This is a genomic window from Paraburkholderia phenoliruptrix (assembly GCF_902859825.1).
Classification (GTDB): Bacteria; Pseudomonadota; Gammaproteobacteria; order Burkholderiales; family Burkholderiaceae; genus Paraburkholderia; species Paraburkholderia phenoliruptrix.
The window spans coordinates 1-82,397 of record NZ_CADIKB010000031.1; the positions used below are offsets into that span (position 1 = coordinate 1).

The 82,397-nt window shown below is 65.4% G+C and carries 68 protein-coding genes; 25 read left to right on the plus strand and 43 right to left on the minus strand.

The features are described 5' to 3' along the window. Nucleotides 1-133: 133 nt before the first annotated feature. From HV711_RS24430 to chrA, 3 genes are all read left to right on the plus strand, one after another. The gene (locus HV711_RS24430) at nucleotides 134-1,345 is read left to right on the plus strand and encodes a putative DNA modification/repair radical SAM protein (RefSeq protein WP_035478634.1); all 1,212 of its coding nucleotides are present in this window, start codon (nucleotides 134-136) and stop codon (nucleotides 1,343-1,345) included. A 6-nt stretch (nucleotides 1,346-1,351) separates the two neighbouring features. Further along, nucleotides 1,352-2,824, plus strand: coding sequence for a UdgX family uracil-DNA binding protein (locus HV711_RS24435; RefSeq protein ID WP_035478632.1), 1,473 nt, complete (start codon nucleotides 1,352-1,354; stop codon nucleotides 2,822-2,824). Between the two features lie 162 nt (nucleotides 2,825-2,986). Next, on the plus strand, nucleotides 2,987-4,315 hold the full coding sequence (gene chrA / locus HV711_RS24440) for a chromate efflux transporter (protein WP_035478630.1): 1,329 nt from the start codon (nucleotides 2,987-2,989) through the stop codon (nucleotides 4,313-4,315). Nucleotides 4,316-4,388: 73 nt separating this feature from the next. Here the strand turns inward: chrA and HV711_RS24445 are convergent, their stop codons facing one another. Together HV711_RS24445 and HV711_RS24450 are read right to left on the minus strand one after the other, a co-directional pair. Then, entirely contained in the window at nucleotides 4,389-5,249 is an 861-nt protein-coding gene (locus tag HV711_RS24445) for a class I SAM-dependent methyltransferase (RefSeq protein WP_035478629.1), read from the minus strand. Between the two features lie 247 nt (nucleotides 5,250-5,496). After that, nucleotides 5,497-7,065, minus strand: coding sequence for a methyl-accepting chemotaxis protein (locus tag HV711_RS24450; protein ID WP_028361125.1), 1,569 nt, complete (start codon nucleotides 7,063-7,065; stop codon nucleotides 5,497-5,499). 386 nt (nucleotides 7,066-7,451) lie between these two features. Here HV711_RS24450 and HV711_RS24455 point away from each other — a divergent pair, with 386 nt between their 5' ends. Continuing rightward, nucleotides 7,452-8,294 (plus strand): EamA family transporter, encoded by an 843-nt coding sequence (locus HV711_RS24455; protein WP_013588111.1) that lies wholly within the window; start codon nucleotides 7,452-7,454, stop codon nucleotides 8,292-8,294. Nucleotides 8,295-8,450: 156 nt separating this feature from the next. Here HV711_RS24455 and HV711_RS24460 read toward each other — a convergent pair whose 3' ends face one another. From HV711_RS24460 to HV711_RS33825, 8 genes are all read right to left on the minus strand, one after another. Continuing rightward, nucleotides 8,451-9,065, minus strand: a complete 615-nt coding sequence (locus HV711_RS24460) for a hypothetical protein (RefSeq protein WP_013588110.1) — start codon at nucleotides 9,063-9,065, stop codon at nucleotides 8,451-8,453. A gap of 141 nt (nucleotides 9,066-9,206) precedes the next feature. Further along, the gene (locus tag HV711_RS24465) at nucleotides 9,207-9,998 is read right to left on the minus strand and encodes a molybdopterin-dependent oxidoreductase (RefSeq protein ID WP_051223978.1); all 792 of its coding nucleotides are present in this window, start codon (nucleotides 9,996-9,998) and stop codon (nucleotides 9,207-9,209) included. 2 nt (nucleotides 9,999-10,000) lie between these two features. Beyond that, nucleotides 10,001-10,594, minus strand: coding sequence for a cytochrome b/b6 domain-containing protein (locus tag HV711_RS24470; protein ID WP_035478627.1), 594 nt, complete (start codon nucleotides 10,592-10,594; stop codon nucleotides 10,001-10,003). Nucleotides 10,595-10,700: 106 nt separating this feature from the next. Then, on the minus strand, nucleotides 10,701-11,066 hold the full coding sequence (locus HV711_RS24475; RefSeq protein ID WP_035478626.1) for a copper-binding protein: 366 nt from the start codon (nucleotides 11,064-11,066) through the stop codon (nucleotides 10,701-10,703). 66 nt (nucleotides 11,067-11,132) lie between these two features. Then, the gene (locus tag HV711_RS24480) at nucleotides 11,133-12,434 is read right to left on the minus strand and encodes a copper oxidase (RefSeq protein WP_175145279.1); all 1,302 of its coding nucleotides are present in this window, start codon (nucleotides 12,432-12,434) and stop codon (nucleotides 11,133-11,135) included. Further along, nucleotides 12,431-13,972 carry a TolC family protein gene (locus HV711_RS24485; protein ID WP_035478625.1) on the minus strand — a complete coding sequence of 514 codons (1,542 nt, stop codon included), beginning with the start codon at nucleotides 13,970-13,972 and terminating at the stop codon, nucleotides 12,431-12,433. The genes HV711_RS24480 and HV711_RS24485 overlap by 4 nt, the downstream gene beginning before the upstream one ends. Beyond that, nucleotides 13,969-14,259: a hypothetical protein gene (locus HV711_RS24490; RefSeq protein WP_035478623.1), complete on the minus strand. Its 291-nt coding sequence runs from the start codon at nucleotides 14,257-14,259 to the stop codon at nucleotides 13,969-13,971. The genes HV711_RS24485 and HV711_RS24490 overlap by 4 nt, the downstream gene beginning before the upstream one ends. 89 nt (nucleotides 14,260-14,348) lie before the next feature. Beyond that, nucleotides 14,349-14,480 (minus strand): hypothetical protein, encoded by a 132-nt coding sequence (locus tag HV711_RS33825; protein WP_279612655.1) that lies wholly within the window; start codon nucleotides 14,478-14,480, stop codon nucleotides 14,349-14,351. A gap of 45 nt (nucleotides 14,481-14,525) precedes the next feature. Between HV711_RS33825 and HV711_RS33575 the strand changes: the two genes are divergently transcribed. Next, on the plus strand, nucleotides 14,526-14,783 hold the full coding sequence (locus tag HV711_RS33575; protein ID WP_254604889.1) for a hypothetical protein: 258 nt from the start codon (nucleotides 14,526-14,528) through the stop codon (nucleotides 14,781-14,783). A gap of 55 nt (nucleotides 14,784-14,838) precedes the next feature. On the opposite strand, the gene HV711_RS33580 is transcribed toward HV711_RS33575, so the two are convergent. Next, on the minus strand, nucleotides 14,839-15,168 hold the full coding sequence (locus HV711_RS33580) for a four-helix bundle copper-binding protein (RefSeq protein WP_028361117.1): 330 nt from the start codon (nucleotides 15,166-15,168) through the stop codon (nucleotides 14,839-14,841). Between the two features lie 301 nt (nucleotides 15,169-15,469). Between HV711_RS33580 and HV711_RS24505 the strand changes: the two genes are divergently transcribed. Both HV711_RS24505 and HV711_RS24510 read left to right on the plus strand, forming a co-directional pair. Continuing rightward, on the plus strand, nucleotides 15,470-16,684 hold the full coding sequence (locus tag HV711_RS24505; RefSeq protein ID WP_013588101.1) for a hypothetical protein: 1,215 nt from the start codon (nucleotides 15,470-15,472) through the stop codon (nucleotides 16,682-16,684). 28 nt (nucleotides 16,685-16,712) lie between these two features. Next, on the plus strand, nucleotides 16,713-19,418 hold the full coding sequence (locus HV711_RS24510; protein WP_035478618.1) for an ATP-binding response regulator: 2,706 nt from the start codon (nucleotides 16,713-16,715) through the stop codon (nucleotides 19,416-19,418). A gap of 26 nt (nucleotides 19,419-19,444) precedes the next feature. On the opposite strand, the gene HV711_RS24515 is transcribed toward HV711_RS24510, so the two are convergent. After that, nucleotides 19,445-20,647 (minus strand): hybrid sensor histidine kinase/response regulator, encoded by a 1,203-nt coding sequence (locus tag HV711_RS24515; protein WP_013588099.1) that lies wholly within the window; start codon nucleotides 20,645-20,647, stop codon nucleotides 19,445-19,447. A gap of 398 nt (nucleotides 20,648-21,045) precedes the next feature. Between HV711_RS24515 and HV711_RS24520 the strand changes: the two genes are divergently transcribed. The 8 genes from HV711_RS24520 to HV711_RS24555 all read left to right on the plus strand — a co-directional run bounded on the left by HV711_RS24520 (nucleotide 21,046) and on the right by HV711_RS24555 (nucleotide 33,167). Then, a complete protein-coding gene (locus tag HV711_RS24520) occupies nucleotides 21,046-22,293 on the plus strand; it encodes an MFS transporter (protein ID WP_013588098.1) in 1,248 nt (415 codons plus the stop codon). Nucleotides 22,294-22,653: 360 nt separating this feature from the next. Then, nucleotides 22,654-23,619: a TetR/AcrR family transcriptional regulator gene (locus HV711_RS24525; protein WP_035478617.1), complete on the plus strand. Its 966-nt coding sequence runs from the start codon at nucleotides 22,654-22,656 to the stop codon at nucleotides 23,617-23,619. A gap of 152 nt (nucleotides 23,620-23,771) precedes the next feature. Continuing rightward, on the plus strand, nucleotides 23,772-26,273 hold the full coding sequence (locus tag HV711_RS24530) for an acyl-CoA dehydrogenase (RefSeq protein ID WP_035478615.1): 2,502 nt from the start codon (nucleotides 23,772-23,774) through the stop codon (nucleotides 26,271-26,273). Between the two features lie 137 nt (nucleotides 26,274-26,410). Then, nucleotides 26,411-27,826, plus strand: a complete 1,416-nt coding sequence (locus tag HV711_RS24535; RefSeq protein WP_035478614.1) for a 3-oxoacyl-ACP reductase — start codon at nucleotides 26,411-26,413, stop codon at nucleotides 27,824-27,826. A 2-nt stretch (nucleotides 27,827-27,828) separates the two neighbouring features. After that, entirely contained in the window at nucleotides 27,829-28,764 is a 936-nt protein-coding gene (locus HV711_RS24540; protein ID WP_035478612.1) for a MaoC/PaaZ C-terminal domain-containing protein, read from the plus strand. Nucleotides 28,765-28,915: 151 nt separating this feature from the next. After that, nucleotides 28,916-30,217 (plus strand): acetyl-CoA C-acetyltransferase, encoded by a 1,302-nt coding sequence (locus HV711_RS24545; protein WP_035478610.1) that lies wholly within the window; start codon nucleotides 28,916-28,918, stop codon nucleotides 30,215-30,217. Nucleotides 30,218-30,286: 69 nt separating this feature from the next. Next, entirely contained in the window at nucleotides 30,287-32,095 is a 1,809-nt protein-coding gene (locus tag HV711_RS24550) for an AMP-binding protein (protein ID WP_035478608.1), read from the plus strand. A gap of 49 nt (nucleotides 32,096-32,144) precedes the next feature. Beyond that, the gene (locus HV711_RS24555; protein WP_013588091.1) at nucleotides 32,145-33,167 is read left to right on the plus strand and encodes a DUF1571 domain-containing protein; all 1,023 of its coding nucleotides are present in this window, start codon (nucleotides 32,145-32,147) and stop codon (nucleotides 33,165-33,167) included. On the opposite strand, the gene HV711_RS24560 is transcribed toward HV711_RS24555, so the two are convergent. The 5 genes from HV711_RS24560 to HV711_RS24580 all read right to left on the minus strand — a co-directional run bounded on the left by HV711_RS24560 (nucleotide 33,164) and on the right by HV711_RS24580 (nucleotide 36,865). Then, nucleotides 33,164-33,583 carry a hypothetical protein gene (locus HV711_RS24560; RefSeq protein WP_013588090.1) on the minus strand — a complete coding sequence of 140 codons (420 nt, stop codon included), beginning with the start codon at nucleotides 33,581-33,583 and terminating at the stop codon, nucleotides 33,164-33,166. The two genes, HV711_RS24555 and HV711_RS24560, sit on opposite strands and share 4 nt — an antisense overlap. Nucleotides 33,584-33,637: 54 nt before the next feature. Continuing rightward, the gene (locus tag HV711_RS24565; protein WP_035478605.1) at nucleotides 33,638-35,215 is read right to left on the minus strand and encodes an FAD-binding oxidoreductase; all 1,578 of its coding nucleotides are present in this window, start codon (nucleotides 35,213-35,215) and stop codon (nucleotides 33,638-33,640) included. A 70-nt stretch (nucleotides 35,216-35,285) separates the two neighbouring features. Further along, nucleotides 35,286-36,152, minus strand: coding sequence for an anti-sigma factor (locus tag HV711_RS24570; protein ID WP_035478604.1), 867 nt, complete (start codon nucleotides 36,150-36,152; stop codon nucleotides 35,286-35,288). Further along, nucleotides 36,149-36,700 (minus strand): RNA polymerase sigma factor, encoded by a 552-nt coding sequence (locus tag HV711_RS24575; RefSeq protein ID WP_028361104.1) that lies wholly within the window; start codon nucleotides 36,698-36,700, stop codon nucleotides 36,149-36,151. Before HV711_RS24575 ends, HV711_RS24570 begins: the two co-directional genes overlap by 4 nt. 15 nt (nucleotides 36,701-36,715) lie before the next feature. Beyond that, complete coding sequence (locus HV711_RS24580) at nucleotides 36,716-36,865, minus strand: hypothetical protein (RefSeq protein WP_013588086.1); 150 nt, start codon at nucleotides 36,863-36,865, stop codon at nucleotides 36,716-36,718. Nucleotides 36,866-37,186: 321 nt separating this feature from the next. Here HV711_RS24580 and hfq point away from each other — a divergent pair, with 321 nt between their 5' ends. Then, on the plus strand, nucleotides 37,187-37,660 hold the full coding sequence (gene hfq / locus HV711_RS24585; protein ID WP_013588085.1) for an RNA chaperone Hfq: 474 nt from the start codon (nucleotides 37,187-37,189) through the stop codon (nucleotides 37,658-37,660). 35 nt (nucleotides 37,661-37,695) lie between these two features. Here the strand turns inward: hfq and HV711_RS24590 are convergent, their stop codons facing one another. Beyond that, nucleotides 37,696-37,920 (minus strand): hypothetical protein, encoded by a 225-nt coding sequence (locus HV711_RS24590; RefSeq protein ID WP_013588084.1) that lies wholly within the window; start codon nucleotides 37,918-37,920, stop codon nucleotides 37,696-37,698. A 377-nt stretch (nucleotides 37,921-38,297) separates the two neighbouring features. Here HV711_RS24590 and HV711_RS24595 point away from each other — a divergent pair, with 377 nt between their 5' ends. Next, nucleotides 38,298-38,498 carry a hypothetical protein gene (locus tag HV711_RS24595; RefSeq protein WP_035478602.1) on the plus strand — a complete coding sequence of 67 codons (201 nt, stop codon included), beginning with the start codon at nucleotides 38,298-38,300 and terminating at the stop codon, nucleotides 38,496-38,498. Between the two features lie 156 nt (nucleotides 38,499-38,654). Here HV711_RS24595 and HV711_RS24600 read toward each other — a convergent pair whose 3' ends face one another. The 14 genes from HV711_RS24600 to HV711_RS24665 form a co-directional block, all read right to left on the minus strand. After that, complete coding sequence (locus HV711_RS24600; protein ID WP_028361103.1) at nucleotides 38,655-39,377, minus strand: DUF2968 domain-containing protein; 723 nt, start codon at nucleotides 39,375-39,377, stop codon at nucleotides 38,655-38,657. A 49-nt stretch (nucleotides 39,378-39,426) separates the two neighbouring features. After that, the gene (locus tag HV711_RS24605) at nucleotides 39,427-40,818 is read right to left on the minus strand and encodes a sigma 54-interacting transcriptional regulator (protein ID WP_013588081.1); all 1,392 of its coding nucleotides are present in this window, start codon (nucleotides 40,816-40,818) and stop codon (nucleotides 39,427-39,429) included. Nucleotides 40,819-40,828: 10 nt separating this feature from the next. Next, complete coding sequence (locus tag HV711_RS24610; protein WP_035478600.1) at nucleotides 40,829-42,670, minus strand: TadG family pilus assembly protein; 1,842 nt, start codon at nucleotides 42,668-42,670, stop codon at nucleotides 40,829-40,831. Nucleotide 42,671: 1 nt separating this feature from the next. Next, nucleotides 42,672-43,022: a DUF3613 domain-containing protein gene (locus HV711_RS24615; RefSeq protein WP_013588079.1), complete on the minus strand. Its 351-nt coding sequence runs from the start codon at nucleotides 43,020-43,022 to the stop codon at nucleotides 42,672-42,674. 25 nt (nucleotides 43,023-43,047) lie between these two features. Further along, nucleotides 43,048-43,911, minus strand: a complete 864-nt coding sequence (locus HV711_RS24620) for a tetratricopeptide repeat protein (RefSeq protein ID WP_035478598.1) — start codon at nucleotides 43,909-43,911, stop codon at nucleotides 43,048-43,050. 10 nt (nucleotides 43,912-43,921) lie between these two features. Further along, nucleotides 43,922-45,013, minus strand: coding sequence for a type II secretion system F family protein (locus tag HV711_RS24625; RefSeq protein ID WP_035478596.1), 1,092 nt, complete (start codon nucleotides 45,011-45,013; stop codon nucleotides 43,922-43,924). Nucleotides 45,014-45,015: 2 nt separating this feature from the next. Next, entirely contained in the window at nucleotides 45,016-46,167 is a 1,152-nt protein-coding gene (locus tag HV711_RS24630; protein WP_035478593.1) for a type II secretion system F family protein, read from the minus strand. After that, the gene (locus HV711_RS24635) at nucleotides 46,160-47,563 is read right to left on the minus strand and encodes a TadA family conjugal transfer-associated ATPase (RefSeq protein WP_035478591.1); all 1,404 of its coding nucleotides are present in this window, start codon (nucleotides 47,561-47,563) and stop codon (nucleotides 46,160-46,162) included. Before HV711_RS24635 ends, HV711_RS24630 begins: the two co-directional genes overlap by 8 nt. A 3-nt stretch (nucleotides 47,564-47,566) precedes the next feature. After that, nucleotides 47,567-48,808 (minus strand): P-loop NTPase family protein, encoded by a 1,242-nt coding sequence (locus tag HV711_RS24640; protein WP_035478639.1) that lies wholly within the window; start codon nucleotides 48,806-48,808, stop codon nucleotides 47,567-47,569. A 187-nt stretch (nucleotides 48,809-48,995) separates the two neighbouring features. After that, nucleotides 48,996-50,447: a type II and III secretion system protein family protein gene (locus HV711_RS24645; RefSeq protein ID WP_028361095.1), complete on the minus strand. Its 1,452-nt coding sequence runs from the start codon at nucleotides 50,445-50,447 to the stop codon at nucleotides 48,996-48,998. Between the two features lie 40 nt (nucleotides 50,448-50,487). Next, nucleotides 50,488-51,450 carry a Flp pilus assembly protein CpaB gene (cpaB, locus tag HV711_RS24650; protein ID WP_035478637.1) on the minus strand — a complete coding sequence of 321 codons (963 nt, stop codon included), beginning with the start codon at nucleotides 51,448-51,450 and terminating at the stop codon, nucleotides 50,488-50,490. 91 nt (nucleotides 51,451-51,541) lie between these two features. Further along, nucleotides 51,542-52,057 carry a TadE/TadG family type IV pilus assembly protein gene (locus tag HV711_RS24655; protein WP_035478589.1) on the minus strand — a complete coding sequence of 172 codons (516 nt, stop codon included), beginning with the start codon at nucleotides 52,055-52,057 and terminating at the stop codon, nucleotides 51,542-51,544. Continuing rightward, nucleotides 52,054-52,536 carry an A24 family peptidase gene (locus HV711_RS24660; RefSeq protein WP_035478636.1) on the minus strand — a complete coding sequence of 161 codons (483 nt, stop codon included), beginning with the start codon at nucleotides 52,534-52,536 and terminating at the stop codon, nucleotides 52,054-52,056. The genes HV711_RS24655 and HV711_RS24660 overlap by 4 nt, the downstream gene beginning before the upstream one ends. 176 nt (nucleotides 52,537-52,712) lie before the next feature. Beyond that, nucleotides 52,713-52,886: a Flp family type IVb pilin gene (locus HV711_RS24665; protein ID WP_013588069.1), complete on the minus strand. Its 174-nt coding sequence runs from the start codon at nucleotides 52,884-52,886 to the stop codon at nucleotides 52,713-52,715. 652 nt (nucleotides 52,887-53,538) lie between these two features. Between HV711_RS24665 and HV711_RS24670 the strand changes: the two genes are divergently transcribed. The 4 genes from HV711_RS24670 (at nucleotide 53,539) to HV711_RS24685 (ending at nucleotide 59,512) form a co-directional block, all read left to right on the plus strand. Continuing rightward, on the plus strand, nucleotides 53,539-55,101 hold the full coding sequence (locus tag HV711_RS24670; RefSeq protein WP_035478586.1) for a collagen-like triple helix repeat-containing protein: 1,563 nt from the start codon (nucleotides 53,539-53,541) through the stop codon (nucleotides 55,099-55,101). A gap of 285 nt (nucleotides 55,102-55,386) precedes the next feature. Continuing rightward, nucleotides 55,387-56,763 (plus strand): collagen-like triple helix repeat-containing protein, encoded by a 1,377-nt coding sequence (locus HV711_RS24675; protein ID WP_035478584.1) that lies wholly within the window; start codon nucleotides 55,387-55,389, stop codon nucleotides 56,761-56,763. Nucleotides 56,764-57,006: 243 nt separating this feature from the next. Further along, the gene (locus HV711_RS24680) at nucleotides 57,007-58,773 is read left to right on the plus strand and encodes a ShlB/FhaC/HecB family hemolysin secretion/activation protein (RefSeq protein ID WP_035478583.1); all 1,767 of its coding nucleotides are present in this window, start codon (nucleotides 57,007-57,009) and stop codon (nucleotides 58,771-58,773) included. A gap of 253 nt (nucleotides 58,774-59,026) precedes the next feature. Then, nucleotides 59,027-59,512, plus strand: coding sequence for a DUF2147 domain-containing protein (locus tag HV711_RS24685; protein WP_013588065.1), 486 nt, complete (start codon nucleotides 59,027-59,029; stop codon nucleotides 59,510-59,512). A 105-nt stretch (nucleotides 59,513-59,617) separates the two neighbouring features. On the opposite strand, the gene HV711_RS24690 is transcribed toward HV711_RS24685, so the two are convergent. The 6 genes from HV711_RS24690 to typA form a co-directional block, all read right to left on the minus strand. Beyond that, nucleotides 59,618-60,073, minus strand: a complete 456-nt coding sequence (locus HV711_RS24690) for a transposase (protein ID WP_035478581.1) — start codon at nucleotides 60,071-60,073, stop codon at nucleotides 59,618-59,620. A 162-nt stretch (nucleotides 60,074-60,235) separates the two neighbouring features. After that, nucleotides 60,236-61,333, minus strand: coding sequence for a cell division protein ZapE (gene zapE, locus HV711_RS24695; RefSeq protein WP_035478579.1), 1,098 nt, complete (start codon nucleotides 61,331-61,333; stop codon nucleotides 60,236-60,238). 90 nt (nucleotides 61,334-61,423) lie between these two features. Continuing rightward, a complete protein-coding gene (lpdA, locus tag HV711_RS24700; RefSeq protein ID WP_013588062.1) occupies nucleotides 61,424-62,854 on the minus strand; it encodes a dihydrolipoyl dehydrogenase in 1,431 nt (476 codons plus the stop codon). Nucleotides 62,855-63,016: 162 nt separating this feature from the next. Continuing rightward, the gene (gene odhB / locus HV711_RS24705) at nucleotides 63,017-64,294 is read right to left on the minus strand and encodes a 2-oxoglutarate dehydrogenase complex dihydrolipoyllysine-residue succinyltransferase (RefSeq protein WP_035478578.1); all 1,278 of its coding nucleotides are present in this window, start codon (nucleotides 64,292-64,294) and stop codon (nucleotides 63,017-63,019) included. Nucleotides 64,295-64,437: 143 nt separating this feature from the next. Then, complete coding sequence (locus HV711_RS24710; RefSeq protein ID WP_013588060.1) at nucleotides 64,438-67,299, minus strand: 2-oxoglutarate dehydrogenase E1 component; 2,862 nt, start codon at nucleotides 67,297-67,299, stop codon at nucleotides 64,438-64,440. 438 nt (nucleotides 67,300-67,737) lie between these two features. Continuing rightward, nucleotides 67,738-69,564 carry a translational GTPase TypA gene (gene typA / locus HV711_RS24715; protein ID WP_013588059.1) on the minus strand — a complete coding sequence of 609 codons (1,827 nt, stop codon included), beginning with the start codon at nucleotides 69,562-69,564 and terminating at the stop codon, nucleotides 67,738-67,740. A gap of 355 nt (nucleotides 69,565-69,919) precedes the next feature. Here typA and HV711_RS24720 point away from each other — a divergent pair, with 355 nt between their 5' ends. The 4 genes from HV711_RS24720 to HV711_RS24735 all read left to right on the plus strand — a co-directional run bounded on the left by HV711_RS24720 (nucleotide 69,920) and on the right by HV711_RS24735 (nucleotide 74,948). Then, nucleotides 69,920-70,435, plus strand: a complete 516-nt coding sequence (locus HV711_RS24720; protein ID WP_015002381.1) for a MarR family winged helix-turn-helix transcriptional regulator — start codon at nucleotides 69,920-69,922, stop codon at nucleotides 70,433-70,435. Nucleotides 70,436-70,484: 49 nt separating this feature from the next. Continuing rightward, nucleotides 70,485-72,008, plus strand: coding sequence for an efflux transporter outer membrane subunit (locus HV711_RS24725; protein WP_028361085.1), 1,524 nt, complete (start codon nucleotides 70,485-70,487; stop codon nucleotides 72,006-72,008). Between the two features lie 88 nt (nucleotides 72,009-72,096). Beyond that, the gene (locus tag HV711_RS24730) at nucleotides 72,097-73,353 is read left to right on the plus strand and encodes an EmrA/EmrK family multidrug efflux transporter periplasmic adaptor subunit (protein ID WP_035478573.1); all 1,257 of its coding nucleotides are present in this window, start codon (nucleotides 72,097-72,099) and stop codon (nucleotides 73,351-73,353) included. A 32-nt stretch (nucleotides 73,354-73,385) separates the two neighbouring features. Further along, nucleotides 73,386-74,948, plus strand: a complete 1,563-nt coding sequence (locus HV711_RS24735; RefSeq protein ID WP_035478572.1) for a DHA2 family efflux MFS transporter permease subunit — start codon at nucleotides 73,386-73,388, stop codon at nucleotides 74,946-74,948. A 194-nt stretch (nucleotides 74,949-75,142) separates the two neighbouring features. Here the strand turns inward: HV711_RS24735 and truB are convergent, their stop codons facing one another. The 5 genes from truB to rimP all read right to left on the minus strand — a co-directional run bounded on the left by truB (nucleotide 75,143) and on the right by rimP (nucleotide 81,738). Continuing rightward, on the minus strand, nucleotides 75,143-76,081 hold the full coding sequence (gene truB, locus HV711_RS24740; RefSeq protein WP_035478571.1) for a tRNA pseudouridine(55) synthase TruB: 939 nt from the start codon (nucleotides 76,079-76,081) through the stop codon (nucleotides 75,143-75,145). A 152-nt stretch (nucleotides 76,082-76,233) separates the two neighbouring features. Further along, a complete protein-coding gene (gene rbfA, locus HV711_RS24745) occupies nucleotides 76,234-76,599 on the minus strand; it encodes a 30S ribosome-binding factor RbfA (protein WP_013339565.1) in 366 nt (121 codons plus the stop codon). Nucleotides 76,600-76,773: 174 nt separating this feature from the next. Next, a complete protein-coding gene (gene infB, locus HV711_RS24750) occupies nucleotides 76,774-79,713 on the minus strand; it encodes a translation initiation factor IF-2 (RefSeq protein WP_035478569.1) in 2,940 nt (979 codons plus the stop codon). Between the two features lie 94 nt (nucleotides 79,714-79,807). Continuing rightward, nucleotides 79,808-81,283, minus strand: a complete 1,476-nt coding sequence (gene nusA / locus HV711_RS24755) for a transcription termination factor NusA (protein WP_013588052.1) — start codon at nucleotides 81,281-81,283, stop codon at nucleotides 79,808-79,810. After that, complete coding sequence (gene rimP / locus HV711_RS24760) at nucleotides 81,280-81,738, minus strand: ribosome maturation factor RimP (protein ID WP_006052964.1); 459 nt, start codon at nucleotides 81,736-81,738, stop codon at nucleotides 81,280-81,282. The genes nusA and rimP overlap by 4 nt, the downstream gene beginning before the upstream one ends. Between the last annotated feature and the right edge of the window lie 659 nt (nucleotides 81,739-82,397).

Sequence of the window (82,397 nt, forward strand, 5' to 3'; positions counted from 1 at the left end):
GCAGGCCGTAGTGGCCGAACCCGTCACGTATCGCCAGATCGCGCAACGTCCGCCAAAGGTCAAAGCTTCACCATAATGTGAAATTGTGGAGCTAAATGGATAGCCCTTACATCCATACAGTACTGGCGGCAACGTGGAATTGCACAAAAAGCTCGAAGTCCTGGCGGACGCAGCAAAGTACGACGCATCCTGCGCGAGCAGCGGCGCGCCGAAGCGGGCGTCGCGCGGCACGCAGGGCCTCGGTGCAAGCACCGGCGCGGGCATTTGTCACAGCTTCACGCCGGACGGGCGCTGCGTGTCGCTCCTGAAAATCCTGCTCACCAACTTCTGTCTGTACGACTGCCAGTACTGCGTCAACCGGCGCTCCAGCAATGTGCCGCGGGCCCGCTTCTCGCCTGAGGAGGTCGTCGATCTCACGCTGGACTTCTACCGGCGCAACTATATTGACGGGCTGTTTTTGAGCTCGGGCATCATCCAGTCTTCGAATTACACCATGGAGCAACTGGTTCGGGTCGCCCAGTCATTGCGCGTCGATCACCAGTTCCGCGGCTACATTCACCTGAAAACCATTCCAGACGCCGATCCGGAACTGATCGCGCAGGCCGGCCGCTACGCGGACCGGCTGAGCGTGAATATCGAACTGCCAACGGAGGTGAGTCTCGCCCGGCTCGCGCCGGAAAAGGACGTGCGCACCATCAAGCTTGCCATGGGGTCGATCCGCCTCGCGCAAGAGGAAGCGCTGAGCGACGCGCGAGCCCCCAGGTTCAGTCCCGCCGGCCAGAGCACGCAAATGATTGTCGGCGCCGACCAGACGAACGACAGCACGATTCTGCAGACCGCCGAAACGCTGTATGGCTCTTACCGGCTCAAGCGGGTGTATTACTCGGCGTTCAGTCCGATTCCCGACAGTCCTTCGGCAGTGCCCGGTGAAGCGCCGCCGTTGCTGCGTGAGCACCGGTTGTATCAGGCGGATTTTCTGCTGCGCGGCTACGGCTTTAGCGTCGGCGAGCTATTCCAGCAGCCGGGCAATCTGCCGCTCGACATGGACCCGAAGCTGGCATGGGCGCTTGCGCATCGCGAGCAATTTCCGGTGGACCTGAACCGCGCGCCGCTGCGCATGATCGCGCGCGTGCCGGGCATCGGCATGCGCAACGCAAAACGGCTTGTCGAATTGCGGCGTTCGCGCCGCGTGCGCTACGAAGACCTCGTGCGGCTTCGTTGTCCTCTGGAAAAAATCAAGCCGTTCGTCGTCACGCAGGACTATCGCGCGGCCATGCATGACGCGTCGTCGGCGCATCTGCGGCGGGTGTTGACGCCGCCGTCCGTGCAAATGCAACTGTGGTGAAACGCGGTGCTCCGTCGCATTGAAATCGACAACCACTTTGAGGCATGGCGTGCCGCTTCGCTCGCTGCACTCGCTCATGGGCTCGCGCCGGAGGCGATCGAGTGGCGCATTCGCGAGAGTGCCGGTGCAAAGCCGCTAGCCGGGCAGACGGCTTTCGACTATGGCGAGACCCAGGGCAACGGGTCGGCGGCGCAAGCGCCCGCGGTCCACGTGTCGAAGGACCTCGCGGCGTTGCTGCACGACGCGGCGTTGTACCGGGAGCCGCAGCGCTGGGCGTTTCTCTACAAGGTGTTATGGCGCTGGCAACACGGCGACCGCACGGTCGCGTCGCCGGCGGATGTCGACGGTGCGCGGCTTTACCACATGGCCAAATGCGTGCGGCGCGCGAGGCACGACATGATCGCGTACGTGCGCTTTCGCAAGCAGCAATCGGACGCTTCGGGGCCCGAGTACATTGCGTGGTACGAGCCGGAACACGACGTCCTCGGCTGGGCCGCCGAGCATTTCGCGCAACGCATGGGGCGTTCTTCGTGGATGATCGCGACGCCTCACGGCGCCGCGTTCTGGGACGGCTCGCAGCTGCATATCGAGGCGCGCCACGCGTTGCGCGATCCGCACCATTCGGATACAAACGACGAAGCCGAATCCCTGTGGCTCGCGTATTACCGCAGTACATTTAACCCTGCCCGCCTGAACGAGGCGGCGCTCCAGCAGCACATGCCGGTGCGGTTCTGGAAAGGCCTGCCCGAGGGCCGTCTGATTCCCGCCATGCTCAGTGAAGCGAGGACCGGCGCGCGGCGTGTGGCGCAAGCGAGCGGCGTGACCGCACTCGGCGGCAAGGCCATCCCCGTCGAAGCGGAATCAGCGCAGCCGGCGCGCGCTCAGCCGTCGTCGCTGAATGCGTGCCGGCGCTGCGATCTGTGGCGGCACGCGACGCAAGCCGTCGGCGGCGCAGGGCCGCGGCCCGCGCCTATCATGCTGATCGGCGAGCAGCCCGGCGACCAGGAAGACCTGAGCGGCGAGCCCTTCGTCGGTCCGGCGGGACAACTGCTGAACAGCGCCATCGCGCGCGCCGGGCTCACGCGCGACGAGCTTTATCTCACCAACGCGGTCAAGCATTTCAAGTGGGAACCGCGCGGCAAGCGGCGGCTGCATAAAACGCCCGCGCAGCGTGAAGTGGAAGCCTGTTCTCACTGGCTCGCGCACGAATTCGCCACGGTCCGGCCATCGGTCGTCGTCGTGCTCGGGGCCACCGCGCTCCATGCGTTGCTGCGTGAAAGCGCAAGCTTGAGCGACTATCTCAGCGAACCGTTCGAGCTCGAGGGCGGTTGGGGCATCGCCACCTATCATCCGTCGTTTGCACTGCGTCAGCGGGACGGCGCTGCGCGCGAGAAGGTGACGGCCGACATCACCGGGGCACTGATCAAGGCGCGTCAACTGGCGGCATCCCTCGAAGCCGGCCCGCGCGGAGCCCGGTAACTGCTAGACTGCGTCGCATCCGGCGCCGGCGCGTGTCCCGAGCATGCCGCACGTGTGTCGCCCGAGCGTGTCCGGAGCGCCTCGCAAAGCGTCACCTCCGGCCGCGCCGGCCAGGCGGCGATCCCGCCACCCGCAGCACAAAAAACCAACCGGTCCACTTCAATGAAAGACGACGTCGCGCCCGTTCCGCTCACCACCGCATTCTGGTACTGGCTGCGGCTCGGCTTCATGAGCTTCGGCGGCCCTGCCGGCCAGATCGCACTGATGCACCAGGAACTCGTGGAAAGCAAGCGCTGGATCTCCGAAAAACGCTTCCTGCATGCGCTCAATTTCTGCATGGTGCTTCCGGGGCCCGAGGCTCAGCAGTTGGCCACGTACATCGGCTGGCTCATGCATCGCACGTGGGGCGGCGTGATCGCAGGCGGGCTTTTCGTGCTGCCGTCGCTTTTTATTTTGATGGCCCTGTCGTGGGTCTACCTCGTGTACGGCAGCATCCCGGCGGTGGCCGGCGTGCTGTACGGCATCAAGCCGGCCGTGACTGCGATCGTCGTGTTCGCCGCGTATCGCATCGGTTCGCGCGCACTCAAAAACGCGTGGCTATGGGCGATCGCCGCCGCGGCGTTCATTGCGATTTTCGTTGCCGAGGTGCCCTTTCCGTTGATCGTTCTCGCGGCCGGCATCATCGGCTACGTCGGCGGCAAATACGCGCCGGGCACCTTCGCGGTCGGCGCAAAGCACGACGCCGCGGGGCACGCTCATGGCCGCGCGCTGATCGACGACGACACGCCGACGCCCCGCCACGCGCTCTTTACCTGGAAGCGTTTTTTCATCGTGCTCGCGAGCTTCGTCGCCATCTGGCTCGCGGTAATCGGCACGTTGGCCGTGCTCTTCGGCTGGAATGGCGCACTCGCGCAAATGGCGTGGTTTTTCACCGAGGCTGCGCTGCTGACATTCGGCGGCGCCTATGCCGTTTTGCCGTACGTCTACCAGGGCGCGGTCGAGCATCAGCACTGGCTCACGGGGCTTCAGATGATCGACGGTCTCGCGCTCGGCGAAACGACGCCCGGCCCGCTGATCATGGTGGTCGCGTTCGTCGGCTTTGTCGGCGGATGGACGAGAGCGATATTCGGTCCCGACACGCAGCTGCTGTCCGCGGTCGTCGCGTCGACAGTCGTCACGTTCTTCACCTTTCTGCCTTCGTTCATGTTCATTCTGCTCGGCGGGCCGTTCATCGAGACCACGCACGGCAATCTGAAATTCACGGCACCGCTGACGGCGATTACCGCCGCGGTGGTCGGCGTCATCGTGAATCTCGCGGTCTTTTTTGCGTTGCACGTCTTGTGGCCGAAGGGTCTGCATGGGAGCTTCGACTGGCTGTCGCTCGTCATCGGCGTCGCGGCGGCTATTGCGCTCTTTCGCTTCAAGGCGGGCGTGATACCGGCGGTGCTCGCGTGCGGCGCGGCCGGGCTCGCCTTGCGGCTGCTGGCCTAAGGCTAAGGCTAAGGAAGGCTAAGGCACGGGACTTTGCACGTCGCGTGCAGCGCAGCGTGCCTCGCCAACGGCATCAGGTGTTCGCAACCAGCAGTTCCTCGGCATGGTTCGGCGGACGCAAACCATCGGTCCTGTCCGCGAAGTAGCGTCGTGTCAGGTCGGCCGCCGAAACATGCTGTGCCTGCGTGAAGCCGGCTTCGCGGGCCAGCGCGAGTATGTCCTCCGGCGTGAAGAAGCTCAAAAAAGGCGTGCCGCTCGCGCGTGCGCCCTTTTCGGCCATCTCCAGCCCCGGGCGTACCTCGGGATCCGCCAGATGCAGCGGCAACAGAAAGGTCATGGCAAGCGTCGATCCGCGCGCGAAAGCCGCGACCTGACGCAACGTGGCCGCGTTGGCCTCGCGTGTCAGATACATGCTCACGCCCGTGGAGACCACGATTGCCGGCTTGCTGCTGTCGAAGCCCTCCGCCACGAGCCGCTCGCGCCACGCTTCGCCGGCCTCGAAATCGACCGGCACGAAGCGCAGCCAGCGCGGAATGCCGAACCTGAGCTCGACGAGCCGCTGACGCTTCCACGCCTGCGGCACCGGCTGATCGATCTCGAACACAGTCAGGCGCGCGGCGAGCTCGGGCTTGCGCTGCGCAAAGCTGTCGAGGCCCGTGCCGAGAATCACATATTGCTCGATTCCGCGCGCAGCCTGCCCGGCAACCAGATCTTCGATGAAGCGCGCCCGAGCCACGATCGACGCGCGAAACGGCCGCGTGAACTGCGGGTCCATGTCGCCGCGCTCGCGCCAATCGTCGCCGGGAGCCAGCAGCTTCAGCCCGATCCGGTCGTCGAAAACATGCGGCGCGGCGTCCGCCTCGGTATGCAGCGCGCGCCACAGGGCGACGCGGGCCGCGGTGCTGTCCGGTGCCGGGTCTCGCTCTTCGTTCATGACCGCCGATCCTCCTTGTCCGTGTTCACGCGATGCGGGAAGCCCTTGTGCCGTCGCTGCGTTCGGGCCGTCGGCGCAGCGCGCAGCAGACTCAAAAGCATAGCATCGGCATGAACGCAGCATGCGCCGCCGCCTGCATGCACGTCGCACCACGCCGAACCACATCGAACCACGGCGTACCACGCGGGCCATCGCGATCCAGCACATAAGCGTCCAGCAGCACGAGAGCGCGGCACACCGGACTCCCTCAGCCGGCCGCCCGGTCCTCCTTCAAACGGAACACGGCCACCGCGTCGTTGAGTTCGCGGCTCTGCTCTTCGAGCGACAGCGCGGCGGCCGACGCCTCTTCGACGAGCGCGGAGTTGTGCTGCGTCATTTCCTCCATCTGCGTGACGCTGGTGTTGACGAGCTCGATGCCCGCGGTCTGCTCGCTCGAAGCGAGACTGATCTCGGTCATGATGGCCGTCACGCGCCGCACCGCTTCGACCACTTCTTCCATCGTCGCGCCCGCGCGGCCGACGAGCGTGCTGCCGTCCTTGACCTTGACGGTCGAGTCGCCGATCAGTTCGTTGATCTCGCGCGCCGCCGCAGCCGAGCGCTGCGCGAGATTGCGCACCTCGGAGGCGACCACCGCGAAGCCGCGGCCCTGCTCGCCGGCGCGGGCCGCTTCGACCGCCGCGTTCAACGCGAGGATGTTGGTCTGAAACGCGATGCCCTCGATCACGCTCACAATGCCGGCGATCCGGTCCGAGCTTCCCGAAATGGCGTCCATTGTCGCGACGACCTGGTCGACCACCTGCCCGCCGCGCGACGCGATCTCGGAGGCGCCCGTCGCCAGTTCGACGGCGCGGCGCGCATTGTCGGCGTTCTGGCGCACGGTGGCGGTCAATTGCTCCATGCTCGCCGCCGCCTGCTGCAGAGAGGCCGCGTGCTGCTCGGTGCGCGTCGACAGGTCCACACTGCCGCCCGCAATCGCGCGCGCGTCGTGCACGATCGCCTCGGTACTCGCGCGAACTTTCTGGACCGTCTGCACGAGGCTGTTCTGCATGCCCTTGAGCGCATCGAGCAGATAGCCCATTTCGTTATCGCGCTGCACTGCGATCGCGCCCGTCAGATCGCCGCCCGCGATCCGGCCGAAGTGATCGACCGCCATGTTGATCGGCTGGACGATGGCGCGCGCGAGCGTGCGCTGTGCGAGCACGCCGATCACGAGCGCCACGCCGCCGGTGATGCCGAGCGCCCACAACATCACGCGAAAACGCGCCTCCGCGTGCTCGAAGCGCGCTTTTTCGCGCTCGACCTGATAGTCCTCCAGCGCCGTCAAGGCAGTCTGATAGTCGGCAAAGAGCGCAGCGGGCGCTTCGCGCTGCGTCGTCAGGAAATCGACGAGGTTGTCGTCGTCGAGCTGTTTGAGCGCCAGTTGGAACACCTGCGCGAGCAGGCGCTGACGCTTTGCATCCATGGCGTCGACGAGCGGCTTTTCGACGCTGTCGGGCACATGCAGCGCCCGGTAGGCTTCCAGCTCGCGGTTGCTCGAATCGAGCAGGACATGCAGTCGCGCGATGGCATCCTTGGCCGGCTTGCCCGCGCTGATGATCTGCTCGGCTTCGCCGAGACCGCCGCGCAGTTGCAGCAGACGCTCGGAGCTCGTCTTCAGATGCAGCAGCGACGCCGTGTCGTCCTGATACATGTCGCGCAGCGCATTGCTGCTGTCATAAAGCCCGGCAATGCCGGCCACGATGACCAGCATCAGCAGCAGCGTGTAACCGGCGATCGTCGCGGCCAATCCGCCGCGGATGGTGATGTGTCTGCGCATAGGCATGAGACCGGGCGGGCAGCGGCCACGCACGCTGCCCGCCCGGTCCGTTCCTCCGGATAGCAAAGATCGGGCTGTGAAAGGAATGACTGATCGGAAACCGACTTACAGCTTTACGGCACGAACGTCGCCGCGGATTTGCGGCAATGCGACGTGGATAGTGCCGATTGCGACACATGTCGGGCGTCGGGCGTCGGGCGTCGGGCGTCGGCGTCGGCGTCGGAGTCGGGCGCCGGAGTCGGGCGTCGGAGTCGGGCGCGACGTCGAGCCGTGCCTGCGCATTGGCGGCGATTCCGTTTAAGATCGAAGCCCCGGCGCTCGCGCCCGTCAGCGCGCCCTCAAACTCAAACTCAAACTCAACCCGGGCCCGACACGGCCTCCTTTCCATGCTCAGCTACACCGGCGGTCTCGTTCTCATTGCAGCTCTTCTCCACGCCAGCTGGAACGCGTTGCTGCACGGCAACCGCGACCGCTTTCTCTCGATGACGTGGATGAGCGTCGCGATTGCGGCCGTCAGCACGCTCATTGTTATGTTCACGCCGCTGCCGGCGGCCGCGGCGTGGCCGTATGTGGTCACATCGGGGCTCGTGCATATCGGCTACAACGCGAGTCTTGTGCACGCCTATCGTCGCGGGGACCTCGCGCAGGCGTATCCGGTCGCGCGCGGCTCGTCGCCGCTCCTCGTCACGCTGGGCGCGGCGCTGTTCGCCCACGAGGCGATCGGCCCGCTGCACGCGCTCGGCATCGCGATGATCTCCGGCGGCATCATCGCAATTGCGCTGCAGGCGGGACGCGTGTCGCGCGCGGGCGTGCTGGCCGCGCTCACCACCGGCGCAACCATCGCGCTGTACACGGTGATCGACGGCATCGGCGTGCGGCTCTCCGGCGGCGCGGCGCTGGCCTATACCGCGTGGATGTTTCTCTTCTACTGGCTCATGCCCGTGCTGTTCGTCGCCATGCGCGGGGCTGCGGCGCTTTGGACTCCGATACGTGCAGCGCCCGCGGCCATCGCCTCGTCGCTCGTGGGCGGCGTGGTATCGATCGCGGCCTACGGCATCGTGATCTGGGCGATGCAGTCCGGCGCAATGGGCGCGGTATCCGCCTTGCGCGAGACCAGCGTGGTGTTCGCGGTGCTGATCGGGCGCGTGTTTCTCGGCGAAACGGTGAACGGCAAGCGCTGGCTCGCCTGCCTCGTGGTGGCGGCCGGCGCGGTGTGTCTCGGGCTTTGACGCTTGACGCGTGGCCTCTCTCGCATGCGCGGAGGCCCACGTGCATTTGTGCGCCGGCGGCCGCGGCCGGGCGCTTGTGCGTAGAACCTCGACACCGCCCGCGCCGCTTCATCACCGCGCTTTTTGCCGCGCCTTTCGCCGCATTACATCACCGCATCACATCGGCGGAGCAACGCCATCCTTTTCGACGACGAGGCGCTGAGCGACATAGGCGCCCTGCGATGCCTCGGTCGCGACCACAAACACCTTCTTGCCCGGCGTCAGATCCGTGCGCGCAGCCGGCGTAAAGGTGACGATAGGTACATTCGGCGGCACCGTCACTTCATTGCTGCCGCCCTTGTACGACAGCTTCAGGTTGCGGCCGCTCGTGCCCTGAACCACGGTGTCGACGTTGGCATTCGTCATCGTGCTGTTGGGCCCGAGGTCCCAGCTATAGTGGCCCTCGCCCGTGCCGCGCGCGGCTTCGGGGAACACCACGACTTCGGTGGCGGTGAGCTTGCCGTCCGTGCCGGTCGTCGCCGCGGTGCCGACAAACGACCCCGGCTTGATGTCGGACAACTGCATCGACTTGACGGCCGACACGGTTACTGCCGGTTTCAATTCGATCGACACCGTATCGCCGCTGCGGCGATGCACCTTCAGCACATCGCCGTCGAGCGAGACGATGTCGCCGCGAATACGCGACGGCTTGGCGGCGGGCGTCTGTGCGAGCGCGGCGCCGGCAAAAGCCAGCGTCGCAAGTGTGAGGCCGAGTTTCAGGCGAATAGACATGTATGAACGCTCCATGAGAAACGGTTGAGAGACTGCGAAACAGGCAGCAAAAGAGGCACGGCAGAGCCGCGCCGCCAGGCCGCATTAAAAAACTGCATTACAAAAACCCGCATTACAAAACCGCGACCCGCCGGATGCCCCTCAGGACCCGCCGAACCAGTTGTAGCCCTGGTTCTCCCAATAGCCACCGAGATAGTCGTTGGTGACGCTGATCGCGACGATATGCTTCGGATTCTTGTAGCCGAGCTTGGTGGGGATGCGCAGCTTCATCGGAAAGCCGTATTTCCGCGGCAGCGTCTCGCCGTCATAAGCGAGCGTGAGCTGCGTCTGCGGATGCAGCGCCGTCGGCATGTCGATGCTCGTCCAGTAGTTGTCCGCGCAATGCAGCGACACATACTTCGCGGTGAGGTCCGCGCCGGCGCGCCTGAGGAACTCGGCGAAGCGCACGCCGTCCCAGCGGCCGATCGCGCTCCACCCTTCGATGCAGATATGGCGCGTGATCTGGCTTTCCTGCGGCAACGCGCGCAGTTCGTCGAGCGCCCACACGCGCTTGCCGCTGGCGAGCCCGCCGACCTGCAAGCGGTAGCTCGCGGCATCGACCTCGGGCACATCGTCGATGTCGTAAAACGCGTTGAACGGAAACGGCCGCGTGATCATCGACTCGGGGTAAGTCGGCGCGAGCGTGGTCGGACTGAAGAGCAGCGCCTGGACGTCGTCGTTGAACGACGACATCTTGCGCAGCATGCTGTTCACGGATTTGTCGTTCGACAGATCGCAGCCCGACAGCATGGCGATTCCGCCGAGCGTCAGGATGCGTTTGCCGAGCAGACGGCGTGCGGGATTTTTCAACTCGCCGCGAGCGTCCCTGATGATGGTCTCCGCGTGCGACAACGCAAACCCACCGAGCTTGCCGGACTTATTGCGCAGGCTCATGATCAGCGCCCCCGGATCATCACGACAAGCGAGCGCGGCACGAGCGCAACCATCGCCACATGCACGACGAAGAACGCGACCAGCACGCTCATCGCAACGAAATGCACGACGCGCGCGTTGTCGTAGCCGCCCATCAGCGTGCGCAGCAAGGGAAATTGCACGGACTTCCAGATCGCGAGCCCCGACACGATGACGAGCGCGAGATCGGCGATGACGACGAGATAGGCCAACTTCTGCACCGCGTTGTAGCGCGCAAGGTCGTCATGCTTCAGCTTGCCGCGCAGCGCGTCGAGCAGATCGCTCGCGAGCGAGCCGGCGCTGACGGGCAGCAGTTTGCGCTGAAAGCGCCCCGAAGCGAGGTTGAGCGCGACGTACACGGCGAAATTCGCGACCAGCATCCACATGACGGCGAAGTGCCACTGCAACGCGCCGCCGAGCCAGCCGCCCAGCGTGATTGCGGCGGGAAACCGCCAGCCGGCGAAGATCGGCGATGCGTTGTAGATCTGCCAGCCGCTCGTCGCCATCAGCATGACGGCAAGCGCATTGACCCAGTGTGAGATGCGGACCCAGGCGGGTTGAATCGTTGTAGAACTCAAGGCGGCCTCGTGGTGGATAGCTGCGGGAAATCGGCACTGTCATAGGCGTAAACAGCGCACCCGCGCAGCTATTCCATCGCACGGAAAATTTATTGCCGCTACGGGCTCACTGCTTGTGAAGCTCAATGACTGTGAGCGCGCCGCCCACTTCCTCGGCGACGAAATCGATCTTGTCGCCCGCTTTCACCTGCGACAGCATGGCCGGGTCCTTGACCTTGAAGGTCATCGTCATGGCGTCCATGCCGAGGTTCTCGAGCGGCCCGTGCCTGATGGTCAGCTTGCCGGCGGCGACATCGACCTTGCGGACTTCGCCGTGCGACATGCGGTGATTCGCGCTATCGGCCATGTTCATGCTGCTTGCATCACTCGTATCGCCTGCCTCGCTCGTCTCATGCGTATTGCCGCCTGCATAAGCGCTCGTGCAGACAGCCAGCGCACACAACATGAAAGCGGAAGCCGTTGCGTTCTTCATTACGTTCTCCAAAGCAAAATTGATCAGAAAGCGAGCCCTGGCCGAGGCCCGGCTCGCATGGCGACATCAACCGGCCGGCAGCTCACGGGTGTATTCGAAAGCCACCGTGCCTTGCGGGTGCCGGTACCAGCCCGGGTCGCGGTAATCGTTACGGCCGAGCCCCTCACGCACTTTGACGACGCTGAACATGCCGCCCATTTCAAGCGCGCCGAACGGGCCCGTGCCGGTCATCATCGGCAGCGTGTTGTCGGGCAGCGGCATCTCCATTCCGCCCATCGAGCCGCCCGTGCTGCCCATCGCCATATAGTCCGGCACGAGCTTGCCGATGCGCTTCGCGAGGTCCGTCTGCTCGACGCCGATCAGGTTCGGAACCTGGTGCCCCATCGCATTCATCGTGTGATGCGACTTGTGGCAATGGAAAGCCCAGTCGCCCGGCCGGTCCGCCGTGAATTCGATCGCGCGCATCTGGCCGACCGCGACGTCGACCGTCACCTCGGGCCAGCGCGCGGACGGCGGGATCCAGCCGCCGTCGGTGCCCGCCACCTCGAAGCTGTAGCCATGCAGATGGATCGGGTGATTGGTCATCGTGAGGTTGCCGAAGCGGATGCGCACGCGGTCGCCGGCCCGCACAGGCAGCGGGTCGATGCCCGGAAACACGCGCGCATTCCACGTCCACATGTTGAAGTCGGTCATCTCGTTGACGCGCGGCGTGAAGCTGCCGGGATCGATGTCGTACGCCGACATGAGGAACACGAAGTCGCGGTCCACCGCCCTCGCGCCGCGCTCCTTCGGATGCACGATAAATGTGCCCATCATGCCCATGGCCATCTGCACCATCTCGTCGGCATGCGGGTGATACATGAACGTGCCGTGGCCTTCGATCTGAAACTCGTAGACGAAGGTCTTGCCCGGCGGAATATGCGGCTGCGTGAGACCGCCCACGCCGTCCATGCCGCAGGGCACCCGCATGCCGTGCCAATGCACGGTGGTGTGCTCGGGCAGCCTGTTGGTCACGAAGATGCGAACCTTGTCGCCTTCCACGGCCTCGATGGTCGGCCCCGGCGCCTGGCCGTTATAGCCCCACAGGTGCGCCTTCATGCCGGGCGCCATCTCGCGCACGACCGGCTCGGCGATCAGATGGAATTCCTTCCAGCCGTTCTTCATGCGCCACGGCAAGGTCCAGCCGTTCAGCGTGACGACCGGCGTGTACGGCCGGCCGTTGGGCGGCGCAAGCGGCGGCTGGGTCGCCGTCGTTTGCATGATGGGCGCTTCGGGCAGCGACGCCGCGCCGGCCTTGCTGACGAGCGCCGCGCCGACCAGCGCGGCGCCGGAACCGCCGAGAAACGTTCGACGAGAGAGCATGTTCATTCACCTTCAGGGTTCGACGACGCGCCGTGCGCGTGGGTAGGTTGTGATGGCGGCGCGGGAACGGCTGAGTCCTGCGGCTCGCGCGCCGGGGGCGAGGCAGGGTCAGCGGACAGGGACGTAGTGGACGTAGCGGATTTAGTGGATGAAGCGGGCACGTCAGCCGGCAGCGACATCGCCAGCGGCGGCAGGCGCCCGCCCAGCGACTGCTCCAGATCGGTCTGCGCAAGCCAGTAATCCTTGAGCGCGTCGATGTAGCCGTTGACCGCCGCGATCTGATCGCGCGAGTCGGCGAGCAGCTCGAACACGCTCACGAGCATGCCGTTGTAGCGCAGCAGCATGTCGTCGGAGATGCTTTTGGCAAGCGGCACGACCTCGTCGCGATAATGCTTCGCGACGTCGTAGCTCGTCAGATACGCGGCGTACGATTCGCGGACCTCGGAGCGCGCGTCGATCGCAGTCTGCGCGAGCCGGTTCACGGACTGCCTATAGATCGCTTCGGCGCGCGCCACCTTGGCGCCCCCCCAGTCGAAGAGCGGAATCTCGACGCTGATTTCGTAGCCGCGCTCATGTCCTTTGTCACTTTCGAAGTTGTTGAGATAACCGGCATCGAGCACATTGACGAAGCGTGTTGCCCGGCTCAAGCCGAGCGAGGCGGCGACGCTTTGCGTGCGCAGTTGCGCCGCCTGAATGTCGAGGCGATTTCTGATTGCAAAGCTTTCCAGCCCGGCGAATCGCGGCCGGGCCTTCGGCAAGTCGGGCAGCCGCTCAGGCAGCATGTACTGCGTCGCCGAGCCCCATAAGCCCACGGTCCGCGTGAGCTTCTCACGAGCCGCAAGCGCCTGCTGCCGCGCCTTTGCGAGACGCGCGGCCGCTTCCGCGTAGAAGGCCTGCTCGCGCGCGTAGTCGAGCTTGCTGAAGTTGCCCGCCTGACGCATGCGCAGCGCGAGCTCCGCGCCCGCCTGCGCCGTGTCCTTCACCTGCGCCGCGTAGTGCGCCGCCTGCTCCGCGGCCACCGCATTCACGTAGGCCCGGCGCGCGTCGGCGGCCACCGCGAACATGGCGTTCGCGGTCTCGAGCTTCGTTTCTTCGAAGCGCCGGCTTTCGATGCGGGTCGCCGCGGGCAGCGTCAGCACCCCCAATACGCTCATCGACAAAGTCCGGCCGATGCCGAAGCCGTCGCTCCAATGCGTGCGGCTGAAGGCGAAGCCCGGGTTCGGCAAGCGCCCCGCCTGCACGAGGTCGGCCTCGGACATGTCGAGTTCGGCGTAAGCAGCCTGCAACCCGCGGTTGTTGAGCAACGCCAGCTGGACGGCGTCGTCCATGCCAAGCGGCGCCGCCAGCAGTTCCTGCGTGCGCCTGAGGACCGCGTCGCGGTCCTCGTCGGTCTTCACGTAGACCGCGTCCTTGTGAAGCCGCTCCGCCGCCACCGAGGACACGCTGTCGAATCCGCCGTCCTTTGAAAAAGTGCTGCAACCGGTGAGGAAGAGCGCCGCGATGGCGATGCCGGTAAGGCGCTGGTACATGAGGTATCGCGTCATCTCGATTCGCCCTCGTGCTGATGACCGCCCCTCGCGGCCGATGCCTCGCCAGGCTGCGCGCCGTGCATGTGGCCGGTGACCGGCCGCTGTGGCGCGACCGCGCTGTTCAGTTGTTGCCAGCTCGCGGCTTCGCGGTCGCTATACGGGGTGTAGCCGTCGAATGCGGACGGCGCGCTTATGGCCGGCACCGACGCACCGGCGTCCGCCGGGTCGGGCCTTTGCGCCGCCTGCGCGAGCAGCGGCAACGCCGCGCTCGCGCCGAGGAGCGCTGCACGAATGGTTCGCATGAAAATTCTCGTCGTGAATCATCCGCAGACCGCCGGGCGGTCTTGCGAAAAAATGGTCCTGCCGCAGCGCCTCGCTGCGGGTGCGGGAATCAGACGGGAATGGACCTGGGCGGCCGTTCAATACCGCCCGTCAGGAACGACGCGGCGGGTGTGGAATGAGGCGCGGGTTCGAACGAATCGACGATGCGGGCGGAAGACGGCAACGCGGGTACGGACAGCATCGCAGCGCCGAAGCAGCAGGACGCACAGGTCGAGCACGCATGCGCGTGGGCGTGTTGCGCGCCGCCATGCTGGTGGCCGTCCGCCTGCAAATGATCGACGCGGGGCGCCGCATGCCGATGCAGGTCTGCGTGCAGCGCAACCTGCTCAGGCTGGACGACGTGCTGATGAGCCGGCTCGCTCTCGCGAGCCGGACCCGCGGCACACTTCATCGCGACGGCCGCGAACGACTGAACCGGGAGGCTCAGTGCCAGCAGGAAAACGATGAAGAGTTTGCGCCAGTCGTGCATAAGCGCGAAGTCTAGCACGCGGTTTTCAGGCTTGTAAGGCGCGGCGAGCGCGTGCCGCTCGCCAAGCGGATCACGAAGCCATGGCCCGGCACGCTTGCGCGCAAGCGCGGCAAGCCGCCGCGCAATCCTTGCAATGCTGCGCGTCGTGTTTGCCGCATTCGTTGGCGCAGGCTTCGCAGATGTCCGCGCACATGCGGCAGATCGTGCGGGCTTCGCTGCTGCCGCGGGCCATGGCCGCCGACGCGAAGTGGCACGCCGCCGCGCAGTCGATGTCGAGTTTGATACAGCCGGTCATGTCGGCCACGCCCTCTTCCGCGAGGCAGGCGCCCGCGCAGTGGCCGCACGCGATTGCGCACGCGTCGCACGCTGAAATACAGGACTGAAACGCTTCATGCGTCATGGAATCCTCCATTTGACGAGTCGGATTTTCAACAAGCGGCGCGCCATGCGCGAACGCCGCTTCCGTATTCCGACAGGCAGCAAGGCCCATTCCGGCCGCGGTTTTTCTGCGCCGGCTGCGCGACGCCCGCCCTCTCCAGCCCTCCCCGCGCTCCCCCGTGCCGCGGAGGATGCGCACGAACACACGGACAAAAACTATTGGATTTCTCTAGAGTTGATGGATCGCCGGTCAAACGCCGGCCGGCGAAGCCGCGCTGACTCAAGGCGCGGGTCAACCACAGGAAACCAAAGGAACAATCAAAATGGCAACGTCTCTTTACAACGAACCATCAATCTCCGAAGACGGGCGCAGCACTTCGCGGCCGCCCCAGTCGGGTGCGCCGCTGACGCTCAAGCACACCCTGCACCCCGAGCAGATCCGCGATAATCTGCCGGCGCGCCAGGGCGGTGTCGGCTTTCTTTTTCACGCTACAGACTGGGACACCCTGTCTTTCTCCTTTCACAATGTAAAAGCCCGCAACGCGTCATTTGAAGAAGAGCTTTGGCGCACGCCGCCTTTCATTGCCTCGCCCATCTACTCGGGTTCGCAGATGATCGGCGCGAATATTGCCTGCCCGGTGCCGCTCGAGCTTTGGCTCGGCAGTCCGCGCGGCATCAAGCGGTTTCGCGAGACGCAATTCTTCCCCGCCCTGGAACTGGCGAGGCAGGCCGGCCTGAATATGGTCGCGATGGGCGCCTCCACGCCTTACGCCTGCAACTACGGCGCGTTGCCGCGGCAGATCAAGCCGCCTCACATCACCACCGGCCACGCGGCGACCGCGGCCATGCTCAAAGATTGGGCCATTCACTGCTGCAATGAACTCGACCTCGAGTTCGGCAAGACGAAGCTCGCGCTCTTCGGCGCGGCGGGAAGGCTCGGCACGACGGTGGCGAAGTACCTGCTGTACAAGGAAGCCCCGCGCGAACTGGTGCTGATCGACTTGCCGGACAAGGCCAGTCTGCTGGCCGATCAGGCGCGCGACCTGATGGCCGCCGACCTGCTCGGACACACGAAGGTCTCGGTGCACACCTTCAGCCCCGACCGACCGCTGCCGCAGTTCGACGGTGCGATCCTCGCAAGCAGCACCAGCGTGCCCTATCTCACCGCCGCGGACCTGAAGCGGGCGCGCTTCTGGATCGACGACTCGCACCCGCGCGCCGCGAGCGTGGAGGCCGAACTCGCATCTCGCGGACATACGCTATATATTGAATGTTTCGCGCGCGGCCCGGCCGGCCTCGACTCCAGATTCCCGTTCAGGCTGCCCAGCACGCGCGACTGCTACACCTGTTTTGCCGAGGGCTATGCCGCCTGGCAGGAAGGTATCGCTTCCGACTTCATTATCGGCAGCCCGCCTGTATGGTCCGTTTCCTATACTCATGGCCTGTTGAAAAAGTACGGATTCTCGGTCGGACCTTTTCACGGCAAGGACGGCTCGGCGATCAACCTCGATCTGGGCGTGACCGCAAATATGAATTGACCGGGTCGTCAATGTCACTGGAGGCCAGATGATCATACCGCGCGAAAGCATGCAGGACGTGCTCGAACGAAGCCGGTTTGCAATTCGATGGGGAGGCGTACTCGGCCTCGTGTGCCACCCCGTCTATTACGTCGTGTGGACTTACATCCTGCCGCAGCCGTACGACAACCTGACGCTGCGCCTGAGTGCGGCGTTGATCTGCATTCCGTTGATCTTCCAGGCGCGCTGGCCGAGGCGCTTCAACCAGTACCTGCTGATCTACTGGCACGTGTGCCTCATCTACGTGCTGCCGTTCGTTTGCACCTTCCTCGCAATCAGAAACGGGTTCTCCACCATGTGGATGATGACCGAGGTCATGATGATCTTCATCATGGCGCTGTGCATCGACAATCCATTCCTGCTGATGGGCTGTATCGGCGCCGGCATGCTGGCGGGGGGGCTGGCGGCGGCAGCCAGCTCGCCGGCTCCGATTGTGCTCAGCACCGCGAACCAGTCGGATCTCGCGGTGCTGCCGGTCGTCGTGTTGTGCAGCATGCTGTTCGCCCACGCCATCAGCAAGGGGCGCATTTTCGTCGAGAAGAACCGGGCGTTGCAGGCGCTCGCCGGCTCCATCGCTCATGAAATGCGTAACCCGCTCAGCCAGCTCAAGCATGTGCTCGATCGCGTCGAAGAAACGCTGCCGGCGCTCACGGAAGCCGGCCGTGTGCCCGCGCTGTCGGGCCCGGGTGCGGCGCTGCTGTACCGGCATCTCGCGCATGGGCAGCTCTCGATCGAGCGCGGCCTGCGCGTGATCGCCATGACGCTCGACGAAGTCAGCGCGAAGCAGATCCGCTCGGATTCCCTCACCTACCTGAGCGCGGCGGCGACCACCCGCAAGGCGCTCGACGAATACGGCTTTGCCGATAAGAAGGAGCGCGGCAAGGTGCGCCTCGTGGTGCTCGAGGATTTCACCTTCAAGGTCGACGAGACCGTCTACCTGTTCACGCTCTTCAACCTGATCAAGAACGCGCTGCATCACATTGCGCCGCTGGCTACGGCAACGCTCACGCTCACCGTGGACCGCCACGCCGTCACCGTGCGCGACACCGGCAGCGGCATTGCGCCGGAGATCCTGCCGCATCTGTTCGAGCCGTTTCGCACGGCCGGCAACTCGGCCGGCACGGGCCTCGGACTCGCCTACTGCCAGCGCGCGATGCGCGCCTTCGGCGGCAGCATCGCGTGCAAGTCGGAGCCGGGCAAGTTCACGCAATTCACGCTGCAGTTTCCCCCTGTCACCGAAAGCGAGGTGGCGGCGCACGAGCGCGCCGTGATGGAGCGCGCCACCGCCGTGCTCAAGGGCAAACGCATTCTTCTCGCCGACGACGACGCCGCTCAGCGCGCCCGCACGCGGCGCAGCCTGTCGAAGGTAGGCGCCGAGGTGGACGAGGCCGAAAACGGCCATGTCGCGCTGACGATGCTGCGCGCCGCGGCCACTTACGACCTCGTGCTGATGGACGTCAACATGCCGGTGCTCGACGGCTACAGCGCCACCGAGCAACTGCGCGCCGGGCGCGATCATCCGAACTGGAACGTGCTCGTCGCCGCGTACACGTCCGAGCCGGGCAATATTGCGCGGATATTGGCGCGGCGCGCCGGCATGGACGACATGATCAGCAAGTCGTGCAGCGTCATCGAACTCTTCGCGTCATTGCAGGCGCTCTTTGAGAACGGCAACCGGCGGCATCTGAATCAGCGCTTCGACGACTTCTCCGGCAAGTCGATTCTCGTCGCCGACGACGACACCTACAGCCGGCTCGTCGCGAAAGCGTATCTGGAGCGCTTCGGTGCGAGCGTCGTCGAAGCGGAGCATGGGCAGGCGGTGCTCGACCGGCTCGACGAAGCGACCGCCATCGACGCCGTCGTGGTCGACATGAACATGCCGGGCATGGGCGGCCTCGAAACGGCGGCAGCGATTCGCGCGCGCCCCGATGCCTACGCGAACGTGCCGATCATCGCGCTGACGAGCCAGTCGGACATCGGCTCGGTGCAGGCCTGCATGAACATCGGCATGAACGAGGTCCTCGTCAAGCCCGTGCAGGTCGGTTCGCTGTACGCGTGCCTCACGAGGCAGTTTGCGCAGCAAGGCGGCGGTGTAGCCAATATCCATGACGCGGGGAGCGAGGCGCGCCGTGCGCCGGCCTTGTCGCGAGCGCCGGGACCCTCGGCTTCGGCCGGACTCGCTGCGTTGGCGGCGCCGGCCGAGGCGCAATGGGCCGACTCGCCCGCTGCCGGGCAAAGCGAGCTGCTCGACCGGCATCAGCTCGGAGAACTGGCCGCGCTCGGCTTCCTCGACGCATCCTTTGCAAGTGGAATCGAGCAGCTTCGCGCGTTGATTGCGCAGCTCCGTGAGCATGCCGCGAAGGGCGATCTGGACGCGGCACACGGTGCGCTGCATCTGCTGCTCGGCGCGAGCGGCAACATCGGCGCAAAGGCGCTGCATCAGTTCACGCGGCACATCTATCCGCGCACGCTGGAAGGTGCGTGGCCTGCGGAACCCGACTGGCTCGAACGGATCGGCGAGCTGGGCGAGCGCTCGGCCGAGGCGCTGCATCGCTATCTGGAGCTCGCGAGCGCGGGGCAAGGCCGGCGCGGACCGCTGGAACCGCCGGAACCGCTGGAACCGACGAAGCAGGCGCCGCAGACAGGAAACGCCGACTCCGCAAGCCCGAGCGGTCTCGCGATGCGCGAGCATTAAAAAGGCGTCGACTCCAGACCCCGCGATCAGGCGGCGTGGCCGTCCGACGCCGCCTCGCGCGCGCCGCCCTGAACGCGGCCTCTGAGTCCGGGAAAGCGCATCGTCACGGTCGTGCCCTCGCCGAGCGTCGATTCGATCCGCAGCCCGCCGCCGAACGACTGCATGATGCGGTTGCAAAAAATCATGCCCATGCCGTGACCGCCGCGTCCCGCGTGCGTGGTCACTGGATCGAGCAGCAAGCGCGCCTTGACCTCGGGCGCGATGCCGGGACCATTGTCGTGCAGGCGAATCTCCGGCTCCGGCTCGCACACCACTTCGACGCGCAGCGAGGGCGACCGGCAGCCCTCCAGCGCGCGCAACGCATTGGACATCAGCGAAGAAAGCACCAGCGCGACGCAATTGGGCATGGCGTGAACGACGAAATCGCCCCGCGCCTCGACGTCGACCCATTCGCGCTGCGCGCCCGCAAACGGATACGAGTCGAGCAAGGTGGCGACAAGACGCGTCGCCTTCACCTCGCGCACCGCACCGCCTGTCGCCGACTGCGGGCCGCCGCTTTTATGCACGGTCGCCCAGAACGACGAGATCAGCGTCAGGCAGTACTGCGCGTTGTTGAGCATGGAGGTGGCTGCGAGACCGATCTCGCGCTGACGCTGCGGGTGGTATTCCTGCGCGACGTCGTTTTCGACCGAACGCGCAAAGAGCGAGATGGCGGCAAGCGGCGTATTGAGCTCGTGGGCAAGAAACGCGAGGGTCTCGTCCATGGCGAGGAGCCGCTGCTGACGCGTTTCCCGCTCGGCGTAGCGCGCCACCGCCTGGCGCAGCACCTCGCGCACTGATTCCACGCGAAGCGGCTTTTCGAGGATGCGGAACAGGTCGCCGGTGTTGAAGGTCTGCAGCAGCATGTCCTTGTCGGCATAGGCGGTCACGAGAATACGCACGATTTGCGGATACGCGTCGCCGACCTCGCGCAGCAGGTGGCCGCCGTCGCGGCCCGGCATGCGAAAGTCGGTGACGAGCACGGCGATGTCCGGCCCCAGCTCGCGCAGCAGCGCCATCGCCTCGTCGGGATCCTGCGCAAGATGCACGCGATAATCGTTGCCCACGGCGCGCGCAAAATGATTGCGCGACATCTCGTCGTCGTCGACGAACAGGATCGAGAACGGCGCCTGGATTGCCGCAGGCGCGGTTGAGGCCGGGGGTGTCGTCGGGGGTCTCGTATCAGTCATCGCATTGGGGGCTCATTCGTTGGCAACCGCCGACAGTCGGTATTCATCGCATTCTACCGTTGCGGCCTCGCGCATCGGTAAAGCCGACTTGCGCTTCGCAAAACAATGAAGTTCCGCCGACCGGATTCAACGCCTGATCGGCAATAATTCCATTACATATTGCAGACGCTTTTGCAAACATCGTCAATACAATTATTACGTCGAGCCGACATTCCCCTTGAATCTCCCATTCAGCACGTTTATTGCTCCAGGATTAACACCCATAACGCCGCCCTGATTCCTGCAGGCGCTTAAAGGTGGGCGTACACTCGCGCTCGATGGCCGTGGCAAGGGTCTGCCGGCACACGGGCATCGCCTGCGGGTCAATGAAAACCACGTGGAGACGAGGAGAACAAACAATGAGCTGGACACGCGAACAGAGAAACGTCACGATCGCCGCCTATCTCGGCTGGACATTGGACGCCTTCGATTTCTTCCTGATGGTGTTCGTATTGAAAGATATTGCGGCGGAATTCAATACGAAAATCCCGGAAGTCGCATTCGGCATTATGCTCACACTGATGATGCGCCCGCTCGGCGCGCTGATTTTCGGCTGGCTCGCGGACCGCTATGGCCGCCGGCCCACGCTGATGGTCAACATCGCTTGCTTCTCGCTGCTCGAATTGCTGTCGGGCTTCTCGCCGAACCTCGCCATCCTGCTCGTGCTGCGCGCGCTTTTCGGCATCGCCATGGGCGGCGAATGGGGCGTGGGCGGCGCGTTGACGATGGAAACCGTGCCGCCCAAATCGCGCGGCATCGTGTCCGGCCTGCTGCAAGCCGGCTATCCGAGCGGCTACCTGCTCGCTTCTGTCGTGTTCGGCGTGTTCTATCAGTACATCGGCTGGCGCGGCATGTTCTTTGTCGGCGTGCTGCCCGCGCTGCTCGTGCTGTACATCCGCGCGCACGTGCCGGAGTCGCCCGCCTTCAAGACGCTGGAGAAACAGGCGCGCCCCGGCCTCGTCGCCACCTTGAAGCAGAACGTCAAGCTCTCGCTCTATGCGATCGTGCTCATGACTGCCTTCAACTTCTTCTCGCACGGATCGCAGGACCTGTACCCCACTTTCCTGCGCGTCCAGCATCACTTCGACGCGCACACGGTGTCGCTCATCACCATTACGCTGAACATCGGCGCGATCTGCGGCGGGCTCTTTTTCGGCATGTTGTCGGAGAAGATCGGACGCAAGCGCGCGATCTTCATATCCGCGCTGATCGCACTGCCGGTGCTGCCGCTGTGGGCTTTTTCGAGCACGCCGGTGCTGCTCGCGGTGGGCGCGTTCCTCATGCAGATCTCGGTGCAGGGCGCGTGGGGCGTGATTCCGGTCCACCTGAACGAGATCTCGCCCGACGAAATTCGCGCGACCTTTCCGGGGCTCGTGTATCAGCTCGGCAATCTGATCGCGTCGGTGAACGGGCCGCTGCAGGCGAGCGCCGCCGAAGCCCACGGCAACAACTATGCGCTTGTGATGGCGGTCGTGATCGGCATCGTCGCGCTCGTGATCTGCGCGCTGATTCCGTTTAGCCGCGAACGCCGCGGCATCGACATGACGCAGTCGGCCGCGCACGTGGGCGAACCTGTGCAAGGCCGCCCCGCCGGACAACAGCTTTAAGCGTTCGTACTCAACAGCTATTTCGCCGCGCGGTTATCGGGCACAATAGACAAAAGGCGGCAAGAACCGCCGCGGCATGAAGCGCGTGCCGCACAGCACATAGCGCGCGCGCGCAGGGCCAAACCGCTTGTTCATTCATACGAGGCCGTTCCGATTCGTCGGAACGGCCTTTTTGTTTCCAGCCTTTTTGTTTCCGCACGCAAGACGTGCGGTTTGCCTTCAGGTCTTCTAGAGGAGTTAATCGACAACCAACCCTTGCGGAGCTTCATCATCCTTCTTATCCTGAAAAAAACGGCTGTTTCAAATTGACATTTGAAGCGCCTGTTTGCGGGCCGGGCGCCCGGCAACTGGAGACGCAACATGGCAGGTCGCACAACGAGCCGGCACGCCGGCGATACCAAGTCACGCATCCTCGACGCCGCTGAGACGCTCTTCATCGATTGCGGATACGAGGCCATGTCGCTGCGCCAGATTACTTCGCGCGCCGAAGTAAATCTGGCGGCGGTCAACTATCACTTCGGCAGCAAGGAATCGCTGATTCACTCGATGCTGTCGCGCCGGCTCGACCGCCTCAACGAGGAGCGCGTGAAGCTGCTCGAGCGCTTCGACCATATGCTCGGCGAGCGGCTCACGTGCGAGCACGTGCTCGGCGCGATGTTCATTCCGGCGCTGCGGCTTTCGCGCGATCCGCGCGTCGGCGGCAAGGCGTTCCTGCGACTGCTGGGCCGCGCCTATACGGATCCGTCGGCATTCATTCGCGACTTTCTGAACGCGCACTATGCGTCGGTGGCCGTGCGTTTTTTCGATGCGTTCCAGCGCGCGCTGCCGCATCTGCCGCGCGAGGAATTGGGCTGGCGTCTGCACTTCGCGATCGGCGCGCTGTCGGGCGTGCTGGCGGGCGCCGACACCGAGAGCCTCATCGCCGAGTTCTCGCAAGGCAAGTCGATGAACGACCTGCAACTGATCGCGCGCCTCGCCTCGCTGATGGTCGCCGCGCTCAAGGCGCCGCTGCCCGATGCGTCGCAACTCGCGATGTTCGCGGCCGTGCTCGGCGACGCGACGGACTCCGATACAGCCGCAGACACGTGCGCCGGTTCCGACGGCGCCGCGCCAAACCGCGAGCACAAGGCGGCCGCTGCAGCCCATGAAGCGCCCGACGAAGCCGGCGGCTCTGGTTTGTCGGCCTGCCCGGCGGATGCGTTTCTTGCGCCGGCCACCTCGGGCACGCGCGCTTCGTCCACGACAGCAGGTTTCGACGGCGAGCCGCACGGCGGTGCGCTCGAAGCCCGTGCCGCGCTGCCGCGGGCGTTGCACGGCGCGACGTAAGCGCGCCGCCCATAGGGGCCGCTCGACAGACTCATAGCGGCAGGCACCGCGCCCATCGACGCAAGCCTGCTCGCACAAGATCAAGAACAACGCGAACCGTCCGCGCGCCGGGCAGGCGTGCGCACGCACCGTGGAATCAGGGAGGAAACCTCATGTCGTGGTTCGTCTTGCTGCTGGTGGTGGGCATGCTGGCGCTCGTGTACGTTCAGGCGCGCGCGCCCGGGTGGCTGGCCTTCATGATCGCGTGGGTCGTGACCGTGCGCGTGAGCGGCGCAGCGGGCGCTGCGGCGACCACACTCTTCGCCATCGTACTGGTGCTGCCCGCGCTCGTGCTCGCCGTGAAGCCGCTGCGGCGCGCGTGGCTCGCGAAGCCGGTGCTCGACGTTTTCCGCAGGATCCTGCCGGAGATGTCGCCGACCGAGCGCGACGCGATCGAAGCCGGCACCGTCTGGTGGGACGCGCAACTGTTCTCCGGCCGCCCTCACTGGGACACGCTGCTCGGCTACGGCCCCGCGACCCTGAGCGCCGAAGAGCAGGCATTCCTCGAGAACGAATGCGAAGAGCTGTGCAATCTCGCGAACGACTGGGAAACCACCATGGTGTGGCAGGACCTGTCGCCGCAAGCATGGCAGTTCGTCAAGGAGCGCGGCTTTCTCGGCATGATCATTCCAAAGCAGTACGGCGGTAAGCAGTTCTCCGCCTACGCGCATTCGCAGGTCATCATGAAGCTCGCCACGCGCTGCTCGGCCGCCGCCGTCTCGGTGATGGTGCCCAATTCGCTCGGCCCCGCGGAACTGCTGATGCATTACGGCACCGACGAGCAGAAGAACCACTATTTGCCGCGTCTTGCGCGCGGCGAGGAAATCCCCTGCTTCGCGCTGACGAGCCCTTACGCGGGTTCGGACGCCGCCGCGATTCCGGACGTCGGCATCGTCTGCAAGGGCCTGTTCGAGGGACGCGAGACGCTCGGCTTTCGCGTGACGTGGGACAAGCGCTACATCACGCTCGGGCCGATCGCGACGGTGCTCGGCCTCGCCTTTCGCGCGCTCGATCCGGACCATCTGCTCGGCGCGAACGACGAACCCGGCATCACCTGCGCACTCATTCCGACCGATCATCCGGGCGTGAACATCGGCCGGCGTCACTGGCCGCTGAACGCCGTGTTCCAGAACGGCCCGAACTCGGGCAAAGACGTCTTTATTCCGCTCGACTGGGTGATCGGCGGACGCGCGCAAGTGGGCAACGGCTGGCGCATGCTGATGGAATGTCTCGCGGCCGGGCGCGCGATCTCGCTGCCGTCGTCGAATGTCGGCATGGCGAAGATCGCCGTGCGCGGCACGGGCGCCTATGCCGCGGTGCGCCGCCAGTTCCGCACGGCCGTCGGCAAGTTCGAAGGCGTGCAGGAAGCGCTCGGCCGCATGGGCGGCAATCTGTATGTGATGGACGCCGCGCGCCGCCTGTCGGCGCACGCGGTCGATCTCGGCGAAAAACCCTCGGTCATTTCGGCAATCGCCAAATATCACATTACCGAGCGCGCCCGCATGGTGATCAACGACGCCATGGACGTCGCCGGCGGCAAAGGCATCTGCATGGGGCCGTCGAACTTTCTGGCGCGCGCGTATCAGCAGGTGCCGATTGCGATCACGGTCGAAGGCGCGAACATTCTTACCCGCTGCCTGATCATCTTCGGCCAGGGTGCGATCCGCTGCCATCCATATGTGCTGAAGGAAATGAGCGCGACACGCGAAGCCGACCGCGCTCAAGCGCTGCGCGATTTCGACGACGCGTTCTTCGGCCACCTCGGCTTTACGCTCTCGAACGTGGTGCGCAGCTTCGTGTACGGCCTGAGCGGCGGTGCCTTCATCGCGACGCCGCGTGCGGCCCATGCGCCGCTGCACCGCTACTATCGCGCCGCGACGCGCATGGCCACGGTGTTCGCGCTGCTCGCGGACGTCTCCATGTTCGTGCTCGGCGGCGATCTGAAACGCCGCGAACGCATCTCGGCGCGTCTTGGCGACGTGCTCTCGCAGCTCTATCTGATTTCGGCGACGCTCAAGCGTTTCGAGGACGAAGGCCGTCAGGAAGACGATCTGCCGCTCGTGCGCTGGGGCGTCGAAGACTCGCTTTATCGCGCGCAACAGGCCCTCGACGGCGTACTCGCGAACTATCCGAATCGCCTCGCCGCGGGGCTGGTGCGCGTGCTCGCCTTCCCGTTCGGTCTGCCGTACCGCGAGCCGTCGGACCGCCTCGGCAGCGAGATCGCGCAGCTGATGCAGACGCCCGGCGCCGCGCGCGACCGGCTCGTCGCCGATTCGTACGTGCCGCACCCGGATGTCGACGCGCTCGGCTATGGCGAGCTCGTCTTCGCGCTCAACCCGCGCGTGACGCAGATCGAGCAGAAGCTTCGCGAAGCGGTCAAGGCGCGGCGCCTCGAACCCATGCCGCAGAGCGCCGTGCAACTCCCCGCATGGGCCGACGCCGCGCTGCAGCAAGGTCTGATCGATGCGGACGAGCGGCGCGTGCTCGACGATTACGCGCGCTACGCCGCGCTCGTCGTGAAAGTCGACGATTTTTCTGCCGACTTCGACCTGCTCGCCCATCTGCAACGCCGTCAGGAGGCGCTCGACAACGCGCTCGAAGCGGCGGAGCTGTGAGTGAAAACGCGAATTCGCCATCGCATGAAAAAAGCTCGCTCCGAAACACGCCGGCGCGCGAAACTGGGTGCACACTGGCCGCAGACTGAGTACACACTGACGGACGTGCAGGCGTATCCGGCGGAGCCACGAACAATATGAACGACGCTTACCTGAACTTCGTCAATTCGCCGTTCGGCGCGCGCCTTGCGCGCTCGCTGGGGCTTCCGAAGCCCGAGGTGCTGCGCCGCTATCGCGCGGATCGCCCCGAGTTCGAGGGGCTCGTTGCAATCGGCGCGGGGCGCGAACCGCGTCTGCTGGACGCGCTCGCGAATCTTGTGGCAAGCATCGGCATGACGAGCGTCGCGCATGCAAGCGCCGGCCTGTGGATGCCGCTCGCGCATCGCCATGGTCTGATGACGGGGCGGTTCGAGCCCGCGGATTCCGGCTCGGCCGCGCGTGTTGCGGCGCTCGTCTTCGACGCGAGCGGTATCGAGGACAGCAGCCAGCTTGAACCGCTGCATGCGTTTTTCCACGACACGCTGCGCTCGCTCGGCAAATGCGGCCGCATTGTCGTGCTCGGCCGGCCGCCGCGAGACTGCGCGAGTCCCCGGCAGTGGACCGCGCAACGCGCGCTCGAAGGCCTCGTGCGTTCGCTCGGCAAGGAGGCGCGGCGCGGCGTGACAGCGAATCTGGTGTATGTCGGCGCGGGTGCCGAGCATAGGATGGAGTCCACGCTGCGCTTTTTCCTGTCGCCGCGCTCGGCCTACGTGTCGGGTCAGGTCGTGCAGATTTCCGCCGACGGTGCCGACGCCGTGGAGTCCGCGCCCTTCGACTGGCACGCGCCGCTCGCGAACCGGCGCGCGGTGGTGACAGGCGCGGCGCGCGGCATCGGCGCGGCGATTGCGGGCGTGCTGGCGGCACAAGGCGCGCACGTGATCGGGGTCGACATTCCGTCTGCGCGCGACGCGCTCGACGCGACCCTGCGCCAGTTGAACGGCACGCCGCTTGCCTTCGACATCGCCGCGCCGGAAGCTCCCGCGCAGATCGCCGCCGCACTCGACGACGAGGGCGTGGACATCGTCGTGCACAACGCCGGCATCACCAAAGACAAGACCATCGCGAAGATGACGGCCGCGGCCTGGCAAAGCGTGCTCGACATCAACCTCTCCGCCCAGGAGCGCATCGACGACGCGTTGCTCGCAGCCGGCATTCTGCGCGACGGCGGACGCATCATCGGCGTGTCGTCGATCAGCGGCATCGCGGGCAATGCCGGCCAGACGAATTACGCGACCTCGAAAGCGGGCGTGATCGGCCGCGTGCAAAGCATGGCGCCGCTGTTGCGCGCGCGCGGCATCACGATCAACGCGGTCGCGCCGGGCTTCATCGAAACGGAGATGACAGCGACAATGCCGTTGACCCTTCGCGAAGCCGGCCGCCGCCTGAATTCGCTCTCCCAGGGCGGCCAGCCGGTCGACGTCGCGCAGACCATCGCGTGGCTCGCGCATCCCGGCTCGGGCGGCATCAGCGGGCAGGTGGTGCGCGTGTGCGGTCAAAGTCTGATCGGAGCCTGAGCATGCAAGAACCCGGTGATCCGTTCGGCGGCAACCACACGTCCGAACTCGCGCGGCGCGACGGAGTGCGGCCGAGGACTGTGGTCGTGGAAACCTTGCCCACACCGGCGCGGCTCTATGCACGCGCGCTGTCGGGCATCGTCAAGCGCGGACGTCCGGCGCAGCTGCCCGCCTTGCGTCTCGTGCGCCCCGCTGTCGCGCTCGATCCCGGGCCGGCGTGGCGCTATGCCCGCGTGTGCGGCTTCATCCCCGAGCACGGCGTGCCGCTCACGTATCCGCATGTGCTCGCGTTTCCGCTGCATCTGCTGATGCTGACGGATCCGGCGTTTCCCTGGCCCGCGGTCGGCCTGCTGCATCTTGCCAATCATGTACATCTGCGCCGGCCGCTCGCCTACAAGGACCTGCTGCGCGTCGAAGTGGAGTTCGGCGCGCTGCTGCGCCACGACAAGGGCCAGGCGTTCCTGCTGCACACGCGCATCTACCGGCGGGGAGAAGCCGTGTGGGACGGCGACAGCGTCTACCTGAAGCGCGGCGTGCCGGCCGGCGGCGGCCCGCTCGATCCGCTGCAGGTGGACACCGCCGCGTTGCAACGCGTCGCGCGCTGGCAACTCGCGCCGCAGCTCGGCCGCGACTACGCGAGCGTTTCCGGCGACTACAACCCGATTCATCTGAGCGCGCTGCCGGCGAAGGCATTCGGCTTTCCGCGAGCGATCGCGCACGGCATGTGGACGCTCGCGCGCGCGGCCTCCTCGTTGCAGCCGCCCAAGCCGCTTGCCGAAGCGACGCTTGCCGCCGAATTCAAGCTGCCGATGCTGCTGCCGGGCGAAGCGTCGCTGTGGAGCGCGTCGTCGTCGCTGATCGAACGCGATATCGAGGTGCGCGACATCGCCGGAGAAAAGCCGCATTTGCGCGCCCGCATGCAATGGAGACTGCAATGACACGCGCCTGCGTGAGACGCGGGCGCGGCAGCCGCGCTCGCCGTGTCGATCCGCCGTGCTGATCCGGCACGCGACACACGCTCAGGAACAAACGATCAGGCACACACGATCAGGAACACGCAATCAGGCAAAAAATGCAAAGGAGCCACGCATGCCTCACCCGCTGCCACCCGTGCGCCGCGTCGCGATTCTCGGCGGCAACCGGATTCCGTTCGCCCGCTCGAACACGGCCTATGCGACCGCGTCGAATCAGGACATGCTGACTTTTACGCTGCAAGGGCTGATCGACCGCTATGAGCTGCACGGCGAACGCCTCGGCGAAGTGGCGGCGGGCGCGGTCATCAAGCATTCGCACGACTTCAATCTGACGCGCGAATCCGTGCTGTCCACCACATTGGCGAAGGAAACACCCGCGTACGATGTGCAACAGGCCTGCGGCACCGGCCTCGAAGCGACGATACTCGTCGCCAACAAGATTGCGTTGGGACAGATCGACGTGGGCATCGCGGGCGGTATGGATACGACATCGGATGCGCCTATCGGCGTGAACGAAAACATGCGCAAGATTCTGCTCGAAGCGAATCGCGGCAGGAGTGCGGGCCAGCGCGTCGGCGCGCTCGCGAAGCTGCGGCCCGGCATGTTCTTCAAGCCGCTGTTGCCGCGCAACGGCGAGCCGCGCACCGGTCTTTCGATGGGCGAGCACTGCGAGCTGATGGCGAAACGCTGGAACATTTCGCGCGAAGCCCAGGACGTGCTCGCCTACGACAGCCACCGCAAGCTCGGCCAAGCGTATGCGCGCGGCTTTCTCAACGATCTGATGACGCCGTACCGCGGCCTCGCGCGCGACAACAATCTGCGCGCCGACCTGACGCTCGACAAGCTCGCCTCGCTCAAGCCCGCCTTCGACCGCGACGCCGGCACGCTGACCGCCGGCAATTCCACGCCGCTCACCGACGGCGCGTCCGCCGTGCTGCTCGCGAGCGAAGACTGGGCCGCGCGCCGCGGCTTGCCGGTGCTCGCGTACCTGAGCTGGTCGGAAACCGCGGCCGTCGACTTCTTCGACAAGAAAGAAGGCCTCTTGATGGCGCCGGCCTACGCGGTGGCGCGCATGCTCGCGCGAGCGGGACTGACGTTGCAGGAATTCGATTTCTACGAGATCCACGAAGCGTTCGCGGCGCAGGTGTTGTGCACGCTCGCTGCCTGGCAGGACGACGAATATTGCCGCACGCAGTTGGGCCTCGACGCCCCGCTCGGCGCGATCGACCGCGCGAAACTCAACGTGAACGGCGGCTCGCTCGCGACGGGCCATCCGTTCGCCGCGACGGGCGCACGCATCGTCGCCGGTCTCGCGAAGCTGCTTGCGCAGCTCGACGCACCGGCGGGCAGCGCGCGCGGACTGATTTCGATTTGCGCGGCGGGCGGCCAGGGCGTGGTGGCGATTCTGGAGCGCTGACCGCCATCCCGCTTGCGCACGCTCAGCCCCTATACGAACACAGGAAGCCCAGGCTTCAGGAGACGACCGATGACCGAGCCCACTCAAGCCCCGCCCTCGCCCGCCGCTGCGAATCAGGCCGGCGCGCGCGCCGACGATCTCGCGCAGACAGCGCACAAAACGCTGCGCGCGCCGAACACCGACGGCATCTGGTACGCGTCGTATCCGGCCGGCGTGCCGCATGAAATCGACGTCGGCCAATACGAGTCGATCGTCCAGTTCTTCGACGAATGCATCGCGCGCTTCCGCGAGCGCGTCGCCTACGTGAGCGTCGGCGAGAGCATGACTTACGGCGAACTCGGCCGCAAGGCGAGCGCGTTCGCTGCGTATTTGCAGAGTATCGGCGTGGCGCCCGGCGAGCGCGTCGCGATCATGCTGCCCAATACGTTCCAGTATCCGGTGTCGCTCTTCGGCGTGCTGAAAGCGGGCGCGGTGGTGGTCAATGTCAATCCGCTTTATACGGTGCGCGAGCTCGCGCATCAGTTGAAGGACAGCGGTGCGCAAACCATCGTCGTGTTCGAGAACTTCGCGAAGACGGTACAGGACGCGCTGCCGGGCACAAAAGTGCAGAACGTGATCGTGACGGGGCTCGGCGACCTGCTCGGCGACGGCCTGAATGTGAAGGGACGTCTGCTGAACTTCATGCTGCGTCACGTGAAGAAGATGGTGCCCGCCTACGATCTGCCGCAAGCGGTGCCGCTCCTGAAGGCGCTTGCCGTCGGTTATACGCGGCCCGTCGCGCCGGTGCGGCTGACGCATCACGACATTGCATTTCTTCAGTACACCGGAGGAACCACGGGCGTCGCGAAAGGTGCCATGCTCACGCATCGCAACATCATCGCGAATCTGCTGCAAGCCAAGGCGTGGTCGGAAGGACAACTAAGTGGTGAGATAGAAACGGTGCTCACGCCGCTGCCGCTCTATCACATCTATTCGCTCACGGTGAATGCGCTCATTTTCATGGGACTCGGCGGGCGCAACATCCTGATCGCGAATCCGCGCGACATGAAGCGCGTGATGATGATCATCCGCCATGAGAAGTTCACCGGCATGACGGCGGTCAACACGCTCTACAACGCGTTTCTGGAAAACGAGGAGTTCTGCAAACGCGATTTCTCCGACCTCAAACTCGCGATGGCGGGCGGCATGGCGACGCAAAGGTCGGTGGCCGAGCGCTTCAAGGCGGTAACCGGCAAACCGATTATCGAAGGCTATGGTTTGACCGAATGCTCGCCGATCGTGTCGATGAATCCCGTCGACATTTCGAACCTGCGCGACTTCGAAGGCTCGATCGGTTTGCCCGCGCCATCCACGCAGGTGCGCTTTCGCAAGGACGACGGCAGTTGGGCCGACATTGGCGAGGCGGGCGAGCTGTGCGTGAAAGGGCCGCAAGTCATGAAAGGCTATTGGAACCGCCCGGACGAAACCGCCAAGGTGATCGACGACGAAGGCTGGCTTGCAACCGGCGACATCGGCGTGATGGATTCGCGCGGCTTCATTCGTCTCATCGACCGCAAGAAGGACATGATTCTCGTGTCGGGCTTCAACGTGTATCCGAACGAGATCGAGGACGTGATCGCGGCGCATCCCGACGTGCGCGAAGTCGCTGCAATCGGTGTGCCCGACGAAGCCCAGGGCGAGCGCGTGAAAGTGTTTGTCGTGAAGCGCAATCCGTCGCTGACCGCCGAGCAGGTGATCGCGCATTGCCGCAAGAACCTGACAGGCTACAAGATTCCGAAAGTGGTCGAATTCCGCGACGAGCTACCGCAAACCAACGTCGGCAAGATTCTGCGCCGCGCGCTGCGCGACGAGGAACTCGCGAAGCAAAAGTCTGCCTGACAGACAAGGCGCTTGCATGGGGTCTTGCGCCACCCCTCGGGAGAATTCGATGACGCATTGGCTGTTCGCACGCCTGTCCCGGTTTCGCTCGGTGCGTCCCGACGCGAAAGCCGCCGCCGGTGCCGCCGCGGGTAGATCCGCGAATCGCGGACGCAGGCTCCGGCCCGACGTGGCGCGGATCGGCGCGCTCATCGCGTGTGCGGCGCTCGGTGTCGCGAGTTCGCCCGTGTTCGCGCAAAACGACGACAAGCCGCCGCCGCTCGAAGCAGCAAGCGCGGTCAAGCCGCCATCCACGCCGGCCTCGCAGGTCGGCAAGCTGACGCTCGATCAGCAGGTGAAATGGCTGCGCGCCGCGCAGCAAAGCGGCGCACTCGAAGCGCTCGACGACGCGCAACTGGTCGCGCTTTTCAAGTCGCTCGATCCGCTCGCGCTGCCGCGCTATATCAAGGAAGGCCCGAACGGCTATGCGTCGTATGAGTTCACGATGTCGCGCGCCGAACGCATTCGCGGCCAGTGGCCCGACAAGCCCGATCACATGCTGGTGCGCGTCGCGCACGACCCGCTGCGCATCTACGCAAAATGGCTGCCGGACGGCGCGCACGCGGGCCAGGAGATCATCTACGACGAGTCCAAACGCACCGACGAAATGTACGGCCACCTCGGCGGCATCATGAACGTCATGCCGCTCTGGACGTCGCTGAACGGCGCCCTTGCCCGCTCGCAGTCGAACCACCAGGTGCGCGATCTCGGCACCGAATATATCGCCCGGCAGTATCTCGAAGAGGGCAAGAAATATATCGAGGCCGGTTTGCCGCGCTCGACGCAGATCGAAGTGAAGACCATCGACGGCGTGCGCGTGCTTGCATTGACCTTCGAGACGCCGACCGGCCAGCCGCAGTTCTACGCGAAGAAGGAAACGCTCGGGCTCGATTTGCGGCACCCGTATTTCCGCACCGTCGAGTCTTACGACAACGAAGGCCGCATCTTCGAGAGGATCGTCTTCGAAACGATTACGCCGAAAACCTTCGACGAATCGACGTTCGACCCGAAAAACAAGGCCTATAAGTTCTAACGCGGGGCCAGCACGAAGCTCACCTGAGCCGACTGTGCGTCCTGTTCGTGGCTGTGCTCAAGCCGATGCGTTGCGCGAGTGGCGAGTTCTTTCAGCACGAAGTAGTCCGACGCGCGCGTGACGCCTATCAGCCACGGCGTCGTGCCGGCATCGGCGGATTCGCTCAGCAGCGGTAGGAGCCTCAGGTGCCACAGCAGGCCGATGTCGCCGCCGGTTTCGAAAACGGGCAGGTTCATCGCCGTGGTGTAGCGGGCGAATGCGGCGCTTGCGGCGCTCGCGGGCAAGCTCGAATCGGCAATCGCGAACGTGCCGCCGCGCGCCGCGGCGTGCGCGAGCCCAGCCCACGGCAAGGCCCACGCCGAGCCCGCCGGGGTGGAAAGCCATGCACTCGTCATCATGAAAGTGCGCCGGTCCATGGTGGTTCTCCGCTGACCTCATGCGTGCCCCGTTGCGCTCACGCGATCGCGCGATCACGTATAACCGCGACGATCGCGCCACGCCGCCGGCCAGATGCCCTGCTTGCCCGGCGCGAGAATACCGTTAGGGTCGAGCGCGTCCTTGATTGTTTCCGAGAGCCGCAGCAACGCGCCGTCGTTGAAACTGTATTGCGCAGCGGCAAAGTCCATGTACGCGAGGTGCGCGCGGTATTCGCCGTAGCCGGCCGCGCGCGCGTCGCTCATCAGCGAGCGCAGCAGCGCGCCCGCCTGCTCGACCTGACCTGCGTCGTCGCGATCGAAAATCGCCGCGAAGATGTGGTGCAGATGACGCACGCCGGCAGTAAAGCCGCCGTAGTAATCGAAGCCATATTCCGCCGCGCGCGCCTTGACCATGAAGTATTGGCGCAGCGCATCGCGCCCGGTTGCGGGACACACCGGCGTGAAATCCACATGGGCGCCCGCGCCGCCGCGCCAGTCGAGCATGCGAAAAGCGCTCATCGCCGGGATGCCGGCAAGATTGCGGTCGCCGCCCGCGACGGGCTCTGCGTCGCCTGAATAGCGTCTGGCGGAAAGCCGCGCGTCCTTCACGCGCGCGAAGGCCCGCTGAACGATCGCATAGCGCGCGTCGATCAGCTCCGGCGTGCCGTACAGCGCGAAATGCAGATTCCAGCGGCCCACGTTCAGCTTGTCGAGCATCGCGGCCACCGCGTTTCCGGGCATCGCGCCCGGACCGTCGTACCACTCGCGGCGCGCCGACAGCCCGGCTGCGCGCCGCAAGCCGCCTTCGATCACCGCCTGATTGCGGATCGTTTCGTCAAGACGCAACGGCCGCAGTATCTCGACGATCGCTTCCAGATCCGTTTCATGGCGAAACTGGATTTCGCCGAGCAGATACGCGGGCGGCGCCGGCATCAGCCACACGCCGAGTTGGGTGACGACGCCGTAGTTGGACTGCATGAACATCGCGTCGAACGACGGTCCGTAGCCCGGCTGGTAGAGCTGCCACGCGGTGCTGGTGTCGATCGCGCCCATGCCGGTGCGCAGCACGTCGCCGTTGGCGAGCACCACTTCCATCCCGCATTGCGTGGCCGCATGATCGCCGTACGGCGTATAGCCGAAGCCGCGCTCGAGCGTATTGCCGACCACGCTGCCCCAGCCCGCCGCCGGCGGATCGACCCACAGCCGGTAGCCGCGCTCCCTCAGATGCGCGTGCAGATCGAAGTAGCTGACGCCCGGCTCGACTAGCGCATAGGCGAGCGTCTCGTTCACTTCGAGGATGCGGTTCATCCGTTGCAGATCCAGCACGACGGAGCCCGTCAGACGGGGCGCCGCGCCGCCGTATGCGAAGTTGCGCCCGGTGGAGACGGTCCACAACGGAATGCGATAGTGATTGGCCACGCGCAGAATGGCGCGAATTTCTTCGACGGATGCGGGCAGCAGCGCGGCACTCGCCGCAAACGCCGCGCGCTCGCCGGGCGCGAACGGGTCGAGATAGGCCGAGCGTCCGGCCGCCGAATCGACCACATGCTGCTCGCCGACGATCGCCCGCCACGCGGCCAGCGCCGCGTCGAACTGCGCGGCGGAAAGCTTCGGCGGCAACTGGCGGCTCAAGGGCGTGTCCTCCGCGGCGTGCGCGGCTCTTCCGGGCGCGTGGCGATTACCACTCTGGCCACTATTCCCACTATTGCCACGCTTCCGGCTTGCCGCCGAGCGCGCTGCACACGTCCACGGCGATCGCGCGCAGCTTGCCTTCCGCGATGGGTCCCGACAATGCATAGCCCATGCCGTCGCTGATCCAGTAGAAGGTGCGCCGGTTGCCGTCGCGCAGCAGCCGGAAGGCGTTCTCGTCGCGCGCCGTGCCCGTCACGTACAGCGTGAGGCGCGCGCCCGCGCGGTTCTCGTACATGAATTGCGCAGCGGGCCCCGCGTCGCCGGGCAATAGCCGCCCACCCACCAGCGAGTAACCGTATTCCTGCAACGACGGCACCGAAAGCGGCCGGTTCAGCCGCCTGGAGAGCCAGTTGATCAGATGCTCTTCCTCGCTCGCCGCCACTTCCACGGGATGCCGCCGCTCCGGCGTGTAGACCGCATACGCAATGTCGGCGCGCTCGGCGAAACTCGGGGCGCGTGCGCCCAGGCCGTTCCATGCGCCGCCGGTCAGGCGCGGCGCGAGCGGGCCGAGCGCGAACGCGAGCCCGGCGCCCAGAGCGAGCCAGCACGCGGCGACTCCGACATGCCGCCACCACGGCGTGCGCGGACGCAGCACGATGACGGCGGGGTCGTCGGCGCTCGGCGATGAGTCGTGGCCAGGAAGCGGCGCGTGGCTCGCGGCAGCGCGCGGCGTATCGGCCTGCGGCGCGCCGCACAACACACGCAGCGCGGCTTTTTGCGCGCGCCAGGCGGCCACCCGCGCGGCGGCTTGCGGATGCTCTGCGAGCAGCGCGGCAATGCGCTCGCGCTCGCCGGGGGACACCTCGTCGTCGACGAACGCCGACAGCGCTCGCAGATCCACCCCGTCGGGCAAGCTGGCATCGTGGTCGTTATTCATCGCGGATTTCTCACTACTTTCAGCGGCGGCTTGCGCGCCGGCCCTTGCCTCGCCCCTTCGCCGGTCCCCTCGGCGGGCCCTTCCAGCAACACGCGCAGATGCTCGCGCGCGCGCGACAGACGCGACATCACCGTGCCCACCGGCACGCCGAGCGCTTTTGACGTCTCCTGATACGTCAGTTCCTCCACGCAGACGAGCAGCAGCACCTCACGCTGCTCGAGCGGCAGGCAATACAGCGCGCGCTGCAGATCGCGCAGCACGAGCCCGTCGACCTCGCGTGGCGGCGCCTCGAGATTGCGCCAGGGGGCGCTTTCTTCGTCGACGGCAATCTCGCGGCGGCCGCGCAATTGATCGATATACAGATGCCGCAGGATGGTGAGCAGCCACGCGCGCAGATTGCTGTTCGGCCGGAACGCCGTCCAGCGCGCGAGCGCGCGCTCCGCCGTGTCCTGCACGAGGTCGTCGGCCCACGCGCGGTCACCCGTCAGCGCCCGCGCATAGCGGCGCAGCTGCGGGAGCCACGCAATCACTTCGGCTTCGAAGCTCACCCGGAGCGCAAACGCTCAGTAGCCGCCGCCGCTGCCGCTGCCGCCGCTCCCGCTGGTGCTGGACGCGCTGCTGTCGGTCGCGGACGTGCAGGCGCTCGTGGCGAGCGAGCCCAGTGCGAGGGTGAACAGCATGAGGATCATGCCGAGAATGCGGGTGGATTTCATGTGAGTCTCCATCTGGGCCAGAGTGGGCGGTTCAACTGTGCGATGCTGTCCCTGTCTTAACGCACGGCCCCGGCGATTTATTCCGACGATGCACCGCGTGAGGCCAGCTTTTTCCGCCATTGGCGTCGGCAAGCGCCTGCTCTGGCCGAAGAAGCCGGCCAATGCCCGGCTGATTTGGTAACTCAACGTTACAGCCCCTAGTTACCAGGTGCTTATGTGAGCGCAAGCCGTTATAGTGGACGCAGTTCGCCCGCCGACGCGTTCTGCCCCCACACAGGGTAGAATCGCGGCGAACCACCGTCTTTCTAACCTGAATTGTCCATGGCTTCCGCAGAATCGCATCCGCAAAACGACTTCATGAACGCTGCGCGCAAAGAACGAAAGCGCGTTGAGATCTACCTCGTCAACGGCATCCGCCTGACAGGGTGCATCGAGTCGTTCGACCAATATCTGGTGATGCTGCGCACGCCCGTCGGCCTGCAGGGCATCTACAAGCGCGCCATCTCGACAATCCAGCTCGACACCGGCACCCGTCCGGCGCCGCGCGCCGGCCGCCCGTCGCATGGCGAACATACTACTCGCGGACCTCACGGTTCGCGCGAGCATCGTGAACCACGTGAACCCCGCGAACCGCGCGAATCGTACGGTGCGCCGTCCGACCGGCCCGCCCCGGAACGCGGCGGTGCGTCGGATGCTCCGGTGGTCGTGACACGCCGCCGGCGTCTGTTCGGCACGGGTGGCGACGGCGGCAACCACGGCAATCACGGCGGCAGCGGCAACGGCGGGCACGAGTAAGCAGCGGGCTCAACATGAAGCCGGGGCGGCGCCGGTCACTCCTGGAGAGGACCGAGCCGCTGCAGAATTTTTTCTACTCTCGCCACCTGCTGTTCCGACAGCTCAAATTTGCACTTGACCGCCAACAGCCGGCGCCGCCAGTAGCCGGCGTCCAGCATCCGCTGCGCCGGCTGCTTCGTTGCCCAATCCAGATGGTCCAACTCTGCCTCCACCACGTGTGAAGCATTGAAACGCTTCGGACGCACGGGTTTCCTGTTCATGGTTTTCGCTGCCTCGTGGTTCGTCGATTGAGTTGGTCGACTGACTGGGTCGACTGCGTTGGTCGACTGAGTTCGCGCCCCTCCCGAAGCTTGTCCTGCCCGCTCGCCGCCGGCGGTCCGATGGACCGGTCCACGCAACCGGCCGTTGATTGTTGTTGACCGCACGGCCTTCCTGCGACACACGGAAAACGAGCCGGCGCGCCCACGTTTGAAGTTTCTGCTGATTTGATGATTGAGCGGCGCGCCCCCGCGAGCGCCCGGGCGCGTCGTTGTCGTCTCGCGTGGCGTGGCGGCGCGTCTTAGGCCGTCCGGCCAATGCCGTTGGCGCAGCGTTTGCGCTATGCTGAATCGTCGAATGTGTCCACTGGGAGCCCGCCATGACGAGCAAGAAGCCCACGGCGCCGCCGTCCGCCGGAAAGCAGACGGAGCGTGCGCTCGACTCTACGGATAGCCGCCTCGACGAGGCGCTAGAAGAAAGCTTCCCCGCGAGCGACCCGATCGCCGTCCATGACGACGACGCGCAAGGCGCGTCGAAACCGCCATCGCAACAGCCGGCGGAAGAAAAGAAGCAGCGCTAGCGCGCGGCGAAAACAGGTGGCGAGCGGCCAGCGCATCGCGCGCACTATGCGTGAGCGCGATGCGGCTGCAAAGATGCGGTGTATCGCTAGCCCGGTCTGGTGGACGTTTTGGGCAACGTCACGCCGGGCTCGCGTGAAGCAGTCGGACTGTCCGGCTCAATGCACGGGCAAGCCGCTTTCCAGCTGCCGTTGCAGTTCGCGCACCTGGCGCTGGGCGGCCCGCAGTTGCTCCTGCGCCGCAGACTTTTGCTGGGCCAGCGCCACGGCCTCGGCACGGGTCTGTTGCTGCTGGTTCGCCACAATGGTCTGCTGCTGGCGGGCGACGTCGAGGTCCGCCTGCAGCCGGTTGGCGCGGCTTTGCGAGAGCGCGATCATGCGCTCCGTGAACGCCTTTTGCGCTTCGAGCTGCGTGCGGCGAATTTCCACGTCCGAGAGCTGCACGGTCTGGCGCACGAAGTCGCGGTAGATCATTTCAGCGCGCGCCGCGTCCTGCGTCTTGATGACGCGCCAGAAGTTCTTCTGCTGGAAGAGCGCCACGTAGTACGTCATCTCCTTGCCGTGGAACAGCAAGCTTGCGCCGTAACTGCCGTTGTACGTGGTGCGCAGCTCGCTCAGGTCGGAGCCCTTGATCATCTGCTGCAATTCCGCGACGTTGCCCGCGGCGGATTGCTTCGCCTCCTCAGGCGTGAGCGCCGAAGTCTGAACCTGCGTCTGCGCCGGCAACGGCGTGGACGGCAACGCGGCTGGGGTACCGGGCTGGGAAACGACGCCGGCGGTTCCGTTGTTCTCAGGCAGGGACTGTGCGCATGCGCCTTGTGCTACCCCCAACGCCATGATCGCGGCAACGGCGATCTGTCGTAGTTTCGACTTGTGGTCCATGTAATTCCTGCTTCGACAGTTTTTGTTTTAGTTCCCAATCGTCTCATTATTACTCACTTTCGCGGGTTTCGGGCTCTTCGTCGAAAATTTGGTACTTACGCATTTTCTCCCACAGCACCTTGCGGCTGATGCCGAGATAGAGCGCCGTATCCTGACGCCGCCAGCTGTTGGCGTCGAGCGCGGCGATCACGCGGTTGCGCTCGGCCATGTCCCATTTGCTGCGGTCCACGAGCACCTCGGCTGCGCTTTCCGCCGGCACGGGCTGGCTGCTGCGCGCGAGCGCGAGGAGCCGCTGCAGGCGCGCGGCGTCCCATGCGCCGATCTGGCGCACCGTCACGCCGATCCGTTCGGCGAGGTTGCGCAGCTCGCGCACGTTGCCGGGAAAATACGTATCGGCGACGGCGTCCGCCAGCCAGTACGGCAAATCCGGCAGGCCGGCGAGGCGCTCGGCGCCCACCACCTGGGCGATGAAGGCCTTGAAGATCGCGATCTTGTCGACTGCGCCCCGCTCTTCCAGCGACGGAATCTTCAGCTCGATCACCGCGAGCCGGTAGTACAGATCCGCGCGAAAGCTGCCGTCCTTGACCAGCTGCGGCAGATGCTTGTTGGTCGCCGCAACGAGCCGGAAGTCGAGCTTGACGGGGGTCGCCGAGCCGATGCGCGTGACCGCGCTGTCCTCCAGCACGCGCAGCAGCTTGACTTGCTGGTAAAGCGGCAGATCGCCGATTTCGTCGAGAAAGAGCGTGCCGCCGTCGGCCTGCTCGAAGTAGCCCTTGTGCGCGACGACCGCGCCGGTAAACGAGCCCTTCGAGTGGCCGAAAAAGAGCGACTCGAACAGGCCGTCGGGAATTGCGCCGCAATTCACCGCGACGAACGGCCCCTTGCCGTAGCGGCTATGTTTCTCGTGCAGCAGTTGCGCGATGCGCTCCTTGCCCACGCCGGTCTCGCCGTGCACGAGCACGCTCGTGTCGCAGTCGGCGAATGTATCGACTTCGTGCAGCAGCGCCTGCATGCACTCCGAGTTGGCGATCATGGCGTCGGACTCGTGCGTCTTCGCACTGTGCGCGCGCATCTGCAGCACGAGCTTCGTGACCATGCCGCGCAGCTCGGCGCAGGTGAAGTCGAGCGGCAGGATGTGCGAGTACTCGGCCGGATACATGGAGGGATCGTGGTCGCGCGGCGCGGCGCCGACCCAGACCACCGGAATGCCGTGCGCAGCCTGCCAGTCGCGCAGAATGAACGCGCCGCTGTCGATCACCGACACGCTGATGATCGCGAGCGAAGGCCGCAGCGCCGTCCGCTCGGGCGAAATCGCGATGTCGTCGGCACGGATCACTTCGACGTCGAAGCTCGCCATGCAGCGCGCGACCCGGTCGACGATGTCGGCCTTGCCCTCCCAGACGTAAATATCGAGTTCCTCGATTTTGGTGGTGGTTCTCATGGTCGCCGAATCAATAAACCAGTTGTGCCTGACCGCAGGCAAGTCCGAGGTCGTGAACCGTGCTCACGCCGAGCTGCACACCGAGCAGTTGCAGCAGCGGAACGAGCAGCAGGTCGAGCGAATTCAGTACGGGCGCGAGCAGCCCGGCAAGCGCGCTCAGCAGCGGAGCAGCGAGCACGGTAATGTCGACGCCGAGCGCCGTGGCGTGCATCGAACTCCCGAGGCTGCCCGCGAGCTGGCCGAGTAGCCCACTGGTCGCGGAGCCGAGCGCGTTGGTGTTCGTGCTCTGATAGTCGTCGCTGTCGCCCGTCACGTTGTTAAAGCGCAGCACGCTCGGCGCGGCCTTCATGCTGAGATTCCAGCCGTTCGAGGGGGAGCTGGTTCCGAGCGTGACGTTTATCACGCCGAGGCTCAGCAGCGGCACGCTCACCGACGTCAACGAGGCGGGCTTCGTGCAGGTGGTGGCCGTCGTCGTGTTGGTGAAATTGCTGGACGCGTCGCCGCCCGCGCACAGCGACACCAGATCTGGCGTCACCGAAATCCAGCTGTAGCTCGTGGACTTCTGCGTCGAGCATTGCGTGGCCTGCAAGCCGGCGGTACCGTCGGCGACTTCGAGATAAATCGGCAGATTGAGAAGGCTCACGTTGACGAGCGAAGGAAATCCCGACCCGAGCCCCACATTGACGTTGACCAGCTGCACGTTCAGATAAAGCTGCACCGAAGCCGAATGCGCGCTCGTGCGGTAGCTGCCGTCCGGATAGGTGCCGGCCTCGCCCACGGCGATCACGGGCGGCCTCAGAATCCGCGCCTCGGCCGTCACGTTGGCGAGCGGGCTCAGGTTAAGCGCGGTCCCGAGGTTCACCGCCGCGTTGCCATGCGCGATTTCCGCGGCGATCATGAGCGCGTCGAGCGCATTGATGCTGGCTGTGGCCGCCGCTTCCGGATTGGCGAGGCCGACCGCCAGCAATCCGCTCGTGCCCGCCGTGTCGCCGAGATTGATCTTGGTCGAGCCCGTCGACGCGCTCGCAATCGTGTTCAGTCCGCTGATCACGCTCGCGCTCGCCACATTGCCCTGACCGAGCGCGGTCGCCATCGCGGTTGCGAGTTGCGCGACCGTTACCTGCGCCTGCAGCAACTGCGACATCGAGGCGACGCCCAAGGCGGCGGCGAGATCCGACAGCTTGACCTGCGCGGTGGCGAGCCCCTGATAAGACGCGACGTCGAGATTGACATTGCTGCCGAGCAGCCCGTTCAACAGCCCGTTGAGCAGCCCGCCGGAAAGGGTCACCACCGACGTGCTCAGCGAGAACGAGCGAATGTTGGTGGCCTGCGCGACGGCGCTTGCGCTCAGCTCGCGCGTCTGGCCGATGAGGAACAGGAACGGCACCGGCCGGCTGACCACCACCTGCACGGCGTTGAGCGGCGTGCCCGTGGCGGCGAAGTACGACTGGCCCGCATTGGCCGACGGGTCCCATCGGCCGCAAGTCGTCTGGACCGCGCCGTCGCCTGGCAGGCCGTTGGCGGTCGCATTGAGCTGGGCGGAGCTGGCGGCCGCTGCACAGCCGCCCGCACTGCCGATCAGCTGAACGCCGGCAGCGGCGGCGAGATCGGCGGTGCGCTGCAAATCGCGGCGCGCGTAATAGAAGTGGCCGATATCGACCGCGCCGAGCGCGATGACCGCGAGGCTCACCCACACTGCCGCAAGCAGGGCAATCGCGCCGCGCTGCCTGCGCGCGACGATGCCGCCCGCGCGGCGCTGCAGGCACAGCGAGCGAGGCGGGCGCGAATGGCACCAATGGCGCGAATGGCACCCATAGTGCGAAGAGCGGCGCGCGGGATCGCGTGAGCGCATATCAGTTCTGCGGCAAGCTGCCCGTGAGGCCGCCGCCCTGGCCGCTGCCGCTGCCCTGGTTCAGCGCGGAGCCGTACAGATCGGGAATGCGCGATTTGAACGACTGCATGTAGCGCCGATAGGCGAGCCCCGCCTCTTCTCCGAGCATCGGCTGCGCGGCCGCGGCTTGCGCGTTGCTGCGCTGAAGCTCGAGCCATGCCGCGGTCGAATGCCCGACCTCGCTGCGTTGAACAGCCTCGCCCGCTCCTGCCGACTGCGCGCCCGCGTGCGCAGCCGCGCATGCCGCCAGCGCAAGCATCACCACACGCGCTGCGAGCCGCCACGGCATCTGGTTTCTTTCGTTCGTTTTCACGCTACCTCCGCGGCCTCGCCGCCAGTTATTGTGCGAACCGTTGCAAGAGACGCGGCGCCGGTTCCATCGTGTTCTGCGTGCTCGCGACGGTCCCCGCGGGCGCGGCCATCCGGCTCTGCGGACCCGGCAGGCCCGTCGCGCCGGAACGCGCGCCGCTGCGCCCGGCGGCGGCCACTTTCGCCGCGTCGCTGCGGATTGCCGCGCGCACGTCGAGTGCGAGCTTCTGCTGGTTCATCAGCGCCTGCGCCTCGGCGGGCTGCCCGTTCGCGAGCAGAAAAAGCGCGATATTGCTCACGATCTTCGGATTGGCCGAATCGAGTTCGGCGGCCTTCATCAACGGCACGCGCGCCCCGGCGACGTCGCCCGCACGCAGGCGCGCGTAGCCGAGGTCGGACAGCACCGTCGCATCGGTCGGCGCGAGCTGCGCGGCTTGTTGCAGCTCGCTCGCGGCGAACCCGAAGTCGCCCTGCGCGCCCGCAATCAGCCCGAGCCCGCGATGCGCACGCGCCGCCAGCGGCGTCGGCAGCAACTGCCGGTAGGCGGACGCGCTCGCCTCGGGCTGCCCGGTCATGCGCAGCGCGTCCGCGCGCAGCAGGATCGAATCCGGCGTGGCGCCGTACAGTTTTTCGTACGCGTCGATATGCGCGAGCGAGGCGAAGTAAAGCCCCTGCGACTGCATCCGGTCGATGAGCCCCAGATACATGCCCGGTGTGTCGGGCGCCGGATCGCGATTGGCCTGCTGGAGCAAGGCCTGGCGCTCCGCCTGCGGGCCGACGCCGTAGCCGGACTGCTGCGACGCGCAGGCACCGAGTAAGACGAACGCGCAGGCAGCGCAAGCGCCCTGTGCCGCACGTCGCGATGAATATTTGTGAATCCTGATCAATGCCATGGCTCTTTCCTTACCGATGCATCGCCTTCAGCGAGTGCGACACCGACAACACGCCCGGCCCGGCGGTGACGATCATCAGCGCGGGGAGCAGTGTCAGGATCATCACGCCGGTCATTTTCACCGCCATCCGGCCGATGCGTTCGCGCAGCATCGCACGGCGCGTTTCGCGCAGCCGGTCGCCGAACTGCTTGAGCGGTTCCTGCACCGCGCCGCCGTGCCGATCCACCTGGATCAGCAGGCGCACGACCGCGCGCAGGTCCTCGTTTTCGAAACTCGACGCGAGTCGCGACAGCGACTGCTCGCGCGTGCGTCCGGCGGCGAACTGACGCTGCGCAATGTCGAGTTCGCTCGACAGCACCGGCAAGACGCCGCGAAAATCGTTGACCATCACCTGAAGGCTTTGATCGAGCGACAGCCCGACGCCCTGCAAAAGCCGCAACAGGTCGACGAGCATCGGCAGTTCGTCGACGACCGCGCCGCGGCGCGCCGCCGCGCGCCGGCGCAACACGACCTTCGGCGCCATCACGCCGCACACGAAGGCGACGATCACGACGAGCACATAGCGCGGACCTTCGACGTGCGCGTGCCCGAGCGCGCCGGCGACGAGCGGCAGTACGATCGCGCCAGCCACGCGGGCGATCAGGAACAATCCGCGCGCGCGGGCGTCGACGAAACCGCATTGTTCGAGCAGCCGCCGGTCCTCCTCCGCCACCACCTGGCGGCCCACCGACGTGTCGAGCCAGCGAATGCCGGCGTCGGCGCATCGTTCGAGAAAGCTTTTCATGCCGGGCGCGCCTGCGACGCCGGCCGCATTCGAGGCGCCTCGCGCATGCGGTCCACTCGCGGCACTTGCCGCACGGAACGCGCTTGCCGCGCCGGCCGGGTGCGCCCCATGGGGTGACGCATGCGCCGCCGTGCTGCCGTGAACGCCGCGCGCATTCGCAGCCACCGCGCTATGCAGCGCGCGCTCGTCGAGCGCCTGGGCCAAGGTGCGCGCGCTGCGGCGGGCGGCGGCAAGGCGCGCGGTCAGCAGGCCGGCGAGCAGCAGAAAGCCCGTGGCGGCGCACACGAGCGCAAGCGCGAAGAGTTCGGTCGGCTGCATCGTCAGGCCTTCAACCGGGCAAGCCGGTACAGCAGATACGCGCCCGTCAGTTGCAATGCGAACGCGATATAGAGAATCTGGCGACCGCCTGGATCGAACCACATGGCGCCGAAATAACGCGGGTTCGTCAGAATCAGAAAGCCGCCTATGCCGACTGGCAACATGCCGAGTACCCACGACGACAACCGCGTTTCAGACGACATCGCCACAAGCTCGCGTTCGGCGTGCTCCAGATCGCGCATGAACGACGACATGCGGTCGAGCATCACGTCGGCGCGGCCGCCATACTTGACTGAGAGCCGCAGCACCGCGCCCACCAGTTCGAGCTCGCGCGCGCCGTACAGCACGGCGACGTGAGACAGCGCGCGGTCGATTTCGACGCCCGACCTCAGCATTCGCGAGACATGGTCGAGGCATTCGCGCAGCGGCGCCTCGGTGATTTGCAGCGAGGCCTGGAACGCGGCGGGCACGCTGTTGCCGAGCGTGATGAGACGCACGATACCGTCGAGAAACGACGGCAGTTGCCGCACGATCGCCTGACGGCGCCGGCTCGCGCGCATCGACGTCACGAAGTAGAGAAATACCGCGCAGCCGCACAGCGTCACACCGGCGGCGAGCACGCCGCCCTGGCTCGCGGCCACGAGACACAAGACGGCCACAATGGCCGCGACGGCGACGATCGTCCCGCGCGCGTTACGCAGTCCGGCGCGGTTGAGCATCGCGCCGCACGCGTAGCGCGCGCGTGCGCCGAGATAACGCAGATACGCGTACCAGCCCGCGTCGGCGGCCGGCGCTTGCGGCGCGAGCGCGACAGCGGGCGCGGCGCGGCGCGCGGACGCCGATGCCGCTCCAAAGGCTGCACCGGTGGACGCAGCGGAAGCCACGGCGGCGCGCGGCGCGCCGCTTGCGCCGGTCGCACTCATTGCGCCGGCTGGGCCGCCCGCGTTCGCCGTGAATGCCCCTCCCGCCGCAGCCCCGCTCGAACCACCCACCGCGGCCGTCGGCGCAGCGCTCTGTGCGGCGCTCATGCGGCTGTCGATAAAACGCTCGGCGCTCACCTGCTCCTTGCGCTGCGCGCCGCGCTGCAGGATGAAGAGCGCGAGCGCCGCGCACAGCAGCGCGAGCGCGGCAACGATCAACGCTGCGCTAGACATTGAACCCGCCGCCAAAGCCACCGCCGCCGCCGAAACCGCCGCCGCCCATGAAGCCGCCACTGCCGCCCAGCCCGCCGCCGAAACCTGCATCGCCCGCACCGACCGCGCCGCCGAGCGGCTGACGGAAGCGCGCGAGCTTCGGCGAATGCGGATGAATGCCGAGCGACACCCATTGATCGAGCTCGTCCCCGTCCGCCGACAGCACCGGCTCGTAGCGGTAAAGCTCCTGTGTCGCGATGATGTTGTCGGACAGGCCAGTTACTTCGGTGACCGACAGGATGCGGCGGCGGCCGTTCGAGAGCCGCCCGATCTGCACGATGAAGTCGATCGCGTTGGCGATCTGCCGGCGCAGGCTCGACTCGGTGCCCTGGAAGCCCGCGAATCCGGCCAGCATTTCGAGCCGGTACAAACACTCGCGCGGCGAGCTTGCGTGGACCGTGCCCATCGAGCCGTCGTGGCCCGTGTTCATCGCCTGCAGCATTTCGAGCACTTCGCCGCCGCGCACTTCGCCGACGATAATGCGGTCCGGCCGCATGCGCAAAGTATTGCGCAGCAGGTCGCGAATCGTCACCACGCCCGCGCCGTCGAAGCCGCCCGGACGGCTTTCGAGCCGCACCACATGCGGATGGTTCAGCGACAGCTCGGCCGTGTCCTCGATCGTCACGACGCGCTCCGGCTCGGGAATATGGAACGCGAGCGCATTGAGCAGCGAAGTCTTGCCCGAGCTCGTTCCGCCCGACACCAGCACGTTGCAGCGCGCCTGTACGGCGGCTTCCAGCAGTGCGCCGATCTCCGGGCTGTAGGTGCCGTTGCCGAGCAGATCGTCGGGGCGCAGCGGGTCCTTGCGGAATTTGCGGATGGACACGATCGGACCATCGATGGACAGCGGCTCGATCACCACGTTGACGCGTCCGCCGTTGGGCAGGCGCGCATCGACCATCGGATTGGATTCGTCCAGACGCCGGCCGATCGGCGCGAGAATGCGCCTCACGATACGCAGCAGGTGCGCGTTGTCGGCGAAACGCACCGGTATCTTCGTGAGAATGCCGTGGCGCGACACGTACACGTCGTTGTAGCCGTTGATCAGAATGTCCTCGACCGCCGGGTCGTTCAGCAGATCCTCGATCGGGCCGAAGCCCGCGAGTTCCTTGGTCAGCGCATCGGCGATCGCGCGCACCTCCACCTCGTTGATCGGAATGCGCCGCAGCCGCACGAAGCTGTCCATTTCCAGATCGACGAACTGATTGATCGCGTTGCGCGACCAGCGGCCGAACTCCGAACCGAGTTCCTCGATGCGCGTGAGCAGATGTTCGTGCGCGGCGTTCTTGATGTCCTGGAACTGCTGCGTGTGCGCGAACGACGGCGCGTTGTCGGCGAATTCGATTTCTTTTGCCATCGTCTATGACCGTCTGGAGGAAGTGGGGATGAAGCGCCTGAGCGCGTCCAATGCCGATGTGCGGCGCGGCGGCGCGCTTGCGTGCGCCGGGCCCGCGAGCCGCTCGATCAGCGGTTCGAGCGCGCGCACGTACGGGTCGCGCGCGGCGGCGTCGGCGAGCAGCAAACCCTGGTTCGCCGTCTGTCCGAGCGCCACGCGCCGGTCCGGCAAACTGGCGACGAGCGGCAGGTCGACGCGCTCGGCGATCTGCGCGGCGCCGAGGCCGAGATCTGCGTCGAACCTGTTCACGATCAGCCGGACGTTGGCCGTGTCCGCGCCCGCCTCGCGCAAGGCTTCCAGCACGCCGACCGCCGACACGATCGACGCCACGCCCTGATCGCAGACGAGCCACGCTTCGTCGGAGGCCCGCACGACGTGCGCGATGAACTCCATGTTCGAGAAGCCGCCGAGATCGACGATCTGCTGGTCGAAAAAGGCGCGCAGCCGGTTCAGCAAACCGATGGACGACGAATACGAGATCTCGCGCATGTCGGCAAGATTGGGCGGCAGTGTGGTGAACGCGAGCCCGCTCGCGTGATGCGACAGCGCCGTGTGCACGAAAGTCTGGTCGAAGCGCCGCAAATTTCGCACGGCTTCGACGAAATGAAAGTCGCTGCGCGTATTCAGCATGAGGAGGCCGTCGCCGGCCGGCAAGCCGAGATCGAGCAAGGCCGCCTGCCTGCCCTGCTGCGCGTCGCGCCTTTGCAGCATCACCGCCAGATTGGTCGCGAGCGTGCTCACGCCCATGCCGACGCGCGCGCCGATAAGCGCGGTCACGCGGCCATGGCGGCTCACCGGCTCGACGAGATTGTCGAGCACCTGTTGCGTGATGCGCAGCGCGTCGGCCGCGGGCGCCGACAGGTCGATGAAGTCGCGCACGCCCGCGCGCAAGGCGGCGAGCGCGCTTTCGGGCTCGGCGAGCGAACCGGTCGCGACGATCTGTAGGCCCGGATAGTGCGCGCGCACCGCGCTCGTCGCCGCACTCGCTGCCGCGCCGCGGCCGCCCGAAAAATCGACGAAGACGAGCGACGGGTTGAGCGTGCCGATGCGTTGCGTGAGCATCGACGGATCGAGGGTGACCGCTTCGACCGCACCCGCGGCGAGCAACGTCTCCGAAAGCCAGTGCACGTGTTCGTCGTCGAGCGACGCGAACACGAAATAGTCGGCGACGGTCCGGTCAGTCAATGAGTGCGTCCTTGCGTTCATCGTGCCCATCCTCTTGCGGCATCGGCGCGAACACGCTGGCCGTTGCGTCGCGCGCCGCGGCGTGGCTGCGAACGACGCGCGCCGCCCGCGCAGCTGCCATGCACACAACTGCACATACGCCTGCACATGCACATGCACACGCACACGCGCACGTGCACGCGCCTCGTTGCCGCCTGCCTGCGCGCGCTCATTTCGAAAAACCCGGCGCCGCGTCGCGCGCGGCCACGCCGCCCAGCAACGAGCGCCACACCGGTGCGTTGCGCTGCTCGGACTGCTCGCCCGGCGTGGCCGGCAAGGTCGCGCCTTTCGCGAGCGGCGACACCAGATGCGGCGTCACGATAATTACCAGCTCCTTGTCGTTCTGCTGATAGTTGAGCTGCTTGAAAAACGCGCCGATCACCGGCAGGTCGCCGAGCAGCGGCACCTTGGCCACGTTCGAGATGGTTTCGCGGTCGATCAGACCGCCGATCACGAAGCTCTCGCCATCGCCGAGTTCGACGGTGGTGTCGGTGCGGCGCGTGGTGATCGCGGGCACCGACACGCCGCTGATCGTCACCGCGTTCGCGAAGTCGAGCTGGCTCGCCTCGGGCGCGACCTTCAACGCGATGCGCTGCGGGCTCAGCACGGTCGGCGTGAGCGTGAGACCGACACCGTACGGCTTGTATTCGATCGACGTCGTGCCGAGACCCTGCGGAATCGGCACCGGAATCTCGCCGCCTGCCAGAAAGCTCGCGCTCTGACCGGACAGCGCGACGAGCGTTGGCTCGGCGAGAATCCGCGCGAGGTTGTTGCTTTCCATGAGGCTCAGGTCGGCGAACAGTCCGTGCGTGGCCGAGTTGAACACGAGGTTGAACGCCGACGAAATCGGCGCAACCGAGTTGAAGGTCGGCGTCGCGCCGTAGGTCGCCGAGCTGAGCGCCGACGGCGCGAACGAGCCGAACGTGAAACCGTTGTTCTGCTTGAGGATGTTGAGCCCCACCTGCTTGAGCACCGTGCGGCTGAACTCGACCACGCGCACGTCGACCTGGACGACCGAGCGTGTCGCAACCGTGGAGCTGTCGTAGATCTGGGTGCCGCTTTCGCCCCCGCTTGCGCCGCCATTCGCGGCGTTAGCGCCCGCCAAGGCCGAAGCGACTCCGGCTTTGCCGCCCGTGCCGCCGTTGGCCGCACTGCCGAGCGTCGCGCGCTGATGCGCCTCGATCCCGGCGGCCGCCACCGCACGCTGGTGGGCTTCCATGGTCGGCGCGCTGCCCGAAATCAGCGCCGTGTCGCCGAGCACCTTGACCGCCGGCGTGTCCGGCCCGAGCAAACTCTTCGCGGCCGGCGAGCTCACGTTGACGACATACGACAGCGGCGCGTCCTTGCCCTGCTCCCACAACATGACGTTGGTGCTGCCGGGCGACTTGCCGATCAGCAGCACGCCGCCCGTCCTGTCGCCGCGGATGACCAGCACATCCGCGACGCTCGGGTCGCCGATGGCCACGCGCCGCAGCGTGTGCCCGCTCGCAAGCGACTGCTGCGAGCCGACGACGATGTCGAGTGCCTGCGCCCCGCCCGCGGCAAAACCCGCCGGCGAAACCGCCATCGACGCGCCGCACAGCAACGCCGTCATTCCGTACTCGAAAATGCGTTTGTTCATCTTTTTATGGACGCGCGTGGCCGCACGCTCCCTCAAACCGCTATCGGGCGACCGTTTCGGCGCGCCCACCCCGTATCACTTCGATTGCGCCGCTCCCTGCCGTCCCCGCACGATTCACGACCCGCGTGACGGGCGGCGCGAGATGCGGCGCAAGCGGCACGCGCGGCGCGGCATTGCCGGCGCTTCCGACTCCGCCCGCACCACCCGACAGCGCGTCGAGCGAGACACCCGCCGCCGCGCGCGTCGAATCGCCGGGCGGCACGGCGCCACCCGCCGGCGTCGAGGCCTTCAGCACGCCGGGCAACGGCGCAAAGGCGCCGGCGTCGATTACTTCGGTGTCCTTGGGATTACGCAGCGCGAACACGAGTCGCCCGGAAGTCTCGGCGAGCGTCAGGCGGTCCACGTCGGCGACCGGCACGGCGAGCACCGCGGTGCGCACCATGCCGTTCGGATCGCCCGACGTGTCGCCGGCCGCCGTCGCGTTGCCGAACGCGAGCACGCGCAGCTTCGACATCAGAAGACGCGCCTGCGTGTGCTCGATCTCACCGCCGCTGCCCAGGTTGCCGTCGCGCTTCAGGGTGAAGAACACATCGACGAAATTGCCCGGCCGCAAGCGGTTGCCGACTGCATTCGATTCCTCGACGCGCACCGCCACCGCGCGCTCGCCCGGCTGGATCCGCTCCGCGAGTCCCGACGACAGTTGTTCTTCGAGCACCGGGGCCTCGGCGCCGATGTCGGCGGCCGGCACGCGCCCGGCGACAAGCGACGGGTCGGCGAAAGCGCCGTTCGGGTTGATCGGCAGCGGCTGTACGCGCAGCGCGTCGGCGGCGATCGGCTTGCCTGCCGGCAGCACGCGCGTCGCGACGACCACCGGAAACACCGTTTGCCTGACGGACGCGACGGGCGCGGGCGCCGGCCGGCGCAACAGCGTCACGGCAAAGAGGCCGAGCAACAGCGCAAGGCCGATGAGCGCGCCGGCGGCGATGCGGGTGAGCTTCAGCATGACGGGCCGCCCCGCGAATCGCATGCGGCGGCGCATCCGCGAGGCGCGGGTGAAAAAGCGCCGCTTGACGGCACAAAAGCGTGTGCGTAAGTCACAGTATGTTCACCGGATTGAGTTGCACCGTGGCGGTACTGGTCAGGTTGTCGGGCAGCACGAGGCCGAGCAAAGGCAGGTTCGGAATCAGCGGATGCGCCGCGTAGTCATAGGTCAGGGTCACTGCAAGGCAGGTCATGGCCGGCTGATAGCTGCACGCGGCGGGCACCGTCTGACATGCCGCGGTGCTGATCAATTGCGCGACCATGCTGGTTGCGGTGGTGCACGCGGCCGCGGCGCGCAGGTTGATCGCGGCGGTGACGTCGTTCGCTTTCTGATAGTTGAGCGCGGCGCGCGCGCCCTCCTCGCTTGCCAGCGTGAGGCTTTGCTGCGCGACGAAGATCAGACTGAAGGTCACGATCGCATAGAACACGCAGAAGAAGAGCGGGAACACGAGCGCGAACTCGATCGCAGTGGCGCCGCGCTGAGTGCGCCGGGCGCGCCGGAAAGGCCGGCTCTGTGCGTGAGGGCTCGTGTGCGGCTTGTTGCTCGCAGGTTGCCAAGGCGTGGTCATCGGGCGCCTCCGGCAAGGATCCGCGCGGCGATCTGTACGGCCAGCCAGATCAACAACGGCACGGTGAGACACGCGGCGAACGGCGTCGCGCGCCGGCCGGCAAGTTCGAAAGTCGGCGCCCGGCGTGCAAGCAAGGCGCCCACGCGCGTGCGCGTCGCGACGAGCACGCACAGCGCATGCAGCCCCGCGACGACGCTTGCCACCGCCCACAACCCGATCAGCGCGTGCATGCCGCACCACGCGCCGAGCACCGCGAATACCTTGACGTCCGCAGCACCCATCACGCCGAAGGCGAAGAACGGCAGCAGCGCGACAAGGCCGACGGCTGCGCCGGCGGCCGCCTGAGCCGCGGATAAGCCGAATGGACCCATGTCTAATAAGGCACACAAAAACGCCGCTATCAAACCCGTAATGACAAGTGCATTGGAAATACGCCGGCTGCGGTAATCGCTAATAGCGACACACGCACACCAGAGCATGAATAAAAGAAGTACGGTGGATACTTGCATATTGGACTCGACAGGCGCGTAAATTCACCCGGACCGCAATCGCAATCCGGGTGCGCCTATCAGGCAAAGGTCTCGACAGCAAATAAAACCGTAAGCCGGCAGATTAACAGCGCCTTACGCCTTACTCACCCAGACCCGCACCACTTCTATTTAATGGCAGGCAGAAGCGCAGCGACCGTCTGGAATGCGGTATTGAGCTGCGTACCGAGACCCTGCACGGTCGAGCCGATAACGACAACGATCAGGCCCGCGATCAGGCCATATTCGAGCGCTGTCACGCCCCGGTTATCTCTCAGGAAGCTTGCGGCGAACTTTTTCATTCCTACCCTCGATCTTTGATTTATTCGTCTTTCTATATATGCCGCCCCGGCGGCGACGTGCTGCGCGCGGCACCGCTGGTCTCCTTGCCGGTGCGGCCTGCTGCGTCGCAATGGCCTTCGGATTGCGGCCGGCCTCGCTAAAACGGATGCGTATGAGCTGTCTGTTCGATAACCCACCTCCTCGTGAATCCGCGCGACTTTCGCGTTTTATAGCCGAACAATCTTATTTAAGCAATTGTCCTTTGCCCGCGGACATGCCTGCCCGTCTGTTTGTTCTCATGCACATAGGTTAACGGTTGTTCGTGCGTTGCAGCACATAGTATTAACCATAACTTTGAATCGTTGCACTAATTATTTGTTTGAACCCGACGTTTCAAGCGGTGCCCCGCTCCGCGCGCGCTCGCGTTACGGCGAAACCCGTAACGGCGAGCAAGGGCCGTTACGTTACGCAGCCTGCGCCGATACGCCGCCGCGCATTTCTTTCGACCGGTTTCTGATTTAGCGTCTACTCCATCAAATTCAGCAACGCCTTATTCGATAAGGTCTTGCGGCACACATTCGAAAATCGTCGCTATTGCTCAGTCGAAATGGCATGGGTCCTGCAGAGATAGTCCGCAGCAGCACCACACAACACATGCGATGCGAGGGCGACATGCACATTCAAACGACCGACACCACGAGCACCACCCACACCACACACAACGGGAAGACGGCCAGCCTCACGTTGCGCACCACGCTGATCGCCGCGGGCGTGGCAGCGCTGCTTTCCCTCGGCGCCTGCGGAGGCTCGGGAAGTCTCAGCTCGGGCACCGGCAGCAAAGGCAGCGGCTCGGCAGGCGGCACGCTGTCGACGGCAAGCGGCAGCGGCTCAATGGGCTCGGCCGGCTCCGGCAGCAAGTCGAATACGGACACCACCAACACGAACACCAATCCGGATACGCACACGGACCCCGGCAGCGACCCGACCACGACTCCGGTCGCGAATGCGGTCGGCACGGTCGCGGGCAATACGGGCGGCGTGATCGGCGACGTCGGCTCGACGGTCTCGAGCGTCGGCACCACGATCGGCTCGCCGACGCTGCCGGGCGTGAGCCCGCAGACCACCCAGGCTGCGGGCGGTGTCGTGCAGCAAGTCGGCGCGGCGGTGTCGACGCTCGGCAGCGGCGTCACGCAGGGCCTCGGCCAGCTCGGCACGGGCGGCAATCCCGTCGGAACGACTGTGTCGAGCCTTGGCGGCGTCGTCGGGCATGTGGGCGGCGCGGTCGCGGATACGGGCAGCCTCGTGACGAGCCTCGGCAGCGGGCCGCTCGCCCCGTTGTCCGCGATCACGACGCCGCTCGGCGGCACCGTCACCACGGTCGGCGGCGTACTTTCCAACGGCGGCAGCATACTCGGCACGGCGCTTTCGACAGGCCCGGTTCAGCAGGTCACGCAGACACTGAGCACCGCGATCACGCCGATCACGTCGATGGTCGCATCGACCACGCAGACGGTCGGCGGCACAACAGGCCTCGGTGCGCCGGTCAACACGCTGCTGTCGACGCTCGGCGGCGGACTCGCGCAAGCCGGCACGCTGCTGGCTGCGACGGGCGGCAATCCTGTCACCACCGCACTCGGCCGCACCGTGACGGACACGGGCACGACGCTCGCCTCGGCTGGCGGGCTGGTGACGGGCGGCACCGGCGGCAATCCGCTCGCGCCGCTGGCGAGCGCGTTAGGCGGGCTGACGGGCGGCACGGGCAGTGGGCCGCTCGCGCCGGTGACGAGCGCGTTAGGCGGACTCGCGGGCGGCACGGGCAGTGGACCGCTCGCGCCGGTGACCGGCGTGCTGAGCGGCCTTAACGGCGGCACGGGCAGCGGGCCGCTCGCACCAGTGACGGCTGCGTTGGGCGGGCTGACGGGCGGTACCAGCGGCGGCTCCCTCGCCCCCGTCACCGGCGTGCTGTCGAGCGTGACGAGCGGACTCAGCGGCGCGGCGGGCGGCAGCAGCGGCCCGCTTGCGCCCGTCACGGGCTTGCTGTCGACGGTCACGGGCGCAATCGGCAGCGTGACGACGCCGACGGCCGCGCCAACCTCGGGCACCTCGGGCACCACCGGCGCCGCGCCGACCGGCGTGTCCCTCACAGGCAGCTCGGGCAACGCCACCACCAGCAATCCGCTCGCGCCTGTGACCTCGCTGGTCGGCGGCCTGCTCGGCGGATTGTCGAAGAAGTAAGCGCAACCGCGCGCGCCCCAGCGAACGCAAACGGAGCACGCGTCGTGACCCGATTCACGCGAGCCACGCAGATTCACGCGATGCCCCCCGCGACTGACAAACATCCGCGCAGGCCCGCCAGGCGACGCCCGCTGCAAGGTTCAAGGGCGGCCTTCAGGCCGGCTTCGAATGCGCGTTTCTTACGACTTTGAATACGGATTTGAATACGGCGCGCCGCCCCGCATGGAAAAGGCGGCGCTCTCCACCACAGCAAACACGATTGCCGGAAGGCATTGAGGAGCCCACATGTCCACACCCCGCCTGCTTGACCGCCATCCCGCCGCAACAGCCTTCATGTCGCTGCGCACGCCGCTGATCGCCGTCGCCGTCGCGGGCCTCGTCGCCGCGTGCGGCGGCAGCACCGTCAACTCCCCGCCGACATCGAGCACCGGTAGCGGCAGCGGCTCCGGATCGACCGGCAGCGGCGGCACCACGACGACCACGACAGGCAGCTCGGGCGCCGTGACCGGCGCCGCGAAGACCACCGGCGACCTCGGCTCGGTGATCGCCGCGCAGACGATTCCCGGCTTGAGCCCGCAGGTTACGCAAGGTCTCGGCAACGCCGTATCGGGCACCAGCAGCACGCTGAACTCGGTCGCCAATGCGCTCAGCAGCGGCCTCGGCCAGATCGGTACGACGCCGAATCCTGTCGGCACCACGGTCGCGGGACTCGGCTCGGTGGTCAGCTCGACGAGCGGCGTCGTACAAGGGTTCAGCACGGCCGTCGACGGCCTCGGCAGCGGCAATCTCGCGCCGCTGTCGCCGGTGACGACGCCGTTGGCCGGCGCGCTGTCGACCACCGCGTCCGCGCTCAACGCGGGCGGCGCGACGCTCGGCAACACACTTGGCTCCGCGCCGGTTCAACAGATCACGCAGCCGCTCAGCACCGCGATCACGCCGCTCGTGACGACTGCGGGTCTCGTCACCCAGGCGGTCGGCACGCAGACCGGCCTTGGCGCACCCGTCGGCGGGCTGCTCGCTCAGGTCGGCGGCGCGTTGAGTTCGGCGGGGACGCAGGTGGGCTCAGCGAGCGGCAATCCGGTAGGCGCCGATGCCGGCGCGCTCGTCGCTTCGCTCGGCAACACGGTGACGAACGCGGGCGGCCTCGTCAATCCAAACGGCCCGAACGGCGTGCTGCCGATTCCAGGACTGATCACAAGCCTCGTCGGCAGTACGACCTTCAGCGTGGCCAACGGTGCGCCGTCGAACAGCAACCCGCTCGGCCCGCTGCAAAGCACGCTCACCAGTGTCGGCCTCGGCGGCGATCCGCTGGGCTCGATCTCGACGCTGCTCGGCGGCACCCCGCTCGCCGCTGTCGGCTCGGGGCTAAGCAGCGCACCGCTCGGCTCGCTCATGTCGGCGGCCGGCGGTTCGGGCGGCGCAGCCGGGCCGCTTTCGCCGCTGCAATCGCTGACCGGCGCGCTGGCGGGCGCGGCGGGCGGTGCCGGCGGCTCGGGCGGCAGCGCACAGGCGCTCGCGCCAGTTACCGCGCTCGTCGGGCAACTGACGGGCACATTGAGCGGCGCCGCCGGCTCCGCTTCCTCGAGCGGTTCGACGAGCAGCAATCCGGCGAGCGGACTGACCACGTTGCTCGGCGGCCTTGTGCCGGCAAACCGTAAGTAGTCTTAATAAATGGTATCGATGCGGCGCGCATCGCACCTGGCGGCAACGATTCACTGCGCGCAGGCGATGCCATGCGCGCCGCGCGCTTGCCCGCTGCATTCAAGCTTCACGCAGGACATGACGTAATACATGACGGGACGGCACCCTCCGTCCGGCCATACATAAGCGGGCGCCGTCGGCGGCAAGGCCATGCCGCGTCACGACAGGCGCACGTAAAACAAGACGGCATACGAGGATAATCCGATGAAACTCGGGTACGGCAGCACATGGACCTTCGTGCTTGCGGCGTTCGTCGCGAGCGCAATAGAAGCGCCGGCGCACGCGCAATCGCGCCCGCCGGCAGTGGCCGGCGGCAATCCGTTGAGCGGGAACCCGTTGAGCGGGAACCCGTTGAGCGGCAATCCTCTCGGCGGCACACCGCTCGACTCGCTGCCGCAAATCAAGGCGCCCGACAAAGGCCCGAATGTGACAGTGCAGGTCGCGCCGCAAGCGCCTCAACTCCAGGAACTGCTGGCGCGTCATCTGACGCCGTCGCGCGTGCAGGTCGAAGGCGTCAAGTCCCTTCCCTTCGACGAAGTCGCCCAGCGCTTCACGCCGCTCGTCGGCAAGGACACGACCATCGGCGATCTGATCGAGGTCGCCAACGGCGTCACGAAGCTCTACCAGGAGCGCGGCTTCGCGCTGTCGTTTGCGTTCATTCCGGCGCAGACATTCGACGGCGGCGTCGTGCGCGTCACCGTGGTGGAAGGCTACGTGTCCGCCGTCAAGGTGACCGGCAAGGCCGGCGCGGCGGAGGACAAGATTCGCGCGATCGCCGATCACATCACAGCAGACCGGCCGCTGCGGCGCGCGACCTTCGAGCGCTACATCAACGTGCTGGGCCTCTTGCCCGGCGTGAAAGTCGCCGCGAATGTGCCGCCGCCGCAAAACACGGACGGCGCGACCACGCTCGAACTCAACGTCGAACGCAAACCCTTCGATGTCAGCACGGGCATCGACTTCAACCATCCCGGCGTGCAAGGCCTGCTGACGGCGACCGAGAATGGCCTGACCGCGCTCGGCGAGCAACTGAGCATCTCGGCGCTGCTGCCGAAAGGCCGCGACAACGTCACCTATCTCGCCGCGCATGCCACCGTGCCGATCGGCAGCAACGGTCTCATTTCGAAGCTCGACGCGTCGCACTATCGCGGCAATCCGGTCAACAATCCCGGCTTGCCGTCCTATGTCGAGCGCACGGTGATCAACGACAAAATCGGCGGCTCGCTGGCCTATCCGATTCTCTTGAGCAATACGCAAAGCGTGATCGGTACGGCGTCTGTCTATGCATCGCACGACGAAGACCGCTATCACAATCAGCCAACCGGCGCGCAGATCGGGCTGCGCTCGCAGGTGCGCGTGATGCAATTGCAGGCGGACTACACCAGCGTGCAAACCGGCCAGGTGCGTCGCGCGAGCCTGCACGTGGCCAAGGCGTTCGACATTCTCGGCGCGTCGAAATCGGGCGATTCGAACGTGCCTGGCGCGAGCGTCAATAATCCCGCTTCGATCAACTTCGTGCGCACGGGGGCCAGCTTTTCGCAAACCAACGAGTGGCCGTTCAAGATCGGTACGGCTATTTCGCTGACGGGGCAATACAGCCCGGTTTCGCTGCCGACCTCCGAGCAGATCGCCTTCGGCGCGCAGCGTTTCGCACAAGGGTACCAACCGGGCGAAGCGTCCGGCGATTCGGGCTGGGGCGCGATGTTCGAGATCAACCGCGTGTTCACGCCCGGCTTCACGTACTTGCGCACGTTCACGCCTTACATTTCCTTCGATATGGCGCGCGTCTATCTGCATGCGGGCACGCCGTCGCCGTCGCGGCTTGCGTCGATTGCGTTCGGCTTTCGCATCAGCGACGCGAAGTATTACAGCCTGGATCTGTCCGTGGCGAAGGCCGTCGGCGATGCCCCGGTGGAGAGCGCGTCGCGCAGCCCGCGGATCAATGCGACGTTCTCCTATCAGTTGAACTGAACGAGGTGAGCGGGAAGTGCCGCCACCCGATTAGAGGTTCCACTATCAAACGGCGGGCGCATTTTTTCGCGCACTTCACGTATTCTGCATCGATCACATGAAGCGGCCGTGCGAGAGCCGCGAACCGGACCCCGTGTGCGGCGCGCAAGGAGAACCCCAAGGCATCACGCGGCAACGCAAGGCAAACGCCTGACGCGCTGCCAATAACGCTGCGCGACCATGATCGCGCTGTCTTTTATCAAGGAGGAAGACAATGATGCAGTTCACCCAACGTGCCCGCGCCGCCGCGCTTCGTACAGCGAAACATGCCGCTCTTGCGGGCGTCCTGCTCGCGAGCGCCGTCAGCGCGATGGCGCAAGCTAACACGCCCGTGGGCACCTGGCAGACCATCGACGATCACACCGGCCAACCCAAGGCGCTCGTGCAGATCGCCCAGGACGGCAACGGCACGCTGAGCGGCAAGGTCATCAAGGGGCTCGGCCCGAATGACCAGCCGGATCGCCGCTGTACGGCCTGCACCGATGCGCGCAAGGATCAGCCGATTCTCGGCATGACCATCATTAACGACATGAAGCAGGACGGCGATGCCTGGGATCACGGGCAGATTCTCGACCCGGAAAACGGCAAGGTCTACAAGTGCAAGATGCACCTGGAAGACGGCGGGAACAAACTGGTTGTGCGTGGATATATTGGCGTGGCACTGCTCGGCCGCTCGCAAACGTGGGTCCGCCAGCAATGACGGATGCGCGTTAGCCGCACCGGTGAGCTTGCGAGCTCAACACGGAACGGCCGACGATACGATCGTGCGGCCGTTTTTCTACGCGCTGCCGCGTGATTCGCGTCCTCATGCGGCGTGTTTGAAAGGCGACGCGAAAGCAAACGGAGACGACGGCAGCGGCTTGGCCGGCGGCGGACTATAAACCGCGGGCGCCACCGGAGCGGCTGCCTTCTCCGCGGCAACGACACCCTTCTGTTCCGCGTTCAGATGCGTGCGCATGCGGGCTTCCATCATGGCGCAGAGTTCCTCGCTCGCGGCGCCGAAGAGCTGCTCCATGACGCGTTTCAACACGCCCGACTGGTACCATGCCTTGAACCGGCGATGACACGTTTGATACGACGGGTATTTACGTGGCATGGCTGACCACGTGGCGCCGCTGTACATCACCCACAGCACGCCGTTGAGCACGGAGCGCGTGTTGGCCAGCGGGCGGCCCCGCAATTCGGAGCGCGGGCGCAGTTCGGGCAGCAACGGCGCGATGCGTTGCCACTCTTCGTCATTGATGTCGCGGTAAGGGTTCATGGCTTCTCCTTTGTCAGATACCCGACAAAGATAGCCAGTCGCCTGAAACCAGAACATCGGAGCAATCCGAATCCTGAAAATGCGCCTGTCGGACTAGTCCGCTACCCGAAGACGCCACGACCTATCGCAAAAGCACGCGGCGCCCCCCCTGCGCTCCGCTTATCACGTCAGCGACGTATCGACGATCCGGCGCGGCGCTTCCAGATACTCCTTGCTCTGCATCTCGACGATGCGCGACACCGTGCGCGTGAATTCGTTGGCCATCGGGCCGTCCACATAAAGCTGCTCGGGCGGCACCGCAGCAGACATCAGCAGCTTCACCTTGTGGTCGTAAAACACGTCGATCAGCCACGTGAAGCGGCGCGCCTCCGACGCCATGCGCGCCGACATCTGCGGGACGGCGGAGAGGATCACTGCGTGGAAACGGCTCGCCAGTTCGAGGTAGTCGTTCTGCGAACGCGGACCGCCGCACAAGGTCGCGAAATCGAACCAGACGACGCCGTCGGCCTTGCGCAGCGCCTTCAACTCGCGCTTTTCGATGTGCAGGATCGGGCTCTCGTCAGGCACGGCGGCAAGACGCGCGAACGCGTCGCGCAGCGCCTTGTCGGCGGCTGCGCCGAGCGGCGTGTGATAGACCTCCACTTGCGCGAGCGTGCGCTGGCGATAGTCGATGCCCGCATCGACGTTGATGACATCGAGCTTCTGCTTGATGAGCTCGATGGCCGGCAGCATGCGGTCGCGGTGCAGGCCGTCCGGGTACAGCGTGTCCGGGTCGTAGTTGGAAGTCATCACGAACTGCACGCCGTTTTCGAACAGCTTGTCGAGCAGGCGGTACAGGATCATCGCGTCGGCAATGTCCGACACGTGGAATTCGTCGAAACAGATGAGCCGGTAGCGCTTCGCCACGCGGCGCGCGAGTTCGTCGAGCGGATCGGCCTGGCCTTTCAGTTCCTCGAGCTCGCGATGCACTTCGCGCATGAACTCGTGGAAATGCAGCCGCGTCTTACGCTGCACCGGCACGATCATGTAGAAGCTGTCCATCAGAAAGCTCTTGCCGCGCCCCACGCCGCCCCACATGTAGACGCCGCGCGGCTGGTCGGGATGATTGATGAGCTTCTTGAACGCGTTCGAGCGACGCGATTTGTACTCGACCCACTCTTCGTAGCACCGCTGCAGCCGGTCCACCGCCCCGCGCTGCGCCGGGTCCGATTGATAACCCCGCGTCTGCAGTTCTTTTTCGTAGTATTCGGTGACGTTCATTGTGTTGCTGCAAAAAGAAAGGCGGGGGGGAATGAACCCGCCCGCCTTGTGATGCCGGAATTGCCAGTGCGTTCAGTCAGGCGTGCGCGATTACATGTTCAGCGCGCGCTTGTCCACGGCGAGCGCCGCTTCGCGCATGACTTCCGACAGCGACGGGTGCGGATGGCAGATGCGGCCGATGTCTTCCGACGCCGCCTTGAATTCCATCGCCACCACGGCTTCTGCGATCAGATCCGATGCGTTTGCCGCGATGATGTGCACGCCGAGCAGTTCGTCGGTCTTCGCGTCGGCGATCATCTTGACGAAACCATCCGCCTTGTTGATGCCGAGCGCGCGGCCATTGGCCATGAACGGGAACTGGCCCGACTTGATCTCGCGGCCTTCCGCCTTCAGCTGCTGCTCGGTCTTGCCGACCCACGCGATTTCCGGCTCGGTGTAGATCACCCACGGAATGCAGTTGTAGTCGATATGCGGCTTCTGGCCGTCGATGATCTCGGCCACCAGCACGCCTTCGTCTTCGGCCTTGTGCGCTAGCATCGGGCCGCGCACCACGTCGCCGATTGCGTAAACGTTCGGCACGGCCGTCGCGCAATGATCGTCCACGTCGATGAAGCCGCGCTCGTTGGTTTTCAGACCGATCGCTTCGAGACCCAGGTTGTCCGTGTTCGGCACGCGGCCGATCGACACGATCAGGCGGTCGGCTTCGAGCTTCTGCGCGTTGCCGTCCTTGTCCGTGTAGTTGATCGTGACGCTGTTCGCGGTGGTCGTGACTTCGCCGACCTTCACGCCGACATGAATGTCGAGACCCTGCTTCTTGAACTGCTTGGCCGCTTCCTTCGAAAGCGCCTGGTCAGCCGCGCCGAGGAATTCCGGCAGCGCTTCCAGCACGGTCACTTCCGCGCCGAGGCGGCGCCACACCGAGCCGAGTTCCAGACCGATCACGCCTGCGCCGATCACGGCGAGCTTCTTCGGAGCGGAGTCGAAGGACAGCGCGCCTTCGTTGTCGGCGACAATCTTGTTGTCGACCGGAATGTTCGGCAGATGACGCGCCTTCGAGCCCGTCGCAATGATCACGTTCTTCGCCGTGACCACTTCGGTCTCGCCCTCGCCGCTCACCTCGATCTGCACGCCGGCGTCCGTCTTGCCGGTGAACTTGCCGTGGCCCTTGAGCCACGTGATCTTGTTCTTGCGGAACAGGAATTCGATACCCTTCGTCATCTTTTCGACGATGCCGTCTTTGCGGGCCATCATCTTCGAGATGTCGACCTTGACGTTTTCCACGGAAATGCCGTGGTCGGCGAGGTGATGCGATGCGTTTTCAAACTCTTCCGACGACGCGAGCAGCGCCTTCGACGGAATGCAACCCACGTTCAGACAGGTGCCGCCGAGCTTCAGCGCGCCGGCCGGGTTCTTCCATTTTTCGATACATGCGACGGTCTTGCCGAGCTGCGCTGCGCGAATGGCGGCGATATAACCGCCAGGGCCTGCGCCGATCACGACGACGTCAAATTCTTTGGACATGACAATCCTTTTGATGACGGAACGGCGCGGCCACGCTTCGTGGCGCGTCTCGCTCCAGTACTGCGGAATGCAAAAGACGTGATGCTTGCCTGAACTCTTCAAATGGCGCCGGCTTGCGCGTTTTGCAAGCCGGCGCCTCGCGAATCCGCGATAAACCCGTGATTACAGGTCGAGCAGCAGGCGCGCCGGGTCTTCCAGCGCATCCTTCATCGCGACGAGCGACAGCACGGCTTCGCGGCCGTCGATGATGCGGTGGTCGTACGACAGCGCCAGATAGTTCATCGGGCGGATCACGATCTGGCCGTTTTCCACGACCGCGCGTTCCTTCGTGGCGTGCACGCCGAGAATCGCGGACTGCGGCGGGTTGATAATCGGCGTCGACAGCATCGAGCCGAACACGCCGCCGTTCGAGATGGAGAACGTACCGCCCGTCATTTCTTCGATGGACAGCTTGCCGTCCTTCGCCTTCTGACCGAATTCGGCGATCTTCTTCTCGATTTCAGCGAGGCTCAGCTGATCTGCATTGCGCAGGATCGGCACCACCAGACCGCGCGGCGAACCGACCGCGATACCGATGTCGAAGTAGCCGTGATAAACGATGTCGTTACCGTCGATCGACGCGTTCACGAGCGGGAACTTCTTCAGCGCATGCACGGCCGCCTTCACGAAGAACGACATGAAGCCGAGCTTCACGCCGTGTTCCTTTTCGAACTTGTCCTTGTACTTGTTGCGCAGGTCCATCACCGGCGCCATGTTCACTTCGTTGAACGTGGTCAGGATCGCGTTGGTTTGCTGCGATTCGAGCAGACGCTCGGCGATACGCGCGCGCAGACGCGACATCGGCACGCGTTGTTCCGGGCGGTCTTTCAGCCATTGATCGGCCGATGCGGGCGCCTTCACGTCCGGCAGCGACGGCTTCGCAGCCTTCGGTGCAGCGGCCGGTGCCGGCGCAGCAGCCTTGGCAGCCGGTGCACCTGCCGTCAGCACGTCGCCCTTGGTGATGCGGCCGTCGCGGCCCGTGCCGGCGACGTCGCCGGCGGAGAGGCCCTTCTCCGCCATCAGCTTGCCGGCAGCCGGCGAAGCAGCGGTGTTCGCACCCACCGCGGAGGCAGCTTGCGCAGCCGGTGCAGCGGCCGGTGCCGGAGCGGCGACCGGAGCCGGCTTCACTTCGGCTTCGACGGCAGCGGCGCCAGCCTTGCCTTCCGTATCGATCTTGGCGATCACCTGATCGGCCGTGACGGTGTCGCCGTCGTTCGCGATGACTTGCGCGAGCACGCCGGCCGAGGGTGCCGGCACTTCGAGCACGACCTTGTCGGTCTCGATTTCGATGAGAATTTCGTCCTGAGCAACAGCCTCGCCGGGCTTTTTCTTCCACTGCAGCATCGTGGCTTCCGAGACCGACTCGGACAGCTGGGGAACCTTGACTTCAACAATAGCCATTATGAATATCCTGAATACGTATCGGGTGACGGCGCGGTGAACGACGACCGCCTGCGAACCCTGCGTGCCGCGCCTGCCCCTCGACGGGTGGCCCAACGCGGCACGGGAAAGCGCGATGCGCTTTCCCGGTTCGTCTCGTTGCTTTATTTAGCGATCGACGCGCTCTTGAGGCGGCCGAAAGCGCCTTCGACCAGCGCCTTCTGCTGCTCGTAGTGCTTCGCGTAGTAGCCCACTGCCGGCGAAGCCGAAGCCGGACGGCCGCTGTATGCCAGCTTCTGTCCTTCCTTCATGCCTTCCTTCAGGTGATGCTCGATGTAGAACCACGGGCCCTGATTCTGCGGCTCGTCCTGCACCCACACCACTTCGGTCGCGTTGTCGTACTTCTTCATTTCCGCTTCGAACTGCTTGTGCGCGAAGGGATACAGCTGTTCGATACGGATGATCGCGACGTCGTTCGACTTCGCTTCGCGGCGATGCGCGACGAGGTCGTAGTACACGCGGCCCGAGCACACCAGCACGCGCTTGACCTTCTTCGCGTCGATGGCCTCGTCCACTTCGCCGAGCACCGGCTGGAACGAACCTTTCGCCAGTTCCGACAGGTCCGACACCGCTTCCTTGTGGCGCAGCAGCGATTTCGGCGTTGCGACGATCAGCGGCTTGCGGAACAGGCGGATCATCTGACGGCGCAACAGGTGGAAAATCTGCGCCGGCGTGGTCGGCTGAACGACCTGCATGTTGTGGTCTGCGCACAGTTGCAGGAAACGCTCGATACGCGCGGACGAGTGCTCCGGACCCTGGCCTTCGTAGCCGTGCGGCAGCAACATGGTCAGGCCCGACACGCGGCCCCACTTCACTTCGCCCGACGAGATGAACTGGTCGATCACGACTTGCGCGCCGTTCACGAAGTCGCCGAACTGCGCTTCCCACGCGACGAACGTGTTCGGTTCAGCGGTCGAGTAACCGTATTCGAAACCGAGCACCGCTTCTTCCGACAGCACCGAGTCGATCACCGTGAACTTCGCCTGACCTTCGGCGATGTTCTGCAGCGGCACGTAGGTGCCGTCGTTCCAGCGCTCGCGGTTCTGGTCGTGCAGCACCGCGTGACGGTGCGTGAACGTACCGCGGCCCGAGTCCTGGCCGGTCAGACGCACGGCGTAGCCCGAAGCGACCAGCGAAGCGAACGCGAGGTGCTCGCCCATGCCCCAGTCGAGCTTGGCCTCGCCGCGGCCCATGGCGCGACGGTCGTTGATCACGCGCTCGACGAGCGGGTGAACCTTGAAGTTTTCCGGAATCGTGGTGATGCGCTCGGCGAGGCGCTTCAGTTCCGCGAGCGGCACGGCCGTGTCGGCTGCGTCGGTCCACTTGCGGTTCAGGAACGGCACCCAGTCCACCGCGTACTTGCTCTTGTAGTTCGAGAGCACCGGGTCGACCGTGTGATGGCCTTCGTCCATCGCCTTGCGATACGCCTTGACGTACTCTTCCGCGTCTTCGGCGGTGATCACGCCTTGCTGGACCAGCTTTTCGGCATACAGCGCGCGCGTGCCCGGATGCTTGGCGATGGTCTTGTACATCAGCGGCTGCGTCACAGCCGGCGTGTCCTGCTCGTTGTGACCCAGCTTACGGAAGCAGACGATGTCGACCACGACGTCCTTGTGGAACTGCATCCGGAAGTCGATAGCCAGCTGCGTGGCCAGCACGACTGCTTCCGGATCGTCGCCGTTCACGTGCAGCACCGGCGCCTCGATCATCTTGACGACGTCCGAGCAGTACAATGTGGAGCGCGAGTCGCGCGGGTCCGACGTGGTGAAGCCGATCTGGTTGTTGATGACGATGTGCAGCGTGCCGTGCGTGCCGTAACCGCGCGTTTGTGCGAGGTTCAGCGTTTCCATTACGACGCCCTGGCCCGCGAAAGCGGCGTCGCCGTGAATCTGCACCGGCAGCACCTGCGTGCCGCTGTCGTCGCCGCGGCGATCCATACGCGCCTTCGCCGAACCCTCGACCACCGGGTTGACGATTTCGAGGTGCGACGGGTTGAACGCGAGCGACAGGTGAACCGGGCCGCCTTCCGTCGAGACGTCCGACGAGAAGCCCTTGTGGTACTTCACGTCGCCGGCCGGCAGGTCGTCGACGTGCTTGCCTTCGAATTCGGCGAACAGGTCGGCGGGCATCTTGCCGAGCGTATTGACCAGCACGTTCAGACGGCCGCGGTGGGCCATGCCGATGACGATTTCCTGCACGCCGCGGGCACCGCCGTGACGCACGACCTCGTCCATGGCCGCGATGAAGCTTTCGCCGCCTTCCAGCGAGAAGCGCTTCTGGCCGACGTACTTGGTGTGGAGGAAGCGCTCGAGGCCTTCAGCGGCCGTCAGGCGATTCAGGATGTGCTTTTTCTTCTCGTTCGAGAAATTCGGCGTGGAGCGGATCGACTCCAGCTTTTCCTTCCACCAGCGCTTCTGTTCCGGATCGCTGATGTACATGTATTCGGCGCCGATCGTGCCGCAATACGTGTCGCGCAGCGCCTTGACGATCTCGCGCAGCGACGCGCGCTCGAAGCCGAAATACAGATTAGTGGCGCTGTACTCCTGGTCCATGTCGGCTTCGGTGAAGTCGTAGAACGCAGGCTCGAGTTCGGGAATGGCGGGACGTTCGCGGCGCTTCAGAGGATCCAGGTTGGCCCATTGCGAGCCGAGGAAGCGATATGCGCCGATGAGGGACTGCACATAGACTTGCTTTCGCGCGGTAGCGAGGTCTTCGCCGCCGGTTGCGGTGCGCGGGATGAAGGCATTGGCCTTGGCCCGTTGCGCAAACGATTCGACGATCGGGCCATGGGCCACGTCGTTGGCATTGCTGCCGTCCGACGCAGGAACATTCTGCAACGCGTCGAAATAGCTGCGCCAGTTCTCGGGCACTGACGCCGGATTGTCGAGATATGCTTCGTACATTTCTTCTACGTACGGAGCATTGCCGCCGAACAGATAAGAGTTCGACTGGAATTGCTTCATCATTTTTACGCTCACCTTTCTTCGAGTTTCTCGAGAAATAGCGGGTTACAGAACCTTCCGCGACACGGCCTGACCGTTTAGCGGATTGCGCGAATCAAGTCTTGCTTGGAAGGACCTAAAACTTGCACCCGGGGAGCATATCACATAACGGATAGTCCAGATAGCAGGCGAATTGCCGCCCGAGCCCGGCGCGACGGGCTTTCGCGGCGATTGCCGCAATCCGCAACAGTTTTCTGCGAATAACGGCGACCAACGGGTGACGAAAAGCGCGGAAGCACCGCATGAGTAACGGACAAACGCACATAAACGAACAGCGAACCTGCGCGAAATTCCTATAACGTTTGATGCATAGGCGGAAATGAAAAAGCCACCCGAAGGTGACTTCGGGTGGCTTCAGGTAGCTTCTGGACAACCGGCGAAACTGAAACGCCGGCGCTCGTTTTAGTCCACAGCGCCCTTGCGGCTGGCGGCACGGCGCTCGTGCTCCTTCAGATAGCGCTTGCGCAGACGGATGGATTGCGGCGTGACTTCGACCAGTTCGTCGTCGTCGATGAATTCGACCGCGTATTCCAGCGACAACTGGACCGGCGGCACGAGGCGCACGGCTTCGTCGGTGCCCGACGCACGCACGTTGGTGAGCTGTTTGCCCTTGATCGGGTTCACGACGAGGTCGTTGTCGCGGCTGTGAATGCCGATGATCATGCCTTCATACAGCGCGTCGCCCGGCGACACGAACATGCGGCCGCGATCCTGCAGCTTCCACAGCGCGTAAGCGACGGCCGCGCCGTCGTCCTGCGAAATCAGCACGCCGTTGCGGCGCTCGCCGACCGCGCCTTCCTTGACCGGCTGGTACGAGTCAAACGTATGGCTCATCAGGCCCGTGCCGCGCGTGAGCGTGAGGAATTCCGACTGGAAGCCGATCAGGCCGCGCGCCGAAATACGGTATTCGAGACGCGTGCGGCCGCGGCCGTCCGACGCCATGTCGAGCATTTCACCCTTGCGGCGGCCGAGCTCTTCCATCACGCCGCCCTGGTGCGCGTCTTCCATGTCGACGGTCAGGTTTTCGTACGGCTCGTGCTTCACGCCGTCGATTTCCTGCATCACCACGCGGGGACGCGACACAGCCAGCTCGTAGCCCTCGCGACGCATGTTCTCGACCAGAATGGTCAGGTGCAGCTCGCCGCGGCCTGCCACTTCGAAGGTGGTTTCGTCGCCGGTGTCTTTCACGCGCAGCGCGACGTTGTGGTTCAGTTCCTTCATCAGGCGGTCACGAATCTGACGGCTCGTGACGAACTTTCCTTCGCGACCGGCGAGCGGCGACGAATTGACGAGGAAGTTCATGGTCAGCGTCGGTTCGTCGACGGTGATCATGGGCAGCGCTTCCGGCTGTTCCGGCGAGCAGATGGTCACGCCGATGCCGATTTCCTCGATACCGTTGATGAGCACGATGTCGCCTGCTTCAGCCGAGTCGACCTGCACGCGCTCGAGGCCCTTGAACGACAGCACCTGGTTGATCTTGCGGTTCAGGATCGCGCCGTCGGGACCCGAACGCACGGCGACCGCCATGCCCGGCTTGATGCGGCCGCGCGTGATACGACCTACGCCGATACGGCCCACATACGACGAATAGTCGAGCGAGGTGATCTGCAGCTGCAGCGGACCTTCCGGGTCAGCCGCACGCACCGGCACGTGCTTGAGCACCGCCTCGAAAAGCGGGCGCATGTCGCCTTCCCGCACGTCGGGCGTGAGGCCCGCGTAGCCGTTCAGGCCCGAGGCGTAGACGATCGGGAAGTCGAGCTGTTCGTCCGTTGCGCCGAGCTTGTCGAACAGATCGAACGTCTGGTTGATCACCCAGTCCACGCGCGCGCCCGGACGGTCCACCTTGTTGACCACGACGATCGGCTTCAGGCCGAGCGCGAGCGCCTTCTTGGTGACGAAGCGCGTTTGCGGCATCGGACCTTCCACGGCGTCGACGAGCAGCAGCACCGAGTCGACCATGGACAGCACGCGTTCCACTTCGCCGCCGAAGTCGGCGTGGCCCGGGGTGTCGACGATATTGATGTGCGTGCCTTCGTATTCGACCGCGCAGTTCTTCGACAGGATCGTGATGCCACGTTCCTTTTCGATGTCGTTCGAATCCATCACCCGTTCGGCAACCTGCTGGTTGTCGCGGAACGTGGCGGTCTGACGGAGGAGCTGGTCGACGAGCGTAGTCTTGCCGTGGTCGACGTGGGCAATGATGGCGATGTTGCGTAGGGCGCGGGTCATAGGAACCTGGAGACAGTTGAGTGCGCCGCTTGCTCATGCCGCTTACCCCTGCCGCTCACCCTTCTACCAGGCAATACGAGGACAAATGTACGACAAGCCCAAAGCGCACTTTTGGGAACCCAACATTATAGCACGCACTGGTGACGCTTTCTGGTATTCCCCGATAGCGGACGCCGCCGCGCCCCTTTCTCCCGCCGCGACGCCGACGGCGGCCCACGCCCAAGCCTACGCAAAAACGCGCCGATTCGTTCTTGAGTGCGGAAAGTTCCTTGCCTAAGCTGTAATAACGCTTGCCGCGTCAATCATCCAACTCTTATAATCGTGCCTAGTCAACCATTGCATTCGCACGAGAATCATGACGGAGCCGTCCCCCACACCCGCGCCGGAGATCAGCGAGTACCAGCTTGGCGAAAGCGTCGGCTACCTGCTCTCGCGCGTGAAGTCGACCATGTCGAACCTGGTCACCCAGCGCAGCATGGCGGAACTCGGCATCACCAGCCAGCAGGGCAGCATCCTGTTCATGGTGGCGAGCGGCAAGTGCCTCCTGGCCGCCGAACTGGCGCGCGAATACGGGATCGACGCGAGCGCCGTCACGCGCCTGATCGACCGGCTGGAAAAGCGCGGGCTGCTCACCCGGGTGCGCAGCAATGAGGACCGGCGCGCCGTGCGCCTCGCGCTCACGCCGGAAGGCCACGCCATCGCGGCAAAAATGCCGAAAATTTTCACCGGCGTGCTGGACAGCCTGCTCGCCGGCTTCACGCCGGAGGAAGTGGGTTTTCTGAAGAGCATGCTGCGCCGCGTACTCATCAATTCCGGCGAATGCACCGCGCTGACCCGTGATCCGGCAAGTAATTCTGAGAGCAAGTTCTAAAAAATTGCTTGCAGCGTCCATCATTACATTCCACTCAAAGAGTCGAGCGATGAAATCCCTTTCCCTGTCCGCGTCCGCGCTTTCGAGCCGGGCCGCTGTCGCCGCCGCGGCGGCAGCGCTCGCCCTCACAGGGTGCGCGAACTACTTCGGTGTCAAGAGCGACAAGCAGATTTCGTCGCCGGCGCAGTACGAGTCCACGCAGAGCCTCGCGGGCCAGGCGGGCCAGTGGCCCTCGCTTGACTGGGCCAACCAGTTCGACGATCCCCAACTGCCGAAACTGATTGCCGAAGCGCTGGAAGGGAACCCGTCGATCGCGCAGGCGCAGGCGCGCCTCGCGAAGGCCTCGTCCTATATAGAAAGCTCGCGCTCGGCGCTGTACCCGAAAGTCACGGGCAGCTATTCGTGGACGCGCGAGCTGCTCTCGGGCAACGCGCTCTACCCGCCTCCGTACGGCGGCTCCTGGTATAGCGAGAACAACGCGCTGGCAAGCGCCTCGTGGGACCTCGACCTGTGGGGCAAGAACCGTCAGCGGCTCGGCCAGGCCGTATCGCAGGAAAAAGCGGCCGAGGCCGACATGCAGCAGGCGCGCGTGACGCTCGCGGCGTCGGTGGCGAGCACCTACAACCAGCTTGCGCAGCTGTACGCGCTGCGCGACATCGCCGCGCGCGAGATCCAGAACCGTCAGGAGATCGGCCGCATCACGAACGGCCGCGTCGCGGCCGGTCTCGACACCAATGTCGAACGCCAGACCGCGAACGGCAATATCGCGACGAGCCAGTCCAACCTGACCGATCTCGAAGGTCAGATCACAGTGGTGCGCTATCAGTTGGGCGCGCTGCTCGGCAAGGGTCCGGACCGCGGCCTGCAGATCGCGCAGCCGGCGCTCGGCGTAGGCGGCACGGTCGCGTTGCCCGACAACCTGCCTGCCGATCTCGTCGCACGTCGCGCCGATATTGTGGCCGCGCGCTGGCAGGTCGAAGCGGCCATGCACGACGTGAAGGAAGCCAAGGCCGAGTTTTTCCCCGACGTGAACCTCGCCGCGGGGTTCGGCTTCGACGCGTTCGGCTGGGGCCGCTTTCTGCGGGCCGGCAGCCGCCAGATGCAGTTCGGCCCGGCCATCCATCTGCCCATTTTCGACGCGGGCGCGCTCCGCTCGCAGTTGAAGGGCCGTTACGCCGACTTCGATCTCGACGTCGCCAATTACAACCAGACGCTGATCAACGCATTGTCGGACGTCGCGACGCAAGTCTCGTCGATCCGCTCGATCGACCAGCAATCGGGCGACGCACAGCGCGCGCTCGACGCCTCCACGAAGGCCTATCAGCTTGCGGTGATCCGCTACAAGGCGGGTCTGTCGCCGCAATTGCAGGTGCTGACCGCCGACCAGAACCGCCTCGCCGCCGAACAGACGGTCACGACCCTGAAGATGCGCCGCCGCGATCTGCAGATCGGCCTCATCAAGGCGCTGGGCGGCGGTTTTGACGCAACGCAGACGGGCCTCGTCGTGCCGACCGGCGAACACGGCCCCGCGCCGGCCGCAGCGGCGCCTGCCGCGACCACGGCGGCAAAATAGGCGGCGCGAAGCGCACGTGGACCGACTGCAACGAAGCACACGAACATCCGAATAAACGACGACGTTTGAGAGAACCCGGAGCACATCAATGAGCACCCCCCAGCAGCCCGCGGCTACGAACCAACCGGCCCAGCCGAACAAGCCGGCACAACCGGCGAACAACGGCAAACGCAAGCGCATGATGACGCTGCTCGTCATCGTGATCCTGATCGCGGCCATCGCGTACGGCCTCTACTACTTCCTCGTGGCGCGCTTTCACGAAGACACCGACGACGCCTACGTGAACGGCAACGTCGTGCAGATCACGCCGCAGGTCACCGGCACGGTCGTCGCAGTCAACGCGGACGACACGCAGACCGTCAAGGCCGGCGATCCGCTCGTCGTACTGGACCCCGCCGACGCGCGCGTCGCGCTCGAACAGGCCGAAGCGAATCTCGCGCCGACCGTGCGCCAGGTGCGCGGCCTCTTCGCCGACGACAACCAGTACCAGGCGCAGGTCGCGCAGCGTCAGGCCGACCTGTCGCGCGCACAGGACGACCTGAAGCGCCGTCTGACGGTGGCGCAGACCGGAGCCGTCTCGCAGGAAGAAATTTCCCATGCGCGCGACGCCGTGAAGAGCGCCCAGGCCGCCGTCGACGCCGCGCAGCAACAGCTCGCGTCGAACCGCGCACTGACGGCGAACACCACCATCGCGAATCACCCGAACGTGCAGGCCGCGGCCGCCAAGGTCCGCGACGCCTACCTGAACAACGCGCGCAACACGCTGCCCGCACCCGTCACCGGCTATGTCGCGAAGCGCTCGGTGCAGGTCGGCCAGCGCGTGTCGCCCGGCACTCCGCTGATGGCGATCGTGCCGCTCGGCGGCGTGTGGGTCGACGCCAACTTCAAGGAAGTGCAGCTGAAGCACATGCGCATCGGCCAGCCGGTCGAGCTGACGGCCGACGTGTACGGTTCGTCGGTCGTCTATCACGGCAAGGTGGTCGGCTTCTCCGCGGGCACGGGTTCGGCGTTCTCGCTGTTGCCCGCGCAGAACGCGACCGGCAACTGGATCAAGGTGGTGCAGCGCCTGCCGGTGCGTATCGCGCTCGACCCGCAGGAGCTTGAAAAGCACCCGCTGCGTATCGGTCTGTCGATGCAGGCCGACGTCAGCATCAAGGACGAAAACGGCGGCCAGCTGGGCGACGCGCAGAACACCGTCTATCAGACGAACGTGTTCGCCAAGTACGGCGACGAAGCCGACGCGGAAATTGCCCGCATCATCGCGGAAAACGCAGGTCCGAACGCCGGCACGCAAAAGGCCGTGCAGTCCAGCACCGCCCGCCCCGCGGCTTCCAACCTGATGTAAGCCGCGCGGCGACTCATACAAGGTTTCACTGAATGGCTCAGGCTCAGGCGCAAGTCCCTCATCCGCCGCTCGAGGGCGCGCAACTGGTGATCGGCACCATCGCGGTGTCGCTCGCCGTTTTCATGAACGTGCTCGATACGTCGATTGCGAACGTCTCGATTCCGTCCATTTCCGGCGACCTCGGCGTGTCGTCGGATCAGGGCACGTGGGTGATCACGTCGTTCGCGGTCGCCAACGCGATCTCGGTGCCGCTGACCGGCTGGCTCACCGAGCGCATCGGCCAGGTGCGCCTCTTCATGGCGTCGATCGTGCTGTTCGTGATCTCGTCGTGGATGTGCGGCCTCGCGCCCACGCTGCCCTTCCTGCTCGCCTCGCGCGTGCTGCAAGGCGCGGTGGCCGGGCCGATGATTCCGCTCTCGCAAACGCTGCTGCTCGCGAGCTATCCGCGTGCAAAGGCGCCCATGGCGCTCTCCATGTGGGCGATGACCACGTTGATCGCGCCAGTTGCCGGCCCGATTCTCGGCGGCTGGATCTCGGACAACATCTCGTGGCCGTGGATCTTCTACGTCAACATTCCCGTCGGCGCCATTGCGGCCGCAGCCACGTGGATGATCTTTCGCAACCGCGATTCCGTCATCAGAAAGGCGCCGATCGACGGCGTGGGGCTCGGCCTGCTGATCGTCTGGGTGGGCGCGCTGCAGATCATGCTCGACAAGGGCAAGGATCTCGACTGGTTTTCGTCGACCACGATCGTCGTGCTGGCGCTCGTGGCGGTGATTGCGCTGGCGTTTTTCATCGTGTGGGAACTGACGGCCGAGCATCCGGTGGTCGATCTCTCGCTTTTCAGCAAGCGCAACTTCACAGGCGGCACGGTCGCGCTGTCGGTCGGCTACGGTCTGTACTTCGGCAACCTCGTGCTGCTGCCGCTGTGGCTGCAAACCGATATCGGCTACACCGCCACTGAAGCCGGTCTCGTGATGGCGCCCGTCGGTCTCTTCGCCGTGCTGCTCTCGCCGATCACGGGCAAGATCCTGCCGCGCACCGATCCGCGCTACATCGCGACGCTCTCGTTCCTCGTGTTCGCACTGTGTTTCTGGATGCGCTCGCGCTACACGACCGGCGTGGATACCTACTCGCTTTTGCTGCCCACGCTGATTCAGGGCATCGGCATGGCCGGGTTCTTCATTCCGCTCGTGTCGATTACGCTGTCGGGCTTGCCGGGCCAGCGGATTCCAGCGGCCTCGGGTCTGTCGAACTTCGTGCGGATCATGTGCGGCGGGATCGGCACGTCGATCTTCCAGACGGCGTGGGACCATCGCTCGATCATGCATCATGCGCAACTGACCGAGCGTGCGAACGCCTACAACCCGCTCTTCGATCAATCGATCCATCAAATGGGCGCCGCGGGTCTCACTCAGCCGCAAGCGTATGGACTTTTCAATTCGATGGTGACGCAGCAGGCTGCGCAACTGGGCGTGAACGACCTGTTCTTCGTTTCTGCCGGTATTTTCGTCGCGCTAATTGCGCTGATCTGGATCACGAAGCCGGAGAGAGCCGGTGGCGACGCCGGTGCAGCGGCGGCCGCGGCGCATTGAGTTTGGGTTTTGGCCGCGGCTTGTAGTCTCGTGTAGTCCGATATGAAAAGAAAAGCGGGACCGCTTGTTGGGCGGTCCCGCTTTTTTTTCTGCAACAGGCCCGCGGCCGCGGTCTTCGAACGCTCGCGCGACTCGCGACTTCTGCCGCCGCCGCTGCTGCCGGGCCACGCCACGCCGCGCCGCGCCAGAAGCCGCTAATTGGCCGCCGTAACCACGAGCCGTTCCGGGGCAAGCACGCCTTCTCCGCACTTCGCGACACCGAGCAGGCGGCCTTGCACCGCCGAGTAGACTCTCACACGCGACGCGCTCCTCGCGTCGGCACCCAGATCGAGTTCCGACAGTTTCAGCCGCTGACCATGCAGAAAGCGGCGCGTCGCGTCCTCGTCGAGATGCACGGACGGAAAAGTGGACAGCAACGCGTCGACCGGCTGCAACCACGCCTCGCGCTCGCTTTCCGTCGCGTCCGACAGCTGGTCGAGCGTGACTGAATGCTCGAGCGTCAGCGCGCCGACGCGGGTGCGCCGCAACGCCACCAGATGCGCACCACAGCCCAACGCCTCGCCGATATCCTCCGCGAGCGTGCGCACGTAGGTGCCCTTGCTGCACGTGACGCGAAACGTCACATCCGGCAGCGCGCAAGCGATCAGTTCGAGCGCATGGATCGTGACCTCACGCCCTGCCCGCTCGATGGTCTGACCCGCGCGCGCGTATTCGTAGAGCGGCTTGCCGTCGCGCTTGAGCGCCGAATACATCGGCGGAACCTGAACGATGTCGCCAAGGAATTGCGGCAGCGCGGCCCGCACCGCGGCTTCGTCGCAGGTCACCGCGCGCATGTCGACGCGCTCGCCCTCGGCGTCGCCGGTGGTCGTGCGAACGCCGAGGCGCATGGTGGCCTCGTAGGTCTTGTCCGCTTCGAGCAGATCTTGTGAAAACTTGGTGGCTTCGCCGAAACAGAGCGGCAACAGCCCGGTGGCGAGCGGGTCGAGCGTGCCGGTGTGGCCGGCTTTTTTCGCCAGGTAGAGGCGCTTCGCGCGAATCAGTGCGTCGTTGCTCGACAGGCCGAGCGGCTTGTCGAGCAACAGCACGCCGTCGAGCGCGCGACGCGGCACGCGGGGGCGTTGAGCTGCGGTCATGTCGGAAGACAGGTTGGGTAATGAGGCGGACCGGCGTGGAGCGCTGGGCGCAGCGCCGCGGGCAGTGAAGCGCGCGGCGTGGGTGCTGCCCGAGCCCTGCCGCAGCCACGCGCGACGCACCGGGGCGCACGGTGCACGGTGCGCGGCAAGCGTTAGTCGTCTTTCGCGCGGCTCGCGTTCGCCTCGTCGATGAGACGCGACATCTCGACGGCACGCTCGATCGTCTTGTCGTAATGGAAATGCAGCGTGGGCACCGTGTGAATGTGCAGGCGCTTGAACAACTGATTGTGCAAATGGCCGGCCGCGTGCGTGAGCGCCGCCAGCGTCTGCTGCGGATCGCCGGTCAAGGTCGTGAAATAGACCTTGGCGTGCGCATAGTCCGGCGTCAGCTCGACGCTCTGAATCGTGACGATGCCGATGCGCGGATCCTTGACCTCGCGCAGCAGCTCGGACAGATCGCGCTGGATCTGATCGGCGATCTGCACGTTGCGATTGGGTGAAGAACGTTTCTTAGGCATGGTGTTGTGTGATCCGTGGTAACGGATGCAAAAAAAGTTCGCGGCCGCGCGGCAACAACGAGCGCGGCGTTCGCGGAGCGCGACCGCTTGGGCGGCGCGCAACGGCAGGCCCAAAAACAACGGGCGGAGTGGGCGTTGATGCCCGCTCCGCCCCTGGAACCCTTGCCGCGTGACTTACAGCGTACGCGCGACTTCGGTGACTTCGAAGACTTCGAACTGATCGCCTTCGACGATGTCGTTGAAGTTCTTGATCGACATACCGCACTCGAAGCCCTGGCGGACTTCCTTCACGTCGTCCTTGAAGCGCTTGAGCGAATCCAGCTCGCCCGTGAAGATGACGACGTTGTTGCGCAGCACGCGCACCGACGACGAGCGCTTGACGAAGCCGTCCGTGACCATACAGCCTGCCACTGCGCCGATCTTCGGCACCTTGAAGACCTGACGCACTTCGACGGTACCCGTCACGACTTCGCGCTTCTCCGGCGCCAGCATGCCCGACATCGCGGCCTTCACCTCATCCACTGCGTCGTAGATGATGTTGTAGTAGCGAATGTCCACGCCGTTGGCCTCGGCCAGCTTGCGAGCCTGTGCATCCGCCCGCGTGTTGAAGCCGATGATGACCGCCTTCGAAGCCGTTGCCAGGTTGACGTCGGATTCGCTGATGCCGCCGACGGCGCCGTGCACGATCTGGACGCGCACTTCGTCGGTCGAAAGCTTGAGCAGCGACTGCACGAGCGCTTCCTGCGAACCTTGCACGTCGGCCTTGACGATGAGCGGCATGTACTGCACTTCGCCTTCGCCCATCTGTTCCAGCATGTTCTCGAGCTTCGCGGCCTGCTGCTTGGCCAGCTTGACGTCGCGGAACTTGCCTTGACGGAACAGCGCGACTTCACGCGCCTTGCGCTCGTCCGGCATGACGATGACTTCTTCGCCCGCTTGCGGCACTTCCGACAGACCCTGGATTTCGACCGGGATCGACGGACCCGCCGACTTGGTCGGCTTGCCCGTTTCGTCGAGCATGGCTCGCACGCGACCGTAAGCGCTGCCTGCCAGCACCACGTCGCCGCGGTTCAGCGTACCGGACTGCACGAGAATCGTGGCGACCGGACCCTTACCCTTGTCGAGCTTCGCTTCGATGACGAGACCCTTGGCCGGCGCTTCGACCGGTGCCTTCAGTTCCAGCACTTCGGCTTGCAGCAGCACGTTTTCGAGCAGGTCGTCGATACCCGAGCCGGTCTTTGCCGACACCGGCACGAACGGCGAATCGCCACCGTACTCTTCCGGCACGACGCCTTCCGCAACCAGTTCCTGCTTGACGCGTTCCGGGTTCGCTTCCGGCTTGTCGATCTTGTTGATCGCGACGACGAGCGGCACGCCGCCGGCCTTCGCATGGGCGATCGCTTCCTTCGTTTGCGGCATCACGCCGTCGTCGGCTGCGACCACCAGAATCACGATGTCCGTTGCCTTGGCACCGCGGGCACGCATGGCCGTGAAGGCCTCGTGACCCGGCGTGTCGAGGAACGTGATCACGCCACGCGGCGTTTCGACGTGGTAAGCGCCGATGTGCTGCGTAATGCCGCCCGCTTCGCCCGCCGCAACCTTCGCGCGGCGGATGTAGTCGAGTAGCGACGTCTTGCCGTGGTCGACGTGACCCATGACGGTGACGACCGGCGGACGCGGCAATGCTTCCGCATCCGACACTTCGCCTTCCACCAGCAGGGCTTCCGGATCGTCCAGCTTGGCCGCGACCGCGTGATGGCCCAGTTCCTCGACGATGATCATCGCCGTTTCCTGGTCCAGCATCTGGTTGATGGTGACCATCTGGCCGAGCTTCATCATCGACTTGATGACTTCGGACGCCTTCACCGCCATCTTGTGCGCCAGGTCGGCGACCGTGATGGTTTCCGGCACGTGCACTTCACGCACGATCGGTTCGGTCGGCGCCTGGAACGTGGTGCCCTGGTCCTGATGCTTGCCGCGACCCTTCGGGCCGCCGCGCCAGCCGCGGTCGACGCCGCCGCTCGTATCGCCGCGCGTCTTGATGCCGCGGCGCTTGGCTGCGTCGTCCTGCCAGCCGCCCTTTCCACCCGGCTTCTTCTTGTCGCCGGCAGACGGCGTGGTGGTCGCGGCCGGAGCCGCTGCCGCCGGCTTGCGCGCGGCGCCCGGCGCCGGACGCGCCGCTTCGCCAGCCGGACGTGCCGGCTTGTGCAGCGTGCCCTTGGCTTCCGCGGCCTTGGCCGGCTCGGCGGGCTTCGGTGCCGGTTCCGGCGCCTTCACCTGCGCCTTGCGCGGCGTGTTCATCATTTCGCGGATCGCGCGTGCTTCGGCTTCCGCCGCGGCGCGGCGCTTCGCGATTTCTTCCTGCTCGGCACGCGCCTTTTCGGCAGCCTGACGCGCCGCGTCTTCCGCCTTCTTCGCCGCTTCGCGCTGGGCCGCGCGCTCAGCCGCGGCGCGCTCGTCGTCCTGCTCGGTGTCTTTCGCGACGGCCGGTTCGGCCGCCTTGGCAGGCGCCGCTTCGGCCTTCGCGGCCTCCGCCTTCTCGCGAGCCGCCGCCTCGGCCGCAGCCGCTGCGCGCTTCTTCGCCGCCTCTTCTTCCGCACGGCGACGCTCGGCTTCGGCCGCCTGCTCGCGTGCCTGGCGCTCGGCCTCTTCGCGTTCGAGCTGTTCCTGACGCGCCTTCAGTTCCTGCGCCTGCTTCTCGAGCAGTTCGGCTTCATGACGCGCTTCTTCTTCGCGGCGCTGGAGTTCGAGTTCCTCGGCGTCCGTGCTTTCAGCCACATGATTCGATGCTTCTCCGCCTTCAGCGGAGGTTTCGTCGCGGCGGACGAAAGTGCGCTTCTTGCGCACCTCAACCTGAATGGTGCGAGCCTTGCCCGTCGCATCGGACTGCTTGATCTCCGACGTATGCCGTTTCGTCAGCGTGATCTTGCGCTTGTCCGCATCAGTCGAGCCGTGAGACTTGCGCAAGTGGTCGAGCAGACGCGCCTTGTCCGTTTCGGACAAGGAGTCGGCTTCGCTCGCTTTGGTGACGCCCGCCGCCTGCAGCTGCTCGAGCAGCACGCCTGCAGGCATTTTCAGTTCCGCGGCAAATTGGGCTACGTTGTTACTCGCCATTCATTCCTCTTAATGCAAGGACCGATTCCTTGCGGTTAGCATCGGGTCATGCAGCCTCGCGGCCGCGTTCAATTTAGTGCGCCATGGTCATTTCTCACTGGAACCAGTGTTCACGTGCTTTCATGATCAACGCCTTAGCGGCATCCTCTTCCATTCCGGTCATCTCGACCAGCTCATCCACGGCCAGCTCGGCGAGTTCGTCGCGCGTCTGGATCTGATGTTCGGCCAGTTTTGCGAGCAGGTCGGCGTCCATGCCGTCCAGGCTCTTCAGGTCGAGCGCTACATTTTCGACCTTTTCTTCATTTGCGATCGCCATGGTCAACAACGCGTCGCGCGCGCGGTTGCGCAGTTCATGGACGGTGTCTTCGTCGAATGCCTCGATTTCGAGCATCTCGTTCAGCGGCACGTAAGCGATCTCTTCGAGGCTCGTGAAGCCTTCGTCGATCAGGATGTCGGCGACTTCTTCGTCGACATCGAGACGCGCCATGAACAGGTCGCGCAGAACACCGCGTTCCTGATTCTGCTTTTGCGCAGATTCGTCCGGCGTCATGATGTTGATCTGCCAGCCGGTGAGTTCACTGGCAAGACGCACGTTCTGGCCGCTGCGGCCGATCGCGACCGCCAGTTCGTTTTCGTCGACGACGACGTCCATCGAATGCTTTTCTTCGTCGACAACGATGGACTGGACGGCTGCCGGCGCGAGCGCGCCGATCACAAACTGGGCGGGATCCTCCGACCATAGCACGATGTCGACGTTTTCGCCACCGAGCTCGTTACGCACCGCCTGCACACGCGAACCGCGAATGCCGACGCAGGTGCCGATCGGGTCGATACGCTTGTCGTACGCGACCACGCCGATCTTGGCGCGCACGCCGGGGTCGCGCGCCGCCGCCTTGATTTCGAGCAGGCCCTGTTCGATTTCCGGCACTTCCATTTCGAACAGCTTCATCAGGAATTCGGGCGCCGTACGCGACAGTTCGATTTGCGGACCGCGCGCGGTGCGATCGACCTTTGCGATGTAGGCGCGCACGCGGTCGCCCACGCGCAGATTCTCCTTCGGAATCAGCTGATCGCGGCGCAGGAGCGCTTCGACACGGCCGGTTTCGACGATGAAGTTGCCCTTGTCGAGACGCTTCACCGAGCCGGTCATGATGTGCTCGCCGCGCTCGAGGAAGTCGTTCAGGATCTGCTCGCGCTCGGCGTCGCGCACCTTCTGCAGGATCACCTGCTTGGCGGCCTGCGCGCCGATACGGCCGAATTCGATGGACGGCACGGGTTCTTCGATGTAGTCGTCGATCTGGATTTCCGGCTTCTGCTCGCGTGCTTCGAACAGCAGGATTTCCTGATCCGGCTCCTGCAAACCGGCTTCGTCCGGCACCACTTTCCAGCGGCGAAACGTCTCGTGCTCGCCGCTTTCACGGTCGATATGGACGCGGATGTCCGCATCTTCTTCGAAGAGTTTCTTGGAGGCCGAAGCGAGAGCCGCTTCGAGCGCGGCAAATACCACGTCTTTGTCGACATTCTTCTCGCGTGCCAGCGCATCCACCAGCATCAACACTTCGCGACTCATTGTTTGCGGCTCCTAAAGTCAACTTTCGGAACGAGGCGTGCTTTGTCCATGTCCGCGAGCGTGAAATCGAGCATCGCGGCGCCTTCCTTCCCTTCAAATTCCAGACCGATGGTCTCGCCTTGCGGAGCATGCAAAATGCCCCGGTACGATTTCCGTCCGTCCAATGGCTTTTTTAATGTGATTACCGCCTCGCTGCCTGCGAAGCGTTCAAAATCCGCCAGTTTTTTCAGCGGACGATCGAGGCCCGGCGACGATACTTCGAGCCGCTCATAATCGATATTTTCGACCGTCAGTACGTGCTGGAGCTGACGCGTGACTTTCTCGCAGTCTTCGATCGCAATGCCGGCCGGCTGGTCGATATAGATACACAGCATGCCGCGCCCGGTGCGCTCGAGATCGACGAGCTCGTAGCCGAGTCCCACGACCGTGGTTTCAATCAGTTCCGTCAGTTGCACAGTGCCCTCTTAGATGTTCGCGCAGCGAGCCTGCCGCTTGTTCTGCAAACAACCAATGCGGGCCGCGCGCCTGGCCGGCGCACGTTCGTGCTACCCGAGATGCCGAACCACGATGAACTGAGCGGCAAAAAAAAATGGGCTAAACGCCCATCATCTTATTACCGGTGGTCGCACCTGAGCCGCACATGAAAAGCCGCACGCCCAGCGACTCCGCGATTGTAGCCATTTTTCAGGACAAACGCAAACCGCAGAGCGCCGCGCCAAGCGCATTTCCGCTTGATTTCATGGCGATCTTTCGACGATATGGCGGCGTTTGCTGACTTTGCAAGACGACGCCTGCGCAATCTGTCCCGACTATCGCCTCCACTCGGTTCACTTACGGCGCCGCCAGGCGCGGCAGCCTCGGTCAGCTCACCGCCGCGCATGGCTGCGGCTCGGCTCACGAGCGGCTCACGAGCGGCTCACAAGCGGCTCACGAGCGGCTCACAAGCGGCTCGATGCCGGATCGAGCAGAGCTTGCAGACTCTTCGCCCGCGCGATCAGCGCCCGCGCGAACGGCCGCGCGGAGCGCCGCCGCCGCGGTTTGCACCGCCGCCGGCGTTGCCGCCGCCTGCGCGGTTGCCGTTGCCGCGGTTGCCGCCCGGCGTACGATTGCCGCC

Bases quoted from the DNA above. Each gene is read 5' to 3' on its own strand.
- HV711_RS24485 (WP_035478625.1), bottom strand. From the start codon at position 13,972: ATGACGCGATACCTCATGTACCAGCGCCTTACCGGCATCGCCATCGCG.
- truB (WP_035478571.1), bottom strand. From the start codon at position 76,081: ATGACCGCAGCTCAACGCCCCCGCGTGCCGCGTCGCGCGCTCGACGGC.
- HV711_RS24540 (WP_035478612.1), top strand. From the start codon at position 27,829: ATGCAAGAACCCGGTGATCCGTTCGGCGGCAACCACACGTCCGAACTC.
- HV711_RS24490 (WP_035478623.1), bottom strand. From the start codon at position 14,259: ATGCGAACCATTCGTGCAGCGCTCCTCGGCGCGAGCGCGGCGTTGCCG.
- HV711_RS24690 (WP_035478581.1), bottom strand. From the start codon at position 60,073: ATGAACCCTTACCGCGACATCAATGACGAAGAGTGGCAACGCATCGCG.
- HV711_RS24720 (WP_015002381.1), top strand. From the start codon at position 69,920: ATGACGGAGCCGTCCCCCACACCCGCGCCGGAGATCAGCGAGTACCAG.
- HV711_RS24520 (WP_013588098.1), top strand. From the start codon at position 21,046: ATGAGCTGGACACGCGAACAGAGAAACGTCACGATCGCCGCCTATCTC.
- HV711_RS24685 (WP_013588065.1), top strand. From the start codon at position 59,027: ATGATGCAGTTCACCCAACGTGCCCGCGCCGCCGCGCTTCGTACAGCG.
- HV711_RS24680 (WP_035478583.1), top strand. From the start codon at position 57,007: ATGAAACTCGGGTACGGCAGCACATGGACCTTCGTGCTTGCGGCGTTC.
- HV711_RS24590 (WP_013588084.1), bottom strand. From the start codon at position 37,920: ATGAACAGGAAACCCGTGCGTCCGAAGCGTTTCAATGCTTCACACGTG.
- HV711_RS24455 (WP_013588111.1), top strand. From the start codon at position 7,452: ATGCTCAGCTACACCGGCGGTCTCGTTCTCATTGCAGCTCTTCTCCAC.
- HV711_RS24450 (WP_028361125.1), bottom strand. From the start codon at position 7,065: ATGCGCAGACACATCACCATCCGCGGCGGATTGGCCGCGACGATCGCC.
- HV711_RS24515 (WP_013588099.1), bottom strand. From the start codon at position 20,647: ATGACTGATACGAGACCCCCGACGACACCCCCGGCCTCAACCGCGCCT.
- HV711_RS24625 (WP_035478596.1), bottom strand. From the start codon at position 45,013: ATGCAGCCGACCGAACTCTTCGCGCTTGCGCTCGTGTGCGCCGCCACG.
- nusA (WP_013588052.1), bottom strand. From the start codon at position 81,283: ATGAGTCGCGAAGTGTTGATGCTGGTGGATGCGCTGGCACGCGAGAAG.
- HV711_RS24550 (WP_035478608.1), top strand. From the start codon at position 30,287: ATGACCGAGCCCACTCAAGCCCCGCCCTCGCCCGCCGCTGCGAATCAG.
- HV711_RS24530 (WP_035478615.1), top strand. From the start codon at position 23,772: ATGTCGTGGTTCGTCTTGCTGCTGGTGGTGGGCATGCTGGCGCTCGTG.
- HV711_RS24480 (WP_175145279.1), bottom strand. From the start codon at position 12,434: ATGAACATGCTCTCTCGTCGAACGTTTCTCGGCGGTTCCGGCGCCGCG.
- HV711_RS24475 (WP_035478626.1), bottom strand. From the start codon at position 11,066: ATGAAGAACGCAACGGCTTCCGCTTTCATGTTGTGTGCGCTGGCTGTC.
- HV711_RS24465 (WP_051223978.1), bottom strand. From the start codon at position 9,998: ATGAGCCTGCGCAATAAGTCCGGCAAGCTCGGTGGGTTTGCGTTGTCG.
- HV711_RS24510 (WP_035478618.1), top strand. From the start codon at position 16,713: ATGATCATACCGCGCGAAAGCATGCAGGACGTGCTCGAACGAAGCCGG.
- HV711_RS24605 (WP_013588081.1), bottom strand. From the start codon at position 40,818: ATGAGAACCACCACCAAAATCGAGGAACTCGATATTTACGTCTGGGAG.
- HV711_RS24655 (WP_035478589.1), bottom strand. From the start codon at position 52,057: ATGACCACGCCTTGGCAACCTGCGAGCAACAAGCCGCACACGAGCCCT.
- HV711_RS24545 (WP_035478610.1), top strand. From the start codon at position 28,916: ATGCCTCACCCGCTGCCACCCGTGCGCCGCGTCGCGATTCTCGGCGGC.
- HV711_RS24635 (WP_035478591.1), bottom strand. From the start codon at position 47,563: ATGGCAAAAGAAATCGAATTCGCCGACAACGCGCCGTCGTTCGCGCAC.
- HV711_RS24505 (WP_013588101.1), top strand. From the start codon at position 15,470: ATGGCAACGTCTCTTTACAACGAACCATCAATCTCCGAAGACGGGCGC.
- typA (WP_013588059.1), bottom strand. From the start codon at position 69,564: ATGACCCGCGCCCTACGCAACATCGCCATCATTGCCCACGTCGACCAC.
- HV711_RS24675 (WP_035478584.1), top strand. From the start codon at position 55,387: ATGTCCACACCCCGCCTGCTTGACCGCCATCCCGCCGCAACAGCCTTC.
- cpaB (WP_035478637.1), bottom strand. From the start codon at position 51,450: ATGCTGAAGCTCACCCGCATCGCCGCCGGCGCGCTCATCGGCCTTGCG.
- HV711_RS24620 (WP_035478598.1), bottom strand. From the start codon at position 43,911: ATGGCATTGATCAGGATTCACAAATATTCATCGCGACGTGCGGCACAG.
- odhB (WP_035478578.1), bottom strand. From the start codon at position 64,294: ATGGCTATTGTTGAAGTCAAGGTTCCCCAGCTGTCCGAGTCGGTCTCG.
- infB (WP_035478569.1), bottom strand. From the start codon at position 79,713: ATGGCGAGTAACAACGTAGCCCAATTTGCCGCGGAACTGAAAATGCCT.
- HV711_RS24460 (WP_013588110.1), bottom strand. From the start codon at position 9,065: ATGTCTATTCGCCTGAAACTCGGCCTCACACTTGCGACGCTGGCTTTT.
- HV711_RS33825 (WP_279612655.1), bottom strand. From the start codon at position 14,480: ATGCTGTCCGTACCCGCGTTGCCGTCTTCCGCCCGCATCGTCGATTCG.
- lpdA (WP_013588062.1), bottom strand. From the start codon at position 62,854: ATGTCCAAAGAATTTGACGTCGTCGTGATCGGCGCAGGCCCTGGCGGT.
- HV711_RS24610 (WP_035478600.1), bottom strand. From the start codon at position 42,670: ATGCGCTCACGCGATCCCGCGCGCCGCTCTTCGCACTATGGGTGCCAT.
- HV711_RS24570 (WP_035478604.1), bottom strand. From the start codon at position 36,152: ATGAATAACGACCACGATGCCAGCTTGCCCGACGGGGTGGATCTGCGA.
- HV711_RS24665 (WP_013588069.1), bottom strand. From the start codon at position 52,886: ATGAAAAAGTTCGCCGCAAGCTTCCTGAGAGATAACCGGGGCGTGACA.
- HV711_RS24600 (WP_028361103.1), bottom strand. From the start codon at position 39,377: ATGGACCACAAGTCGAAACTACGACAGATCGCCGTTGCCGCGATCATG.
- chrA (WP_035478630.1), top strand. From the start codon at position 2,987: ATGAAAGACGACGTCGCGCCCGTTCCGCTCACCACCGCATTCTGGTAC.
- hfq (WP_013588085.1), top strand. From the start codon at position 37,187: ATGGCTTCCGCAGAATCGCATCCGCAAAACGACTTCATGAACGCTGCG.
- zapE (WP_035478579.1), bottom strand. From the start codon at position 61,333: ATGAACGTCACCGAATACTACGAAAAAGAACTGCAGACGCGGGGTTAT.
- HV711_RS24580 (WP_013588086.1), bottom strand. From the start codon at position 36,865: ATGAAATCCACCCGCATTCTCGGCATGATCCTCATGCTGTTCACCCTC.
- rbfA (WP_013339565.1), bottom strand. From the start codon at position 76,599: ATGCCTAAGAAACGTTCTTCACCCAATCGCAACGTGCAGATCGCCGAT.
- HV711_RS24725 (WP_028361085.1), top strand. From the start codon at position 70,485: ATGAAATCCCTTTCCCTGTCCGCGTCCGCGCTTTCGAGCCGGGCCGCT.
- HV711_RS24595 (WP_035478602.1), top strand. From the start codon at position 38,298: ATGACGAGCAAGAAGCCCACGGCGCCGCCGTCCGCCGGAAAGCAGACG.
- HV711_RS24670 (WP_035478586.1), top strand. From the start codon at position 53,539: ATGCACATTCAAACGACCGACACCACGAGCACCACCCACACCACACAC.
- HV711_RS24555 (WP_013588091.1), top strand. From the start codon at position 32,145: ATGACGCATTGGCTGTTCGCACGCCTGTCCCGGTTTCGCTCGGTGCGT.
- HV711_RS24445 (WP_035478629.1), bottom strand. From the start codon at position 5,249: ATGAACGAAGAGCGAGACCCGGCACCGGACAGCACCGCGGCCCGCGTC.
- HV711_RS24640 (WP_035478639.1), bottom strand. From the start codon at position 48,808: ATGAACGCAAGGACGCACTCATTGACTGACCGGACCGTCGCCGACTAT.
- HV711_RS33580 (WP_028361117.1), bottom strand. From the start codon at position 15,168: ATGACGCATGAAGCGTTTCAGTCCTGTATTTCAGCGTGCGACGCGTGC.
- HV711_RS24645 (WP_028361095.1), bottom strand. From the start codon at position 50,447: ATGAACAAACGCATTTTCGAGTACGGAATGACGGCGTTGCTGTGCGGC.
- HV711_RS24660 (WP_035478636.1), bottom strand. From the start codon at position 52,536: ATGCTCTGGTGTGCGTGTGTCGCTATTAGCGATTACCGCAGCCGGCGT.
- HV711_RS24525 (WP_035478617.1), top strand. From the start codon at position 22,654: ATGGCAGGTCGCACAACGAGCCGGCACGCCGGCGATACCAAGTCACGC.
- HV711_RS24560 (WP_013588090.1), bottom strand. From the start codon at position 33,583: ATGGACCGGCGCACTTTCATGATGACGAGTGCATGGCTTTCCACCCCG.
- HV711_RS24710 (WP_013588060.1), bottom strand. From the start codon at position 67,299: ATGATGAAGCAATTCCAGTCGAACTCTTATCTGTTCGGCGGCAATGCT.
- HV711_RS24730 (WP_035478573.1), top strand. From the start codon at position 72,097: ATGAGCACCCCCCAGCAGCCCGCGGCTACGAACCAACCGGCCCAGCCG.
- HV711_RS24735 (WP_035478572.1), top strand. From the start codon at position 73,386: ATGGCTCAGGCTCAGGCGCAAGTCCCTCATCCGCCGCTCGAGGGCGCG.
- HV711_RS24630 (WP_035478593.1), bottom strand. From the start codon at position 46,167: ATGTCTAGCGCAGCGTTGATCGTTGCCGCGCTCGCGCTGCTGTGCGCG.
- HV711_RS24535 (WP_035478614.1), top strand. From the start codon at position 26,411: ATGAACGACGCTTACCTGAACTTCGTCAATTCGCCGTTCGGCGCGCGC.